The sequence below is a fragment of the Thermomonospora cellulosilytica genome, from assembly GCF_014138835.1.
Classification (GTDB): Bacteria; Actinomycetota; Actinomycetes; order Streptosporangiales; family Streptosporangiaceae; genus Thermomonospora; species Thermomonospora amylolytica.
The window spans coordinates 1,131,090-1,240,581 of record NZ_JACJII010000001.1 but is presented as its reverse complement, the minus strand read 5'-3'; the positions used below and the strand labels follow the sequence as shown (position 1 = coordinate 1,240,581).

The 109,492-nt window shown below is 72.3% G+C and carries 112 protein-coding genes, 2 tRNA genes, 2 pseudogenes and 1 riboswitch (1 of these 117 running past the window's edge); of the genes and pseudogenes, 63 read left to right on the top strand and 53 right to left on the bottom strand.

Annotated elements, in window-relative coordinates:
- Together wrbA and HNR21_RS34595 are read right to left on the bottom strand one after the other, a co-directional pair.
- On the bottom strand, positions 1–391 hold the 5' portion of the coding sequence (wrbA, locus tag HNR21_RS06025) for an NAD(P)H:quinone oxidoreductase type IV (protein ID WP_119726456.1). Its footprint begins 239 nt before the window's first position; only the first 391 of its 630 coding nucleotides appear in the window; its start codon is at positions 389–391; its stop codon lies off the left edge, out of view.
- Between the two features lie 217 nt (positions 392–608).
- Positions 609–1,226 (bottom strand): hypothetical protein, encoded by a 618-nt coding sequence (locus tag HNR21_RS34595; RefSeq protein ID WP_220500051.1) that lies wholly within the window; start codon positions 1,224–1,226, stop codon positions 609–611.
- Positions 1,227–1,366: 140 nt separating this feature from the next.
- On the opposite strand from HNR21_RS34595, the gene HNR21_RS06015 reads away from it, so the two are divergent.
- Positions 1,367–2,257, top strand: coding sequence for an SDR family oxidoreductase (locus HNR21_RS06015; protein ID WP_182704396.1), 891 nt, complete (start codon positions 1,367–1,369; stop codon positions 2,255–2,257).
- Between the two features lie 296 nt (positions 2,258–2,553).
- On the opposite strand, the gene HNR21_RS06010 is transcribed toward HNR21_RS06015, so the two are convergent.
- Both HNR21_RS06010 and HNR21_RS06005 read right to left on the bottom strand, forming a co-directional pair.
- Complete coding sequence (locus HNR21_RS06010) at positions 2,554–3,072, bottom strand: SRPBCC family protein (protein ID WP_182704395.1); 519 nt, start codon at positions 3,070–3,072, stop codon at positions 2,554–2,556.
- The gene (locus tag HNR21_RS06005; protein ID WP_182704394.1) at positions 3,069–3,446 is read right to left on the bottom strand and encodes an ArsR/SmtB family transcription factor; all 378 of its coding nucleotides are present in this window, start codon (positions 3,444–3,446) and stop codon (positions 3,069–3,071) included. Before HNR21_RS06005 ends, HNR21_RS06010 begins: the two co-directional genes overlap by 4 nt.
- Positions 3,447–3,677: 231 nt before the next feature.
- Here HNR21_RS06005 and HNR21_RS06000 point away from each other — a divergent pair, with 231 nt between their 5' ends.
- Both HNR21_RS06000 and HNR21_RS05995 read left to right on the top strand, forming a co-directional pair.
- On the top strand, positions 3,678–4,394 hold the full coding sequence (locus tag HNR21_RS06000) for a TetR/AcrR family transcriptional regulator (RefSeq protein ID WP_182704393.1): 717 nt from the start codon (positions 3,678–3,680) through the stop codon (positions 4,392–4,394).
- A gap of 315 nt (positions 4,395–4,709) precedes the next feature.
- Positions 4,710–5,690 carry an NAD(P)-dependent alcohol dehydrogenase gene (locus HNR21_RS05995; RefSeq protein WP_182704392.1) on the top strand — a complete coding sequence of 327 codons (981 nt, stop codon included), beginning with the start codon at positions 4,710–4,712 and terminating at the stop codon, positions 5,688–5,690.
- Positions 5,691–5,826: 136 nt separating this feature from the next.
- Here HNR21_RS05995 and HNR21_RS05990 read toward each other — a convergent pair whose 3' ends face one another.
- The 6 genes from HNR21_RS05990 to HNR21_RS05965 form a co-directional block, all read right to left on the bottom strand.
- The gene (locus HNR21_RS05990; protein ID WP_119726451.1) at positions 5,827–6,150 is read right to left on the bottom strand and encodes a DUF202 domain-containing protein; all 324 of its coding nucleotides are present in this window, start codon (positions 6,148–6,150) and stop codon (positions 5,827–5,829) included.
- On the bottom strand, positions 6,147–6,503 hold the full coding sequence (locus HNR21_RS05985; protein ID WP_182704391.1) for a YidH family protein: 357 nt from the start codon (positions 6,501–6,503) through the stop codon (positions 6,147–6,149). Before HNR21_RS05985 ends, HNR21_RS05990 begins: the two co-directional genes overlap by 4 nt.
- A gap of 92 nt (positions 6,504–6,595) precedes the next feature.
- Complete coding sequence (locus tag HNR21_RS05980; RefSeq protein ID WP_182704390.1) at positions 6,596–7,432, bottom strand: hypothetical protein; 837 nt, start codon at positions 7,430–7,432, stop codon at positions 6,596–6,598.
- Between the two features lie 263 nt (positions 7,433–7,695).
- Complete coding sequence (locus HNR21_RS05975; RefSeq protein ID WP_182704389.1) at positions 7,696–9,999, bottom strand: heavy metal translocating P-type ATPase; 2,304 nt, start codon at positions 9,997–9,999, stop codon at positions 7,696–7,698.
- Between the two features lie 83 nt (positions 10,000–10,082).
- Entirely contained in the window at positions 10,083–11,039 is a 957-nt protein-coding gene (locus HNR21_RS05970; RefSeq protein WP_182704388.1) for a DUF8832 domain-containing protein, read from the bottom strand.
- A 6-nt stretch (positions 11,040–11,045) separates the two neighbouring features.
- Positions 11,046–11,252 (bottom strand): heavy-metal-associated domain-containing protein, encoded by a 207-nt coding sequence (locus HNR21_RS05965; RefSeq protein ID WP_119726446.1) that lies wholly within the window; start codon positions 11,250–11,252, stop codon positions 11,046–11,048.
- A 555-nt stretch (positions 11,253–11,807) separates the two neighbouring features.
- Here HNR21_RS05965 and HNR21_RS05960 point away from each other — a divergent pair.
- Positions 11,808–12,662 (top strand): Fpg/Nei family DNA glycosylase, encoded by an 855-nt coding sequence (locus tag HNR21_RS05960; RefSeq protein WP_182704387.1) that lies wholly within the window; start codon positions 11,808–11,810, stop codon positions 12,660–12,662.
- 45 nt (positions 12,663–12,707) lie between these two features.
- Here HNR21_RS05960 and HNR21_RS05955 read toward each other — a convergent pair whose 3' ends face one another.
- Together HNR21_RS05955 and HNR21_RS05950 are read right to left on the bottom strand one after the other, a co-directional pair.
- The gene (locus HNR21_RS05955) at positions 12,708–13,322 is read right to left on the bottom strand and encodes a Uma2 family endonuclease (RefSeq protein ID WP_182704386.1); all 615 of its coding nucleotides are present in this window, start codon (positions 13,320–13,322) and stop codon (positions 12,708–12,710) included.
- Positions 13,323–13,403: 81 nt separating this feature from the next.
- Positions 13,404–13,838, bottom strand: a complete 435-nt coding sequence (locus tag HNR21_RS05950; RefSeq protein WP_182704385.1) for an SSI family serine proteinase inhibitor — start codon at positions 13,836–13,838, stop codon at positions 13,404–13,406.
- Between the two features lie 45 nt (positions 13,839–13,883).
- On the opposite strand from HNR21_RS05950, the gene HNR21_RS05945 reads away from it, so the two are divergent.
- Entirely contained in the window at positions 13,884–14,219 is a 336-nt protein-coding gene (locus HNR21_RS05945; protein WP_182708500.1) for a rhodanese-like domain-containing protein, read from the top strand.
- On the opposite strand, the gene HNR21_RS05940 is transcribed toward HNR21_RS05945, so the two are convergent.
- Positions 14,216–14,596 (bottom strand): hypothetical protein, encoded by a 381-nt coding sequence (locus HNR21_RS05940; protein ID WP_182704384.1) that lies wholly within the window; start codon positions 14,594–14,596, stop codon positions 14,216–14,218. The two genes, HNR21_RS05945 and HNR21_RS05940, sit on opposite strands and share 4 nt — an antisense overlap.
- Positions 14,597–14,668: 72 nt before the next feature.
- A riboswitch (TPP riboswitch) is annotated at positions 14,669–14,782 on the top strand.
- Between HNR21_RS05940 and HNR21_RS05935 the strand changes: the two genes are divergently transcribed.
- The 3 genes from HNR21_RS05935 (at position 14,773) to HNR21_RS05925 (ending at position 19,198) form a co-directional block, all read left to right on the top strand.
- On the top strand, positions 14,773–16,167 hold the full coding sequence (locus tag HNR21_RS05935) for a purine-cytosine permease family protein (RefSeq protein ID WP_312880866.1): 1,395 nt from the start codon (positions 14,773–14,775) through the stop codon (positions 16,165–16,167). (Overlaps the previous riboswitch by 10 nt.)
- A 117-nt stretch (positions 16,168–16,284) precedes the next feature.
- A complete protein-coding gene (locus tag HNR21_RS05930) occupies positions 16,285–18,150 on the top strand; it encodes a PAS domain-containing sensor histidine kinase (protein WP_119726439.1) in 1,866 nt (621 codons plus the stop codon).
- A gap of 532 nt (positions 18,151–18,682) precedes the next feature.
- A complete protein-coding gene (locus HNR21_RS05925) occupies positions 18,683–19,198 on the top strand; it encodes an ATP-binding protein (RefSeq protein WP_119726438.1) in 516 nt (171 codons plus the stop codon).
- Positions 19,199–19,359: 161 nt separating this feature from the next.
- On the opposite strand, the gene HNR21_RS05920 is transcribed toward HNR21_RS05925, so the two are convergent.
- Positions 19,360–20,553 carry an arginine deiminase gene (locus HNR21_RS05920; RefSeq protein ID WP_182704383.1) on the bottom strand — a complete coding sequence of 398 codons (1,194 nt, stop codon included), beginning with the start codon at positions 20,551–20,553 and terminating at the stop codon, positions 19,360–19,362.
- A 140-nt stretch (positions 20,554–20,693) separates the two neighbouring features.
- Between HNR21_RS05920 and HNR21_RS05915 the strand changes: the two genes are divergently transcribed.
- Positions 20,694–21,890: an MFS transporter gene (locus HNR21_RS05915; RefSeq protein ID WP_182704382.1), complete on the top strand. Its 1,197-nt coding sequence runs from the start codon at positions 20,694–20,696 to the stop codon at positions 21,888–21,890.
- 45 nt (positions 21,891–21,935) lie between these two features.
- Here HNR21_RS05915 and HNR21_RS05910 read toward each other — a convergent pair whose 3' ends face one another.
- The gene (locus tag HNR21_RS05910) at positions 21,936–22,778 is read right to left on the bottom strand and encodes an SAM-dependent methyltransferase (RefSeq protein ID WP_182704381.1); all 843 of its coding nucleotides are present in this window, start codon (positions 22,776–22,778) and stop codon (positions 21,936–21,938) included.
- Between the two features lie 597 nt (positions 22,779–23,375).
- On the opposite strand from HNR21_RS05910, the gene tuf reads away from it, so the two are divergent.
- From tuf to HNR21_RS05895, 3 genes are all read left to right on the top strand, one after another.
- Positions 23,376–24,563: an elongation factor Tu gene (gene tuf, locus HNR21_RS05905; RefSeq protein ID WP_182704380.1), complete on the top strand. Its 1,188-nt coding sequence runs from the start codon at positions 23,376–23,378 to the stop codon at positions 24,561–24,563.
- 114 nt (positions 24,564–24,677) lie between these two features.
- The gene (locus HNR21_RS05900) at positions 24,678–24,962 is read left to right on the top strand and encodes a hypothetical protein (RefSeq protein WP_182704379.1); all 285 of its coding nucleotides are present in this window, start codon (positions 24,678–24,680) and stop codon (positions 24,960–24,962) included.
- Between the two features lie 133 nt (positions 24,963–25,095).
- Positions 25,096–25,506, top strand: a complete 411-nt coding sequence (locus tag HNR21_RS05895) for a nuclear transport factor 2 family protein (protein ID WP_182704378.1) — start codon at positions 25,096–25,098, stop codon at positions 25,504–25,506.
- A 22-nt stretch (positions 25,507–25,528) separates the two neighbouring features.
- Here HNR21_RS05895 and HNR21_RS05890 read toward each other — a convergent pair whose 3' ends face one another.
- Positions 25,529–26,236 carry a DUF2625 family protein gene (locus HNR21_RS05890; RefSeq protein WP_220500050.1) on the bottom strand — a complete coding sequence of 236 codons (708 nt, stop codon included), beginning with the start codon at positions 26,234–26,236 and terminating at the stop codon, positions 25,529–25,531.
- Positions 26,237–26,320: 84 nt separating this feature from the next.
- A complete protein-coding gene (locus HNR21_RS05885) occupies positions 26,321–27,493 on the bottom strand; it encodes an epoxide hydrolase family protein (protein WP_182704376.1) in 1,173 nt (390 codons plus the stop codon).
- A 64-nt stretch (positions 27,494–27,557) separates the two neighbouring features.
- Between HNR21_RS05885 and HNR21_RS05880 the strand changes: the two genes are divergently transcribed.
- From HNR21_RS05880 to HNR21_RS05870, 3 genes are all read left to right on the top strand, one after another.
- Positions 27,558–28,511 (top strand): helix-turn-helix transcriptional regulator, encoded by a 954-nt coding sequence (locus tag HNR21_RS05880; protein WP_182704375.1) that lies wholly within the window; start codon positions 27,558–27,560, stop codon positions 28,509–28,511.
- A gap of 78 nt (positions 28,512–28,589) precedes the next feature.
- Entirely contained in the window at positions 28,590–29,282 is a 693-nt protein-coding gene (locus tag HNR21_RS05875) for a GIDE domain-containing protein (RefSeq protein ID WP_119726422.1), read from the top strand.
- Positions 29,283–29,483: 201 nt separating this feature from the next.
- On the top strand, positions 29,484–30,032 hold the full coding sequence (locus HNR21_RS05870) for a hypothetical protein (protein ID WP_182704374.1): 549 nt from the start codon (positions 29,484–29,486) through the stop codon (positions 30,030–30,032).
- On the opposite strand, the gene HNR21_RS05865 is transcribed toward HNR21_RS05870, so the two are convergent.
- Entirely contained in the window at positions 30,022–30,333 is a 312-nt protein-coding gene (locus HNR21_RS05865; protein WP_182704373.1) for an ATP-binding protein, read from the bottom strand. The genes HNR21_RS05870 and HNR21_RS05865 overlap by 11 nt on opposite strands.
- Before the next feature lie 321 nt (positions 30,334–30,654).
- On the opposite strand from HNR21_RS05865, the gene HNR21_RS05860 reads away from it, so the two are divergent.
- Genes HNR21_RS05860 through HNR21_RS05850 form a run of 3 tightly spaced genes read left to right on the top strand, consistent with a single transcriptional unit; the run spans position 30,655 to position 31,878 of the window.
- A complete protein-coding gene (locus tag HNR21_RS05860) occupies positions 30,655–31,470 on the top strand; it encodes a helix-turn-helix domain-containing protein (protein WP_182704372.1) in 816 nt (271 codons plus the stop codon).
- Positions 31,467–31,664 (top strand): DUF397 domain-containing protein, encoded by a 198-nt coding sequence (locus HNR21_RS05855; RefSeq protein ID WP_119726417.1) that lies wholly within the window; start codon positions 31,467–31,469, stop codon positions 31,662–31,664. The genes HNR21_RS05860 and HNR21_RS05855 overlap by 4 nt, the downstream gene beginning before the upstream one ends.
- 16 nt (positions 31,665–31,680) lie before the next feature.
- The gene (locus HNR21_RS05850) at positions 31,681–31,878 is read left to right on the top strand and encodes a DUF397 domain-containing protein (RefSeq protein ID WP_182704371.1); all 198 of its coding nucleotides are present in this window, start codon (positions 31,681–31,683) and stop codon (positions 31,876–31,878) included.
- A gap of 185 nt (positions 31,879–32,063) precedes the next feature.
- On the opposite strand, the gene HNR21_RS05845 is transcribed toward HNR21_RS05850, so the two are convergent.
- From HNR21_RS05845 to HNR21_RS05830, 4 genes are all read right to left on the bottom strand, one after another.
- Positions 32,064–33,626 (bottom strand): fatty acid--CoA ligase, encoded by a 1,563-nt coding sequence (locus tag HNR21_RS05845; RefSeq protein ID WP_182704370.1) that lies wholly within the window; start codon positions 33,624–33,626, stop codon positions 32,064–32,066.
- Between the two features lie 77 nt (positions 33,627–33,703).
- The gene (locus HNR21_RS05840) at positions 33,704–33,874 is read right to left on the bottom strand and encodes a hypothetical protein (RefSeq protein WP_182704369.1); all 171 of its coding nucleotides are present in this window, start codon (positions 33,872–33,874) and stop codon (positions 33,704–33,706) included.
- A gap of 168 nt (positions 33,875–34,042) precedes the next feature.
- Positions 34,043–35,257: a phospholipase D-like domain-containing protein gene (locus HNR21_RS05835; RefSeq protein WP_182704368.1), complete on the bottom strand. Its 1,215-nt coding sequence runs from the start codon at positions 35,255–35,257 to the stop codon at positions 34,043–34,045.
- Between the two features lie 193 nt (positions 35,258–35,450).
- A complete protein-coding gene (locus HNR21_RS05830; RefSeq protein WP_182704367.1) occupies positions 35,451–36,155 on the bottom strand; it encodes a carbon-nitrogen hydrolase family protein in 705 nt (234 codons plus the stop codon).
- A gap of 391 nt (positions 36,156–36,546) precedes the next feature.
- Between HNR21_RS05830 and HNR21_RS05825 the strand changes: the two genes are divergently transcribed.
- Both HNR21_RS05825 and HNR21_RS05820 read left to right on the top strand, forming a co-directional pair.
- Complete coding sequence (locus HNR21_RS05825; RefSeq protein ID WP_312880864.1) at positions 36,547–37,263, top strand: response regulator; 717 nt, start codon at positions 36,547–36,549, stop codon at positions 37,261–37,263.
- Positions 37,260–38,378, top strand: a complete 1,119-nt coding sequence (locus HNR21_RS05820) for a sensor histidine kinase (protein WP_182704365.1) — start codon at positions 37,260–37,262, stop codon at positions 38,376–38,378. The genes HNR21_RS05825 and HNR21_RS05820 overlap by 4 nt, the downstream gene beginning before the upstream one ends.
- Here the strand turns inward: HNR21_RS05820 and HNR21_RS05815 are convergent.
- Positions 38,375–38,737, bottom strand: coding sequence for a hypothetical protein (locus tag HNR21_RS05815; protein ID WP_119726408.1), 363 nt, complete (start codon positions 38,735–38,737; stop codon positions 38,375–38,377). The two genes, HNR21_RS05820 and HNR21_RS05815, sit on opposite strands and share 4 nt — an antisense overlap.
- Before the next feature lie 242 nt (positions 38,738–38,979).
- Between HNR21_RS05815 and HNR21_RS05810 the strand changes: the two genes are divergently transcribed.
- The 3 genes and pseudogenes from HNR21_RS05810 to mptB form a co-directional block, all read left to right on the top strand.
- Positions 38,980–39,315, top strand: coding sequence for an STAS domain-containing protein (locus HNR21_RS05810; RefSeq protein ID WP_182704364.1), 336 nt, complete (start codon positions 38,980–38,982; stop codon positions 39,313–39,315).
- 216 nt (positions 39,316–39,531) lie between these two features.
- On the top strand, positions 39,532–40,275 hold the full coding sequence (locus HNR21_RS05805; RefSeq protein ID WP_119726406.1) for a glycosyltransferase: 744 nt from the start codon (positions 39,532–39,534) through the stop codon (positions 40,273–40,275).
- A 14-nt stretch (positions 40,276–40,289) separates the two neighbouring features.
- Positions 40,290–41,147: pseudogene (mptB, locus tag HNR21_RS36290) on the top strand (polyprenol phosphomannose-dependent alpha 1,6 mannosyltransferase MptB); the annotation flags it as partial.
- Between the two features lie 556 nt (positions 41,148–41,703).
- On the opposite strand, the gene HNR21_RS35035 reads toward mptB, so the two are convergent.
- Positions 41,704–43,893, bottom strand: a complete 2,190-nt coding sequence (locus tag HNR21_RS35035) for a hypothetical protein (RefSeq protein ID WP_312880863.1) — start codon at positions 43,891–43,893, stop codon at positions 41,704–41,706.
- A 76-nt stretch (positions 43,894–43,969) separates the two neighbouring features.
- Here HNR21_RS35035 and HNR21_RS05795 point away from each other — a divergent pair, with 76 nt between their 5' ends.
- From HNR21_RS05795 to HNR21_RS05760, 8 genes are all read left to right on the top strand, one after another.
- Complete coding sequence (locus HNR21_RS05795; protein WP_119726405.1) at positions 43,970–45,274, top strand: glycosyltransferase 87 family protein; 1,305 nt, start codon at positions 43,970–43,972, stop codon at positions 45,272–45,274.
- Entirely contained in the window at positions 45,271–45,726 is a 456-nt protein-coding gene (locus HNR21_RS05790; RefSeq protein ID WP_119726404.1) for a DUF4446 family protein, read from the top strand. Before HNR21_RS05795 ends, HNR21_RS05790 begins: the two co-directional genes overlap by 4 nt.
- 88 nt (positions 45,727–45,814) lie before the next feature.
- A complete protein-coding gene (gene pheA, locus HNR21_RS05785) occupies positions 45,815–46,732 on the top strand; it encodes a prephenate dehydratase (protein ID WP_119726403.1) in 918 nt (305 codons plus the stop codon).
- Positions 46,733–46,896: 164 nt separating this feature from the next.
- Complete coding sequence (locus HNR21_RS05780; RefSeq protein WP_182704362.1) at positions 46,897–48,282, top strand: hypothetical protein; 1,386 nt, start codon at positions 46,897–46,899, stop codon at positions 48,280–48,282.
- 73 nt (positions 48,283–48,355) lie between these two features.
- Complete coding sequence (locus HNR21_RS05775; protein WP_182704361.1) at positions 48,356–50,044, top strand: hypothetical protein; 1,689 nt, start codon at positions 48,356–48,358, stop codon at positions 50,042–50,044.
- 71 nt (positions 50,045–50,115) lie between these two features.
- Positions 50,116–50,934, top strand: a complete 819-nt coding sequence (locus tag HNR21_RS05770) for a class I SAM-dependent methyltransferase (protein ID WP_198679306.1) — start codon at positions 50,116–50,118, stop codon at positions 50,932–50,934.
- Positions 50,935–50,979: 45 nt separating this feature from the next.
- Positions 50,980–52,239: a serine--tRNA ligase gene (gene serS / locus HNR21_RS05765; RefSeq protein ID WP_119726399.1), complete on the top strand. Its 1,260-nt coding sequence runs from the start codon at positions 50,980–50,982 to the stop codon at positions 52,237–52,239.
- A 326-nt stretch (positions 52,240–52,565) separates the two neighbouring features.
- Positions 52,566–53,414: a Cof-type HAD-IIB family hydrolase gene (locus tag HNR21_RS05760; RefSeq protein WP_233358853.1), complete on the top strand. Its 849-nt coding sequence runs from the start codon at positions 52,566–52,568 to the stop codon at positions 53,412–53,414.
- A gap of 142 nt (positions 53,415–53,556) precedes the next feature.
- On the opposite strand, the gene HNR21_RS05755 is transcribed toward HNR21_RS05760, so the two are convergent.
- On the bottom strand, positions 53,557–54,120 hold the full coding sequence (locus HNR21_RS05755; protein WP_119726398.1) for a bacterial proteasome activator family protein: 564 nt from the start codon (positions 54,118–54,120) through the stop codon (positions 53,557–53,559).
- A gap of 92 nt (positions 54,121–54,212) precedes the next feature.
- On the opposite strand from HNR21_RS05755, the gene HNR21_RS05750 reads away from it, so the two are divergent.
- Positions 54,213–55,421, top strand: coding sequence for an RNA-guided endonuclease InsQ/TnpB family protein (locus tag HNR21_RS05750; protein WP_182704360.1), 1,209 nt, complete (start codon positions 54,213–54,215; stop codon positions 55,419–55,421).
- Between the two features lie 30 nt (positions 55,422–55,451).
- On the opposite strand, the gene HNR21_RS05745 is transcribed toward HNR21_RS05750, so the two are convergent.
- Complete coding sequence (locus HNR21_RS05745) at positions 55,452–56,408, bottom strand: NAD(P)H-quinone oxidoreductase (protein WP_182704359.1); 957 nt, start codon at positions 56,406–56,408, stop codon at positions 55,452–55,454.
- 195 nt (positions 56,409–56,603) lie between these two features.
- Between HNR21_RS05745 and HNR21_RS05740 the strand changes: the two genes are divergently transcribed.
- The 3 genes from HNR21_RS05740 (at position 56,604) to HNR21_RS05730 (ending at position 59,689) form a co-directional block, all read left to right on the top strand.
- Positions 56,604–58,721 carry a MinD/ParA family ATP-binding protein gene (locus HNR21_RS05740; RefSeq protein WP_312880862.1) on the top strand — a complete coding sequence of 706 codons (2,118 nt, stop codon included), beginning with the start codon at positions 56,604–56,606 and terminating at the stop codon, positions 58,719–58,721.
- 60 nt (positions 58,722–58,781) lie between these two features.
- A tRNA-Ser gene (locus HNR21_RS05735) sits at positions 58,782–58,870 on the top strand.
- A 321-nt stretch (positions 58,871–59,191) separates the two neighbouring features.
- Complete coding sequence (locus HNR21_RS05730; protein WP_312880861.1) at positions 59,192–59,689, top strand: Imm7 family immunity protein; 498 nt, start codon at positions 59,192–59,194, stop codon at positions 59,687–59,689.
- Here the strand turns inward: HNR21_RS05730 and HNR21_RS05725 are convergent.
- Positions 59,671–61,629, bottom strand: coding sequence for a WD40 repeat domain-containing serine/threonine protein kinase (locus HNR21_RS05725; RefSeq protein ID WP_182704357.1), 1,959 nt, complete (start codon positions 61,627–61,629; stop codon positions 59,671–59,673). The two genes, HNR21_RS05730 and HNR21_RS05725, sit on opposite strands and share 19 nt — an antisense overlap.
- A 132-nt stretch (positions 61,630–61,761) precedes the next feature.
- Between HNR21_RS05725 and HNR21_RS05720 the strand changes: the two genes are divergently transcribed.
- The 3 genes from HNR21_RS05720 (at position 61,762) to HNR21_RS05710 (ending at position 63,597) form a co-directional block, all read left to right on the top strand.
- Positions 61,762–62,406, top strand: a complete 645-nt coding sequence (locus tag HNR21_RS05720) for a LysE family translocator (protein WP_182704356.1) — start codon at positions 61,762–61,764, stop codon at positions 62,404–62,406.
- 65 nt (positions 62,407–62,471) lie between these two features.
- Positions 62,472–62,615 carry a hypothetical protein gene (locus tag HNR21_RS05715; RefSeq protein ID WP_182704355.1) on the top strand — a complete coding sequence of 48 codons (144 nt, stop codon included), beginning with the start codon at positions 62,472–62,474 and terminating at the stop codon, positions 62,613–62,615.
- A 262-nt stretch (positions 62,616–62,877) separates the two neighbouring features.
- Positions 62,878–63,597 (top strand): Rv1352/Rv1906c domain-containing protein, encoded by a 720-nt coding sequence (locus HNR21_RS05710; protein WP_182704354.1) that lies wholly within the window; start codon positions 62,878–62,880, stop codon positions 63,595–63,597.
- Here the strand turns inward: HNR21_RS05710 and HNR21_RS05705 are convergent, their stop codons facing one another.
- Positions 63,598–64,152, bottom strand: a complete 555-nt coding sequence (locus HNR21_RS05705; RefSeq protein WP_182704353.1) for a hypothetical protein — start codon at positions 64,150–64,152, stop codon at positions 63,598–63,600. It lies immediately after the preceding gene.
- Between the two features lie 494 nt (positions 64,153–64,646).
- Here HNR21_RS05705 and HNR21_RS05700 point away from each other — a divergent pair, with 494 nt between their 5' ends.
- The 5 genes and pseudogenes from HNR21_RS05700 (at position 64,647) to HNR21_RS05680 (ending at position 67,775) form a co-directional block, all read left to right on the top strand.
- Entirely contained in the window at positions 64,647–64,925 is a 279-nt protein-coding gene (locus tag HNR21_RS05700) for a hypothetical protein (protein ID WP_182704352.1), read from the top strand.
- A 183-nt stretch (positions 64,926–65,108) separates the two neighbouring features.
- A pseudogene (locus tag HNR21_RS36560) lies at positions 65,109–65,537 on the top strand (class I SAM-dependent methyltransferase); the annotation flags it as partial.
- 77 nt (positions 65,538–65,614) lie between these two features.
- Positions 65,615–65,923, top strand: coding sequence for a hypothetical protein (locus tag HNR21_RS35030; protein ID WP_246441989.1), 309 nt, complete (start codon positions 65,615–65,617; stop codon positions 65,921–65,923).
- 45 nt (positions 65,924–65,968) lie between these two features.
- Positions 65,969–66,250, top strand: a complete 282-nt coding sequence (locus HNR21_RS05685) for a DivIVA domain-containing protein (protein ID WP_182704349.1) — start codon at positions 65,969–65,971, stop codon at positions 66,248–66,250.
- Positions 66,251–66,920: 670 nt separating this feature from the next.
- Positions 66,921–67,775, top strand: coding sequence for an SDH family Clp fold serine proteinase (locus tag HNR21_RS05680; RefSeq protein ID WP_182704348.1), 855 nt, complete (start codon positions 66,921–66,923; stop codon positions 67,773–67,775).
- Between the two features lie 96 nt (positions 67,776–67,871).
- Here the strand turns inward: HNR21_RS05680 and HNR21_RS05675 are convergent, their stop codons facing one another.
- A complete protein-coding gene (locus HNR21_RS05675; RefSeq protein WP_220500048.1) occupies positions 67,872–68,132 on the bottom strand; it encodes a hypothetical protein in 261 nt (86 codons plus the stop codon).
- Positions 68,133–68,884: 752 nt separating this feature from the next.
- The gene (locus HNR21_RS05670; protein WP_182704346.1) at positions 68,885–69,862 is read right to left on the bottom strand and encodes a glycoside hydrolase family 25 protein; all 978 of its coding nucleotides are present in this window, start codon (positions 69,860–69,862) and stop codon (positions 68,885–68,887) included.
- Between the two features lie 34 nt (positions 69,863–69,896).
- On the opposite strand from HNR21_RS05670, the gene HNR21_RS05665 reads away from it, so the two are divergent.
- A complete protein-coding gene (locus HNR21_RS05665) occupies positions 69,897–70,373 on the top strand; it encodes a site-specific integrase (RefSeq protein ID WP_182704345.1) in 477 nt (158 codons plus the stop codon).
- Here HNR21_RS05665 and HNR21_RS05660 read toward each other — a convergent pair.
- Entirely contained in the window at positions 70,370–71,095 is a 726-nt protein-coding gene (locus HNR21_RS05660) for a M15 family metallopeptidase (protein WP_182704344.1), read from the bottom strand. The two genes, HNR21_RS05665 and HNR21_RS05660, sit on opposite strands and share 4 nt — an antisense overlap.
- Positions 71,096–71,218: 123 nt before the next feature.
- Between HNR21_RS05660 and HNR21_RS05655 the strand changes: the two genes are divergently transcribed.
- On the top strand, positions 71,219–71,632 hold the full coding sequence (locus HNR21_RS05655) for a hypothetical protein (RefSeq protein WP_119726388.1): 414 nt from the start codon (positions 71,219–71,221) through the stop codon (positions 71,630–71,632).
- A 12-nt stretch (positions 71,633–71,644) separates the two neighbouring features.
- On the opposite strand, the gene HNR21_RS05650 is transcribed toward HNR21_RS05655, so the two are convergent.
- Together HNR21_RS05650 and HNR21_RS05645 are read right to left on the bottom strand one after the other, a co-directional pair.
- Positions 71,645–72,385: a carbonic anhydrase gene (locus HNR21_RS05650; protein WP_182704343.1), complete on the bottom strand. Its 741-nt coding sequence runs from the start codon at positions 72,383–72,385 to the stop codon at positions 71,645–71,647.
- Between the two features lie 258 nt (positions 72,386–72,643).
- On the bottom strand, positions 72,644–73,105 hold the full coding sequence (locus HNR21_RS05645) for a MarR family winged helix-turn-helix transcriptional regulator (RefSeq protein ID WP_119726386.1): 462 nt from the start codon (positions 73,103–73,105) through the stop codon (positions 72,644–72,646).
- A gap of 310 nt (positions 73,106–73,415) precedes the next feature.
- Between HNR21_RS05645 and HNR21_RS34590 the strand changes: the two genes are divergently transcribed.
- Positions 73,416–73,577 carry a hypothetical protein gene (locus HNR21_RS34590; RefSeq protein ID WP_220500047.1) on the top strand — a complete coding sequence of 54 codons (162 nt, stop codon included), beginning with the start codon at positions 73,416–73,418 and terminating at the stop codon, positions 73,575–73,577.
- A gap of 141 nt (positions 73,578–73,718) precedes the next feature.
- Positions 73,719–74,732 (top strand): pirin family protein, encoded by a 1,014-nt coding sequence (locus tag HNR21_RS05635; RefSeq protein WP_182704342.1) that lies wholly within the window; start codon positions 73,719–73,721, stop codon positions 74,730–74,732.
- Positions 74,733–74,904: 172 nt separating this feature from the next.
- On the opposite strand, the gene HNR21_RS05630 is transcribed toward HNR21_RS05635, so the two are convergent.
- The gene (locus tag HNR21_RS05630) at positions 74,905–75,165 is read right to left on the bottom strand and encodes a hypothetical protein (RefSeq protein WP_182704341.1); all 261 of its coding nucleotides are present in this window, start codon (positions 75,163–75,165) and stop codon (positions 74,905–74,907) included.
- 940 nt (positions 75,166–76,105) lie between these two features.
- On the opposite strand from HNR21_RS05630, the gene HNR21_RS05625 reads away from it, so the two are divergent.
- The 3 genes from HNR21_RS05625 to HNR21_RS05615 all read left to right on the top strand — a co-directional run bounded on the left by HNR21_RS05625 (position 76,106) and on the right by HNR21_RS05615 (position 79,794).
- Positions 76,106–77,410: an NsdA family TPR-like regulatory protein gene (locus HNR21_RS05625; protein ID WP_246441984.1), complete on the top strand. Its 1,305-nt coding sequence runs from the start codon at positions 76,106–76,108 to the stop codon at positions 77,408–77,410.
- A gap of 259 nt (positions 77,411–77,669) precedes the next feature.
- Positions 77,670–78,299: a GNAT family N-acetyltransferase gene (locus HNR21_RS05620; protein ID WP_312880860.1), complete on the top strand. Its 630-nt coding sequence runs from the start codon at positions 77,670–77,672 to the stop codon at positions 78,297–78,299.
- Between the two features lie 163 nt (positions 78,300–78,462).
- Entirely contained in the window at positions 78,463–79,794 is a 1,332-nt protein-coding gene (locus tag HNR21_RS05615; RefSeq protein ID WP_220500046.1) for an NsdA family TPR-like regulatory protein, read from the top strand.
- 245 nt (positions 79,795–80,039) lie between these two features.
- Here HNR21_RS05615 and HNR21_RS05610 read toward each other — a convergent pair whose 3' ends face one another.
- Positions 80,040–80,240: a hypothetical protein gene (locus tag HNR21_RS05610; protein ID WP_119726381.1), complete on the bottom strand. Its 201-nt coding sequence runs from the start codon at positions 80,238–80,240 to the stop codon at positions 80,040–80,042.
- A 422-nt stretch (positions 80,241–80,662) separates the two neighbouring features.
- On the opposite strand from HNR21_RS05610, the gene HNR21_RS05605 reads away from it, so the two are divergent.
- Complete coding sequence (locus HNR21_RS05605) at positions 80,663–81,979, top strand: NsdA family TPR-like regulatory protein (RefSeq protein ID WP_182704340.1); 1,317 nt, start codon at positions 80,663–80,665, stop codon at positions 81,977–81,979.
- A 70-nt stretch (positions 81,980–82,049) separates the two neighbouring features.
- Positions 82,050–82,340, top strand: a complete 291-nt coding sequence (locus HNR21_RS05600) for a chorismate mutase (RefSeq protein ID WP_182704339.1) — start codon at positions 82,050–82,052, stop codon at positions 82,338–82,340.
- Between the two features lie 60 nt (positions 82,341–82,400).
- Here the strand turns inward: HNR21_RS05600 and HNR21_RS05595 are convergent, their stop codons facing one another.
- A complete protein-coding gene (locus HNR21_RS05595; RefSeq protein WP_182704338.1) occupies positions 82,401–83,060 on the bottom strand; it encodes a TetR/AcrR family transcriptional regulator in 660 nt (219 codons plus the stop codon).
- A 100-nt stretch (positions 83,061–83,160) separates the two neighbouring features.
- On the opposite strand from HNR21_RS05595, the gene HNR21_RS05590 reads away from it, so the two are divergent.
- A complete protein-coding gene (locus tag HNR21_RS05590; protein ID WP_119726377.1) occupies positions 83,161–83,565 on the top strand; it encodes an SgcJ/EcaC family oxidoreductase in 405 nt (134 codons plus the stop codon).
- A 129-nt stretch (positions 83,566–83,694) separates the two neighbouring features.
- Here the strand turns inward: HNR21_RS05590 and HNR21_RS35890 are convergent, their stop codons facing one another.
- Entirely contained in the window at positions 83,695–84,309 is a 615-nt protein-coding gene (locus tag HNR21_RS35890) for a 2'-5' RNA ligase family protein (protein ID WP_182704337.1), read from the bottom strand.
- 280 nt (positions 84,310–84,589) lie between these two features.
- On the opposite strand from HNR21_RS35890, the gene HNR21_RS05580 reads away from it, so the two are divergent.
- Entirely contained in the window at positions 84,590–85,435 is an 846-nt protein-coding gene (locus HNR21_RS05580) for an SDR family oxidoreductase (protein WP_119726375.1), read from the top strand.
- 33 nt (positions 85,436–85,468) lie between these two features.
- Here HNR21_RS05580 and HNR21_RS05575 read toward each other — a convergent pair whose 3' ends face one another.
- A complete protein-coding gene (locus HNR21_RS05575) occupies positions 85,469–86,080 on the bottom strand; it encodes a TenA family protein (protein ID WP_119726374.1) in 612 nt (203 codons plus the stop codon).
- Positions 86,081–86,132: 52 nt separating this feature from the next.
- Complete coding sequence (locus HNR21_RS05570) at positions 86,133–86,720, bottom strand: TetR/AcrR family transcriptional regulator (protein WP_182704336.1); 588 nt, start codon at positions 86,718–86,720, stop codon at positions 86,133–86,135.
- Positions 86,721–86,799: 79 nt separating this feature from the next.
- On the opposite strand from HNR21_RS05570, the gene HNR21_RS05565 reads away from it, so the two are divergent.
- Positions 86,800–87,561 carry an SDR family oxidoreductase gene (locus HNR21_RS05565; RefSeq protein ID WP_182704335.1) on the top strand — a complete coding sequence of 254 codons (762 nt, stop codon included), beginning with the start codon at positions 86,800–86,802 and terminating at the stop codon, positions 87,559–87,561.
- 41 nt (positions 87,562–87,602) lie between these two features.
- On the opposite strand, the gene HNR21_RS05560 is transcribed toward HNR21_RS05565, so the two are convergent.
- From HNR21_RS05560 to HNR21_RS05510, 11 genes are all read right to left on the bottom strand, one after another.
- The gene (locus HNR21_RS05560; protein WP_182704334.1) at positions 87,603–88,907 is read right to left on the bottom strand and encodes a cation:proton antiporter; all 1,305 of its coding nucleotides are present in this window, start codon (positions 88,905–88,907) and stop codon (positions 87,603–87,605) included.
- Positions 88,908–88,910: 3 nt separating this feature from the next.
- Positions 88,911–89,393, bottom strand: a complete 483-nt coding sequence (locus HNR21_RS05555; protein WP_182704333.1) for a cation:proton antiporter regulatory subunit — start codon at positions 89,391–89,393, stop codon at positions 88,911–88,913.
- Positions 89,394–89,540: 147 nt separating this feature from the next.
- A complete protein-coding gene (locus HNR21_RS05550; RefSeq protein WP_376766575.1) occupies positions 89,541–89,876 on the bottom strand; it encodes a DUF2470 domain-containing protein in 336 nt (111 codons plus the stop codon).
- Complete coding sequence (locus HNR21_RS05545; protein ID WP_220500045.1) at positions 89,873–91,000, bottom strand: aminotransferase class V-fold PLP-dependent enzyme; 1,128 nt, start codon at positions 90,998–91,000, stop codon at positions 89,873–89,875. Before HNR21_RS05545 ends, HNR21_RS05550 begins: the two co-directional genes overlap by 4 nt.
- 151 nt (positions 91,001–91,151) lie before the next feature.
- A complete protein-coding gene (locus HNR21_RS05540; RefSeq protein WP_182704332.1) occupies positions 91,152–92,039 on the bottom strand; it encodes an RNA polymerase sigma-70 factor in 888 nt (295 codons plus the stop codon).
- 96 nt (positions 92,040–92,135) lie between these two features.
- A complete protein-coding gene (locus HNR21_RS05535; protein WP_182704331.1) occupies positions 92,136–93,317 on the bottom strand; it encodes an NAD(P)/FAD-dependent oxidoreductase in 1,182 nt (393 codons plus the stop codon).
- A gap of 138 nt (positions 93,318–93,455) precedes the next feature.
- Positions 93,456–94,301 carry an ABC transporter permease gene (locus HNR21_RS05530; protein ID WP_182704330.1) on the bottom strand — a complete coding sequence of 282 codons (846 nt, stop codon included), beginning with the start codon at positions 94,299–94,301 and terminating at the stop codon, positions 93,456–93,458.
- Complete coding sequence (locus tag HNR21_RS05525) at positions 94,298–95,293, bottom strand: ABC transporter ATP-binding protein (RefSeq protein ID WP_220500044.1); 996 nt, start codon at positions 95,291–95,293, stop codon at positions 94,298–94,300. Before HNR21_RS05525 ends, HNR21_RS05530 begins: the two co-directional genes overlap by 4 nt.
- Complete coding sequence (locus HNR21_RS05520; RefSeq protein WP_182704329.1) at positions 95,290–96,378, bottom strand: hypothetical protein; 1,089 nt, start codon at positions 96,376–96,378, stop codon at positions 95,290–95,292. Before HNR21_RS05520 ends, HNR21_RS05525 begins: the two co-directional genes overlap by 4 nt.
- Positions 96,362–96,991 carry an RNA polymerase sigma factor gene (locus HNR21_RS05515; protein WP_220500043.1) on the bottom strand — a complete coding sequence of 210 codons (630 nt, stop codon included), beginning with the start codon at positions 96,989–96,991 and terminating at the stop codon, positions 96,362–96,364. Before HNR21_RS05515 ends, HNR21_RS05520 begins: the two co-directional genes overlap by 17 nt.
- Before the next feature lie 564 nt (positions 96,992–97,555).
- Positions 97,556–97,638, bottom strand: a tRNA-Leu gene (locus HNR21_RS05510).
- Positions 97,639–97,752: 114 nt separating this feature from the next.
- Here HNR21_RS05510 and HNR21_RS05505 point away from each other — a divergent pair.
- The 7 genes from HNR21_RS05505 to pknB are packed head-to-tail and all read left to right on the top strand — an operon-like array spanning position 97,753 to position 107,053.
- The gene (locus HNR21_RS05505; protein WP_182704328.1) at positions 97,753–98,505 is read left to right on the top strand and encodes an FHA domain-containing protein; all 753 of its coding nucleotides are present in this window, start codon (positions 97,753–97,755) and stop codon (positions 98,503–98,505) included.
- Positions 98,506–98,516: 11 nt separating this feature from the next.
- A complete protein-coding gene (locus HNR21_RS05500) occupies positions 98,517–99,020 on the top strand; it encodes an FHA domain-containing protein FhaB/FipA (RefSeq protein ID WP_182704327.1) in 504 nt (167 codons plus the stop codon).
- A complete protein-coding gene (locus HNR21_RS05495; RefSeq protein ID WP_182704326.1) occupies positions 99,017–100,648 on the top strand; it encodes a PP2C family protein-serine/threonine phosphatase in 1,632 nt (543 codons plus the stop codon). The genes HNR21_RS05500 and HNR21_RS05495 overlap by 4 nt, the downstream gene beginning before the upstream one ends.
- Complete coding sequence (locus tag HNR21_RS05490; RefSeq protein WP_182704325.1) at positions 100,648–102,192, top strand: FtsW/RodA/SpoVE family cell cycle protein; 1,545 nt, start codon at positions 100,648–100,650, stop codon at positions 102,190–102,192. Before HNR21_RS05495 ends, HNR21_RS05490 begins: the two co-directional genes overlap by 1 nt.
- Positions 102,193–102,229: 37 nt before the next feature.
- Positions 102,230–103,711: a peptidoglycan D,D-transpeptidase FtsI family protein gene (locus HNR21_RS05485; protein WP_246441977.1), complete on the top strand. Its 1,482-nt coding sequence runs from the start codon at positions 102,230–102,232 to the stop codon at positions 103,709–103,711.
- Entirely contained in the window at positions 103,708–105,180 is a 1,473-nt protein-coding gene (locus HNR21_RS05480; protein ID WP_312880858.1) for a serine/threonine-protein kinase, read from the top strand. The genes HNR21_RS05485 and HNR21_RS05480 overlap by 4 nt, the downstream gene beginning before the upstream one ends.
- Before the next feature lie 31 nt (positions 105,181–105,211).
- On the top strand, positions 105,212–107,053 hold the full coding sequence (gene pknB, locus HNR21_RS05475) for a Stk1 family PASTA domain-containing Ser/Thr kinase (RefSeq protein ID WP_182704324.1): 1,842 nt from the start codon (positions 105,212–105,214) through the stop codon (positions 107,051–107,053).
- A gap of 297 nt (positions 107,054–107,350) precedes the next feature.
- Here pknB and HNR21_RS05470 read toward each other — a convergent pair whose 3' ends face one another.
- From HNR21_RS05470 to HNR21_RS05460, 3 genes are read right to left on the bottom strand one after another with little or no spacing between them, the layout of a single operon-like run.
- A complete protein-coding gene (locus HNR21_RS05470; RefSeq protein WP_182704323.1) occupies positions 107,351–107,935 on the bottom strand; it encodes an anthranilate synthase component II in 585 nt (194 codons plus the stop codon).
- Positions 107,936–107,949: 14 nt separating this feature from the next.
- Positions 107,950–108,147 carry a hypothetical protein gene (locus HNR21_RS05465; protein WP_182704322.1) on the bottom strand — a complete coding sequence of 66 codons (198 nt, stop codon included), beginning with the start codon at positions 108,145–108,147 and terminating at the stop codon, positions 107,950–107,952.
- Positions 108,148–108,182: 35 nt separating this feature from the next.
- Entirely contained in the window at positions 108,183–108,806 is a 624-nt protein-coding gene (locus tag HNR21_RS05460; protein ID WP_267899003.1) for a class E sortase, read from the bottom strand.
- 274 nt (positions 108,807–109,080) lie between these two features.
- Between HNR21_RS05460 and HNR21_RS05455 the strand changes: the two genes are divergently transcribed.
- Complete coding sequence (locus HNR21_RS05455) at positions 109,081–109,338, top strand: cell division protein CrgA (protein ID WP_119726357.1); 258 nt, start codon at positions 109,081–109,083, stop codon at positions 109,336–109,338.
- Positions 109,339–109,492 lie beyond the last annotated feature (154 nt).

Sequence of the window (109,492 nt, the reverse complement as noted above, 5' to 3'; positions counted from 1 at the left end):
CGTGCGCGGTGGCCGTCGAGGTGAACGACGAGGCGATCTTGTTGATCAGCCGTCCCCGCCCCCACAGCGGCCCGGTCGCGTCGATGAACTGCTTGAACTGGGCGGCCGGCGCCCCGTACCGGGTGGGCGCCCCCATCAGCAGCGCGTCCGCCCAGTCCAGGTCCTCCAGCGTCGCCTCGCCGATGTGCCGGGTCGCCTCCACGTGCTCCAGCCACATCCGGTTGGCCGCGACCACCTCGTCCGGCGCGATCTCCCGGACCTTGCGCAGCCGCACCTCGGCCCCGGCCTTCTCCGCCGCGACCGCCGCCGCCTTGGCCAGCTCGTACACCGTTCCCGTCGCCGAGTAGTAGATGACGGCGACCCGCACCGGCCCACCCAGGTCATAGGCCATGAGCGCTCCTCGTCTCAGCACGTCCACCAACCGGACACCACGACGGCCGCGGCCTCCGAAGATCACTCGCAGCCGTGATACACGGACGCTATCGGCCCCAACCGCCGAACATCGCCCGATTCACCGCGAGTCGCGAAGTGGCTCCGCCCACCTGCCGCCACCCGGCCCCAAGGGGGACGCGACCTGCGCGCCCTGCCGGCCGAGCTCCTCCCCGACGTCACCGGTCCTCGGTGACGCCCTCGGCCTCCCGGTAGTAGGCCAGGTAGTCGGTGATCAGCTCGGGCGGGTTGGCGGCCCGGGTGGCCTCGCCCTCGATGGGGCGGAACATGTCGAAGACGACGACGGGGATCCGGCGGCCGAAGACCTTCTCGATGCGCCCGCTGTCGTGGAGGTGGCGGGCGAGGTCGATGACGAGGTCGTCGAAGTGGTCGGCCAGGGCCTGGCCGCGTTCGGCGATCTCCTCCTCGGAGAGGTCCCCGGTGTGGTCGTACCACAGGCCCAGCGACCTGACCTCGGCGAGGTAGAGGTCGGTGCCGGCGGAGTCGTCCGGGTGGTGGCCGATGGGCGGGGCCTCCTCCAGCAGCATGTACGCGTAGCTCCAGCGCGCCTCGGCCGCGTCGACCGAGGTCTCGTCGGCCATGCGCTGGAAGTGGTCCTCGGTGTTGTAGCCGATCGCCAGGTACGGGTCGTAGGGGTAGTCGAAGTCGTCGATCCGGATCGAGTGCTCGCCGTGCGAGATCCGGAACGAGACGACGTAGATGTCGGCCCGGAGCTTTTCCGGGATGGCGTCCAAGGCCCGTTCCCCGGCCTGCCACAGGTGGTCCCGCAAGCTCATGGCTCCTCCACGGTCCGACGCGACCGCACCATGATCCACCCACCGCGCCCGCACGGAGGGCGGAATGTCGCGTTTTCTCCCGACGGGCCGGAGCGGCCGGGATTGACCTCGACTCAGGTTGAGGATCGAGCATGGGCTCCATGACCGAGCAGAACACGATCGTCCTCGTCACGGGCGCCACCGGGAACGTCGGCCGTCATGTGGTCTCCCTGCTGATCGAGAACGGCGTCCGCACCCGCGCGCTGACCCGCCGCCCGGAGATCGCCGGGCTGCCGGACGGGGTCGAGGTCGTCGGCGGCGACCTCACCGACCCCGCGTCATGGGAAGCCGCCCTGGACGGCGTCGGCGCGGTGTTCCTGCTGTGGCCCTCCTTCACGGCGGAGGGCGCGGCACCGGTGGTCGACGCCGTCGCCGAGCGCGTGCCCCGCATCGTCTACCTGTCCTCGTCGGTCGTACAGGACGACCGGGCGGCACCCGGGGACGGCGGTGTCTGGGGCGAGATCGAGCGCCTGGTGGAACGGTCGGGAGCGGAGTGGACGTTCCTGCGCGCCGGCGGGTTCGCCGCCAACACCCTGGAGTGGGCCGACCAGATCAAGACCGGTGACGTGGTGCGGGCGCCGTACGGGAAGGCGGCGCGTTCACTCATCCACGAGGCCGACATCGCGGCGGTCGCGGTCCGGGCGCTGACCGAGAACGGGCACGCGGGGCGGAAGTACGTCCTCACCGGCCCGGAGGCGATCACACAGGAGGAGCAGGTCCGCATCATCGGCGAGACCATCGGCCGCCCCTTGCGCTGGGAGGAGCAGCCGTTGGAGGAGGCCCGCGAGGAGGTGGCCGCCTTCATGGGCGAGGCGGGCGCCGAACAGGCCCTCGCCTACTGGGCCACCCTGGTCGATCACCCCGAGCCGGTCACGATGACGGTCGAGAAGGTCACCGGCCGCCCGGCGCGCACGTTCCGCGAGTGGGCACGCGACCACGCCGCCGACTTCCGCCCATCCCGGGACGCGGCGAACGGCCACGCGGTCCGCTGAGCATCCGCACGGCCGGGCCGCCGAACGCCCCACCGTCATCGAACGACGCGAACGCCCGCGGCCCCCGATTCCGCAAATGATCATCCGTGCTGCCCGTGCGCTGGGACGACGCGCGATCGTGTCCCGCGGCTGGGCCGGCCTGTCACCGATGGACGACGGCCCCGACCGCATGTCCGTCGGCGAGGTCGATCACCGGACGCTCTTCCAGCGGGTCGCCGCCGTTGTGCACCACGGCGGCGCGGGCACCACCACCGCGGAAGGGCGGCGGTGTGGGCCGAGTTCGTCACGCCGTGGGTTCAGTCCCTGCCGGGGATGGGGGCTCCGGAGGGCATGCCGGCGGCGACGTACTTGCCGTAGAGGTCGTCCCATGTGGCGGCCGGGCCCTCGGTCGGCCGGTTCACGGCACGGGCGTCGAGGGCGGACAGGCAGACGTCCCAGCCGGCCGCGTTGCGGGCCGCGGTGTTCCGGGCCCCCAGGACGTTGGTGAGGGTGAACCGGGTCCGGTGGTCGCCGAGCGGCTCCAGGTCGAAGTGCAGTTCGTCGTCGCCCCAGGTGAAGGCCAGCCGGCGGGGCGGGTCGACGGCGATGATCCGCCCGGTGGACCCGGGCATGTTGGGGTCGCCGGAGAAGGTGACGGCACCGCCCGGGGTGAGGTCGAGCGCGACCTCGGGGGACGGGAACCAGTGGGCCAGTTCGTCCGGTTCGGTGACCAGGGCCCAGACCTTCTCGATCGGGTGGTCGTAGACCCGCTGGAAGCGGACCGCGGGGCGGCCGTCGTCGAGTTCCAGGTAGGTGCCGGGGTTGGTGGTGATCATGGCTGGTCCGCGCCCTTTCGCTCGTCGGTTTCCGGCGCCGTGCCGGGGTCGTCATCGCCCTGCTCCGCATCGCCCGCGTCCAGGCGGCGGCCCAGCGCGTCGAGGCTGCTGTTCCACAGTCGCCGGTAGGGCGCCAGCCAGGCGTCCAGTTCGGCCATCGGGGCGGGTTCGAGCACGTAAAGCCTGCGCTGCGCATCGGGCACGACCCGGACCAGACCGGCCTCGCGCAGCACCCGCAGGTGTTTCGACGTGCCCGGCTGACTCAGGCCGCAGGCTTCGACCAGCTCGCCGACCGGGCGCGGCCCCTCCAGCAGCAGGTGGAGGATCGCGCGCCGGTGCGGGTCGGCCAGCGCGTTCCACACTGCGGTCTCCATACGGCTATATTTCCATCTGGAAATATAGCCGTCAAGGAATATTCGGATCCGGGGCGGTCACCGGTCGTGTCGGCCGACACCGGCCAGTCCCGCCTTCGCCCTCGTCGCACCCGGCGCGCCTCCCGTCCGGCACCGTCGCCCGGGTTCCGTCGCGTGACCAGTGACGACGCCGCCTGGCTTGGGCCGGGGAGACTTACCGCGTACGGGTAGAGTGCGTCGGGAGGAAGATCCATGACCCCACGGACCGACGCCGACGAGCTGACCGAGCGGCCCCGTATTCCGCTGAGCCGCAGGCGGGTGCTGCGCGCCGCCGTGGAGCTCGCCGACCGCGACGGCCTCGCCTCGCTCACCATGCGCCGGCTCGCGCAGGAGGTCGGGGCCGAGGCGATGTCGCTGTACCACCACGTCGCCAACAAGGAGGCCGTCTTCGACGGCGTCGTCGAGGTGATCCTCGAGGAGATCATGGCGGCGGTGGACGAGGTCCAGGCCCCGTCCCCGGAAGAGGACTGGCAGGCGGCGCTGCGCGCGCGGATCCTCGCCGCCCGGGAGGTCTTCCTGCGCCACCGCTGGGCCCCGCGGGTGCTCGAGACCCGCACCACCACGAGCCCGGCCGTCATCGCCTACTACGACCACGTCGTCGCCATCCTCCGGGCGGGCGGGTTCTCCTTCGACCTGGCCCACCGTGCGCTGCACGTCCTGGGCAGCCGCGCCCTCGGGTTCACCCAGGAGTTGTTCCGGCCCGACGGAGCCCGGACCGCGAACGCCGAGGCCGCCGCGATGATGGAGCAGATGGCCGACCGGTTCCCGAACATCGTCGGGATGCTGGCGGACGCCGTGCACGACGATCCGGACGGCACCCTGGGTTTCTGCGACGACCAGTTCGAGTTCGAGTTCGCGCTCGACCTGATCCTCGAGGGGCTGGAACGGCGCCGCGCCGCCGGTTCGTGACCCCTTCCGGACGCGACTGAGCGCGCCGGACGCCAGTCACCCTCGGTCACCGAGCACACCCTTTTCCGCTGCAACCCTTGACTCCCTTACGTCGTACGATAACCTTACGACGTACGAGAATCTTACAACGTACGACAGCCTTACGCCGTACGACGACGACCCGATCGAGGAGCGGCAGGCGGACACCGGCCCCAAGGGAGTCACACCGGGTCCGAGCCGACGAGCACCCACGAGAGCCGGAGCCCGAGTCCGTTCAGGTCGTCCCGGCCGACCCCTCTCACCCCGGATGTGAACGCCCACCGAAAGGAAGACGCCGTGAAAGCCTGGAGCTGGGACCGCTACGGACCGCCCGACGTGCTGACCCTCAAGGACGTCGACGAACCCGACATCGCCCGGGACGAAGTGCTCGTGCGGGTGCGGGCGGCCTCCGTCAACCCCTACGACTGGCGCCACATGCGGGCCCACCCGAAGCTGGTACGGCTGAGCATCGGCCTGCGGCGGCCGAAACCGGGCCTGGTCCTCGGCGCCGACCTCGCCGGCGTCGTCGAGCGGGTGGGCGACGAGGTGACCGGACTGCGTCCCGGCGACGAGGTCTTCGGGGAGGTCCGGCTGGGCTCGTTCGCCGAGACCGTCGCCGTCCCGCACGACAGGCTGGCCGTCAAGCCCGCCCGCCTCACCTTCGAACAGGCGGCGTCGGTGTCGATGGCCGCGCACACCGCGCTGCAAGGGCTGCGGGACGCGGGGAGGATCTCCGCCGGGCAGCGGGTCCTCGTCAACGGGGCCTCCGGCGGCATCGGCACGTTCGCCGTCCAGCTCGCCAGGACGTTCGGGGCCGAGGTCACCGGCGTGTGCAGCACCCGCAACCTCGAACTGGTCCGTTCCCTGGGCGCGGACGACGTCGTGGACTACACCCGCGAGGACTTCACCGCACGGGAGGGCCGCTACGACCTGCTCATGGACATCGTGGGCGACCGGTCGCTGGCGGAGCTGCGGCGCCCCCTGACCTCCCGTGGGACGCTCGTGATCGTGGGCGGCATCGCCTCGCCCCGCGGCGGGCTGCTCGGCCCGGCGGCGCAGATGCTCCGCGGGGCGCTGGCCTCCCCCTTCGTCAGCCAGCGCATCGCCTCCGTGAGCTGGAAGCCCAACTCCACGGACCTGCGGTTCCTGGCCGAGCTCATGGAGCGGGAACAGATCGCACCCGTCATCGACCGGACCTACCCGTTCACCGAGGTCCCCGAGGCGCTGCGCTACGTCGAGCACGGCCACGCCCGAGGCAAAGTCGCCATCACCGTCTGATCTCCCGCCGGTGGCCGATCGGCCGTGGCGGGTTCCCCGCAGCCGGTAGGCGCCGACCAGGGCCGGTAAGGAGAAGCCGGCGTCGGTCAGGCGGTCCTCGGCCCGCCACGACGATTCCGAGATCCAGGAACACGACCTAGTCGTGCAGGAGGACGGCGGTCAGGTCGAGGATCGCGATCACGCAGATGACGGCGGTGAGGGCGCGGGTCGCTCGGGCGTGGACGGTCAGGACGCCGGCGGCCGTCCGGCCGCGGCCTCGGCGGTAGCCCCGGGCGGCCGCCAGCCAGATGAGCGCGGCGATCGCCATCGTCGTGATCCCGATGGCGACGGCGGCCGGGCCCAGGCCGGGGACCGCCCGGGTGAGGAGGGCTCCGTTGACGGCGATCAGCAGCGACGTGCGCTGCCAGGCCAGTGCGGTGCGTTCCAGTTGCGCGCCGGGGTCGGCGATGCGGGGCGTCATCCGGTGATCACCAGGACGGCGACCACGGCGGAGACCACGGTGACGGCGACCGCCAGGATCGGGGTCAGCCAGGAGTCCGGCAACGGCTCGCCGCGTCGCATGGCCCGTTCGTTCGCCGACCAGCGCCGGTAGCCCGCCAGGACGACGACGAGGCCCAGAACGGCCAGCATCACCGCGGCGACCCGCCGCCATCCGGCGGTCGCCACGTCCGGGAGGAGCTGCACCACGGCCAGGGCACCGGCGTTCAACGCCAGGGCGGTGCGCACGTACGCCAGGAAGGTCCGCTCGTTGGCCAGCGAGAACCGGTAGTCCACCACCGTGTCCCGCTCCTCCGCCCGGTCGGCGTCGCTCATCCCTCTCCAGCGGCGAGTCGTCGGTCGAACCCCCATGGTCCCCGGCGGGGTCGGCCCGGCGGTCTCCGGGGTGGGCGTACGCCGGTCGTCGTTCAGCCGGCCAAGGCGTCGCGGAGGGTGCGGGCGTTGCGGGCGATGACCTCCGCGTCCAGGCCGCGGACCCGTTCCTCCAGCACACGGCCCTCGCCGGGTGAGGTGAAGCGGCACAGGACGGTGCCGTCCTCGACGGCGACCGTCAGGCGGTACCGGTCGTTCTCGATCACCGTGGCCTCCAGGCCGGGCGTGACCAGGGCGTCGGCCAGGGCGCGCGCACCGGAGACGTCGATCTCGGTCGTCATCGTGGGCAGCACGCCGATCCGCCACGCACCGTCGTTCACCCGGCGGGACAGGACGAGCCGCTGATGGCCGCGGTCCGGATCCACCAGTTCCACCACGTCCTCGTAGCGGGGAGGCGAGGGAACGGGCTCCGCGTCGGGCGTCGACGCCAGCCTGTCCAGTAGCGCCCGCGCGTTGGCGACCAGTCGCTCCTCGTCGGTCACGGTCCCATCCAGTTGCAGGTAGGCCGAGCCGAGGAAGTTGTGGAACAGCGGCTCCCCCAGTGCGCTGACCCCCACGAAGTCCTGCCGCGTGTCGTAGTACAGGAACGCCGACAGTTCGACCGCCCCGTCCACGGCCTCCATTCCGACCTCGATCGAGCCGTACCCGTCGTCGACGAGCAGCGTCTCGTGGACGCCCTCCCGGCTCTCCACGATCCGCACCACGGCCTCGGCGAACTCCCGCAGCGCCCCCGCCTCCGCCAGGCCCCCGTCATACGTCAGGTGCACCAGCCACCGCCGTCGCCCGGCGTGCCACAGGACCCGGAGCGGCACCGCCTGTCCCAGCCCGGTCGTCATCCCGTCGAACCGGGCGACCGGCTCCGCCTCCTCCACCAAGGTCCTCAACCCGGCCATTGCCCCGCCCCTCGTTCACCCGGCACCACGTTCAGGCACATCCGATGCCGCCGCCCTCGCACCCGTTCCACCACAGCACCCCGCCTTGGAGACGAACCGTTTGAGCAGGGCCTCGGGCGGGGTCTGCCGTCCGGATGTACGGATCCTGGCGTACGCCGCCAAGGCTTGATGCGCAATGGGACGGAACGCGAGACCGCCGCCGGGGCGCGAGGCCCGGCGGCGGTCGGTCGGCGGAACGGGGATCAGGGTGTGGTGACGGCGACCTTCTCCGGGGCCTTGGCCGGGGCCGGGTGTTCCGGGGAGGCGGCGGTCAGCGGCTTGAAGCGGCGCAGGCGGAGGCTGTTGGCCACCACGAACACCGAGGAGAACGCCATCGCCCCGCCCGCGATCATCGGGTTGAGCAGGCCGGCGGCGGCCAGCGGGAGGGCGGCGACGTTGTAGGCGAACGCCCAGAACAGGTTGCCCTTGATGGTGGTCAGGGTGCGCCGCGACAGGCGGATCGCGTCGGCCGCCGCGCGCAGGTCGCCGCGCACCAGGGTCAGGTCGGACGCCTCGATGGCCACGTCGGTGCCGGTGCCCATGGCCAGCCCCAGGTCGGCCTGGGCGAGGGCGGCGGCGTCGTTCACCCCGTCCCCGACCATGGCGACCGTACGGCCCTCGGCCTGCAGGCGCTTGACCACGTCGACCTTGTCGGCGGGCAGGACCTCGGCGATCACCTCGTCGATCCCGACCTCGGCCGCCACGGTACGCGCCACCGTCTCGTTGTCCCCGGTCAGCAGCACCGGGTGCAGGCCCAGCTCACGGAATCGGGCGACGGCCTCGGCGGAGGTCGGCTTGATCTGGTCGGCGACCGTGATCACCGCGCGGGCCTGCCCGTCCCAGCCGACCGCGACGGCGGTGCGCCCGGTGGACTGGGCCGCCTCCAGGGCCTCCCGCAGGGAGGGCGGCAGGTGCTGCGACCACTCGGCCAGCAGCTGCGGGCGGCCCACCAGCACGCCGTGGCCGTCCACGATCCCCTGCACGCCCAAGCCCTCGACGTTGGCGAAGTCCTCCACGGCGGGCAGTTCGCCCACCCGGTCGCGGGCGCCACGGGCGATGGCCTGGGCGATGGGGTGCTCGGAGGCGTCCTCCAGCGCGCCCGCCAGGCGCAGCACCTCGTCGGCCGCCACCCCGTCGGCGGTGATCACCTCGACCAGCGCCATCTTCCCGGTGGTGACGGTGCCGGTCTTGTCCAGCACCACGGTGTCGACGGCGCGGGTGGACTCCAGCACCTCCGGGCCCTTGATCAGGATGCCGAGCTGGGCGCCCCGGCCCGTTCCGACCATCAGCGCGGTCGGGGTGGCCAGGCCCAGCGCGCACGGGCAGGCGATGATCAGCACGGCCACGGCGGCGGTGAACGCGGCGGTCGCGCCCGCCCCGCTGCCCAGCCAGAACCCCAGGGTCGCCACCGCCAGCGCGATCACGACCGGGACGAAGACCCCGGAGATCCGGTCGGCCAGCCGCTGCACCCGGGCCTTGCCGGTCTGCGCCTCCTCCACCAGGCGGGCCATCTGGGCGAGCTGGGTGTCGGAGCCGACCCGGGTGGCCCGCACGACCAGGCGTCCGCCGGCGTTCACGGTCGCGCCCGCGACGGTGTCGCCGGGGCCGACCTCGACGGGCACGGACTCGCCGGTCAGCATGGAGGCGTCCACGGCCGACGAGCCCTCCTCGATCACCCCGTCGGTGGCGATCTTCTCGCCGGGGCGGACCACGAACAGGTCGCCGACCTCGAGCCGTTCGACGGGGATGCGCTCCTCACGGCCGTTCCGCAGCACGGAGACGTCCTTGGCGCCCAGTTCCAGCAGCGCCCGCAGGGCGGCCCCGGCGCGGCGCTTGGAGCGGGCCTCGAAGTACCGCCCGGCGAGGATGAACATGGTCACCCCGGCGGCGGCCTCCAGGTAGATGTTCATCGACCCGTCGCCGCGGGTCATCGAGAACTCGAACCCGTGCCGCATCCCCGGCATCCCCGCCTCGCCGAAGAACAGCGCCCACAGCGACCAGCCGAACGCCGCCAGCGTGCCCAGCGAGACCAGCGTGTCCATGGTGGCGGCGCCGTGCCGCAGGTTGACCCACGCGGCGCGGTGGAACGGCCATCCGCCGTACGTCACCACCGGGGCGGCCAGGGTCAGCGACAGCCACTGCCAGTTGTCGAACTGCAGGGCCGGGATCATCGCCATCGCGATGATCGGCACGGACAGCACGACCGAGGTGATCAGCCGCTGCCGCAGGGGGCCCAGCTCGTCGGGCGCGGCACCGGTCTCGGTCTCGGCCGCCGGGGGCTCCGGCAGCGCGGCGGTGTACCCGGCCTTCTCGACGGTGCCGATCAGGTCCTCGACGGTGACGTCCGCGGACGAGACGGTGACGGTGGCCTTCTCGGTGGCGTAGTTGACCGTCGCGGTGACGCCGTCCAGCTTGTTCAGCTTGCGCTCGATGCGGGCCGCGCAGGAGGCACAGGTCATCCCGCCGATCGCCAGCTCGATGGACCCGGTCGCATCGCCGGTGCTCATCGTCCCTCCTGTCGTCGGGGTCGGTTGGGTGAACGGTCTTCCACAGCGCCGCCGGCCTCTGGAACGGGGCCGCCGGGGGTGTTTCAGTGGGTGTGGTCGTGGCCGTCGCCCGGTGGGGCGGGCTCGGCGGACGGGACGGTGACGCCCTGTCCCGCGACGGCGGTGAACTCGGCGGTGCGCACCTTCCCCTCGTGCTGGAAGTCCAGGTAGAGCCGGTACGCGCCGGAGCTGGGGACCTCGGCGTGGAAGGTGATGTCCGGGCCGGGCCTGGTCCTGCCGTCGCCGGGTTCCCCGTCCGGGTGGACGTGCAGGTACGCCAGGTCGCCGCTGCGCAGCGCCACCAGGTGACCGTACGCGCCCAGGTAGGGCTCCAGGTCGGTGACCGGCTCGCCGTCCCTGCTCACCGACAGGGTCAGCCTGCTGGAGCGGCCGGGAAGGAGGGTGCCGGTCAGCCGGACCTCATAACCGTCCACCGTGGCGGTCTGTTCCGCCTTCGGCAGGTCCTCGGGCCGGTGGTCGCCGGGCGCGGTGACGTCCGTGCCGAGGGTGAGCTGCTCGGCGGCCCCCTGCGGCTGGAAGTCGGTGAAGATCCGGTAGGTCCCCGGGTCGGGCAGCTCCAGCGGAACGGACCATACCCCCGAGGCGTTCATCCGGGGATGCAGGTGCTGGTAGTTCCGCAGGTCGCGGCGGACGGCGATCAGGTGCAGCGGCTTGCCGTGGATCGTGGCGAACCGGGTGACCGGCCGCCCGTCCGGCCCGTTCACGGTGAACCGGAACTCGTCCCGCTCACCGGCCTGGACCGTGGTCGCCTGCGGAACGAGCGTGTACCCGTCCTGCGAGACCTGCAGCCCGCCCGGCACCGGCGGCGCATCGGCGTGAGCCCCGCCGCCGTGACCCGCACCGGAATGCTCCCCGTGCCCCTGCGCACGGACCGTCTCCTCCGGCCCGGCGGGGCCGGCGACGTTACCGACCACCGCCGCACCGGCGAAGACCACGCCCAGGCCGAGAACGTACGCTCCCAGCTTGGTCGGGGTGTTCATCGTCGATCAGCCCTTCACCTGGTAACCGGCCTCCTCGACGGCCGCCCGGATCCGGGAGTCGTCGAGGGCGCCCTCGCCCGTCACGGTCATCCGCCCGCTCGCCAGGTCGACCTCCACACCGGTCACCCCCGGCACCTCGCCCACTTCCTCCTTGACCGAGGCGACGCAGTGCCCGCAGGTCATCCCGACGACGGTGTAGGTGCTCGTGCTCATCCGAAATCCTCCTCAATTACCCCTGGGGGGTATCACGCCTCCGATGTTGCCACCCTCGCGGCCGAACGGCAACCCCTACCCCCTACCCGTTTATGAGACCTGCATCATAGGTGCTCAGATACCAGGAGGGGGTAACTGACCCTCCTGCCACACCGTGGAACGCGACACGCTGTGCCCGGCCTCAGCCCCACCCATCGCCCCCACCCGACGACCAGCCCGAAACCCGCCTCGAGCAACAACCCGGACATCCCCCGCCCCCTCCGACGGCAGCGGGCAAGCCCCGCCGCGACCTCACGCAGGTCGTTCGCACCCCAAGGCCCGCTCGCCGCCGCGTCGGGGGTGCGGCGGTCAAGCGCGCCACGGCGATGAGCGCCCGTTATCCACAGGAGTTGTGGATGTCGGCTTCGGGAGACGGATGCCGGATGAGGGGATTTGCACAGGTATGCATATGCACAAAGTGGGGCGGCAGAGGCCGCCCGGAGTTATCCACAGGTGTGTCCACAGTGATCCACAGGGGTGTGGACAGGACGGGGCGGCGCATGCGGATACTGGGGCATGCCCGAGCTGCCCGAGGTCGAGGCGCTGGCCTCGTTCCTGCGCGAGCGTGCGGTCGGCCGTGCCGTCGCCCGGATCGACGTCGCCGCCGTCTCCGCGTTGAAGACCTACGACCCGCCCGTGACCGCGTTGCAGGGGCTGAGCGTCGGCGGGGTGACGCGGCACGGCAAGTTCCTCGATCTGGACGTGGACGGGATCCATCTCGTCGTGCACCTGGCCCGGTCGGGATGGCTGCGCTGGCAGGAGCAGGTCCCCACCCGGCCGGTGCGGCCCGGGGGCAGGAACCCGCTGGCCGTGCGGGTGCATCTGGACGACGGCTCGGGGTTCGACCTGACCGAGGCCGGCAGCAAGAAGGGGCTGGCGGTGTACGTCGTCCGGGATCCCGCCGAGGTGCCCGGGATCGCCGCGCTGGGGCCCGACCCCCTGGACGAGGCGTTCACCCTGGAGGCGTTCCGGGAGATCGTCGGCGGGCGGCGCACCCGGATCAAGGGGCTGCTCCGCGACCAGAAGGTGATCGCCGGGATCGGCAACGTCTACTCCGACGAGGTGCTGCACGCCGCCCGGATGTCCCCGTTCAAGATCGCCGCGAGCCTGTCCGACGAGGAGGTCCGCGCCCTGTACGAGGCCATCGGCACCACCCTGCGCGACGCCGTCGAGCGCTCCCCGGGCCCGGCCGCCGGCGCCGAGAAGAAGACCGGCCTGCGCGTCCACGGCCGCACCGGGCAGAAGTGCCCCGTCTGCGGCGACACCGTCCGCGAGGTCTCCTTCGCCGACAGTTCCCTGCAGTACTGCCCCACCTGCCAGACCGGCGGCAAACCCCTCGCCGACCGCCGCCTGTCCCGCCTCCTCAAGTGACCGCCGGGGCCGGGACTCGCCGGTGTCCTCGTCGCGGAGCGCGTCTCAGACCTTCGGGGCCACTTCCAGGTCCTCCCACAGCACGCGAATGCCGAACGGGGAAGTGACGTGCACGGCCTCGGGCCCCATGTCGCGATGGGTCGTCCCGATGTGGGTGTAGGGTCCTCTGCCGCCGGTGAGGGCGTAGCGTTCGATGGCGACGGCCCCGACCTTGTCGAACTGGACCAGCCAGTAGTGCGGGATGCCGGCGTCGGCGTAGTCCGCCATCTTGTAGACGCGATCACGCCGATCGGACCAGGTCGAGAGCACTTCCACGACGATCAGGCAATGCTCGGCCGCGAGCTGTTCGAACTCCGGCAGACAGCGATGAAGGACCGCGTCGGGCTTGCGGGCGGTCGGAGGCCTCTCCCAGAGCAGCACATCGACCTCGGTGTTGGTCTCGTAGCACTCCGCGCGGCCCGTGCGGCGCATCTCCGCGACGGCCTCACGTTCCAGGGCGAGCGACAATCTGGTGGCCACCTTCTGGTGGTCACGCCCGCGCTGCTCGCGAGGCACGACGTATCCATCGACGAGCTCCAGATCCCGGCGGGTCTCCTCGTCGATGTCGAGGTACGCCTCCCATGTGATCGGCTCGTGCTGATGCTCATGCCAGATCGTCATGCCGGGCGCTCCTGGGTCGCGGTCGGATCGTCCGTCCGATCGTAGGTCGCGGCGGGAGGGCGCCCGGGTCGAACGGGCGGATCAGCCTGTGGGGGCGAGGAGGGGGGCGGCCTTCTGCCAGCGGGCGATCTCGCAGCCGTTCAGGCGGGTGAAGCGGGCGTCGACCCTGTCGCCGCGCCAGGTGCCGGTGACCCTGGCGGTCTGGTCGCCGCCGTGGATCTGGGTGCAGGCGGCGTCCTCGGGGACCGGCTCGAACGGCCGGTCCGCCGCCGCGAGCGCCTGGCAGGCTGCCTGCGGCCTCGGATGGGTGCCGCCGGCGGGGTCGCAGGTGAGGGTCCACATGACGGCCGGCATGCCGGGCTTGTCACGGACCTCGACGGTCAGTTCGGTCCGCGGGGCCGGGGACACGCTCGCGGGCGGGGCGCCCGCGGGGTCCTCTGCGCCGCAGCCGGTCAGTGCGATGGCGGCGAACGTGGCGACGCCCGCCGCGGTGGTCAGTGGCGTCCGGTACCGCATGCGGATTCGACGCGCGGGGGCGTCACACGGTTCCATGGGGGCGTGATGTTTTTCGGGCAGGACGTTCCGGCCGTGGGCGTGACCGAGGTGCCGCAGGGCGCGTACCTGCTGGACGTCCGTGAGCAGGACGAGTGGGACGCGGGGCACGCGCCGGACGCCGTGCACATCCCGATGAGCGAGCTGAACGACCGGGCGGCGGAGATCCCGCAGGACCGCGAGGTGTACGTGGTGTGCCGGGTGGGAGGCCGTTCCGCCCAGGTGACGGTGGCGCTCAACAACGCCGGCTGGACCGCCCGCAACGTCGACGGCGGGATGCAGCAGTGGGCCGCCGCCGGCCTGCCGATGGTCTCCGAGACCTCCGACGAGCCCTACGTGGCCTAGCAGTTGCCCAGGCAGTCGGCGCGGAACAGTTCCTCGCCGCCCGCCTGGACGACGAAGTCGCCGCGCACCCAGTCGGACTCGCTCAGGGGGGCGGTGGAGGTGATCGTCCCGGTGAGGGTGACCTCCCGGCCGTCGGCGGCGGCGCCCCGGCAGGTGACCGGGGTGGCGGCGGGGTCGGAGCCCTGGACGGTGCACGACAGGTCGCCGTTGACGGCGACGCCCGTCTCCTGCTCGATGGCGGTGGCGCCGACGACCTCGATCATGCCCTCGCGCTTGCCGAGCTCGAAGCCCTCCTCGGCGGCCTGGCGGACCTCACCGCAGCCGGTGAGGGCGAGCAGGGCGGCGGCCACCAGCAGGCCGGTGCGGGTGCGTGTCACGGGGGCAGCGTAAACCGGACGGCCAGGCGCAGACCTGGAATTCCGGCAATGTACGATCTTCCCGACCACAAGTGGACATCGCGCGGGAGCTCGGGCCGACCGGGCTGAGAGGGCGACACGACGGCGTCGCCGACCGCAGGAACCTGTCCGGGTAATGCCGGCGTAGGGAGCGTGCCGTGAAATCAGTCGTGCGTGCCGCCACGCAGGACGCGCCTCGCGACGAGGCCCCGTACACCCTCGACGAGGAGGCCCCCAGGGTCCTGGGCTTCTGGGACCAGAGCGCGTTCTGGGCCAACCTCGGCGTCAGCCTGTTCGCCTTCTCCGGCGCGTACACCGTGCTGGCACCGGACGAGAACGGCGCCGCGCAACTGCCGATCACGGCGGGCATCGTCGCGATGATCGTCGGGACCGTGCTGGGCGGGCTGATGCTGGGCCTGGCCGCCGTCCCCGGAGCCCGCACCGGGCAGCCCGCGATGGTGCTGCTGCGCGGGCTGTTCGGGGCGCGGCTGTCGTACGTGCCGACCGCGCTCAACATCGTGCAGCTCGTCGGCTGGGGCACGTTCGAGCTGATCGTGATCGCCGACGCGGCGCGGCAGCTGTACGACGGCGTCCCGCGCTGGGCGTACGTGCTGGCCGCGGGCGTGCTGACCACGGTGCTGGCGATCTGGCCGCTGGGGTCGGTGCGGCTGCTGCGCCGGTACGTGACCGCCGCCGTGATGATCGCGCTGGTGTACTTCTACCTCCAGCTCCTGCGCGAGCCGCTGCCCGACCTGGGCGCCGCCCCCGGGTCCGGAACGCAGTCGTGGAGCCTGTTCTGGGCCGGGGCGGACGCGGCGCTGGCGGTGTCGATCTCCTGGGTGCCGCTGGCCGCCGACTACACCCGGCACGCCCGCAGCGCGCGCGGCGCGTTCGGGGCGGCGACGGTCGCGTACGCGGCGACGCAGATCATCGCCTACGTGCTCGGCCTGCTGGCGCTCGCCCTGGTGGCGGGGGACTCGGCACAGGTCTACACGCCGTTCCTCGGGGTGACGCTGGGGGCCTGGTTCTTCGCGGTGTTCGTGCTGCGGGAGGCCGACCAGTCGTTCGCCAACGTGTACTCCACCGCCGTGTCGATCCAGAACATCGTGCCCAGGGCGGACCGGCGGGTGCTGGCCGTGGCGCTGGGCGCGCTGATCACCGGGCTGGCGCTGGTGCTGGACATGGGCGACTACGCGGGCTTCCTGTCGCTGATCGGGTCGGTGTTCGTGCCGATGCTCGGCGTGCTGGCGGTGGACTTCTTCCTCGGCCGGGGGCGGCGCGGCTGGAACCTGTCGGCGGCGGCCCCGTCCCGGTGGGGGATGATCGCGGCCTGGGCGATCGGCTTCGTGACGTACCAGCTGATCAACCCGGGCTCGGTGGGCGGCTGGTCGGCGCTGTGGACGGACCTGCGGGAGCTGCTGGGCTTCACCCCGCAGCCGTGGACCAGCGCGTCGCTGCTGTCGTTCCTGGCCGCCGGGCTGGCCGCGCTGGCGGCGGGCCGGATCCGGCCGTCCGGCGGGGCCGCCGCCACGGAGCCCGTTACCTCCCGGTAGAGTGCCCGGCGTTCCGCCGAACGTGCCGATCGGGTGGTGATCCTGCGGTGACATGGCTGTTGACGTGGGAACCTTCCATCCGGCTTCGCCCGGCGCACTGAGTGGACCGGTGGCACGATGACAGGCGTGGCTCCCCCTCCAGACCCTCCGGGCGGTCAGGACGCGATCGTCCGCGCGGTCATCGAATGCGCGGCCGACGCGATCGTCGCGGTGGACGAGCAGATGCGGGTGTCGCTGTGGAACCCGGCGGCCGAGCGGATGTTCGGCTGGTCGGCCGGCGAGGTGCTGGGCCGCGTTCCGCCGATCATCCCGCACGAGCTGCAGGCCGAGCAGAACGCGGTGCTGGAGCGGGTCCGCCAGGGCGGGCAGATCTCCATCGCCACCCGGCGGTTCCGCCGCGACGGGCGGCTGATCGACGTGCGGATCGACACCAGCGCCCTGCACGACCCGTCCGGCGGGCTGCTCGGCTGGGTCGGCGTCTACCACCCGGTCGACGACGCCGACGTGGCGCAGCACCACATGGCCGAACGGGCCCGGCTGGTGCGGCGGCTCAACGAGGTGGTCGCCGACCTGAACGCCGAGCTGGACCTGGGCACCGTGCTGGACCGGATCACCACCGCGCTGATCGAGCTGACCGGGGCCGACGCAGGCGGCTTCGTGCGGATCCACGGGGAGCGGCTGGAGCTGGTCAGCATGCACGGCCTGCCCGAGCGCATGCGCGGCGCGGTCGCCGACCTGCGGCCCAGCCTGGTCGGCGAGCTGCTGCGGTCGGGCAAGACGGTGATGCTGGCCACCGGGGAGCGCCGGCTGGGCGACCTGATCTGGTCGGAGCTGACGGGCCTGCACACCATCGCGCTCGGCCTGTCGTACCTGCAGAACCAGCCGTACGGGGCGCTGTACGCGCTGTTCTCCGGCCGCAAGGTGGGGCACGCCGAGCTGGAGCTGCTGGAGCTGCTGGCCGGGCACGCCGGGGTCGCGGTCGGCAACGCGGTCGCCTACGCCGAGGCCGTCCGCCAGCGCGCCCACGAGCGCGCGGTGATCGACTCCAGCGCGGACGGCATCGCCGTGCTGGACCGCCGCGGCCTGGTCCGCCAGTGGAACCCGGCCGCCCGCCGGCTCACCGGCGTCCCGGCCGCGGACGCGCTCGGCAAGCCGCCCCCGTTCGAGGTCCCGGCGCCCGGCGAGACGCTCACCCAGCGGCTGCCGTCCGGGGTGTGGCTGAACGTGCTGTGCGCCGAGGTCACCGAGACCGGCGAGCTGGTGGTGGACTTCCGGGACGTCACCGAGGCCAAGGACCTGGAGGAGGCCAAGGACCTGTTCCTGGCGACCACCAGCCACGAGCTGCGCACCCCGATCACGGTGGTGCAGGGGTTCGCCAGCACGCTGGTCAACCGGTGGGACAAGCTCTCGGACGCCGACCGGCGGCTGGCGGTGGAGACCATCGCCGAGCGCGCCCGCGCGCTGGGCCGGCTGGTGGAGCACCTGCTGCTGGGCTCGCGCGCCGGGGCGGGCGAGCTGAAGATCACGATCGAGAAGTTCGACCTGGCCCGGCTGCTGGAGGCGTCGGTGGCCGGGTTCCGTTCGCTGTCGGAGCTGCACACCGTGGAGCTGGAGGTGGCCGACGACCTGCCGCCGGTGCGCGGGGACTGGATGGCCACCGACATCATCCTGGGCCAACTGCTGGAGAACGCCTTCAAGTACTCCCCGGACGGCGGCACGGTGTCGGTCCGGGCCTGGGCCGAGGGCGGGGACCTGGTCGTGACGGTCTCCGACGAGGGCGTGGGCATCGCCCCCGGCGACCACGAGCGGATCTTCGAGCGCTTCGTCCAGGGCGACGCCGGGGACCGCCGCCGTTTCGGCGGCATCGGGCTGGGCCTGTACATCGTGAAGCGGCTGGCCCAGGCCCAGCAGGGGGACGTCTCCGCGCACTCCCGCCCCGGCGGCGGCACCACCATGCGCCTGACCCTCCGCCCCGCGGACTGATCCCCGTCGTCCTGGAGGACGACCCCCAGACCCCCGGAGTGACGGTTCGGACGATCCTCACTTCGCTGCGGTCGTCCGGCCTGCCGAGCTGGGGGACGACCCCCAGACCCCCGAGGTAACGGTTCGGACGATCCTCGCTCCGCTGCGGTCGTCCGACCGTCGTGATCGCCTTTCAGGGCTTCGAAGGGCTGATCAGGCGATTCATCCCCGATGTCGGTGATGTGACGGACGAAACGCCGATGAGAGGAGTAATCCCGCTCACAGGTGGATAGGTCAAGATGCGGATTCGTTCGTCATCGGCACGGGTCTGGGGGTGATTGGCCGTGACGGGAGGGCCGATCGCTCGTTGTCCCGATGAGGGCGTGTTCGCGCCTTTTCGGGCCGGGTCGCCGTCCGGCCGCCGGGCCGGGGCGCGGACCGGCGCGGAGGGGCGGGTGGACCCGGAGGCCGCATTTCGGGCGTGTTTCCAGCTGTCCGCATCAGGGCATTTCGGTCGTAGCATGGCCGACGGATCGTCACCGGACCGGGGGAGGTGAGGGCGTCGAGCGTCGTACTGCTGCCGCACGCGCCGTCGAGCGTCGCGGTCGCCCGTAAGCGCCTCTGCTCCGAGCTGCTGGCCTCCGGAGTGCGTTCCGGGGTGGTGGACGACGCGGCGGTGATCATCAGCGAGCTGCTCAGCAACGCGCTCCGGCACGCCAGGCCGCTGCCGTCCGGCCAGGTCCGGGTGAGCTGGATCCGCACCGGCGACGCCATCGAGGTCGCGGTCAGCGACGGGGGCGCGATGACCGAGCCCCGCCGCGGCCGGCCCACCCTGTCCTCGCTCGGCGGACGCGGCCTCGGCATCGTGGAGGCCCTCGCCGAACACTGGGGCGTGCGCCACGAGCCCGGCTGCACCACCGTCTGGGCCGTCCTCAACGCCCCCCGCAACGCCCCCGCGCACGGCGGCTCCGTGCCCAAGCTCGCCCAGACCGCGGCCTTCACCGACGACGACACCGGGGTCGTGGGCTCCACCGCCCGCCTCAACCACACCCGCCTCGCCGGCGGCTGAGCCGCCCCGCCCGCCCGGCGGCGTTGGGGCGGGGGACACCGAGGGGCGGCGGGGAATGTGCGATCGAGCACACCGGGCCCCTTGGCGGGACCGGGGCTGTATGGTCTTGCCCAGCTCGGGCGCTGTCGTGCCCCCGTCGACACCGCCCGAGCATCCAGACCTCAGACCGGGTCGCGCCGGATCGGGCAGGACATGCAGCGCGGGCCGCCGCGCCCGCTGCCCAGCTCGCTGCCCGCGATCCTGATCACCTCGATGCCCGCGGCCTCGAGCTGGGCGTTGGTCTCGGTGTTGCGCTCGTAGGCGACGGCCAGGCGCGGGGCGATCGCGAGGGTGTTGTTGCCGTCGTCCCACTGCTCGCGTTCGGCGGTGACCGGGTCCAGGCCGGTGTCGATGACGCGGAGCCGGCCTGTGCCCATGGCCTCGGCGGCGGCCTCCAGGAACGGGCGTTCCTCCGAGATCCGCAGGTCGCCGTCGTCGGGGCGGACGGTGTAGGCGGTCAGCGAGTACGCCACCGGCGGATACATCACGACGGTGTCGACGTCGACCATCGTGCAGATGGTGTCCAGGTGCATGGTGGCCCGTTCCTGCGCGATCGGGACGGCCAGCACGGTGTGCGCGACCCCGGCGGCGAAGACCTGCCGGGCCAGCCGTTCCACCCCCGCCGGGGTGGTGCGCTCGCCGGTGCCGACCGCGATCACGCCGGGGGCCAGCAGCAGGACGTCGCCGCCCTCCACGTGCTCCAGCTCCGGCCGGTAGACCAGCTCCACCCCGCGGAACCGCGGATGGTGCTCGTAGATCAGCCGGGTCAGCGAGGTCTCGCGGCGGCGGGCCCGCATCGCCAGGCTGGTCACCGCCACCCGTGGGCCGATCCAGGCGCTGGAGTCCCGGGTGAACAGCAGGTTCGGCAGCGGGTCGATGATGAAGTCGCGCGGGTCCATCAGGCGGTAGACCAGGCCGTGCGCGGACTTGAGCTCCTCGTGGGCCAGTCCGGCGATCAGGGTGTGCGCCAGGCGCTCGGGATCCAGTTCCTGCAGGTGGCTCTCGACCACGGCGCGGAGCCGGTCGCCCAGGCGCCGGTCGTCGATCGCCTCGGCGATGGCCTCACGGCGGGCGTCGTCGTACTCCAGGGCGTCCTGCAGCAGCTCGATCACGTACAGGACCTCGACGCCGTGGTCGCGCAGCGCCTGCGCGAAGGCGTCGTGCTCCTCCTGCGCCCGGCCGACCCAGGGGATCCCGTCGAACAGCAGCTTGTCGTTGTTGCGCGGGGTGAGCCGCTTGAGTTCGGCCCCCGGACGGTGCAGCAGCACCGTACGGAGCCTGCCGACCTCGCTCTCGACACGGTAGGTATGGGTCACTCTGGCCAGCCTATGCTCGAACGTCCCGAGGGGACCGTTTGATCCGGACTCATGACCTGTGGGGGGCGGCTCAAACCCGGGTCGCCGTTCTATGCTCGGACCGGCATGCGCACTCCCCCCAACGCCCCTGAGCGGCGCCGATGACCCCGCGGGCCCCCGTCCACACGGTGCATCTGGGCGCGGCCACGCTGCTGCGGGTGTCCGCCGAGGGGCTGGGAACGGGGCTGGTGCTGGTCGTCCAGGCGCGCACCGGGCAGGCCGCGCTGGCCGGGTTCCTGCAGGCGGGGGTGATGCTCCCGTACGTGGTGGCCGGTCCCGCCGTGGGGCACGCCCTGGACCGGACGAGGCGCCCCCGGACCTTCGCCCTCGCGCTGGCGGGCTGCTACGTGCTGGCCGCCGCGCTGCTGATGCTGGTGGCCGGGCGGGTGCCGCTGCTCCTGGCGCTGGTCCTGGCCGTGGCGGTCGGCTGCACCGAGCCGATCGTGGTGGCGCTCACCGGCCTGCTGCCCCGCTTCGTCCCGGCCCACCGGCTGACCGGCGCGTACGGGCTGGAGGCGGCGACCTACAACGTCGCCGCGATCACCGGCCCGGGGCTGGCCGCCGCCCTGGCCGCCGGGCCGGGGGCCGGGTACGCGGGGCTGGCGGTCGTGGGCAGCGCCGCGCTCGGGCTGGTCCTGCTGCCCTTCCTGGCCGTTCCCCCGGCGCCGCCCGCCGGCCCGCGCCCGCCGGAGGCCCGGTGGCCGCTCCTGGAGGTGATCGCCGGCGGTCTGGTGGTGCTGGCGGCCAACCGGGTGCTGCGGGCCGTGACCTGCGCGACCACGATGGCGTTCCTCGGCATGGGCGGCGTCGCGGTCACCGCCGTGCTGTTCGCCGAGCATCTCGGGGAGCCGGCCGGTGCGGGCGGCCGGCTCATCGCCGCGTTCGCCGCCGGGTCGCTGGCCGGGTCGCTGGCCTCGGCCCGCTGGCTGTCGGCGCGGCGGGCCGAACGGGTGCTGCTGGCCGGCATGGTCGCGTTCGGGCTGGCGCTGGCGTCGATCACGCTGGCCCCGTCGATGCCCTGGGCGCTGGCCGGGTTCGCCCTGGCGGGCGTGTGCGACGGGCCGGTGTTCGCCGCGACCCTGACCGTCCGCCAGCGCGAGGCCCCCGCGGACCGGCTCGGCCAGGTCAACACCACCGGCGGCAGCCTCAAGATCGGCTCCGCCGCCCTCGGCGCCGCCCTCACCGGCGCCCTGGCCGCCCACCTTGGCGCCACCGGCCTCCTGCTGGCCATCGCCTGCTGCCAGCTCCTGGGCGCCCTGGCCGGCGCCCTCCTCCTCATCGCCCGCAAGCCCGCCTGACGCGTTCCTCCCGGCGGGCGGGCGCGGGGCGGTCTCGGAGACGGGTCAGGGCTTGCGGAGCAGGCCGCCGTACTCGTGCAGGTCGTTGCGGAGCTTGGAGGCCCCGACGTACTGCTTCAGCTCTTCGGGGACGGGGGCCAGCGGGGGCTGGTCGGGGTCGGGGCGCCAGTCGTTGATGTCGCCGAGGCCCGGCTCGACCGGCTCCAGGCCCTCCAGCAGGGCGTCGACCTCGGCGGTGCTGCGGGTCTTCCAGGGCATGCCGGCGGCGTTGGCCACGGCGTCCATCTGCGCGCGGCGCTCGGGGTCCGAGGAGACGATCTGGGTGAACGCCAGGTGGCTGCCGGGCACGGCGCGGTCGATGACGTGGTGCAGGACGCGGCGGGGGTCGTCGGCGTCGAGCAGGTGGTGCCCGACCGACAGGTACAGCACCGCCAGCGGCTCGTCGAAGTCGATCAGCCGCTTGGTGTCGGGGTGGTCGAGAACGGCCTGCGGGTCGCGCATGTCGGCGGTGATCACCACCGTGGAGCCGTCGCCGGCCAGCAGGGCGCGCGCGTGGGCCAGCACGATCGGGTCGATGTCGACGTACAGCACGCGGGCGTCGGGGGCGAACCTCTGCGCCACCTGGTGCACGTTCTGGTCGGTCGGCAGCCCGCAGCCCATGTCGACGAACTGCCGGATCCCCGCCTCCCGCGCCAGGTACCGCACCACCCGGTACAGGAACAGCCGGTTCTGCCGCGCGATGTCCACGATCTCGGGGAAGTGCGGGATGCTGGCCAGGCCGAACTTGCGGTCGACCTCGAAGTTGTCCTTGCCGCCCAGCGTCCACCCGTACAGGCGCGCCGACGTGGGCACGTCCGTGGGGATGTCCGGAATCACGTCATCGGCCATGCTGCAGCTCCGTTCGATCCCACCGTGCCCGAGGGCGTCACGACGGCCACAGGGTAACCCCATGATCGCGGACAAAGCAGACTTATCGGTGACGGAGTAAGTGGTCCCCAGTTTACGGATGACCGAAAAGCAGGCTCCGACCCGAGCCTTAGCCGGTTGCGCACACGTCGCCACCGACGGCTCGAGAACGTTCCGCACACCGGCGGCCATACCCCGGCCGTCACCGGCGGGTGCGAGCGCGCCGCCGCAAGCCCCCGGCGCGGGAATCGACTCGCGCGGCCGACGCCGCCACGGCGGGCTCGGCGCGGGAATTAATTCGGTCGACCCGGCCGAGGGCGGTCCGTACGCTCGACGGCATGTTCCTCGCAGCCGGCACCAGCGTGCTCGCGGCCTTCGGGTCGCCGAGCGCGGTGTCGGCCGCCGTCGCCCTGACGGTCGCCGCGGCGGCATTCGACGGCCTGCGACGCTGACCCTCCTCCGAGCCGTCCTTCGAGAACCATCGGAGGAGGGTGGTCATCACCGGCAGGGGCCCGTCATCGGCCCTGCCCGGGGGTTCTCACGTTCCGTTCCGAATTCCACGTGAGGACGCAGCACGTCATGGCCAAGCAGCTTTACGAGCGCGCCAAGCCGCATCTCAACATCGGCACGATGGGGCACGTCGACCACGGCAAGACCACCCTCACCGCGGCGATCACCAAGGTGCTCGCCGACCGGGGGCTGGCCAGGGCCGTGCCGTTCGAGCGCATCGACCGGCACCACGAGGAGCGCGAGCGCGGCATCACCATCAACATCGCGCACGTCCACTACGAGACCGCCACCAGGCACTACGCCCACGTCGACATGCCGGGTCACGCCGACTACATCAAGAACATGATCACCGGCGCGGCGCAGATCGACGGGGCGATCCTGGTGGTCTCCGCGCTGGACGGGCCGATGCCGCAGACCCGCGAGCACATCGTGCTGGCCCGCCAGGTCGGCGTGCGGCACATCGTGGTGGCCCTCAACAAGGCCGACGCGGTCGAGGACGCCGAACTGCTCGACCTGGTCGAGCTGGAGGTCCGCGAACTGCTGTCGGCGTACGGGTTCGCCGGGGAGCAGGCCCCGGTGGTGCGGGTCTCCGGGCTGCGCGCGCTGGAGGGCGACCCGTACTGGACGGCGCGGATCGTCGACCTGCTGGACGCGATCGACGAGCACGTGCCGGTGCCGCGGCGCATCCTCGACCAGCCGTTCCTGATGCCGGTCGAGGGGGTGCTGTCCATCACCGGCCGCGGCACGGTCGTCACCGGCGTGGTCGCCCAGGGCTCCCTGCGGGTCGGCGACCCCGTCGAGGTGGTCGGCCTGTCCGAGGAGACGCTGTCCACGGTGGCCACCGGACTGGAGACGTTCGGCCAGGTCATGGACCACGCCGAGGCGGGCGACAACGCCGCGGTGCTGCTCCGCGGCGTCCGCCGCGAGCAGGTCCGCCGCGGCCAGGTCGTCAGCGCCCCCGGCAGCATCCGCCCGCACCGCCGGTTCCGCGCCCGGGTCCGGGTGCTGACCGCCGACGAGGGCGGCCGGAGCAGGCCGTTCCACCACGGCTACCGGCCGCAGTTCCACTTCCGCACCACCGACGTGGTCGGAACGGTCGACCTCGGCGGCGAGGACGTCATGGCCCTCCCCGGCGACCTGGTCGACCTGTCGGTGGAGCTGGGCAAGCCGGTCGCCCTGTCCGAGGGCCTCGGCTTCGCCGTCCGCGAGGGCGGCCTCACCGTCGGCGCCGGCACGGTGACCACCCTCGAGGACTAGCCGCGCACCGCCTGCGCCCGTCCCCCGCCGGGACGGGCGCAGGTGTCGCCCGGACGGTCGAAACCCGGTCGGCGGGAGCACCGTCCCACTCTCAGCACACCGGAAGGACGGCACATGGTCGAACACGCGATGACCGACCCGGCGGGGATGTTCGTCATCGTCGCGCACCAGGGGTACGAGTTCCACGCCATCGACGGGTGCGACCTCGCCGCCGAGGATCCGGCGGTCTGGCTGATCTCCGAAGGCGAGACGGTGCGGCCCGCCTGGCCCAGTGTGAACGAGTGGTTCCGGTACTGGTCGCCGGACATCGCCGAGCATCGGGAACGGCTGGAACTCATGCGGGAGACACGGCCGGGCAGGCCCCTGCCGGGGTGGGCACGGGACATCGAGTCGCCCTGATCACCCGACGGGCGATGGCTCCCGCACCGCGCGCCCGGAACGAAGGACCGTCCCTCACGGCGGGCGGCCCAGGACACCTCTGGTTACCGGAGGGGTAATGGATCCCGTGACGCGCGCCCGGGAGGCTGAGGGCATGAGCACCGAAGAGACCGTCGCGGAACTGCTGGCACGGATCGGCGCGGGGGATCCGGAACGGATCGCGGAGATGTTCGCAGAGCCGGTCGAGTGGGGGCTGAGCTGGCCGGACGAGGGGCATCCGGCGGTGCCCTGGATCCGGCCGCGGGAGAAGCGGGCCGACGTCGCCGATCACTTCCGTTCGCTGGACGCGTTCCATGTGCGGGAACGGAACGGGACCACGGTGGACCGGATCCTGGTGGACGGGGCGGACGCGGTGGTGCTGGGGCGGATCGTCCAGGTGGTCAAGGCCACGGGGCGTGAGTACGAGTCGCCGTTCGCGCTGCATCTGACCGTGGAGAACGGGCTGATCAGCCGCTACCACATCTACGAGGACAGCCTGACGGTGGCGAACGCGCTCGGCGGCTGAAACGTCCGTGGCGTTCGCACGGTCAGCGGGCGAAGCGGGCGGCCATCTCGTTCTGCCAGGAGAAGAGTTCGGCGATCGGGGCGGGGCGGCGGGTGGTGGCGTCGATGTCGGAGCCCTCCTCGGTGAACAGGAACGGGTAGACGGCGATGCCGTGGTCCAAGGGGAGGGCGGCGACGTCGTCCTCCCAGCCGTTCCAGCGCAGGCCCTCGTAGAACCGGCCGAGGTGTCCCGAGACCAGCCACTCCAGCCAGGCGGCGTGCCCGCCCACGGTCAACGGCTCCCACTCCAGCGTGTCCGGCGCGAAATAACAGAGCTGACCCGGATCGCCTGGCCTCCCGGTCGCGGCGGGGTCGTGGCCGTTGATCTCGAACCGGCCGCCCAGCACGTCGTACCCCACCAGCAGAGCGGGCGGGGGACCGTTCACCTGGGCGGGGTCGTCGGGAAAGCCGGCGGCGTCGGGCAGGCCGGGGAGTCCGCGTCCGGGATGGCCGCCGCCCAGCACGCGCACCCAGCCGTGGTCGACGAGGACGCCCCCGGTGTGGAACGCCAGCGCACCGAGCACCGACCGGGTGGTCACCTGCAGCCGGTACAGCGCGGACGCCCCGGCGTCGGGCGAGACGGGCAGGACCTCGACCGGTGCCCGCGCGTCGGCGAAGACCTCCCGCACCGCCGGCCAGGCGGGCGTCGGCACGTCGGTCAGCTCCGCCACCGAACGGATCAAGATCACCACCTCCGGTCCCGCAGTCTCCCACCGGACCGCCCGAGGGGCGAGGCGCGGCCGCTCTGTTCCTCGCTCCCCTAACGGCCCAAGTGGTCAGCGGTGGGTGCGGAAGAACGCGCGCAGGTCCGAGGCGAGGAGGTCGGGGGTCTCCATGGCGGGGAAGTGGCCGCCGCGGTCGTACTCGGTCCACTGCTCGATGCGGCCGTCCGGGTCCATCAGGCCGCGGATGGTGTGGTCGGCGGCGAAGACGGCGACGGCGGTGGGCGGGCCGGGCGGCTGCTCGCCGGCGTCCTGGTGGGCGGCCATCTCGCGGTAGACCTGCATGCCCTCGTACGTCGCGTGCGCCGACGAGCCGCCCGCGGCGGTGAACCAGGTGAGGGACACGTTCGTGAGGAGCTGGTCCAGGTCGACCGCGTCCTCGGGCAGCGCCGCCGCCGGGTCGGTCCACTCGGCGAACTTCTCCACGATCCAGGCGAGCTGGCCCACCGGCGAGTCGGTCAGCGAGTAGGCGAGCGTCTGCGGCCGGGTCGCCTGGAGATGCAGATAGCCCAGGCCGTCCTGCTGGAAGCGGTTGAACGCCTCGGCGCGGGCGCGGTCGGCCTCGGGCAGGCCGGCCGGGTCGATCGGCGGGCCGAACGGCATCGCCGCCGCGGTCCCGGTCAGGTGGACGCCGGTCACCCGGCCGCCCGCGACCATGCCGAGCAGGCCCGCCACTCCCGCGCCGACGTCCGTCCCATGGACGGCGTAGCGGTCGTAGCCGAGGCGGTTCATCAGCTCGTCCCACGCATGGGCGACGCGGAACAGGTTGCCCCAGCCGGTGCCGCGCACCGGGGTGGACAGGCCGTACCCCGGCAGTGACGGGATCACCAGGTGGAACGCGTCGGCGGGATCGCCGCCGTGCGCGCGGGGATCGGTCAGCGGGCCGATGACCTTCAGGAACTCGATGGGGGAGCTGGGCCAGCCGTGGGTGAGGATCAGCGGCAGCGCGTCCGGCTCCGGGGAGCGGACGTGCATGAAGTGCACGTCCTGCCCGTCGATGGTGGTCATGAACTGGCCGATCCCGTTCAGCGCGGTCTCCTGGGCGCGCCAGTCGAAGTCCTCGGCCCAGTAGCGGGCCAGCCCCTTGAGGTAGTCCAGCGGGACGCCGCGGCTCCAGCCGATCCCGGCGGGCTCGTTCGGCCAGCGGGTGCGGGCCAGGCGGTCGCGGAGGTCGTCGAGGTCGGCCTGGGGGACGGCGATGCGGTGAGGGCGGATGTCGTTCGTCATGGTGCTGACGCTAGGAGGCAACGCGGAAAGGATCGTTCCGCGTTGTGCGGCGAGACTGGAAAGCATGTTGGAGACCTCCGCCCGCCTGCTCCGCCTCCTGTCACTGCTCCAGACCCCGCGCGACTGGACCGGCCCCCAGCTCGCCGAACGGCTCGGCGTCACGACCCGCACCATCCGCAACGACATCGAACGCCTCCGCAGCCTGGGCTATCCCGTCCACGCCACCCCCGGCGTCGCGGGCGGTTACCGGCTCGGGGCGGGCGCCTCGCTCCCGCCGCTGCTGCTGGACGACGAGGAGGCGGTCGCCGTCGCGGTCGGCCTGCGCACGGCCGCGTCCGGCGGGGTCTCGGGCATGGAGGAGACCTCCCTGCGCGCTCTGGCCAAGCTCGAACAGGTCCTCCCCTCCCGCCTCCGCCACCGGGTGAACGCCCTGCACGCCGCCACTGTGTCGGTCCCCCGCACCGGCCCGACCGTGGACGCCGACGTGCTCACCGTCATCGCCTCCGCCATCCGGGCGAACGAGCGCCTGCGCTTCGACTACCGGGCCCACGACGGCGCCACCACCCGCCGCGACGCCGAGCCGCACCGCCTCGTCCACACCCGTGGCCGCTGGTACCTGGTCGCCTGGGACGTCACCCGGAACGACTGGCGAACGTTCCGGGCCGACCGCATCACCCCGCGCACCCCGAACGGCCCCCGCTTCACTCCACGCCCCGCCCCCGACGGCGATGTGGCCGCCTACGTCGACCGCACTCTCGGCACCGCCACCTGGCGTCACCGCGCCCGCGTCAAGGTCCACGCATCCGCCACCGAGATCGCCGCCCGTCTCCCGCCCGCCGTCACCATCGAGCCCATCGACGACCGCACCTGCTGGCTGAACGTGGGCTCCGACACCCCGCACACCCTCGCCCTGTGGCTGGGGATGCTCGACACCGACTTCGAGGTCGCCGACTCCCCCGAACTCGCCGCGCATCTGAAGGCCCTCGCCGCCCGCTACCTCCGGGCCGCCGCCTCCTGAACGAGCCCCGCGCTGTCCCGCCGGGTGCGGGACACGGGTCTCTGGGCGGGGGGTCGCGGGAATGGCGATGCTCGGGGCATGTACATCCTGGTGGCGCTTTTCGGGGCGTTCTTTCTGGCGGTCGGCTGGATCGGGAGAATGCAGCTCACCGCCATGGCGCGGTCGGTGACGCGGACGTGCGCCGAACTGACCGCGCACGGGCCGTTCACGACCAAATGCGAGGTGGCCGGGACGGTGCGGGCGCCGGGCGGGCCGATCCTGACCGCCCCGTTCTCCGGCCGGCCGTGCGTCTGGTACCGGGTGAAGGCCACCGCCAAATACCGGGACGGCGGCACGAACCCCTTCCTGAAGGAGAGTTCGGACCAGCCGTTCGAGCTGTGGGACGACACCGGCGGCATCGACGTCTTCCCCGGCACAACCGACGTCCACGGAACGGAGAAGACGCTCGACGCCAAGATCTCCTCGGACGAGCGCACCCATCTGCCGGTGCCGGACGGGCATCCGGACCGCTACCGGGAGTACCACTACGAGGAATGGACGCTGCCGGTGGGCAGCCCGCTGTACGTGCGGGGCAAGGCCGTCTTCGACGGAATGCGCCTGTCCATGCGGGCCCCCACCGCCGAGCCCAGCACCACCGACCCCTACATCCTGAGCACCCGTTCGGAGAAACAGCTCCGGCGGCGCGCCCTGGCCATCATGGTGACCGGCTACGGCGGCGGCGCCCTGCTGGTCGCCCTCGCCGCCGTCGTCGCCGTCCTCGAGTCGAACTGACCTAGGCTCCCCCGGCCCGGGAACGACGCCGGGCCCGCCGCACCCCGGCGGCGTCCGCGGAGCGCGGACCTCGGCTCACGGCGTTCGGACATGTGGACGGGGACATGCCGGATGCCTTCACCCGGAGTTCCCCCGTACGGGGGAGGCGATCACTTCTCTGGCAGGAGGTGGCGGCGCCTCGGGTCCAGCAGGATCTTCTTCATGAACGCCATCGAGTCCGCCGCTGTCCGATCCGATCCCGCCGTCGCCCCGGCGCCCCGCTGGGCGCGGTGGGCCGCGCATGTGGCCGCCCTGGTCGCGCTGCCGTCGGGGCTGTGGCGGATCGGCCTGGCGCTGGGATTCCCGCTGGGCTACACCGAGGAGGGTCTGCGCGCGCTGGTCGGCCCCTCGGCGTGGGGGCCGGTGTACCTGGTCGCCCTCAGCGTGCTGACCGAGGCCGCGGCCATGCTCACGCTCGGGCTGGTGCAACGCTGGGGTGAGGTGGCGCCGTGGTGGTTTCCGTTCGTCGGCGGCAGGATCATCCCGCCGCGGCTGGCGATCGTGCCCGCCTGGCTGGGGGTGGCGGTCCTCACCGTGCTGTGGACCCCGTTCCTGTTCTGGTGGGCGACCCCCCACGACGACATGACCGCCCTCGGGCACGCCCTGGTGGGATTCCTGTACCTGCCGCTGGTGGCATGGGCTCCGCTGCTGGCCGCGGTCACCCTGTCCTACCAGCGCCGCCGCCGGCTCTCGCCGGTGGTCATGGCTTGAGGCGGGCCCACACCCACTTGCCGCCCCGGGGGTCCTTGCCGCAGCCGCAGTCGACGGCCAGGGCCGTGACGATGGGCAGGCCCCATCCGCCGTTGTCGTCCCACGACTCGGGGGAGATGTCGAGACCGCCCTCGGCCGCGTTCGGCGGACGGCGGACGTACGGCCTGCGGGGGCTGGAGTCCCACACCGCGACGGTCAGGAACGGCTCCTCCCGGCTGAGCCGGAAGAGGATCAATTCGCCGGGGGTTTCCTTGATCGCATTGTTGATCAGCTCCGAGGCCACCAGGAACACATCGTCCATAATGTGCGTTGCGCCCCATTTGTGAAGCCGCGGTTTCGCCAGCGTACGGGCGAGCCCGGCCGCGGCGGGCGACGCCAACAGGGATATGGCCAGGCGGTCGGGTCCAGGCGCCATCGGCGGGCCTTTCTGCACGGTGAACGCCTTCCGCGAACTCGACGGCGATGCCGGGACGCCCAGGTGGCGCCCCGGATCGCCGCCGTGGCCGCCGGGACGGGACGGCGGTCGCGCCGGGAAAGGTCCAGTTCGTCGATTCCCCTTCACAATGGCTTTCCGGAAGTTAAATTGGCTGTGTCCACCGGAATGCGAAACAGTGGAGGGCCGATGCCGATCGTCCGCGACCCCCTCGACCCCAAGGTCTCGATGTGGCACTTCCTCGCGTACTACCTACGCTTCATGCGGGAGCGGGAGGGCCTCTCGCTGACCCAGTGGGGCCGCATCATCGGCGCGGCCCGCTCGACTGTTTCGAACATCGAGGCCGGACGGCACCGCCTCCAGGAGGACCACGCCAAGATCATCGACGCCAGGTTCGGCACCGGCCGCCTGATCGAACTCCTGCTCTGGTACGCCCGCTCCGCCCACGACCCCGACTGGTTCCGCCAGTTCACGCACTACGAGAAGCAGGCCACCGCGCTCAAGATCTACCACGGCGAGATGATCCCGTTCCCGTTCCAGACGGACGAGTACACCTGGGAGCAGGTCCGTGAAGGCGACTACAGGGACATGGAGAGCGAGCAGGAGGCACGCCTCCGCCGCAAGCGCCATCTCCTCGACCGAGAGGACTCACCGTTCCTCTGGGCGCTGATCCACGAGAGCGCGCTGGCCACTCAAGTCGGCGGTCCGGAACTCATGAGGAAGCAGATCCAGCATCTACGGGAGATGGCCGACCTGCCCCGAATCGTTGTCCGGATCATCCCGTTCACCGCTGGAGCGCACCTCGGGACAGACGGGCCGTTCCAGATCATCAGTCTGGAGTCCAGGGACATCGCCTACGCTGGCGCACAGAACGGCGGACGCCTGGTCGAAGGCCCAGGCGAGGTCAGGGAGTTTGCCTTTAAGTTTGATCGCATCGGCGCGAAAGCGGCATCCGAGGACGACTCGCGCAAGCTGATCGAGCAGTGGTTGGAGAGGTACCCATGACCGAGCACTGGCGCAAGAGCTCCCACAGCGGCGGCCCCAGCGACCCAGCATGCGTTGAGCTGGCCGAACTCCCCGAAGGCATCGGCATCCGAGACTCCAAGAACCCCCACCACGGACGACTCACCCTGCCGCCCGCCGCATTCGGAACGCTCGTACGCCAGATCAAGGAAGACGCACTGGACCACCCCTCCTAAGCCCAAGGAAACAGCCATGACCGTGCAGTGGCGTAAGAGCTCCTACTCCGGCACTGCGAACGATGACGTGTGCGTTGAGCTGGCCGAACTCCCCGAAGGCATCGGCATCCGAGACTCCAAGAACCCCCACCACGGACGACTCACCCTGCCGCCCGCCGCGTTCAAGGCGCTCGTACGCCAGATCAAGGAAGGCACGCTGGCCCGGCCCCGCTGAACGCGAGAGGCGGGAACGCGCCGGGGCTGGGGCGGATCGCCGTACGGCTGTGCACGGACACGGTGTGGACGGCGGGGCCGCTGGGGGCCGGAACGCGTCGGCCGCCGGGCTGGGAGCCCGGCGGCCGGCCGGTTCAGGGGGTCAGGTGATCGCCGCGGGGCGCGGGGCGCCTCCGGACGGGCGGGTCAGTGGACGGCGCGTTCCTGGCCTTCCCAGTAGGGGGCGCGGAGTTCGCGCTTGAGGACCTTGCCGGTGGGGTTGCGGGGGATGGCGTCGACGAAGTCGACCGAGGTGGGGCACTTGAAGTGGGCCAGGCGGTCGCGGCAGTAGTCGATGATCTCCTGCTCGGTGGCGTCGCCGGACTTGACCACGATGGCCTTGGGGGTCTCGCCCCACTTGTCGTGCGGGACGCCGATCACCGCGCAGTCGGCGACCTGGGGGTGGCCCATCAGGACGTTCTCGACCTCGGCGGGGTAGATGTTCTCCCCGCCGGAGATGATCATGTCCTTGACCCGGTCGTGGATGTAGAGGTAGCCGTCCTCGTCCAGGTAGCCGGCGTCGCCCGTGCGGAACCAGCCGTCCTCCAGCAGCGCCGCCCTGGTCGCCTCGGGCATGTCCCAGTAGCCGAGCATGTTCTGCGGGGACCGGACCATGATCTCGCCGACCTGGCCGGGGGGCAGTTCGGCGCCGGTGGCCGGGTCCACGATCTTGAGCTCGGTGCCCTCGTTGGGGATGCCGGCGCTGGCCAGCCGGTGCGCGTTGGGGCCGTCCGGGTCGTGGTCCTCGGGGGGCAGCGCGGTGACCGCGCCGGTGGTCTCGGTCAGCCCGTACACCTGGATGAACTTGGTGCCGGGCAGCAGCTTCATGGCGCCGCGCAGCACCTCCTGGCTGATCGGGGACGCCCCGTACAGCAATACCTCCAGGCTGGACAGGTCGCACTCGGCCACCTCCGGCATGCCCTGCCAGAACAGCAGCAGCACCGGCACCAGGAAGATGTGGGTGACCCGGCGGCGCTCGATGTCGCGGGCGATGCCGAGCGGGTCCGGCTCACGGCTGATCACGCCGGTGACGCCGTCGAAGACCACCGCCACGCTCAGCGCGTTCCCGGCGATGTGGTACATCGGCATCGCGATCATCTGCCGGGTCTGCTCGGTGATCTCCCACAGCTCCCGGGCCTTGGGCAGGATCGACAGGAAGTTGTCGTGGGTGAGCATCACCCCCTTGGGCCGCCCGGTGGTGCCCGAGGAGTAGAGCTGGACGAACACGTCCGAGGTCGCGGCCTGGTGCGCGGGCGGGGCCGGGTCGTGCGCGGCGATCCAGCCCGCGTAGTCCAGCCGGGGCTCGGCGGTGCCCTCCCCGTCGATCACCACCAGGTGGGTGGTGTGCTCCAGGTCGCCGACGATCGCGTCCAGCACCGGGACGAACTCGGGCCCGACGATGAACACCTTGGCGCGGGCGTTGTTGACGATGTACGCGACCTCGGGCGGCGCCAGCCGGTAGTTGACCGGAACCTGCACCGCGCCGATCCGGGCCGCGCCGAACAACTGCTCCACGTATTCGATGGAGTTCTTGTCCAGAATGGCCACGCGGTCGCCCGGCCCGACCCCGGCGGCGTGCAGCGCGGTGGCCACCCGGTCCACCCGTTCGTCGAACTCGCGGTACGTGATCTCCCGGTCACCGTAGAAGTAGGCGATCTTGTCCGGGAAGGCGCGTGCGCGCTCCCGCAGGACATCGGTCAGAGGCTGCATGGGTGGAGGGCCCCTTTCACCCGGCGGATGGTGTCCTACATCCTGCGATAAGCGAGCACTTTCACACAAGCCCCTGGTCAGCCTCGCGGCGCCGCCTTGGCGATCAGCGTGACCACCAGCACCACCACGGCCGCCACCAGCCCCACCATGAAGAAGAACTTCAACGTCGACAGGATCGCGCCGAGCACCGACAGCACCAGCCAGACGGCCAGCACGATCCCCGCGACCTTCAGCACCAGTGAACCCATGCCGTCACCGTACGCACCGCATTCCCGCGCCGCCATCCGCCTCCAGGATGAGATGCCCCCTGGTGGAACCCCGACGTCCCGGAAATCGCTTTTCGCGAACGAATGCGCCCCCGTCCGGAAACGTGGCCCTCGGCGATTGACCGCCGCCTTCACCCGATCGGCGAGGCGTCACAGGAAGCGGCGGAGGGGAACGGTCGACAGCTCCTTGGCGCGGTGGAAGGCGGAGCGGTCGCGCCAGCGGCCCGGGGCGATCCGGGCGGAGACCTTCAGGTCCTCCTCGAAGTGGGCGTCCAGGGTCGCGGTCAGGTCCCGGTCGATCACGGCGAGCATGATCTCCTCGTCGTGGTCCAGCGAACGCCGGTTGAAGTTGGTGGAGCCGACCAGCGACACGATCCCGTCCATCGTGAGGATCTTGGCGTGCATCATGGTCGGCTGGTACTCCCAGATCCGCACCCCGTCCGCCAGCAGCCGGTCGTAGTGCTGCCGCCCCGCCAGCAGCGAGACCCGCTTGTCGGCGTGCGGGCCGGGCAGCAGGATGTCGACCTCCACGCCGCGCCGCGCGACCTCGCCCAGCAGTTCGGTGAAGTAGTCGTCGGGCGCGAAGTAGGCCGTGGCCAGCCGGACCCGGTGCCGCGCCGACTCCAGCACGACCCGCATCAGCGTCTGCATGTCCTGCCAGCCGATGCTGGCCGACCCCCGCACCACCTGCACCACCGCGTCCCCGGCGGGCTCGTGGGGGGTGAACAGGTCCCGCTCGTCGAACAGCTCGTCATGGCACTCCGCCCACCCCTGCGCGAACGCGGCGGCGATCCCGTCCACCGCGGGCCCGCGGACCCGGACGTGGGTGTCCCGCCATTCGCGCTCGTCGCGGGCGTCGCCGCACCACTCCTCGGCGATGCCGACCCCGCCGGTGTAGGCGACGTTCTCGTCCACCACCAGCACCTTGCGGTGGCAGCGGTGGTTCTGCTTGAACGGCGACAGCCACAGCGGCTTGCGGAACCACGCCACCGTCACGCCCGCCGCGCTCATGTCGTCCAGCAGGTCCCTCTCGATGGGGTGGCAACCGATCCCGTCCAGCAGCAGCCGCACCCGCACCCCGGCGCGGGCCCGTTCCGACAACGCGGCGGCGAACCGGCGGGCGATGTCGCCCCGCCAGTACACGTAGGTCATCATGTCGATGGTGCGCTCGGCGGACCGGATGCTCTCCAGCATCGCCGGGAAGATCTCGTCCCCGTTCCGCAGCGCCACCAGGGAGTTGCCCTCGGTCGCCGCGATCCCGATCAGCCGTTCCAGCCGCCGACGGATCCGGTGCTCGGCCGACCCCTCCTCGTGGCGCACCCGTGCCGGGGCCGCGCCGTCAGAACGACGGCCGGCCGCACGCACGGCGCTCCACCGTCAACCCCACCAGAGCGGCGATCGCCATCCGGACTCTTCCTTTCACTCGGATCCCGGACGGCGTCTACCCGTAGCGGGGCAACCCATGCAAAGGCCATGAGAAAGGAAAGACGGAGTGGGACTGCCGCGCATCCCGATGACGAGGCCCTGAGACGGGATCGGCCTCCCGATCATCCCGATCTCAGGGGAGGGTCGCGCGGATGATCGCGCCGGGCTCGGTCCCGGCCTGCGCGACGAGGGCGCCGCCGGGAGCCCAGACACCCGAACGTCCCGCGGTCTGCTCGAACCCGCCGCCGGTGGGGCCCGCGAAGCTGGCGACGGCGACCCGCACACCGTGGTCGGCGGCGATCCGGCGGGCGCGCTCGGCCTGTAGATCGGCCTCCTCGGCGAGCTTCACGGTCCCGGCCACGTAGGCGTCGACGCCCAGTGCGACGGTGTCGGCCGCGTGCTGCGGGACGCCGGTGTCCTTGCAGATCGCCAGGCCCAGCCGCCGGCCGTCCACGGTCACCACGGCGGGCTCGTCGCCCGGGGTGAAGCGCTCGGCCTCGGCGGTGCCCAGCCACATCTTCCGGTACGCCACGGACACCCCGGCGGCGTCGACGGCCAGCATCGCGATGTGCTCCCGCCCCGCGTCCCCTCGGATCGGCGCGCCCACCAGAGCCAGCGACCCGGTGCCGGCGCAGGCTTCGACAAGGGGCGCCAGCCGGGGATCGTCCGGCGTGATCGCCGCCGCCTCCAGCTCGTACCCGGTCAGGGACAGCTCGGGGAACACCACCACCCGCGCCCCCGCCGCCCGGACGGTCTCCGCATGCCGCACCGCGTTCCCGGCGACGTCATGCGAGACGCAGACCGGCTGGGCGACCGCGATGCCGAGGGATCCGCGCATCCGCCTCACCTCCCTCACCCGATCATGCGGGACAGCGGCTCCGGCAGGGACATGAGATCGGCCACGCGCCGGTGGCACCGGCGCGACGGCCACGTGATCGGCGCACCCGTCCCGTTCCCCCAGCGGAGCGCCCAGCCACTCCGTGACGTACCGGCGGACGAACTCGTACCGATCATGCGCCGACCGGGCTTCCCGCAGCGCGGCCACCAGATCCATCCACGACACCCCGTCCCGCCGTACGGACGACCCGCCGACCGGCGTGCGGTCGGCCTCCACCATGATCCACTCGACCCGTGCGGGCGACCGCATCCGGGCGCAACGCCGTCCTCCGGCCGTTGACGAGGGCTCACGTCCTCACCCGGACGACCCGCCGATTGCCTACCGTGTGAGGGTGGGTGAAGAGATCACCGGGCGGATCCTGGTCGTGGACGACGATCCGACCGTGGCGGACGTGGTCATGCGGTACCTCGTGCGGGACGGGCACCGGGTCAGGTGCGTGACCGACGGGCGGGAGGCACTGGCCGCCGCCCGCGCGGAGCCGCCCGACCTGGTGGTGCTCGACCTGATGCTGCCGGGGATGAACGGCCTGGAGGTGTGCCGGCGGCTGCGCGAGGAATCGGCGGTGCCGATCGTGATGCTCACCGCCCTCGGCGAGGAGACCGACCGGCTGGTGGGGCTGGAGTCCGGCGCCGACGACTACGTGACCAAGCCGTTCAGCCCGCGGGAGCTGGCGCTGCGGGTGAGGTCGGTGCTGCGGCGGGTGCGCGGCGGCCCCGCCCCGGCCGGGCGGGACGGCGGGCGGCTGGCCGACGGGGACCTGGTGGTCGACCTCGACGCCCACGAGGCCCGGCTGGGGGGCGCGCTGCTGTCGCTGACGGCCCGGGAGTTCGACCTGCTGGCGTTCCTGATGCGGCATCCGCGGCGCGCGTTCACCCGGGACGAGCTGCTGGAACAGGTGTGGGGCTGGTCGTTCGGGGACTCCTCCACGGTCACCGTGCACGTCCGCAGGCTGCGGGAGAAGATCGAACGGGACTCCACCGCGCCGCGCCGGATCGTGACGGTGTGGGGGGTCGGCTACCGGTACGAGCCGGAGGACCCCCGGTCATGATCCCGCTCCGGGACCTGCTGTGGGTGGCCTGGTACGCGGCGGCGGCCGCGGCCGTGGTGGCGGTGCTGGGCCTGGTGCTGCTGCATCTGCTGCGGTCCCGTTCGGTGGCCGTGCAGCTCGCGGTGGTCGGGGTGGCGACGGTGCTGGCGACGGTGTCCGGCATCGTCGTGATCACCCTGCTGATGTACCTGGACGAGCACGACCGGGCGGTGGCGCTGGCCGTGGTGATCGCCGCCGGGACGGTGGCGATGGGGGTGTCGGCGCTGCTCGGGCGGCGGCTGGTGGCCGCCAACCGGGTGCTGGTGGAGGCGGTCCGCGCCGACCCGTACCGGCCGCCGTCCGTGCCGCTGCCCAAGGAGCTGGCGCTGCTGGCCCGGGAACTGGACGCCGCCTACGACCGGCTCGCCGCCGCGCACGAACGGGAGCAGGCGCTGGAGGCCAGCCGCCGCGAGCTGGTCGCCTGGGTCAGCCACGACCTGCGGACCCCGCTGGCGGGCATGCGGGCGATGGCCGAGGCGCTGGAGGACGGGGTGGTCTCCGACACCGAGACGGTGCGGCGCTACCACGGCCGGATCCGCCAGGAGATCGACCGGCTGGCGGGCATGGTGGACGACCTGTTCGAGCTGTCCCGGATCCACGCGGGGACGCTGCGCCTGTACCGGCAGCGGGTGGGGCTGGACGACCTGGTGGCCGAGGCGGTGGCGGGCACCGAGCCGCTGGCCCGCGCCAAGGGCGTACGGCTGCGCGGCGAGGCCGGCCCCGCGCTGCCGCTGGAGGTGGACGCCGGCGAGCTGGGCCGGGCGCTGCGGAACCTGGTGGTGAACGCCGTCCGGCACACCCCGAGCGACGGCACGGTCGAGGTCGTCGGCGGCGTCGAGGACGGCATGGCCTGCGTGACGGTGTCGGACGCCTGCGGCGGCATCCCCGAGGACGACCTGCCGCGGGTCTTCGACGTGGCGTTCCGCGGCGAGACCGCCCGCACCCCGGGAGGCGGCGGCGCGGGCCTGGGCCTGGCCATCGCCCGCGGCATCGTCGAGGCGCACGGCGGCCGGATCGGCGTCGCCAACGCCGGGCCGGGCTGCCGCTTCACGATCCGCCTGCCGCCGGCGGGCTAGCAGCGCCCCACGGACTCGTCGATCACCCGGAACGTCGGGCACGGCCACCGCCACATGCACGCCCGGCACCGCTGGATCGGGAAGCCGGGGTCGCTGGAGATCCCGCCGGCGTCCCGCGGCTGGTGCAGCTCGACCAGCCGGAGCGCCAGATCCGCGAACGCGATCACCTCGTCCCGGGCGCCGGTCAGGAACACCAGGTCCGCGCGGGACAGCCGGGCCGAGATCGGCACCACGCCCTCCCGGTTGACCAGCGGGGTCAGATAGCGCCCGGCGGCCTGCCACGGGCTGGACTTCTCCGACCGCGTGCGGATGGCCTCCAGGCGCTCGCGAAGCCGCGCCCGGCGGGGGTCTTCCTCCATGTGGCCGGTCCGTGGATGCACGGGGACAGCATCCCGCACCGGGCCGCCGGACGAGGGCGGAATTCCGCAGTTCACAGGCACTGGGACCGTTCTAGAAAGGGACGTGTCGGAACATGCCCGCCATGGGCCGCCGGACCGGGGACGGGGGCGAACCCGAACGGAAATCCAACGCAGCCCCAACGCCTCGCCATCCCGGCCGCGGACCCTGGCCCCGGCTCCCGTCGGCGGATAGTGTGCCGATCGTGGAGCTGAACGTCTCGACCACGCATCGGGCAGGGCACGCCGTCGTCACCGCGACCGGCGAGCTCGACCTGTACACCGCGCCGCGGCTGCAGAACGAGCTGACGGCGCTGGTCCGCGACCGCGCCGAGCGGGTGGTGGTCGACCTGGGCGGGGTGGGGTTCTGCGACTCGACCGGGCTCAACGTCCTGCTCGCCGCGCACCGGGATCTGACCGCCCAGGGCGGCTCCCTGGCGCTGGCCGCGCCGACCCCCACCGTACGGCGGATCCTCCAGGTCACCGGCCTGGACACGGTGTTCACCGTGCTCGACGCGGTACCCGCCCTGGACTCCCGCTGATCCACGGCCCCCCAACACCCGTCGCTTCTGGGGGCCGACCCCCAGACCCCCGAATGAGGCGGGTCGAACGCCCTCCGCTCCGCAGAGCTCCGCTGCGGTCGCCCGGCCTGTCGCCTCTGGGGGCCGACCCCCAGGCCCCCGAATAAGGCGGGTCAGACGCCCTCCGCTCCGCAGAGCTCCGCTGCGGTCGCCTGACCCGCGGCTACGATCGGCTGCATGCAGGCACAGCAGCGATCCGACGGCGACGTCGCGGTGATCATCCCGGCCAAGGACGAGGGCGAGCGGATCACCGCCACCGTCAAGGCGGCCTGGGAGCTGCCCGGGGTGGACCTGGTCGTCGTGGTGGACGACGGGTCGGCCGACGACACCGGACGGCTCGCCGCCGAGGCCGGCGCCCGGGTGGTCCGGCACAGCCGCAACCGGGGCAAGGGCGCGGCGATGGAGACCGGCGCGGAGGCGGTGCGGCTGCTGGACGAGGGCCGCGAGACACCCCGCCATCTGCTGTTCCTGGACGCCGACCTGGGCGACACGGCGTCCGCCGCCGCCCCGCTGATCGAGCCGGTGCGGCGCGGCGAGGCCGACATGACGATCGCCACGTTCACCACCACGGTCAAGCTCGGCGGCCACGGGTTCGTGGTCCGGCTGTCGCGGGACGGGATCCGCCGCGCCACCGGCTGGGAGGCGACCCAGCCGCTGAACGGCCAGCGCTGCCTGACCCGCGCCGCGTTCGAGGCCGGGCTGCCGCTGGCGGCGGGCTTCGGCGTGGAGACCGGCCTCACCATCGACCTGATCCGCGGCGGCTTCCGGGTCGAGGAGGTCGAGGTCCCCCTCGCCCACCGCGCCACCGGCACCGACTGGCGCGCCCAGCTCCACCGCGCCCGCCAGTTCCGCGACGTGGCCCGCGCCCTGGCCGTCCGCGAACCCGCCATCGCCACCCGCCTGCCCCGCACCCGCAGGTGACGTCCTCCGCCTCCATGCCCCCGTCCACCGCCGCCTCCGCACCGACCGCCATGCGCTCCACCCCTGCGAACGCCGGGGCGGGCCTCGGGAGGTCGGGGCTGGGGCTCGGCGCGGGGAGTCTGTTGTGCTTTCTGCTGGTGGCGTTGCTCGGGCCTTCGGCGATGCAGCCTCGGCTGGCCGGGGCGGGGGCGCCGTTCTCGCTGGACGTGGGCGCCTCGCCGTACGTGGTGATCGGGCTCACCGCTGCGGGGATCCTGCTCGGCACGGCGGGGCTGGGATTGTGCTTCGTCGCGGTGCGGCGGGGGTGGCGGTGCCCGGCCAAAGGGTTGATGGTCGCCGGGGTGCTGGCCGCGGCGGCGTTCGCGGTGATGCCGCCGATCGGGTCGGCGGACCATCTGAACTACGCGGCGTACGGGCGGATGGCCGTCACCGGGCACGACCCGTACGCGACGCGGGCGGTCGACATGCCGGGGGATCCGGTCGCCGACGCGGTGGAGGAGTGGCGCAGCGCGCCCTCGGTGTACGGGCCGATCGCCACGGCACAGCAGGCGCTCGCCTCCTGGGCGGGGGGCGAGTCGGTGGCGCTGACGGTGTTCGCGCTGTCGGTGACGAACGCGCTGGCGTTCGTGCTGACGGGCCTGATCCTGCATCGGGCGTGCCGGACGCCGGAGGGGCGGCTGCGGGCGGCGCTGCTGTGGACGTGCAACCCGCTGATGCTGTTCCACCTGGTGGCGGGGGCGCACAACGACGCGCTGGCGATCTGCGCGGCGGTGGGGGTGCTGGCCGTGCTGGCGCGGACCTCACGGCCGGTGCTGCGGGCGGCGGCGGCCGGGGTGTTCGCGGGCGCGGCGGGGGCGATCAAGTTCCCGGCCGCGCTGGTGGGCGGCGGCCCGGCGCTGCGGATGCTGCTGGGACGGCGCCTCACGAGCCTGGCGGCGCTGGCCGGGGCGGCGGCGGGCACCGCCGGGCTCGCCTACGCGCTCGCCGGGGAGCATGCGTTCGACCAGGTCAGGCGGGCCGCGAACTCGGTGTCGCTGGCCACCCCCTGGCATCTGCTGGACGCGGCGATGGGCGTCAACCAGCATCGGGTCGTCATCCGGATCGGATCGCTGGTGCTGCTGGCCGCGCTGATCTGGCTGCTGGCCCGCGCCCTGCCCCGCGATCCGCAGCAGGACCCCGACGCGGCGGAGGCCCTGGCGGTGTCGGCGGCGCTGGTGCTGGCCTGGCTGTGGTCGGCGACGTACGCGCTGCCCTGGTACGACGGGCTCGGCTGGGCGGTGCTGGCGCTGCTGCCGTGGTCGCGGCTGGACTGGGCGCTGCTCGGGCACACCGCCGCGCTCAGCCTGGCCTACCTGCCCGCCCGCGACCCGGCGCTGATCGGCCTGCCGGACGACCTGATGTGGCTGGTCACCGTGCTGCGCTCGGACGTCATCCCGTGGCTGCTGACCGGTCTGCTGATCTGGGCGGCGGCGACGGCGCTCCGGTCTGCTCGGCCTCGTCCAGTTCCAGCGCCCGCACGCTCGCCGCGAGGGTCAGCGGGATCGCCAGGCTGAACGCGATCGCCGGGATCACCACCCCGGAGTCGTTCACCAGCATCCCGGCGATGGCCAGCGTCAGCGCCGACAGCAGCGCCGGGCGCAGGCTCGGGCCGCGGTGGTAGGCGCGCTCCAGCAGCGCCGCCCGCCACTGCAACGGCTGGGCCAGCACGAAGTACAGGAAGCACAGCGCCGCCACCGCCGCCACCGTGAACGGCCAGTAGCCCAGGCTGCGCAGCATCGCCCCGGCCTTGCGGGCGATCACGTCCCACGCCTGCCCGCCCACCAGGTCGTCCCAGAACCGGCCCAGATGCGAGGGGTCCGCGCGCAGCGAGTCGGCGAACGCGATGCCCAGCACCAGCACCGCGCCCGCCGCGCAGAACACCGCGATCCGCGCCGCCGACACCCGCCGCCCGGCGATCAGCAGCCCCAGCACCGCGAACGCCGGGACCATCGCGATCACGCCGCCGAAGTCGCTGCCCCAGCCCGGCCAGCCGTCGACCGCCACCGCCGCGACCGCGACCGCCGCCACCACCGCCACCGCGGCCCGGCGGCGGCCGGTCTCCAGCGGGCGTTCGGCCAGCCACGCCGCCGTCAGCAGCGCCGCCACCGCGAACAGCGCGAACGCCTGGTTGCCGAACCCGTAGAACCGGCCCGCCACCAGCGCCGTGTAGCCCATCAGCGCGTTCAGTTGCAGCCGCGAGCCGCAGATCACGTCCAGGCCGAGCACCAGCGCGGTCACCGCCGCGATCACCAGGCCCGCGCCGACCAGCGACCGCCGCCACGGACCGGCCAGCGCCAGCCCGGTGACCACCGCGATCCACAGCGTCACCCCGGCGATCAGGGCGGGCAGCGGATGCTCCGAACGCCACCACGGCAGCAGGTTCGCCAGGAACGACGCCACCGGCGCCGCCGCCCCCACCAGCGCGATCAGCCTGGTCGCGCCGAGGATCCGGCGGCGGTCCCAGCGCGTGCCGAACCCGCCCCAGCGGCGCCGCAGCGCCACCGTGGCCAGGCCGTACAGCACGAGCTGGCCGCCGAACAGCACGATGAAGAACGCCGGCTGCACCCGCCGGATCGCCTGTGCGGCCACGTCCTCGTCGTCCAGGTCGTGGGCCTTGGCCGCGGCGGTGGCGTCGGTGGGCTCGGCCTCCCAGACCGAGCCGACCGCCTCCTCGGGCCGGGCCAGTCCGAGGGCGTGCAGCGCGGTCGCCGTCACGTCGGTCAGCGTGACCAGGCCCGGCTGCCTGGTCGCGTTCGAGGTCAGGTAGGCGGGCCCGTATCCGGCGCCCTCGGCCAGGGCGACGTGCAGGTGCGGCACGCCGCCGGTGTCGGACAGGCCCGCGACCAGCAGCGTCGCGCCTTGGGGCAGCGCCTGGAGCACCTGCCCGAGCTGCCGGTCCGCGGCCGCGGCCGCCGCCGCCCGGTCCCGCCTGCTCGGCGAGATCGGAGCCCCGTCGGCGTCCACCCCGGCACGGATGTGGGCCCGGTGGACGTCGTCGATCTCGACGGCGATCAGCGGGCACCGGGACCATCCGCCGGCGGGCACCCTGGCGACGGACGGCGCGTACACGTCGACCCGTCCGTTCGCGTCGGCCGCCCCGAGCACCGCGCCCGCGCCCACCGCCATCGTGCAGCCGCCCGCCCGGCGGACGGTGTCGCCCAGCAGGCCGGTGCGCGCCTTGTAGGAGGTGGCGGCGTTGTCGCCGACGATCTCGCCCCAGCCCGGGACGCTCGCCGAGGCGCCCACGACGTTCGGGGCCGGGGCGAGGGCGCACTCGCCGTGCGCGAACCTGGCCCGCTGACCCGCCGACACCGTCAGCCACCCGTCTGCCGGGCAGGTGTTCACCCGGGTCGTCCGCACGCTCAGCGCTCCCGCCGAGCCCTCCCGGGTGAGCCGCCACAGGTTCGGGGTGTCCCGCTCGTCGAGGTCGCTCCACCGCAGCCCCGGGACGCCCACCAGGACCACGCCGCCCTTGGTCTCCGCGGTCCCGGCGGACGCGGGCGTACCGAGCATGCCGACCATGAGCAGCAGCAATGTGGCGCATATGACGCCGATGCGTGCCGCCCCCCGCTGCGCCACTGTCGCGTACCTCCATTGGTCGGGTGGTCCCCAGGCTAATGAAGGTGCGGTCATCTGGTTGCGCCAGGATGGAGACATGGGTGGACGAAGCGGCGACGGGACGGTGACGCGCGCCCGGAGGTCACCGGCCGATCTGGCGATCCTGGTGGCCGGGGTGCTGGTCGCGGTGGCGGCGGTCGCCCCGATCGCGGTGCACTGGCTGACCAACCCGCCGGACCAGCGGCTGGTGGACGTGGACGTGTACCGGTCGGGTGGGGAGGCGGTGCTGCGCGGGGCGCCGTTGTACGAGTTCCTGACCGAGCCGCCGCAGTTGCTGCCGTTCACCTATCCGCCGTTCGCGGCGCTGCTGGCGGTGCCGCTGGCGCTGCTGCCGTGGTCGGTGGTGCAGGTGCTGTGGGTCGTCGCCATCTACGCGGCGCTGGCCGTCGGGGTCCGGTACGCGTTCCGCCCGCTGATCGACCGGGCCGGACGGTACGCGCCGCTGGTGACGGGGGCGCTGGTCGGGGGCCTGGCGTACCTGCAGCCGGTGCACGACCAGACCCGGTTCGGGCAGGTCGGGCTGTTCCTGATGGCGTTGTGCGCGGCCGACTGCCTGGCGCCCTCCACCCGGTGGCCGCGCGGCGTGCTGGTGGGGCTGGCGACGGCGATCAAGCTGGTGCCCGGGGTCTTCCTGATCTACTTCCTGATCACCGGGCGGCGGCAGGCGGCCTGGAACGCCACCCTGACCGCCGCCGCCGCGTCGCTGCTGGCGTTCATGGTGCTGCCGCACGACTCGCTGGCGTTCTGGTTCGACGCGATGCTCAACAACGACCGCGTCGGGGCCAACAACGGCACCACCAACCAGTCCCTCAACGGGATGCTGCTGCGGCTCTACTGGCCCGACGCCCTGACCTCGCTGCTGTGGCTGGCGTGCGTGGCGCTGCTGGCGTTCCTCGGCTTCCGGCTGGCCCGCCGCGCATCACTGGCCGCGACCCGGCTGGAGGGGGCGCGCGCCCACAGCGCGGAACTGGCCGGGATCGCGATCACCGGGCTGCTGTCGGTGCTGCTGTCGCCGGTCGGCTGGGTGCACCACCTGGTGTGGGTGGTGCTGGTGCTGGGGGCGCTGGTCGGCGACGGCCGCGACCTGCGGCGCTGGCTGGTCGCGGTGCCGGTGGCGGTGTTCTTCGCGTTCCGGATCCCGTGGTGGGGGACCCGGCTGATCGGCGAGGGGCACGGTGCGGTCGAGCGGTTCACCGGGCGGATCGTGCAGGACGCCTTCGGGCTGGCCGCGATCGCCCTGATCTGGCTGCTCGGGCGCTGGTTGATCGACCGTCTCCAATCCCAAACCGGCCCTGCCGTTTCTTCTCCGGAAAAGGCCCGGGTGGGTACTCTCGCCCCGTGATTCTCGTCGCAGTGGCCCTAGCCGGGGTGGTCGCCGGGGTGGCCGGCCTGTCCTTCGCCATGGTCGCCCACAAGCGGGTCAACCAGGTCGTCGATGAGTGCGCGGAGATGCTCCGCCGCCAGCTCGCGGCACTCGAGGGAACGGTGGACAACCAGGCCCTCCGCGACATCGCGGTGGTGCACTATGACGCCCTCAAGGAGATGTCCGGGCGCCGTTCGTTCTCCCTCGCCCTGCTGAACGCGCTGGGCGACGGCGTGATCATCAGTTCCATCAACGGCCGGACCGAGACCCGCACCTACGCCAAGGTCGTCCGCGCCGGGCGCAGCGTCGAGGTGCTGTCCCCGGAGGAGGACCAGGCGCTGCGCGGCGCCCGGCTGGGCAAGGGGCCGCAGGTGTCGATGGACGACCCGCTGCCGGACTTCGGCGGCAACACCACCTCGGCGCACGCCTGAGAACCGCGGGCGCGTAGACTTCCCTCACGCCACGTCCTTTCCGTCTCACGGCCGCCGTGCACTCCTCGCCTCGGCGGAGGAGTCCCAGATGCGATTCGCCTACCTCGGTCCCCAGGGCACGTTCACCGAAGCCGCGCTGCGCTCCCTCCCGGAGGCCGACGGCGCCGAGCACATCCCCTACGCCACCGTCCCCGCCGCCCTCGACGCGCTGCGCCGCGGCGAGGTCGACTCCGCCGTGGTCGCGCTGGAGAACTCCGTCGAGGGGTCCGTGCCGACCACGCTGGACGAGCTGGCGACCGGGGAGCCGCTGCAGATCGTCGGCGAGGTGCAGCTTCCGGTGTCGTTCGCGCTGCTGGTCCGGCCGGGCACGCGGTACGCCGACATCAAGACCGTCGCCTCCCACCCGCACGCCCAGCCGCAGTGCCGCCGCTGGCTGGACGCGCACGTCCCGGACGCCGAGTGGCGGGCCGCCACCTCCAACGCCGAGGCCGCCCAGCTCGTCGCCGACGGGCACTACGACGCGGCGCTGGCGGGGTCGTTCGCCGCCGCCCGCTACGGGCTGTCGGTGCTGGCCGAGGACATCCACGACGTGGCGGACGCGGTGACGCGCTTCGTGGTGCTGAGCCGGCCGTCCGTCCCGCCCGCCCGCACCGGGATGGACAAGACCACGGTGGTCGCGTTCCTCGGCGAGGACCACCCGGGCGCGCTGCTGGAGATCCTGAACGAGTTCGCGATCCGGGGCATCAACCTGACGCTGATCCAGTCCCGTCCCACCGGCGCGGGGCTGGGGTCGTACCTGTTCTGGATGGACTTCGAGGGGCATGTGGCCGACGCGCGGGTCGGCGAGGCGCTGATGGGACTGCGCCGTATTTGCGCCGACGTCCGTTTCATCGGCTCGTATCCGCGGGCCGACAGGGTCCGTCCGGAAATCCGCCGCGGCACCCACGACGCCGACTTCACCGAGGCCGCCGCCTGGCTCACCGCCATCCGCGCCGGCCACTCCTGAGCGCGTTCGTCCGGGGCGATTGCGAAAGGCGGATCGGCCGATCCGCGATCGCCCGGACCTTCATCGGGCCTTCATCCGCAAACCGATTGCGGCGATGATCATCCCGTGGTCATACTGGCGTGCCTTCTTCTAGATCATCTTTTCTGGGTGGGGAAGTCACGCCGATGCTCCGTGCGCGTCCGCTCACGCTCTCGCTCGCCGCTCTCACCGCCGCCGGTCTGACCCTCGGGACCCTTCCCGCGGCGGCGTACGCGGACGATCCGGGAACGGTCACCGCGAACGAAACCCTGCTGACCACCAAGTTCACCGAGTTCGAGGTCACCCCCACGGAACTGGACGCCGCCGACGGGCTGGTGACCTACCGAGGGCGCATCGTCTATGTGGACGCCGAAGGCGTGGAGCACCCGCTCGCGGGGGCCACGATCTACACCCCGGCGCACATACTGCCCGTCCTGTCGGTGGTCACAGATGCCGACGGACGGTTCGCGGGCAGCTACTACCTGCACGGATCCAACTGGTTCCGTGTCCGTTACCTGCGTCCGGCGGACGCGCCCTACGCATCGGCCGGCAGCCCCGCGGTGTCGGTGTACGTGACAGGGACGCAGAACGTTCCCACCCGGATGACCTTCGAGATGACCCCCACCGGCAAGGTCTTCGCCCAGGACCCCGTCACCATGTCGGGGCGGCTGGAATGGCAGCGGAACACGGGCGAGTGGCTGCCGCTGCCGTCGCAGTACGTCACCGTGCGGTGTGGTAACGGCGGAGACAGCATCGCCGCCTTCCGCACCAAGTTGGACGGCGCTTTCGGCGGGTCGTTGCCGATCAAGGCGCGGTGCGCGACGTACCGTGCGCAGTTCTACAACACCGGCACCGGTGCCCTGCGAACGGCCTACGCGCACCCTCCGGCCATTCCCGACGTGTACGTGCGTACGCGCTACGCGGATGTCAGGTGGCCCGCCACGGTGACGCGGGGCGGCTCGATGTCCGTTCCCGGCCGTGTCCTGGGGAACGAGTTCGATGGCTCCAGCCGGGTCGCCTCGACTTCGGTGATCCTGGAGTACTCCACCGACGGGCGGACCTGGAAGAAGGTCGACGACGCGGAACTCGACGGCGATTCGGCGTTCAGGCTGTCGGCACCTGCCCCCGGCCCTGGGCGGTGGCGGATCAGGGCCGGTGAGATGCCGTACTACTACGTCTCTCCGGGGGAGAGCCTGAGCCCGCACGTCCCGATGCGGGAGCGGACCCGGTTCACCGAGGTGAACGCCTCGCCCGAGCCCGTCCGCAAGGGCGGGACCATCACGTTCAAGGCCCGGCTCCAGCGGACCACGGCCACCGGGTGGACGGCGCTCCCCTGGAAGAAGGTGACCGTCCAGTTCCGCGCCCACGGGACGACGACCTGGCGCAACATGGCCACCGCGACCACCGGGAAGCTGGGCTACGTCACCAAGACGTTCACCGCCGCCAAGGACGGGACGTGGCGGGTCGTCTACGGGGGCGAGACCGCGTACCTGGCCGTGACCGGTTCCGGCGACTACGTGGACGTGCGATAGCCGTCTTGATCATCCTGTGATCATCGGGGCCGTGCCGGCGGTCAACAGAAGATCATTCCGACCCGTCCTCCCCATGCCCCTCGTCCTGATCCCGGAGGTCCGCGTGCGCCGACTCGCCACCGTCCTCACCGCGCTGGCCATAGCACCCGCGCCCGCCTTCCTCGCCCTGACACCCCCACCCGCCATCGCCGCCACAGTGTTCACCATCACGGCAGGTGGGCAGGCCGTCGAGGGCGGATACCACATCCGTGTATCCGCCTCCTCCGATCAGGCCATCGAACGGGTGCAGGTCGTGGTGCGTCACCCGGACGGCGGCGCGACCACGGTCGAGGACTTCCAGATCGAGCAGCGTTCCACTCGTGTATGGGAGGCGCTTTCGGCGTCTCCCATCTCCCTCACCGCCATCGGTGACCACACGATCGACGTCAGCGTCTGGGACGCCACGGGCGCCCGTACCGACAAGGCGAACGCCGGCGTCATCGCCAGGCGCCTGGCCACCCGTTTCGAGGGCGTCACCGTCACCCCCACCCAGATCGACATCATCGATGACCAGGTGTCCGTGTCCGGACGGCTGCTCCGCCACACGACCGAGGGAACCGAGGAGCCGTACCCCGGTGCGACGGTCCAGGTCGACGGGCTGCCCTACACCTTCGTCACCGACGAGCAGGGGGCCTTCTCCGGAACGATCCGGATGGGCGGCGTATCGACCGTCCGCCTGATCCACACCGCCGGACCCGTCTACGGCGGATCCTCCTCTCCGGGCGTCGCGCTGACGTACCGGCGTCTGCAGACCCGCCTCTCCATCGGCGGCGTCCCCGAGTGGCCGCTCGTCGGCGACACCGTCACGGTGACCGGGAGGCTGGAACGGCAGCGGTCCACCGGCGAATGGGAGCCGTTCGGCGATCGGATCGTCGAGATCTGGTTCTCTGGTTACCGAACCGACACGCATCGGAAGGTCACCGAGGTGCGCACCGGAGCCGATGGGCGCTACTCGGTTCCGGTGACCATTCCCGAGTCCGGAACCTACTGGGCCTACTTCAACCACAATGTCGATTCGTACTACAGGCACCACACGTCGAGCTCAGCCGGCACCCGCATCCACTACGCCAGCTACCCCACGGAGATCATCGGGTCGAACGCCGACCCCGAGCCGGTCGGTGCAGGCTCCAAGGTGACCATGCGCGCCCAGGTCGTCCGGCGATACGCTCCCGCCGACCGGGCCGTGGTCGCCGGTGTCCCCGTGCAGCTGTGGTTCTCTCCGGACGGGAGGGAGTGGCGGCACGTTGTGGACGGCCGGACCGACGACCAGGGGCGGCTGACGCTGGCCGGTGTGGCGAGCAGGGACGGCTACTGGCGCGCTTATTACGGCGGCGGCCCCTTCGGCAACGCCTCCACCTACACCCAGGACGCGGAATCGATCGGCTGGGCCGACTACGTGGACGTTCGGTACCGGACGCGGGTGTCCTCGTTCAACGCCTCGCCCGAGCCGGTCACCAAGGGCAGGCCCATCACGGTGCAGGGGCGGCTGGACCGTCTCGTCGGATCATCGTGGAAGGCCCTCACGGGGGCCTCGGTGACCGTCTACTTCAAGCCGAACGGGTCGACGACGTGGACCGCCAAGGCCACAGTGAAGACCGGCTCGACGGGGTGGTTCAAGAAGTCGTTCACCGCGTCCAAGGACGGCACCTGGATGGTGAAGTACAACGGCAGCTCCGCCAACCTGGGCGTCCAGGGACCCGGTGACTACGTGGACGTGCGCTGACCCTGTCGCGGAGGCCGCGCACCTCACCGTGACGTTGTCCGGGTGAGGTGCGCGGCCTTTACGGTGGGGGTGTGACCAACGCCTTCGATGTGTTCGAGCGTGAGCTGTGGGACGGGCGGGCCGACGCCTACGAGCAGGGGTTCGCACGGCTGACGGCCTACACCGTGGGGCCTCTGCTGGATGCGGCGGGGGTCGGAGCCGGTACGCGGATGCTGGACGTGGGGACCGGGCCGGGGATCGTGGCGGCCGGGGCCGTACGGCGTGGGGCGTCGGTCACGGCGGTGGACGCCGACCCCGGGATGGCGCGTACGGCGGCGCGCAACGTGCCCGAGGCCGATGTCGACGTGGCGGTGCTGCCGTCGCTGCCCTACGGGGACGAGGCGTTCGACGCGGTGGTGGGCAACTTCGTCATCAACCACGTCGGGGAGCCCGTGACAGCGGTGCGGGAGCTGCTGCGGGTGCTGCGGCCGGGTGGGCGGCTGGCGCTGACCTGCTGGGTGCTGCCCCCCAGCGGGGCGCTGGCGCTGCTCAAGGAGGCCATGGACGAGGTCGGCGTGCAGTGGCCGGACGACATTCCGGTGACGCCGTTCATGGAGTACGGCAATCCGGACGCCTTCGCGGGCCTGCTGCGCGAGGCCGGGGCCGGTGAGGCGGGCGTCGAGGCGCTGGACTGGGAGCACGTCATCGACCCGGAGGAGTGGTGGCGGACCGGAGCGATGGCCCGGGTCGGCTCGAACGCGGTGGTGCTCGCCCGGCAGGACGAGGCGACGATCGCCAAGGTCAAGGCCGCCTACGGTCGGCGGGTCGAGGAACACCGGCGCCCGGACGGCGAGGTCGCGGTGCCCGCCCACGCGCTGCTGGCCCGTGGTGTTCGGTTGTCCACAGGCTAGATATCGGGCGGCGGGCGGTGCGCCCGTACCGGTAGCCTCGGGTCTGTGATTGACCTGCGAGCTCTTCGAGAGGATCCCGAGCGGCTGCGCGCCTCGCAGCGCGCCCGCGGTGAGGACGAGGCCGTCGTCGACCGGCTGATCGACCTGGACGAGCGGCGCCGTTCGGCGCTGTCCCGGTTCGAGTCGTTGCGGGCCGAGCAGAAGAGTTTCGGCAAGTCGGTGTCCAAGGCCAAGGGCGAGGAGCGCGAGGCGCTGCTGGCCCGGGCCAAGGAGCTGGCCCAGCAGGTCAAGGAGGCCGAGGCGGAGGCCGACCGGCTGGGCGGCGAGCTGGACGAGCTGCTCAGGGGCGTTCCCAACGTCATCGAGGACGGCGCGCCCCCCGGCGGCGAGCAGGACTACGTGGTGCTGGAGCACGTGGGCGAGCCGCCGAGCTTCGACTTCGAGCCCCGCGACCATCTGGAGCTGGGCGAGCGGCTCGGCGCGATCGACACCGAGCGCGGCGCGAAGGTCTCCGGGGCCCGGTTCTACTACCTGACCGGGGTGGGCGCGCGGCTGCAGCTCGCGCTGCTCAACCTGGCGATGGAGCAGGCCGTGGAGGCGGGCTTCGTCCCGATGTACCCGCCGGTCCTGGTCAAGCCGGAGGCGATGGAGGGCACCGGCTTCCTCGGCGCGCACGCCGCGGAGGTCTACCGGCTGCCCGCCGACGACCTGTACCTGGTGGGCACCTCGGAGGTGCCGCTGGCGGCGTACCACATGGACGAGATCATCGACGCCCTCCCCCGCCGGTACGTGGCCTGGTCGTCCTGCTTCCGCCGGGAGGCCGGCTCCTACGGCAAGGACACCCGGGGCATCATCCGCGTCCACCAGTTCGACAAGGTGGAGATGTTCTCCTACTGCGCGCCCGAGGACGCGCACTCCGAGCATCTGCGCCTGCTGGACTGGGAGAAGCAGATGCTCGCCAAGGTCGAGGTGCCGTTCCGGGTGATCGACGTGGCCGCCGGCGACCTGGGCGCCAGCGCCGCCCGCAAGTACGACTGCGAGGCCTGGATCCCGACACAGAACACCTACCGCGAGGTCACCTCCACCTCCAACTGCACCGAGTTCCAGGCCCGCCGCCTGGCCGTCCGCCACCGTGACGACAGCGGCAGGACCCGCCCGGTCGCCACCCTGAACGGCACCCTGGCCACCACCCGCTGGATCGTCGCCATCCTGGAGAACCACCAGCGGCCCGACGGCTCCGTCCGGGTCCCCAAGGCCCTCCAGCCCCACATGGGCGGCCTGGAGGTCCTCGAACCCGTCCGCTGACGCACCGCACTCCGAACGCCGGGCGCCCTGCACAGGGCCCCGGCGTTCACCGTTCCCGAGAGCCCGCCTGGCGGCCGGCGCATCCGTTCTCAGCAGGCACGTCAGCGTCCTGGTCGGTCAAGCAGTCCCGGGCCGCCCGTGTCACCGCGTGCTCCTGTCCCTCGTCAGGAGGGCCGCGCCCGCGTCACCGCGTCGGAGGCGATCGTAAGGGGGCGGAGGCCGGGTGATCCCCACCCCGGTCCGGTCGCCGGAAAGCGCCAATTAAGGTGGTTTGACGTGCCGGACGCGGCGCCGGGCCGTCCTGCGGGGCGTCGGGAGGAGTGGGGATGACCGATACGGGGGAGTCCGTGGCCGAACCCGTTCCGATGGAGGGCCGGACGCCGCGGCTGGTCGCGACCGACCTGGACGGGACCATCGTCCGTTCGGACGGCACCATCTCGGCCCGTACGGTGCAGGCCCTCGCCAGAGTGGAACGCGCCGGATCCGTCCTGGTCATGGTCACCGGACGGCCGCCGCGCTGGATGCACGACGTCGCCGCCGCCGTCGGCCACCACGGCATCGCGATCTGCGCGAACGGGGCCGTGGTCTACGACCTGCACACCGAGACCGTGGTGCGCACCCGGCTGATCGAGCCCGGGATCCTCGCCGAGGTGGTGCGGCGGCTGCGCGCGGTGGACGGGGACCTGCGGTTCGCGGTGGAGTACGCCGACGGGTTCGTGTTCGAGGAGCGTTTCCGGCCGGGGCGCTGGGACGCCGAGGCGCTGGGCGGGCGGGCGGTGGACGACCGCACCCTGGTCAGCCGGGGCGGCACCAAGCTGCTGGCGCTCCACCCCGACGCCCACCCCGACCACCTGGCCGAACGGGTGCACACGGCGGTGGGCGACCTGGTCACCGTCACGCACTCCTCCGGCCGGGGGCTGATGGAGATGAGCGCCCTGGGCGTCACCAAGGCCACCGCGCTGGCCGAGCTGTGCGCCGAGCACGGGGTGACCGCCGACGAGGTGGTGGCGTTCGGCGACATGCCCAACGACCTGCCGATGCTGAGCTGGGCGGGCACCTCGTACGCGGTGGCCAACGCCCATCCCGCCGTGCTCGACGTGGTCACCCACCACACCGCCCGCAACGACGACGACGGCGTCGCCCAGGTCCTCGAACGCCTCTTCCCCGCGAACTGACGTCATCTCCCGGGACATCGGTCCGGCAGACCGGCGGCTCCGCAAGGTTCGTGCCAGGGGACGACGCGGCCCAGTGGGCGCCAGGGCGCACAGGAGGCGGGCGGCCGTCCTCTGCTCGAGGGAGCAGAGGACGGGGCGCGATCTACAGGTAGGGGCCGGAGGTGTGGCCGGGGCGCTTGGGCTGGTCCTCGTCGGGCTGCTGGACGGCGCCGGGCATGATGCCGGCGGGCAGGGCGCGGCGCATCTGCTCGAGCTGGGCGCGGGCGGCCATCTGCTGGGCGAACAGGGTGGTCTGGATGCCGTGGAACAGGCCCTCCAGCCAGCCCACCAGCTGGGCCTGGGCGATGCGCAGCTCGGCCTCGCTGGGGACCTCGTCCTCGGCGAACGGCAGCGACAGCCGTTCCAGCTCCTCCACCAGCTCGGGGGCGAGCCCGTCCTCCAGCTCCTTGATCGAGGAGGCGTGGATCTCCTTGAGCCGGGCGCGGCTGGCCTCGTCCAGGGGGGCGGCCTTGACCTCCTCCAGCAGCTGCCGGATCATCCCGCCGATCCGCATCACCTTGGCGGGCTGCTCCACCATCTCGGTGACCGGACGATCGTCGTTGTTGTCGTCACCGGACTCCTCCCGGGAGGTGACCGGGACGCCGTTCGGGCCGACCACGACGACCTGGGGGTCCTGGGCGGACTCGGTGCTTCGGGGCTCGTTCATAGGATGCGCGACGCGGAGACCCCTGCCTTCGGGCAGAGGAGGAAACGCCGCTCCCTCCCTTCTCTCACAAGGAAATCGTTAGAGTGTGAAGCATGGTGCGGCAGGTGAAGCGGGCGTTCAAATACCGCTTCTACCCCACCGATGAGCAGGCGATGGAGCTGTTGCGCACGTTTGGCTGCGTGCGTCTGGTGTACAACCAGGCATTGGAGGAACGCACCCGGGCCTGGTACACCGAACAGCGCCGTCTCTCCTACGCGGAGTCCTCGGCCAGGCTGACGGAGTGGAAGAAGACTCCCGAGCTGGCGTTCCTCAATGAGGTGTCGTCGGTGCCGTTGCAGCAGGCACTGCGGCATCTGCAGGCGGCGTTTGCAAACTTCTTCGCCAAACGCGCCGAGTACCCGCGCTTCAAGTCCAGGAAGAAGTCCCGTGGCAGCGCCGAGTACACCCGCTCGGCGTTCACGTGGCGCGACGGCCGACTGAAGCTGGCGAAGATGCGTGAGCCGCTGGACATCCGCTGGTCGCGTCCGCTGCCCGAGGGGGCGGAGCCGTCCACGGTGACGGTGTCGCGGGACGCGTCGGATCGCTGGTTCGTGTCCCTGCTGTGCGAGGACACCGTCCCCGCCGCCCCGGCCTCGGACCGGGCCGTGGGCATCGACGCCGGGCTCACCGCCCTGGTGACCCTGTCCACCGGGGAGAAGGTCACCAATCCCAAGCACGAGAGGCGGGATCGCGAACGGCTCGCCAGGGCACAGCGAGAACTGTCCCGTAAACAGAAGGGCTCCGCCAACCGGGTCAAGGCCCGTCGCAAGGTCGCCCGTATCCACGCTCGGATCGTCGACCGGCGTCGGGATTTCCTGCACAAGTTGACCACTCGACTCGTCCGTGAGAACCAAACGGTCGTGATCGAGGACTTGGCCGTCCGCACGATGCTCAAGAACCGCTCGCTGGCCCGCGCGATCTCCGATGCGGCCTGGCACCAGATGCGGGCGATGCTGAAGTACAAGGCAGCGTGGTATGGGCGGGAACTGGTCGTGATCGATCGGTTTCTCCCGTCCTCCAAGCTGTGCGGTGCGTGCGGCACCGTGCACGGACAGCTGCCACTGGACGTCCGCGAGTGGACGTGCGACTGTGGCGCCGCCCACGACCGCGATATCAACGCGGCGCGCAACATCCTGGCCGCCGGGCTGGCGGCGTCCGCCTGTGGAGCTGATGTAAGACCTCAACGGGAGTCCTCCCGGATGGGGCGGTCGGCGGTGAAGCAGGAAACCCAGCGGGCAACCGCTGGACTTCCCCGCCTCTAGGTGGGGGAAGAGGCCAAAGTCTCTCCAGTCTCACACGGTGAGCAGGATCTTGCCGATGTGGCCGCCGGCGTCCAGAACGCGGTGCGCCTCGGCGGCGTCGGCCATCGGGAGGATGCGGTCGATCACCGGCCGGACCGTGCCGGACTCGACCAGCGGCCACACGTTCTCGCGCACCTCCGTCACGATCGCGGCCTTCTCGTCCAAGGGGCGGATCCGCAGCGAGGTGGCGTGCACCGCGGCGCGCTTGGCCAGCAGCGTGTTCAGGTCGAGCTCGGCGCGCCGGCCGCCCTGCAGACCGATCACCACCAGCCGCCCGCCGGTCCGCAACGCCTCCACATTACGCGCGAGGTACCTGGCGCCTATGATGTCCAGGATCACGTCGTACGGGCCGGCCTCGACGAAGTCCTCGGCGGTGTGGTCGATGACCACGTCCGCGCCGAGCTCGCGGCACCGTTCGGCCTTCTCCGCGCTGCCCACGGTGCAGGCCACCCGCGCGCCGTGCGCCTTGGCGAGCTGGATCGCCATCGTGCCGATGCCGCTGCCGCCGCCGTGCACCAGGAACGTCTCGCCGAGGGCCAGCCGCGCCAGCATGAACGCGTTCGACCAGACCGTGCAGGCGACCTCGGGCAGCGCCGCCGCCTCCACCGTCTTGAGCCCGCGCGGGATCGGCAGGAGCTGCCCGGCCGGGACCGCGACCCGTTCGGCGTAGCCGCCGCCCGCCAGCAGCGCGCACGCCTCGTCGCCCACCCGCCAGCCGGTCACGCCCTCGCCGACCTCGACGACGCGGCCGGCCGCCTCCAGGCCCGGGTACGGGGGAGCGCCCGGCGGCGGGGGATAGAAGCCGAGCCGCTGCATCACGTCGGCCCGGTTGACCCCGGCGGCCGCCACCTCCAGCACCACCTCGCCGGCCGCGGGCACCGGATCGGGCACCTCGGTCCACTCCAGGACGTCGGGGTCGCCGGGCTCCCTGATCGCAATGGCACGCATGCGAATCACGCTACCGGGGGGCCGACGCATGACGGAAAGCGGAAGCGCAGGCACGGCCGGGTGACGGAACGGCAACATCGTTCTTGACGGGGCATTGGCGCGGCGCTGCGCGGTATTGGTGGAGTACGCGTTGCCTTAGGCTGCTGAGGACCTGTTCTTGACCAGCCGTTCGGGGACAGTCCGGAGGGAGAACCGGTGGCTAAGAACGATCAGGAGCGTCGTTCCCTCGAGGAGCAGCTGGCCTCCCTGGACGCCATGAGCAAGGAACAGGCCGACCAGGTTCCGCCGCCCGACTCCGGCGACGCCTCCGCGCAGGCCGACGCGACCCAGGTGGACGAGGGGGAGTACCCCGGCGACCCGTGGCCCGCGTCCCCGCCGCTCTTCCCCGCGCAGGTGGGGTACGAGCCGCCGCCGCTCCCCGCCCCGCCCGAGTACGGCGGCGGCCCGGCGCCGCAGGAGGCCCCCGAGCCGCCTCCGCTGGACCCGCTTCCCGACGCCCCGGCCTCGGGCACCGCGTACCAGGAGGAGACCCTGGCGGACTTCCCGCCCGCGGAGGGCCCGCCGGCCCCTCCGCCTCCCGCGGGTCCGCCCGTCCAGGGGCCGCCGCCTCCGCCCGCCTACGCCCCGTACCAGGCCGCGCCGCCGCCCCAGGGGCCCCCGGCTCCGCACGTTCCGCCACCGCCGCCGCCCATGCCGGACGGCACCCTCCCGCCCCCGCCGCAGGGCCCGCCGGTCGCGGACGTGCCTCCGCCGCCCGGCGCGATGCAGCCGCCCGCCCCCGTGGGTCACCCCCCGGCTCCTCCGGCGTTTCCCCCCGCCGCGGGGGCCCCGGCACCGAACTTTCCGCCGCCGCCCCCCGGGCAGCCGGTCGGCGACGCACCCGGCGCTCCAGCGGCCGGACAGCCGGGCGAAGGTGCGCCTCCGGCTGGAGGCGGACCGGCCGGTGGTGACGCTTCCGGGACGTACCCTCCACCGCCCGCGCCCGGGCAGCCGCCCGTGGGTGCGCCGTACGCTCCCGCCCCGGCCGCCGGGCACGGCACGCCGCCGGTTCCCGGGCAGCCGGGCGCGAACGCTCCGGTGGAAGGCGGACCGGCCGGACAGCCCGGCGGTGACGCTCCCGGCGCGTACCCTCCCCCGCCTCCGGCGGCCGGTCCCGGGATGCCGCCGCCCCCTGGACAGCCGGGCGGCGAGGTGCCCGGCGGGTACGTTCCCGTACAGCCTCCGGGTGGGCCGCTCCCCCTGCCCGCGGCGGGTGGTCAGCCCGGCGCGCACGTTCCGGGGGCTCCGGCCGGGCAGCCGGGGGTCCCCGCTCCCGTGCCCTATGGGGCTCCCGCCTACGGGGCGGCGCAGCAGGCGCCGCCGCAGCAGCACGGGCAGGAGCCGCAGACCTCCGACAGCCTGAGCGCGGAGAACCTGCTGCGCGGGCGGCGCAGGGCCCCGGCCGGCGGCTGGCGCAAGATGATCTACAAGGCCACGGGCGGCGCGATCCACCCCGGGATGTCCCCGGCCGAGCGGCGGCGGCAGGAGCTGATCAAGCGGGCCTGCACGCCGCTCACCGGAGGCCACCACCGGGTCGCGGTGATGTCGCTCAAGGGCGGCGTCGGCAAGACCACGACGACGGTGGGGCTGGGGGCCACGCTGGCGTCGCTGCGCGGGGACCGGGTGATCGCGGTGGACGCCAACCCGGACCGCGGCACGCTGTCGGACAAGGTCCCGCTGGAGACCAACGCGACGGTCCGCGACCTGCTCAACGAGCGGCACCGGATCCAGCGGTACGCCGACGTCCGGGCGTTCACCTCGCAGGGCACCTCCCGGCTGGAGGTGCTGGCCTCCGACCGGGACCCGGCGGTCAGCGAGGCGTTCAGCGCGGACGACTACCGCGCGGTCGCCGAGGTGCTGGAGCACTTCTACTCCATCTGCCTGACCGACTGCGGCACCGGCCTGCTGCACTCGGCGATGGAGGGCGTGCTGAGCATGGCCGACCAGCTCGTGCTGGTCAGCTCCCCCTCGGTGGACGGCGCCCGCTCGGCCAGCGCTACCCTGGACTGGCTGGAGGCGCACGACTACGGCGACCTGGTGCGCAGCGGAGTGGTGGTGCTGTCCATGGTGCGGCCCCGCACCAAGAGCACCGTGGACCTGGACCGCCTGCAGGCCCACTTCGAGAGCCGCTGCCGCGCCGTCGTCCGCGTCCCCTACGACGACCACCTGGAGGAGGGCGCGGAGGTCGAGCTGGACCAGCTCTCCCCCGCCTGCCAGGACGCCTACCTGCAGCTCGCCGCCGAGGTCGCCGACGCCTTCGCCCGCCCGGCCTGAAACGCCCGCGCGGCCACGGGGCGTTCCCCGCTATCGTGGTGAACGCCCCGCAGGGGGCGAGGAGAGTTCGCACAGTGGACTAGTGCAGGCGCCTTGAAAGCGCCCAGGGCTGGGGACAGTCCTCGTGGGTTCGAATCCCACACTCTCCGCTCGTGGCAGGGTGAACCCTGCTCGGAAACTTCGTTTCCTCGCCGGTGCCCCTCGCCGTGCCTGCCCGGGGGGACGACCCCCCGGACCCCCCGGTGCGGGCTTCGCCCGCGGACCGGAGTGCCGGCTGCAGGCGATTCCTGATTGGGATGGTGCTTGTGCAGGGCGAGCCCTGCTTGGGGACGTTGTTTCCTCGTCGCTGCCCCCTGCCGTGCTGGCCGAGGGCAGTCTCCGGGCCTCGATGGGGGCTTGCCCGTGGATCGGGGTGCGGCTGTGCAGGTCGTTCCTGTTCGGGGGACTAGGTTCTCGTCGATGCCCTCGCCGTGTCTGTTCGGGGAACGTCCTGGGTCTGTGAAGGGGTGGGGCGTCCGGCTCGGGACGGTCTGGAGCATTCGGGTAGGGGCGCGGGTGTGTATCAGGTGACGGGGTGGTTCGTTGTGCGGGCGTCTCCCGGGGACACGGAGCTCGCCGAGGAGGGGCGGGTGCACCGTGAGATCGCGGAGCTGGTCGGCGGGTTCGGGTGGGCCGGCCACTTCCAGATGAAGGTGGTCAACGGTGAGGGGTTCGTGACCGTGGCCACCCTGACCAACCATCGCGGGGGCGAGGCCGCCGACCTGGAGTTGTTCCTCCGGGAGCTGTGCCGGGTGGCTCCCGGCTCGTACGGGCTGCTGCACGAGTGGGACGACGAGACCACCGAGTGGCCGGGGGAGAACGCGTTCAAGGTGTACGTGCTCGCCCGGGGGAGGGTGACGGTCCGCGAGGATCCGTTCTTCTCACCGCTCGTCCCGACGATCGAGGACCCCTACGACCCGACCGCGTGATCCGGAGGTCGGCCGGCGGTGGGCCACAGGCGGGTGGATCTGTCGTGGCCCGCGGTGGCCAGGAGGCGGCCGTCGGGGCTGTAGGCGACGGCGGCGACGGTGCCGGTGTGGCCGGTGAGGGTGCGCAGCCGGGTGCCGGTGGCGGCGTCCCACAGGATGACGGTGGAGCCGCCGGCGGTGGCCAGGGTACGGCCGTCCGGGCTGAACGAGACGGCGTGGACGTCCCGGCCGTGGACGAGGGTGCCGGCGGGGCCGCGGGTGCGGGTGTCCCAGAGGGCGACGCGGCCGTCGCTCCCGCCGCAGGCCACGATGGTGCCGCCGGGGTTGATGGCGACGGCGCGGACGGCCGAGGTGGTGCGGCCGAGCACGGTGCCCCGTGCGGACTCGCCGGGCTGCCAGATCCGCACCGTCCGGGGTCCGGCGACGGCCAGCGCGCCGTGCCCGCCGAAGTCGGTGACGATCCGGTGCTCGCCGGGGTCGAACGACCGGACCGCCCGGCGGGTGACGGTGTCCCAGATCCGCACCCCGTCCGCGCCCGCGACCGCCAGCCGCCGCCCGTCCGGGCCGAAGCCGACCGAGCCGACGACGCCCAGGTCCGGGGCCAGCGTCGCGACCCGGCGGGCCCGTTCGACGTCCCACAGGATCACCGTGCCGTCGTGGCCGCCGGACGCCAGCAGCCGCCCGTCCGGGCTGAACGCCACCGCCAGCACCGCGTGCCCGTGCCCCGCCAGCGCCGCGACCTGCCGCCGCCCGGTCACGTCGACCAGCCGGACCCGGCCGTCCTCCCCGCCGGTGGCCAGCAGCCGCCCGTCCGGGGCGAACGCGACCGCGTGCAGCCTGCCGGGGGCGGGCGGCAGCGTGGCGGGCGGCGGCATCCCGAGCGCGGCGGCATGCACGGGCCGGGCCGAGCGGGCCGGGACGACGTGGTCGTACGACAGCAGCAGCGCACCCGTGCCGCCGGCCAGCGCGAGGAGCGTCACCGCCGCCGTGAGGATGCGCCGGCTCCTGGGGGCGGGGCGGCGTCCGGGCGGACCGTCCGGCCTGTCCCGGGTGCGTCGCCTCGCGGGGGCGGGGCGGCGGCCCCGATGCGTGGGCTCGGTGCGCGGCCGTGCGGGGGACGGGGTCATGTCGATGACTTCTTGGAGCATGACGGCGGCCTCCGGCGCGGTGAGGCGTTCGTCGATGTCCTTGCGCATCAGGCCGGTGATGACCGGGGCCAGGGGACCGGCGTGGCTGGGAGGGGCGGGGTCCCCGTTGAGGATGGCGTGGAAGACCGCGTTGGGATTGGGTCCGGCGTAGGGACGGTGTCCCTCGACCGCGTAGAACAGGGTCGCGCCCAGCGACCACAGGTCGGAGGCCGGGACGGCGGGCTCGCCCCTGGCCCGTTCGGGCGCCGTGTAGGCGGGCGCGCCCATCACGAGCCCGGAGTGGGTGATCGCCGGATCCCCCTCGATGGTGGCGATCCCGAAGTCGGTGAGGACGACGCGGCGTTCCCCGATGAGGACGTTGCCCGGCTTGACGTCACGGTGCACGACCCCGGCGGCGTGGGCGGCCCGCAGCGCCCCCAGCACCTGGAGACCGATCCGGGCGGCCTGCCGGGGCGACACCGGTCCGTGCTCCCTGACCAGGGCGTTCAGCGCGCGTCCCGGAACCAGCTCCATGATGATCCACGGGCAGTCGCCGTCCTCGGCCACGTCGTAGACGGTGACGGCGGACGGGTGCACGATCCGGGCGGCGGACCTGGCCTCGCGCAGGCTCCGCTCGCGGCGTTCGTCCCGCCGGCCGTGGCCCAGGTAGGTGGGCAGGAACAGTTCCTTGGCGGCGACCTGGCGTTCCAGCCGTTCGTCGCGGGCCCGCCAGACCACGCCGAAACCGCCCCGCCCGATCTCCTCGACCAGGCGGTACTGCCCGGCGATCAGCGCACCTGGGCCGTGGATCATGACTGGGACGATATAGCCGGAACGGCCCGGGAAAACATCACCCACAGGCGCGATTGACGATCCGTGGACGACCACCGGGCGGTGCCCGATAAATGAATGGCCTTCCGGCGGCGAGCGGGTTAGCGTGCGGAAATGCCGAGCCTTTCGACCCTGGCCGTGTACGTCGTCACGGCCACCCTGATCCTCCTCGTTCCCGGTCCCGCCGTCCTGTACATAGTGTCGCAGGGCGTCCGGCAGGGCCCCCGGGCCGCCGTCACCGCGGTGGTGGGCATCCACGCGGGGACCCTCGTCCAGGTGGCCGCCGCCGTGGCGGGCCTGTCGTGGCTGCTGCTGAACTCCTCGCTGGCGTTCACGGTCGTCAAGTACGCCGGCGCCGCGTACCTGATCTACCTGGGGGTCCGGACGCTGGTCGGCCGTTCCCGGGAGGCCGGGGACCCGGCCGCCGCCACCCCCAAGAGCACCCGCCGCCTGCTCGGCGAGGGCTTCCTGGTCAACGTGCTCAACCCCAAGCTGGCGCTGTTCTTCCTGGCGTTCCTCCCCCAGTTCGTGGACCCCGCCAGGGGCGCGCCCGCACTGCAGATCACGGTGCTCGGCCTGGTCTTCGTGCTGCTGGGCCTGTGCACGGACGGCGCGTACGGCCTGCTGGCCGGCGTCGTCGGCCCCTGGCTGCGGGGCAGCGCCCGGGCCCTGCGCGCGGAACGCTACGCCATGGGCACCACGTTCATCGGCCTCGGCGTCTTCACCGCCCTCAGCCCGTCCGCCCGCCGCACCGGCTGACCGGCTGACCGGCTCCGGCGACGGCCGGGGCGTGTCACCGCTTCGCGGCCGGGTACCCGCCACGCATGACCACAGCGCCCATCGAACCCGACCCGATCCCCCGCGAGCCCACCGTCCCGGCCGCCGACCCCGGCCCCGGCGCCCCCGAGCCCCCGCCCGGTCACGGACCCGACCCCGACGACGACGAACCCGACGAGGTGCCGGACTGATCGGACACGACGAAACGCCCGGCTCAGCGGCCGGTACTGCTGAAATGCTGGAATTCCTGCACGCCCCAGCGCTGCCAGCGGAGACCCGGCGATCACTGCTCTGACCAGGCAAAAGACCGTCCCGCAAAAACCCGCACCGACCCCCGGCAGTGTGCCCTGCGTGTGCCTTGCCGGGACGGTGCGGGACGGCGGGGCACACCGGTGAACCGGGCGGATGTGCGGTGCGTCACAGGAACGGACTTCCCCGACCCCCGGAGCCGTCATGGCCGACAACCGCTTCCCGCCGCCGGTCGACCCCAGCCCCGAGCGCCGCCGGAACATCCTCCTCATCGCTGGCGCCGTCCTCGTGATCCTCATCGCGGTGGCGGTGCTGGGCGACTCGGACGAATCGGCCGACGGCCCCACTCTCGACGAGCTGCTCGCCACCAGTAGCCCGTCGTACACCCCTTCGCCCACCGCCACCCTCCTGACGGCCCTCAGCGACCGGGAGCGTGCCTTCCTGGAGGAGATGGGAGAAGAGCCGCCGTTCGACAGCGAGGATAAGGAGGCCCTCGGGAACGGGTGGTACGCCTGCACTGGCGACGACCGCGGCTACCTTGCCGACGACGAGTTTCCGGACGTGGACGGTCCACCCACGGCGCAGCTCCTGCGCGACAGCCAAGACACCGACGACGAGCCGCTGTACGAGGCGGCGATCACGCATCTGTGCCCGGAGCACCTGCCGCTGCTGAAGAAGGAGCAGGAGCGCCTGAAGGACAGCTTCGAGGACGGCACCTGGACCGTCGGTGAGGATGTCAAGCCGGGCACCTACCGCACTGACGGCCGGGTGACCAACTGCTACTGGGAGCGCTCGACGCGCGGCGGCGACACCATCGCCAACGACTTCGTCACCAACGCCCCGGGCGGCGTGACGGTGACGATCAGCCCCTCGGACGGCGGGTTCACCAGCGAGGGCTGCGACCGGTGGCTGCGCGTGCGCTGATCAGGTGCCGGCGGTCAGCGCCTGCAGTTCCCGGGCGGCGGGCAGCTCGCGGGCCTTACTCGGCAGCGTCCGCAGGATCTGTCCCGTCAGCACCACCCTGGCGGCGGTGGTGGCGTCTGGGTGGCGCTCCACGACGGTGAGGGCCTGCTCCAGGCCCGCCTCCACCTCCCGGGCCCGGATGAGCGCAGCCGCGTCCATGAGCTCCAGGTTCGAGCGGGGACCGTGCGCGTCGGACGGGTAGAGATCGAGGGCGTGCGCCACCGTCTCCCGGGCCCGGCTGTCCCCCGCGAGGATGTGCGCGTAGGACTCGGCCCACCGCAGCTGAGTCTCCCGGAACGCCAGGACCGACTGCTCCGTGTCCTGCGGGAACAGGTCGAACGTCCGCTTGAGGTCGGCCAGCGAGGCGTGCGCCTGGACGAAGTCGCCTTGGGCGGCCGTTAGGTAAACACGTGCGGCATAGGCCCGCGCCAGGCCAGCAGACGGTGTTCCGCCGCGATCTCGATCGCCTCGCCGGTCAGATTGGTGATGACGGTCTCGGGGCGCTCGCCCCAGCATGCGTCCTCAGCGGCCCTGCCACGGACCCAGATCTGCAGCTCGGCGTCCCCGGAGGCGTCGGCAGCTCGCCGAGCTGCACGCCCAGTTCCCGGATGCCCTCGCCTGGTACGGCGAGAAGTCGCGCTTGTGGCTGGCCGCGTCCAGCGGCGTGATCGGGCTGATCCAGGCGTCCAGCGCGGCGGACCTGGCGGCCCAGCTCGCCGCGTACTACAAGGCGCTCGCCCAGGCGTCCCGCCCCCAGGCCGTCACGGCTCCCACGCCTCGACCCCCCAGACCCCCCGCCCGGCACCCGCGCGACCGACCCAGCGCCGCATGCCGGGTGGGGCTGCTGACGGCGCGGTGGTGCGGTCGACGCCCCCGCAGCAGGCGTCCTGCACCACCGCGCCCACCAGCCCGCCCCGGCGTCCGACCCAGACCGGTCCCCGGCACGTTGCCGAGCCGACGCCCGGCAGGTTCCGGCGGTTCATGTCCGGCCTCGGACTCGTGGCGGCGGCATGATCACCACCGCCGAGGAGCGCAGCCGGGCGCTCAACACGCTCGCCGCCGTGCTGCGCGGCCAGGGCTACCGCGTCCTGATGACCGGCTACCACCTGATCATCACCGACCAGGACGGCCGGAAGGCCGAGGTGTGGGCCCAGCGGCGCGCCTCCGACAACGGGCGGCTGTGGTTCACTCGCGCCGGAGGCGCCCCGATCTGCGAGGCCACCCAGACGATGAACGCGGTCGTGGCCGTCAAGGGCATGCTCGCCGCCGAAGCCGGGAGCACGCCGTGAGCTCACCGGCCTCGTGAGCCGGGGCGGCGGCCCGGTGACCCCGCATGGACCGTCGTCCCTTCCATCGCCGTACGCCCCGGCAGCTCGCCCGGGGACCTGACCGGGGGTACGGCCGGCGGGGTCGCAGTGGGACGACGCTGCGACCCCGCCCTCAGCCCTTCACCGCCCTGCGGTCTGGTCGCCATGCCCACAGGCCAGCCGCCCATCGCGACAACGAAAGCCAGGAGAGATGACCCACCAGAACACCACCGTCCTACCGACCCCCTACGCCTCCCCACGGACGGCGACGGGTTCGGCCGCATGCTGCTGGACTGCTGGGCCGCCGGCCCCCGCCGGGCCGTGGCGCTGCAGGTGGTCGAGAGGGAAGACGGCTACGTGTCCGTGGAGGACTCGTTCCGCTACTTCACCGAGGAGCCGGACTGGCCCGCCGCGGAACGGCTGGCGGTGCGCAGGGCGCGGGGCCGGGTCCTGGACGTCGGATGCGCCGCCGGTCGGCACATGTTGGCCATTCGGGACTACGAGGTGGTCGGGATCGACCCCTCGCCGGGTGCGGTGCAGATCGCCCGCGAGCAGGGGTTGGACGTCCGGAAGGGGACGATCGCCCAGCCCGGCGACATCGGCACCTTCGACTCGATCATGATGCTCGGCGGGAACCTGGGGTTGCTCGGCTCCCGGGAGCAGGCCCCGGCGTGCTGGAGTGCCTGGCCGCGCTGGCGCGTCCCGGGGCCCACGTCTACGCGGTCGGCCACGACCCCTACACGGGACACCACGCCCTGCACCGTGCCTACCACGACCGCAACCGCGCGGAGGGCCGCCTCCCCGGCCAGGTCACGATGCGGCTCCGCTACCAGGGCCGGGTGAGCCCGTGGTTCGACCGTCTCCTGCTCTCCCAGGACGAGCTCGCCGACCTGCTGGAGGGCTCCCCCTGGAAGCTGGCGGCCTGTGGGACCCCGGACGGGCGCGGCTTCTACCTCGCCACGCTCCAGTTGGTGGCCTGACCGAACCGGCCCCGGCGGGGCGGGGCCGCGTGCTAGGACGGATCCATGAGCGACGACATCGCACGTGCCCTCGAACGCCTCACCGAGCGGGTGGAGGAGCTGAGCCGGCGGATCGGCGACGAGCCGAAGCCCCGGCATGCGGCCGACCCTGCCCACATGACGCCGCAGGACATCTACGACGTCCGGTTCACGACCACGCGGCTGCTGCCCGGGTATCACACCCCGGAGGTTGACGCCTTCCTGGAGCGGGTCGCGCTCGCCTTGGAGACGATCATCCGGGAGCGGGACGAGGCCCGCGCGCAGCTCGCCGCCCTCCAGGGCCGCTGAGAGGCTCGACATGGAACAGCTGCCTGTCCTGCGAGTGCGCGAGGCACTCGAGGCCCACATCAAAGTAATGCTGGAGGACGGCTGCACGCGCGTGAGCTGACCCCGAGAACGACGAAACGCCCCGGCCTAACGCCGGCGCGTTCGTTACGGCACCTCCTCCCGAACGCGAGGTTGCTCTCGGAGGAGCACGTCGTGATCCTGTGCGCGTCCAGCCCATGGCATGTTGAGCGGCCGTGCCGCCTGGTCGCTGGCGCGGTGTCGTCGGGATCCCCTTGCCAACGCCCTCAGCGTGCAGGTCGCCCAGGTCGCAGACGAGAAGGCCGTGGCTCTCCCGCCACCTTGTTCATCCCGCACGGCGTGCGGGGTTCCCCTACTAGCCAGTCACAGTTACGAACGAGATTGGCCCCTGGCAAAGCCATGTTTGATCCAGACACCCGCATGAGTGTCAGACCCGAAGGTTACGTTGATGGTGAGAGAACGGACTGTCCTAGGGAGCGATGATGTCGAAGGACCGGAAGGTCAAGACGTCCATACGCCGGCCGGATCCCGAGTGGGAGGAGCGGCAGCGGTCCGTGCAGGAAGCCTGGCGGCGGGGGCGGCAGGCGGCGAAGAAGAGCAGCTCAGCGGCAGCCAACCGGGGACGGATGTACCCGGGACGCGGGCGGACCAGGTGACCAAGGACTTCACCCCCCTGTTCGGCGCGCAGCATGAAGCCCGCTACCTGCGCCGCCAGCTCATCGAGCGGTACCAGGAAAAGCACGACTGTCGGCTCATCGTGATGATCGATGTGATCCACTCCGACAGCGTCACCTACTTCGCCGAGCTCCTCCACGACGCCGACCCGGATCAGGATCTGCATCTGCTGCTGTGTTCCCCTGGAGGGGACGGGGAGGTCGCCGTTCGGCTGGCCAGGCTCGCGCAGGCGAGCTGCCGGCGGTTCTGTGTCGTCATCCCCGACATCGCCAAGAGCGCCGCAACGATCCTGGCCCTGGGCGCACACGAGATCGTTATGGGCCCCAGCTCTGACCTGGGTCCCATCGACCCACAGATCTTCATCCCCGACCGCGGATTCGTCAGCGCCAAGGAGGTCATCGCCGCCGTCAACAGCGCGCTTTCTGACGTTGAGAGCCGCCCCAACACCGACCAGATCCACGCCATGCTGCTGGGAAGCGGCGCCATCGACGCCACCATATTCCAGTTCGCCCAGTCCGCTTTGGGCAGGGCAGACGACATTGCCCTCCAGGCGCTGAGCGCCAATCCCGACCGCACCCCGGAAGAGGCCAAGGAGCTTGCTGCACGGGTCACCGACCAGCTCGTGCACGACCCGCAGATGCACTCGGCCGTCGTCGGCGCGACCGAGGCCAAGGCCATGGGGCTTCCCATCCGGGAACTTGACGCCCAGTGCGAGGAGTGGCAGGAGATCTGGCGGATCTGGACGCGCTACTTCGCGCTCGGGGGCGTGCGGATGATGTCGATCTACGAGAGCAGGACCGCGTCGCAGGTGATGCGCGTCCCCTCTGAGTAGCCTTCATCTGACCTCGGACACGACGAAACGCCCCGCCCCCTCGGCCAGAAGCCGATCATCGGGGGCGGGGCGCTCGCATGGCAGGGCGTCTGCGCGCTACCTGTGCTCCCCAGCGGACACCAGGGGCCGCCCGTCAGCGTCGCGCGGATCGGCGACCGGGGTGGCCTTCGCCCGCACGTACAGGCCGTACACCGCCACCACGGCGGCCACCAGCACATCCATGTCGAACACATCCGTGTGGTCGACGTAGACGTTCCACAGCATCCGCGCCGCGGCGTACACCGCGGCGGCGGTCGAACCGACAGCGGCCGACTCCAATCTTGGGTTCAGCAGAAGGGGCACCCTGAGGCGGGGCATGATCTCCTCCAGCGGACACGGCCCCGGACATCCCTGGGGACATTTGAGCGGTGGATAGCGCGTCAGCGCAGGTCGGAACCTGGTAGGTGAGTGGACACGGGGATGGACACCGGAGACTGGATCGCCGTCGTTGCCGTACTGATTTCGGTGGCGTCCGTGTACTACGCGCACCGGTCGGCCAAGGCGAGCGAGACGTCGGCGGGCGCCGGACAGGAGTCGGCTCGCGCGGCGCACGAGTCAGCTCAGGCAGCCCGGGAGACCGTTCAGATCGAGGCCGAGCGGCGAGCCGAAGAACGCGAACGCCGCCACGAGGATCTGGGCCCCCCGCACCCTGGGGAGATCGTTGCCGAGTTGGAGGAGAGCCGCGGGCACGCAGCCCTATTCGGGTCGATCACAGTGCCGCGGGACTACCGGGTCCAGGCGGCGGCGCACATGCACGGCGGTTCCTCCACGCCGCTCAGCCTGCCGATCCTGCTGGAGGCCCACCAGCCCTACCGCTTCATGATCGAGCATTGGCCACCCGGCCAGACGGCCCCAAGACACAGCAGGTGCGCTTGCGGTTCTGGCCGCCGGCCGCCGATGTCGACGACGTGGAACCCTGGACATGCCCCTGCGGCCGGCCGGTGCGTGAGGGCCCCGACGGCGTAGGGCATTGGGAACTGAGAGTGCCGGTTCGCTATGAAGGCGGCCACTAGGCACCGGAGAGCATTCTCGCACGGAGCCCAACGGCCGGCGCGCTCACGATGTCCTGCTCAGGCCGTGTACCAGGCCACCTCCACGGCCGCGCCGACCTCCCCGCGCTCCACGGCGATCGCGTCGCACTGGTCCGGCAGGGCCAGCGACGCGGTGGGCTGCTCGGCGGTGAGCGTGATCTCCTTCACCGTCCAGCCGGTGCCGCCGCCCTTCCGGTGCATCGCCACCCGCAGCTTCACCTCCGGGACGCTGACACGGCTGGGGTCGGCGGCCACACCGAAGGTGGTGGCGCGGCCAGCCGGGATCGCGACCGGGGTCTGCGCGGCCGGACCGGTGGCCAGGGTGCCGTACGGCATGTCATCCTCCTGGGGGCCGAGAGTCAGAGTCTTGAGCTGGGCGAGGGAGCCGCGGTAGGCGTTGACGTCGCAGCGACCGGAGATCCCCGGGACGCTGGCGGAGCTGGAGAACTGGAGGATCTTCACAGACTCGCCGCCGAAGCCCGTCCACCAGTCGGCGGGCACCCGGGCGTACAGCGTCGCCGGGTCACCTTCGCCGCTGACGTAGTGGGACTGCCACAGGCCGTCGAAGAACGTCAGCTCCGGGCGGCCGGTCTGATCCCACCACCAGCGCGGGTAGTAGCCGAGCACCCGGTGCCCGCCGGTCAGGCGTTTGACCTCGGCGACCCACGCGCGGGCCTGCGCGGCGGTCGGCCGGGACCCCACGTCGCTGCGGGGCTCGACGTCCAGGGCGACGGCGAAGCGGGTGAGGTCGCCCGCCTTGTCCACGAAGTAGCGGGCCTGCGCCACCGGATCGGCATCGCTGCGCAGGAAGTGGTAGACCCCGGGCACGAAGCCCTCACCGAGGGCGAGCATCCCCCGGCGGTTATGCGGCCACGTTGGATTCGTGTAGCCGGTCCCCTCGGACACCTTGCTGAAGGCGAACCGCACGCCCGAGTCGTAGACGCGCCGCCAGTCCGGCTCGCCCTGATAGCTCGCCACGTCCACGCCGAAGAGAAGGGCAGTAGAAGGTTCTGGCACGTCAGCAGCGTAGGCAGGCCGGCCGTAGCCTGCGATGACATCGGCCGAACGGATGCGCCGCAGGCACCGGTCCCCGGAGACGGTGACGCTGCCGTGGCGGGACCTGGACGGCAAGCCGCACACCGCGAAGCTGTTCTTCCCGCATTCGGCCGGGACGGCGCTGCACCGCGATCGCTTCAACCTGGACATCTGGCGGCCGGCGCTGGAGCGGGCCGGGATCGTCGAGGCCCCGAAGCCCGGCGAGCGGCGCAAGCCGGCCCGCGAGCACGGCATGCACGCCCTGCGGCACTACTTCGCCAGCGTGCTGCTGACCGAGGGCGAGGCGGCGGTCCAGGCGGCCAGCGAGTGGATGGGGCACCACTCCCCGAAGATCACCTGGGACACCTACGCGCACCTGATGCCCAAGAGCGAGACGCGGATGCGCAAGCTCATCGACCGGGCACTCACCTCGTCGTCGAGTGCCCTGAATGTGCCCTCCCAGGCCAAACGATCAAGGAACGCCCTGGTCTAGCGGCCGGTGCTGCTGAAGTGCTGGTAGTCCTTGGTGCCGCTCCAGGTGCCGCCCCAGCCCCAGCCGATGGCGGCGAACGCCTTGACCACGTTGTCGCCCTTGTGGATGACGCCGGGGTCGGTGCGGCTGCGATCCTTGAACTTGACGCAGTCCTTGTGGGCGACGCGGCCGCCGGCGGTGACGTACGGGTTCTGGCACGGGTTGATGTCGATGGCCAGGCCGTAGGCGTGCTGTGACCAGTTGCCCGATCCGGTGGCCTGGCGGCAGTTGAACGCCGAGGTGTTGTTGGCCTCGATGGAGTCGAAGTCGCTGCCCCGGTACTTGTCGACCGGTTCCATCCGTTCGATCGGGTAGCGGTCCTCGAACAGCGTGCGGAACACGCCCACCAGGTCCTCGGCGGCCGAGGCGTTCACCACGAGCCGGCCGTTGTGGACCTGACCGTCCATCCCCCAGTGGGTCATGTCGATCGCCCGCAGCCCCGACACCGGCACCGGGCAGCCCGGCCGCCACGAGTACGGCAGGTCGGAACGGGACAGCCTCTCGATCGTCGCGGTGAACCGGGCCGCCTCGCGGTTCCGGCCACCGGGCGAGGCGGTCCCCGCCGCCGTGGGCGGAGCGGCGGTGCCTGCGGGGCGGCGGTCCGCGCCGTCGTCGCCACCGCCGCAGCCGGCCGCCGCGAGTCCCGCCAGCAGCACCGCGCCGATCAGCGGTTTCCTAGTCATTTCCCCAGCATGACACGGGTCCGGCGGGTGGCTCGAACCACGGCGTGGACGCTGGCCGCCAAGGGGGACGCCGGGTTACGGTGCTGCGGTAGATGGCGTTGTCCGCACCGCCCGGGGATCGCGATGACCGACCCGCAGCAGGACAGGGACGTTCCCACGCTCGAGGACGAGCTGCTCGGCCCGGCGTCCGAGGACGCCGATCGCGCGGTGCGCGCCGAACCGCTCATCAAGGTCCCCGCCGATCCGCCCTGGGAGCGCCTGTCCCGGCTGGACCGCGCGGACCTGCTGCGGGGCGCGGCCGGGTTCTGCACCTTCTGCTTCGTCGACCTGGTGATGATGTACGCGCCGCTGATGGGCGTGTACCGGTCGAGCCTGCTGCCCCAGTTCGTGGCGCTGCTGGCGGTGGCGTTCGGGCTGGGCGGGCTGCTGGTCTGGCAGGTGCGGGGGGCGTGGCGGCCGTTCGGGTACGGGATGATGCTCGCCTGGGTCACCCTCACCCTGATCTCGGTGGGCTTCCTCACCGGCGTGATGCGCTGAGGCGCGTTCCGGTCAGAAGCCGACCGTGGACAGCAGCGAGACCCGGCCGGAGGCCAGCTCGTAGTACGCCCCGACCAGGCCGAGCCCGCCCCTGTCGATGCGGGGCGCCAGCGCCGGGTCCCGCCGCAGCTCGGTGACGGTCCGCCGGATCTGCGCGTGCACCGCGCGGTCCACCGTGTCGCCGCCCTGGGCACGGGCCTCCTCGACGGCGGGCCGCAGGGCCTCGACCACGTCGGCCAGATGTCCCGGCGGTCGCCGCCCGCTCTCGATCGCGGCGACGGCGGCCTTGACGGCGCCGCAGTTCTGGTGGCCCAGCACCACGATGAGCGGGGTCCCGTCCTGCAGCGGCCCGTACTCGATCGAGCCCGTCACCAGGCCGTCCACCGTCTGCGCCCCGGTGCGGACCACGAACAGGTCGCCCACCCCCTGGTCGAACACCGTCTCCGGGGTGACCCGCGAGTCGATGCAGGTCAGCACGGTCGCGAACGGGTGCTGTGCGGCGGCGACCGCACGGCGCCGCTCGGGCGTCTGGTCGGGGTGGTCGAGCCGTCCCGCCACCCAGTGCATGTTGCCGACCGCCAGCCGTTCCCAGGCTTCGGCGGGCGTCAGGTGCCGTTCCACCGCCTGGGGAACGGCCCGGGTCAGCGGGGTCGTCGAGCATCCGGCCGCCAGCGGGCCGAGGGCGGCCAGGCCCGCGGCGCCGACCGCGCCGCGCAGCACCCGCCGCCGGGGAATTCGGGGGGGGTCGTCCATCGACCGGCGGTCCTTTCTGCTCATTCCATGCACGCGCGGCACATGGAATTGCGCGAGGACTGATGATCCTTACGCCGCATCGTAGGCAGTCGCCCGGACGGTGCGTTCACCCGCCCCGGCAATTCGCGTATTCACGCAGGTCCGAGCATTTCCCGCGCCCCGCAGGCGGTGTGCGGGAGCGGCCAGTCGCCGCGCGCCCTGGCCCGGCGGCCTGCGGGCTGCGCGATTTTCGCCCGGCGGAGGAATGGAAACGCCAGGTCAGCGGGATTGGGCTATGCGCTCGGTGACGGCGCGGAAGGCGCGGCCGATGGCCTTGAGGTCTTCCGGGTCGATGACATCGATGAAGAAGTCGCGTACGGTTTCGACATGGTCGCGGGCGGCGCGCTCCAGGGCGGCGAAGCCCTCCTCGGTGAGGTGGGCGAACACCCCGCGCTTGTCGTTGGGACAGGACTCGCGGCGGACCAGCCCCTTGGCCTCCAGCCGGGTGCAGGTGTGCGACAGCCGGCTGCGCGACTGGCTGGCGTGCTCGGCCAGCTCGGCCATCCGCAGGCAGCGCCCGGGGGCCTCCGACAGCCGCACCAGGATCTCGTACTCCGACTCCGACAGCCCGTGCCTGGTCTTCAGGTCACGGTCCATGACGTCATGCAGGCGGATGCTGCCGTCGACGAAGGCCCGCCAGTCCCGCTGCTGGTCGGCGTCGAGCCATCGGGGTTCACTCATGCCCTCCAGTATATCCTGAATATTTAAATTTCAACTATCTCCCCCCGCCACGGCACGGGCCCTGCGGGCCGATCCGCGTCCGGCGCACTCCCGGCAAGGCGTTCCGCCACCGGGCGTGAAAGCGAGAGAGTCATGGTCATGCAGATGAGCGTGCGTCCACGGGAGGCCGCCGACCGGCCGGCCGTCCACGCGTTCCTGGCCCGCAACCACAGCGCCAGAGTGGCCCGCCGGGGAGAACTGCTCGCCCCTCTCGATCACCCGGCTTTCGTGGCCGAGACCGATGACGAACGCCTGCTGGGCGTGCTCACCTGTGTCCCGGACGAGCTACCAGCGCCGCGGCTTCCGCCTCGCCGCCCTGCACCGCGACGCCGTCACCGGCTCCCGCGACCGGTTGAAGCCCGAGATCCCCCCGATCGGCGATCACGGCATCCCGATCCGCGACGAGATCGAACTGGAGAAGTCGCTCCGGTGACCCGGCGGCGTCCCGGTCCGACGGTGACGGAACGCCGTCCGGGTGGCGGGGATGTCGCGGGACGGGGTGTCACAGGGGCCAGGAATAGTTTATATTTCAACCACGTTCCACGGAGGCCGGAACGATCGCCTGGAGGTCCCGATGCCCGCCGTCACCGCCGACACCCTCACCCTGCCGCGCCTGCCCCGCATGCCGGAGTCCGAGCGGGCCGCCCGCCGGGTCGCCAAGGTCGTCCGCGCCCGCCGCTTCCTGGAGGGCGAGGGCTTCGAGGTCCGGCGGCCGTTCCCCGGCATGGACCTGTCGCTGGCCGACCCGTTCCTGCTGCTGGACCACATGGGCGCGGTGGAGTACGCGCCGGGCGAGGCGAAGGGGACCCCGTGGCACCCGCACCGCGGGTTCGAGACCGTGACCTACATCATCGACGGGGCGTTCCAGCACCGGGACACCACCGGCGGCGGGGGCCTGATCTCCGACGGCGACACCCAGTGGATGACCGCCGCCAGCGGCATCCAGCACATCGAGCAGCCGCCGCCCGAGCTGGTCGCCAAGGGCGGGCTGTTCCACGGCGTGCAGCTGTGGGTCAACCTGCCGCGCGCGCAGAAGTGGGCGCCGCCCCGCTACCAGGACATCCGCGCCACCGACATCAAGCTGCTGGCCGGTGCGGACGGCGCCTCCCTGGTGCGGGTGATCGCCGGTGAGCTGGCCGGGCACGAAGGCCCCGGAGTCACCTACACGCCGATCACCTACCTGCACGCCACCGTCTCGCCCGGGGCGCGGCTGACCATGCCGTGGCCGCGCGACTTCAACGCCCTGCTGTACGTGCTGTCCGGCGACGGCTTCGCGGGGCCCGAGGACCGCCCGGTCAGCGAGGGTCAGCTCGCCGTCTTCGGCGGCTCCCACCACACCGAGCACGGCGACGCGCTGACCCTGCGGGCCGCCGACACCCAGCCGCTGGCCGGCAGGAACGGCTGGGAGGTGCTGGTGCTGGGCGGCCTGCCGATCCGCGAGCCGATCGCCCGGTACGGCCCGTTCGTGATGAACACCCGCGAGGAGATCGTCCAGGCGTTCGAGGACTTCCAGGCCGGCCGCATGGGCACGATCCCGGCCGAGCACGTCCCCCACCGCTCCACCGCCGACGAGAACCTCGACGCCTGACCGCCCAGGCCCCGGCCGTTCGTGACGGCCGGGGCCTTCCGGTCAGGTGATGCGGTGCGCCGGTTCGTCCAGCCACAGGTGATCCCCGTCCGGAGTCACGGCCGCCTCCGGAAGGAGGCAGCCCTCGGCCTCATCCCGTTTCGGTATGTCCGGCCCGTCAAGCGCCCTCGGGTCATTGAGCGAGTGCGCCCTTCACGGCCACCACGGCGTCCATGATCTGGACGGCTTCGCAGATCGGCGCGCCGCCCGCCCTGGTGAACCACAGACGCCCGTTGTCGTCCGCCCGCGACTGCGCCCACACCTCGGTGGCCCGGCCAGTCCTGTCCTCGACCCGGAGGTGGTGTCCGGCGACGGTGACGCGGTAGCCCTGCCCGCGCAGCGCGGCGGCGAGGGCGTGGAGCGCCCGGTGCCGGTCGTCGTCGGTGGTCATCATGCGGTGATCCCGAGGCGGCGCAGGACCCGGTGGAGGCGGCCGGGCGTACGAGTCTCGCGCCGGTCGCGGGTGGCCGAGGTGGTGGGGGCGGTGGACCCCCTGGGGGTCTGAACCGCACCGCCCCTACCTGCCAAACGACGCTGCTCCCTCTGGATCGAGCGGGGCTCCTGGGGAGCCGCCGAAGACACGGGAACCGCCGAAGACACGGGAACCGCCGGAGGCATCGGGGCCGCTGGCGGCGCGGAACGCGCGGACGACGCGGGCGGTACAGGATGCGTGGGAGCCGCGATGGCCTGGCGGGAACGAGGTACGGCCATGGCCCGCTGGTGCTCGGCGAGCTTGTGGGCCAGGCCGCCGAGGGTGGTGTCGTACAGCAGGCCGGGCGCTCCGGGCGGCGCGGCGAACCACAGACCGGACTTCGGCCCGTACCAGGGAACGGCACTGGGGTACTGCGCATGCACCTCGGCGAGCAGCCTCCGCTGCCGTTCCTCCTTTGCCCGGGGAACGGAGATCGGCCACGCCGGCGGGGGCGCTAGGGTTCTGCTCACGTCAGGACTCACCTCCTGGCCAGGCCCCGGAACCCCTGGTGTGGGCGCACCAGGCCGGGGCCGCTTACACGTGCAGTGATGGGGCGGGTGTGCCGGAGATCCCGGATAAGGGAAATCCGACGCACCCGCGTCCACGTGGCCCGCAAAGGGCCTTGATCATCAGCCGCCACCGTGCCGGGCAAAAGGCCCTCCGTGCTCCCGCAGAATGGCCGGTCGTCAGGCGGCCGACGATTCCTGCGTTCGGCGGTGCACGGTCCCTCCCGGATACCGGGGCGACTGCGTTCAGTGAATCGACGTCACGTGCCGTACATCAAGAGGCATGATTGGGGTTATCTGCCGTAACCCCTGGGGTTACGGCCCGTACCCCCAGGGGCTTCGGAGGTGTGCGCGCCATGGCCAAGGAGACTTCCCCCGAGTTGCCGGCCCTCGGCAGGCGGCTGCGGGCCGAACGCGAACGCCGCGGGTGGGGCCGCCGGACCATGGCCCGGCATTTGCTCGATCACATCGACGACAGGCAGAAGCCCTCGCACGTCACCGTCGCCGGTTACATCAAGAACTGGGAGGCGGGCGAGGTCCGGATCACCGACCCGCGCTATCGCGCCGCCTACGCCGCCGCGCTCGGCATTCCCGAAGACGAACTGTTCGCCCTGCCGAACGTGCCCGTGAGCCCGCCGGGCACAGCAATGGAGGGTCTCCCGCCGGGTACCGTGATGGAGAGTCATACTCCCGGCCTTTGGGACGACGAAATGAGACGCCGTGCCGTTCTTGAACTGCTCGCCGCGGTGACCGCCGGGCAGGCCGTTCCCTCTGACGCACTGGAAACGATCTTCACGGGAGTGGAACGCGTCCTCGGCGCCCGTACCGATGTCGACGAATGGGAACGCGTGGTCGCCGAGTACGACCACCTGGTGAGCGTGCGGCCCGTCGGCTCGCTGATCAACGACATGGCGACCGACGTCGCCGCGGTGGGGCGCATCCTCGACCGGCCGCTGCCTCCCGCGGTGTCGGCCGGAATGCTGCGGGTCAGCGCCGGCCTGTCCGGGCTCCTGGCCGCGCAGTTCGAGGACGTCGGCCAGCGACAGGCCGCCCGGATGACATGGAGCATGGCCCGCCGCGCCGCCGACGCCTCCGGAGACCGCGCCCTGCGCGTGTGGGTCCGCTCCAAGGAGGCGAGCATGGCCCGGTGGAGCGACCGGCCTCCCGCCGTTGCCGCCGAGCTGGCCGACGAGGCCGTCCACATCGCCGGAGGCACCCCGTGCAGGGGCCTGGCCCAGGCTCACGCGGTACAGGCATCACTGGCCGCTCGACGCGGCGATGTCGCCGGCGCAAATGAAGCCCTGCAGGCCCTTGAGGAAGTGACGGAGCAAGGGGGCGGGCAGAGGTACCTGCATTTGAACGAGGCGTACGTTCACACGCTCACCCACGACCGCCGAGCCGGTGCGGCACTGAGCCGAGCCCTTGATCTCTCTCGTCCCGGCACCGTGGGCCGCAAAGAGCTGGATCTCATCCAAGCCATGGGTCTCGTCCGGGAACGCGAGATCAATGCCGGGCTCCAGCATGCGCTCACGACGGTGCAGGGCGGCCCGCTCCCCGCGTCGGGATTCCACATCGTCGGCCACATCCTGCACGACCTGCCGCCGTCAGCCCGCACACTCCCGGCCGCCCGCGAGCTACGTGCGTTGACCGCTGCCGTTTGAGCGGCCCGATGGCTCGGTGCGCAGGGACGGTCGCCAGTGTCCACACATCTCGTCCCAGACCATCGGATGAACGTTCGCGGGTCGGCCGGTGAGGGGACGGTGGTGACGGGCGGCCTGTTAAGCGCCTGGGGTCATTGGGCGAGTGCGGCCTTCTCTGTTCCGCCGCAGGTCAGGGCGCCGCTGATGGCTGTAGGCACCGGAGGGATGAGAAGGGCCGCCGCCCGACCGGTCGGACGGGCACAATGGCCGGGTGCTGCGGATGCGTCTTGCGACAAGCACCGACCGGCCTGAGGTCGCCCGGATGGTGCAGGCCCGCTGCGCCTGGATGGAACAGCGGGGGTTGCCGAGCTGGCGGGAGGCCCTGGACGACCTTGTCGCCCAATGCGACAACCCCGACGGCGACGTGTGGGTCCTTACCGATCCCGGCCGCGGCGTGGTCGGACAGACGGTCGTGCAGGAGCAGGGCCCGCCGTGGGGATGGACTGACGCTGAACGCGCTGAGCCCGCCCTGTACCTGTCGGGGTCGATCACCGATCCCGCCTACCGCGACCGCGACCCCCGGCCGGGGACGTTGATGGCGTGGTGGGCCGTGGACCTCGCGGCCCGCCTCGGCAAGCTGTGGGTGCGGCGGCACTGCCACTTCGCAGGGGTCGCCCGCTACAACCTGACGCAGGGCTTCACCCTTGTCCGCCAGGAGCAGCGGACGAGCGCCCGGCTCTACATGATGGCGCGCCCCGCCGAACGGCTCGACCTGTCCCCCTGGCCGGCCACCGGGACGGACGAGCCGGTCAGTACGCCTCGGGGCCGTCTGCGGCGCGGCGAACCACAGGCCGGACTCGGGCAAGGACCCTTCGTGCTCCCACCGAAAGGCCGACCGCCGAGCGGCTGACGATTCCTGTGTTCGGCGGTGCACGATCCCTCCCGATGCCGGGGCGACTGCGTTCAGTGAATCGACGTCACATGCCGTACATCAAGAGGCATGATTGGGGTCATCGACCGTAGCCCCTGGGGTTACGGCGCGTACCCCCAGGGGCTACGGAGGTGTGCGCATCATGGCCAAGGGGACATCTCCCGAGTCGGCGGCCCTCGGCAGGCGGCTGCGGGCCGAACGCGAACGCCGCGGATGGGGCCGCCGGACCATGGCCCGGCATTTGCTCGACCACATCGACGACAGGCAGAAGCCCTCGCACGTCACCGTCGCCGGATACATCAAGAACTGGGAGAACGGCGAGGTCCGGATCACTGATCCGCGCTATCGCTCCGCGTACGCCGCCGTGCTCAACATTCCCGAGGATGAACTATTCGGAGAAATCCCCCAATCCGGACTACCGTCGTCCGGCACCCTGACGGGTAGCGTGGACTTCGGTGTCATTCCCGACGAGGGAGGCGACGACGTGAAACGGCGCGCCGCGCTGCAGTTGCTGGCTGCGCTCGGGGCGGGGACCGCGATCCCGCCGGGTGCACTGGAGGAAGTGCTCGCCGGGGTGGACGCCGCCACCGGCGGTCCGGTCGACCTCGACGCATGGAATGCCACGGTCCGCGACTACGCCTTTCAGATCAATCGGACACCGATCGGGGCGTACCTCGATGACCTGATCGCCGACGTCATCAGCGTCGGGCGGCTTCTCGAACGCCAGCCTTCCGAACCCCTGCGGACCGGTCTGCTGCAGGTCAGCGCGGGCTTGTCGGCGATGCTGGCCATCGAACTCGGCGACGTCGGCAATCGGCGAGGCGCCCGGATGACATGGAGTACGGCCCGCCGCGCCGCCGACGCCTCCGGCGACCGGGGCCTGATGGTGTGGGTGCGGGCCCGTCAGGCCGAGGAAGGACTGTGGTCCGGGGCGTCTCCGGTCGGCATCAGGGAACTGCTCGCAGAGGCCATCGAGATCGCCGATGGCACGCCGTGCTCCGGCCTGCCGCGCGCCCATGCCATTCGTGCCTGCCTGGCCGCGGAGGCAGGCAACGTCGCAGTGGCGCGCCAGGAGATGAACACCCTGACCACGGTGTTCGAGCGGCTTCCCGAGTCCGTCACCACCGATCCGGGCACCTTCGGGTGGGGCGCGTCGCGGCTGCGGTGGAACGAGGCGTACGTCTACACCCTCACCGGCGATGACCGCGGCCCGGAAGCCGCGGACGAGGCGATCGCGCTCTACCCGCCGGGCACACTGGGCCCGGTCGCCAACCTGCGCATGATCCAGGCCATGGGCCTGGTCCGGCAGCGGGAGATCGACGCGGGCCTGGAAGCGTCTGTGGGAGTGCTGCACCAGTTGCCGGTCAGCCCGACCCGACGGCACATGGCCGGGCGGATCCTACGGCAACTGCCCGGCCAGGCTCACGCCCTACCCGCCGCCCGCGAGCTGCGCGCCCTGACCGCCGGTGCCTGACCGCCGGGCCGCAGCGATCTGTTCGGTCATCGGGTGCCCGCAGGGCGTCACACGGTTACCACCGTCACGGGTGAGGTAAGAGGTGCCGTTCCAGGTCCAGGACGGTGCAGCGTCCGGGTCGATCCGCAGGGTCAGCACAGCGCGCCTCCTTCCACACCGCCGGGCCCGGCCCCCGGCGAAGCACAGCGAGGGCCGGGCCCGGAACGGCTCAGCTCAGGATCAGGGGTTGTGCGGATCAGACAGCCTCAGACGGCCGTGGTGTCGTAGGTCTTGGCCCCGTCGGACGAACCCGACGCCTTCTTGTAGTCGTTGCGCACCGGCGGCGTCTGCACGACGTAGCGCGGTGCCCCGGTGAACAGGTGATCCACGTCCGGCCCCTGCATGTCGGGCGCGATGAACGCCTCCGGCAGGGAAGCCCGGCCGGTGTCGGGGGCGGTGATCGTCATGGGCTTCTCCCTCAGCGGTGCCGCAGCCCGCCCCCACAGCAACGGGGCGGTCGTCCTCATCGCAGCAGATCCGGCCGCCGATGGACAGCGCCTGCGGTATTGCCGGGGTGTTGCCTTTTTGTGGCGGTTGCGACGATTCCCAAGTCCGGGCAGGCCGGTCAGTACGCCTCGGGGCCGTCTGCGGCGCGGCGAACCACAGGCCGGACTCGGGCAAAGACCCTTCGTGCTCCCGCCGAAAGGCCGGCCGTCGAGCGGCTGACGATTCCTGTGTTCGGCGGTGCACGATCTCTCCCGATGCCGGGGCGACTGCGTTCAGTGAATCGACGTCACGTGCCGTACATCAAGAGGCATGATTGGGGTTATCGGCCGTAGCCCCTGGGGTTACGGCCCGTACCCCCAAGGGCTACGGAGGTGCGTGCGCCATGGCCACGGAGACAGATCCCGAGCTGCAGGCTCTTGGCAGGAGGCTGCGGACTGAACGCGAACGGCGCATAGGCGGCCGCCGGACCATGGCCCGTCTCCTGCTCGATCACATCGATGACCGGCAGAAGCCTTCGCACGTCACCGTCGCCGGATACATCAAGAACTGGGAGGCCGGTACGGTCCGGATCACCGATCCCCGCTATCGCGCAGCCTACGCCGCCGTCCTCGACATTCCCGAAGACGAACTGTTCAGCGTCGAGACGCAGCGACGTACGTTGGACTCGACGGTGATCCCGGATGAGGGAGATGACGACGTGGAGCGTCGCGCGCTGTTGCAACTGCTGGCTTCACTCGGAGCCGGGGCCGCCCTGCCCATTTCCGCACTGGAATCGCTCCGCGGCGATCTGGAGACCACGCTGAATACGGGTGCCGATGTCGAAGAGTGGGAACGCGTAGCGTGGGAGTACGGCCATACCTACGTGTCCACCCCTCCCGGCCGACTCGTCGCGGACCTGGCCGCCGATGTCGCGGATGTCCGGCGCCTGCTGAGCCGGACGACGAAGCCTGCGGTGCGCGCGAGGCTGGCGCGCGTCAGCGCCCAGCTCTTGACGCTGATGGCGGACGGCCTGCACAGCCTCGGCGTCACCGGCGCCTCCCAGCGCTGGGGGCGCACCGCCCGGCACGCCGCCGACGCCTCCGGCGACCCGGATATCGCCGCGTGGGTGCGCGCCCGCGAATCGTTCAACGCCCTGCACTCCGGTCGGGCGGTGCGGTCGGCCCTGCTGCTGGCCGAAGACGCGGTACGGATCGCCGGGAACAGACCCTCGCTCGGTGTCGTGGAGGCGCACAAGAACCGCGCCTATGCGCTGGCACGGCAGGGTGACGCCGACCAGTCCAGGAAGGCCGTCGACGCGATGCGGACGGCGTTCGAACGGCTGCCCGAGGAGGTCGTCTCCGAGACCGGCAGCCTGTGGGGCTGGCCGGAGCGAATCCTGTACCTGGCGGAAGGGTACGTGTCCACGATGCTCGGCGACCCCGCCGCCGTGGCCGCCCAGGACAAGGCCCTGGCGTCCTACCCCGCCGAGTGGCGGACGGACGTCGCCAAGATCCACCTCCTGCGGGCGATCACCCTCGTCCAGGACCGAGAGGTCGAGGCGGGCCTCGAACACGCCGTGACCGTTATGGAGGCCGTCCCGAGCGACCGGCGCCGCGGCAGCGTGCTGCATCTGGCGGCCAAGGTCACGGAGAACCTGCCCGGCCAGGCGCACATCCTGCCCGCCGCCCGCGAGCTACGCGCCCTGACCGCCGGCGTCTGACCACCCACCCGTACCCGAGCCCCGGCCGCCGCGACGGTCGGGGCTCGGGTGGTGTGGGAGGCTTTGGGGCATGGATGCGCCCGAATCGCTCGCCGAGGTCCGTTCCCGCATCGACGCGCTGGACGGTGAGCTCGTCCGGCTGCTCGCCGAACGTCAGGAACTGGTGCGCGCCGCCGCCGCGTTCAAGGCCGACGAGCAGGCCGTCCGCGCCCCCGACCGGGTCGAGCAGGTGGTCGCCAAGGTGCGTGCCCGAGCGGCCGAGGCGGGCCTGGCCCCCGAGGTCGCCGAGGCGGTCTGGCGCGCCATGATCGCCGCGTTCATCGACTACGAGCTGGCCCGTCACCGGGAGTCCGGTCGCTGAACGAGCGGCGGAAGGCGGCCCGACAGAATCGGGGAGCGGAGCTGGGGGCGTCGCGGAAAATCAGGCGGGGGGCGGGTCCCAGCGGGCCGACAGGAGCTCCTGGCCGGGTGGGCGGCCGGGCAGTGGGGCGGGGGCCGGGGCTCGGAGGCCGTCCAGGGCGATGCGGGTGATGCGGTCCCGGGCGGTGCGGGCGGCTTCGAGCAGGTCGGTGCGGCCCTGGCTGCCGAGCTGTTCGAGCAGCGGCGACCTGCCGAGTTGTTCGATCAGCAGGTGCAGGTCGACCACCGTGACGTCGGGTCTCAGCACGCCCGCCGCGTGGGCGCGTTCCACCAGGGCGGCGGCGGCCTCGTCGGAGCGGCGGTTCTTGTCGGCCATCTCGGGGGTGATCTCGATGGTGCCGGCGATGGGGGCGAGTGAGCCGGGACCCATGGCGACCGCGCTCCGGACGTAGTGGGCCAGGCCCTCCCAGGGGTCCTCGTGGGCCAGCCCTTCCTCGGCGGCCCTGAGCCACTGGTCGAGGGCCGTCGCGCACAGGTGCTGGAACAGCTCCTGTTTGGTGCGGTAGCGGCGGTAGAGGCTGCCGATGCCGACGCCCGCCCGTTCGGCGATCCTGGCCACGGACGCGTGCGCCCCGTCGATGGCCAGGACCTCGCGGGCGGCCTGGAGCAGTGCGCGGTCGTTGGCCTCGGCGTCGGCCCGCCGGGCGCGTTCTCTCGTCATCGCCTGCGACTCTAGCCCGGCTGTTGCGGAGTGAACCACTCCGGTTTAGCATGACAGCTATCCGGAGCAAATCGCTCCGCTTGATGCCGAGGAGACGGCGATGCAGAACGAGGAACAGGCCCGCGAGGCCATCCGGCGGCTGGTGGCGGAGGCCGAGGCACGGCAGAGCGACCCCGACCGCTTCCTGCCCCTGCACACCCCCGAGACCGTCGTGGTGAACTTCGCCGGCCGCCGCGTCCTGGGCGGCGACGCGCTCGAGCAGGCCATGCGCCAGGCCCTGCGGTCCCCGCTGGCGAAGGTCATCACCAGGAACGAGATCACCGACATCCGCTTCGTCCGTCCCGACGTCGCCATCGTGAGCTGCGTCAAGCACGTCTTCGACGAGCGGGACGGGGACGCCCCCGCCCTGCCCGCGACGGCCGGCAATCTCACCTACGTCGTCGTCCGCGACCAGGACGACTGGCGCATCGCCCTGGCCCAGACCACGCCGATCAGGGCCGCGTGACGTTCCTCCGCACCGCCCTCCTCGATCGGACGACCGGCGCTCAGGTACGGGAGAGGAGGGCGCGGAGGATCGGCGCGGAGCGGGTCCACAGGACGGCGCCGGTCGGGGCTTCGGATGAACGTTCGCGGGTCAGCCGGTGAGGGGAACGGTGGTGACGGGATCCCAGCGGTAGAGGTGGCCGTCGCGGACCTGTTCGACCAGGTGGGCCTGGTGGACGGTCAGTTCGCAGGGGGCGGGGAGGTCGGCGAGGGCCTCGTGGATGGGGACGACCGGAACGTCGCTGTTGCTGTAGGCGACGGTCACGTGCGGGGTCCAGTCGGGGTGGTCGGCGAGCTGGTGCGCCGTGACGGTACGGGCGACGCATGTGCGGATGGCCTCGCGCACGGGGTCCAGGGCGCGTTCCGGCTCGATCCCCACCGCCACGCCCTCGTCGTACAGGTAGAGGCGGCCGACCCGCACGGTGACCGGCGGCAGGGAGCGGAACTCCTCGGTCACGGCCGACACCATCGCGTCAACCTCGGCGCCGGGGATCTCGTCGGCGAACCCCACGATCTGCGTCGTCATGTGCAGCCACTGGTCGGGAACGGGATCGAGCCCCGGCAACCCCGTGAGGCGTTCACGGAACTTCCCGACCAGAGCACGCAGCTCAGGCCGCTCCTCCACCAGCAGATGCCACAGCAGCACACGCCGCCCCGGCCGCACTCCCGGCCGCCACCACCAGTGGTCCCGCAACTGCTCGAGCACAGGCCCTCCCTCGAACGCACGCCCGTTCGTCCAACCCAAAAGTGTCGCTCGCCGGACCCGTACTGAGGCGGGTGATCTCCGAACCGGTGCGCTACTACGCGGATCTCCTCCGCGAATCCCAGATGGGCGATGGGCTGAGCTGGACGGTGATCGACGCCCTCGCCCGCCCCGCCTGAAGGGGAGAACGCCCCTGGCACGGCACCGCCCACGCCGTCCGGGGAGGGGACGTCCGTGCAGCAGACTGGCTGTGTCAGGTGACCGGCACGACGGAAGGACGTTCATGAGCCACCAAGCCATCGCGATCACGGGGGCCACGGGGCGGCTCGGCGGACGGGTGGCCCGGCGGCTGGCCGACGCGGGGATCCCGCAGACCATGGTGGTGCGCGACCCCGCCCGCGCCCCGCACCTGCCCGGCGCCACCGTCGTCCGGGGCGAGTTCGGGGACCGGGACGCCGTCCGCGACGCCCTGAGGGGCATGGACCTGGTCCTCATGGTGTCGGCGTCCGAGAGCGCCGAGCGTCTCGACCACCACCGGACGTTCGTGGACGCCGCGGCCGAGGCGGGCGTGGGGCACCTGGTCTACGTCTCGTTCTACGGGGCCGCGCCGGACGCCACGTTCACGCTGGCGCGCGACCACTGGGCGACCGAGGAGCACATCCGCGCCAGCGGCCTGAAGTTCACGTTCCTGCGCGACAACCTGTACGCCGACTTCCTGCCGTTCATGGTGGGGGAGGACGGCGTCATCCGCGGGCCCGCGGGCGACGGGCGCGCGGCGGTGGTGGCCCAGGACGACATCGCCGACGCCGCCGTGGCCGTGCTGCGCGACGCCGCCGACCACGCCGGGGCGACCTACTCCCTGACCGGCCCGGACTCCCTGAGCATGGAGGAGATGGCCGCCATCATCACCAAGACCACCGGCCGCAGCGTCACGTTCCACAACGAGACGGTGGAGGAGGCCTACCGGTCTCGCGCCTCCTACGGGGCGCCCGACTGGCAGGTGGACGCCTGGGTCTCCACCTACACGGCCATGGCGAACGGCGAGCTGGCCGAGGTCACCGACCACGTCCCCCTGCTCACCGGCCACCCGGCCACCCCGCTGTCCGACGTGCTGCGCCCCGGCCGCTGAGCCCGCGGGCCGGGGTCGCCCCGGGACGGCGGGTCAGTCGAGCGGGACGTCCCAGAACGCCAGCTCGTGGCGCATGCCCTCGAGGAACAGGCGTTCCGCGCGGGCCCGGTCCGGGGCCGCCTCGTCGATCATCTCGCCGATCCGGCGGGCCAGCGCGGCGAACCCGGGGTCGGCGTAGGTCTCCACCCAGCGCCGGTACCGGGGCTCGGCCGGGGGGTTCTCGGCCAGGATCGCGCCCAGCGCGGAGTAGCCCCACATGCAGGGGTAGAGCGCCGCCAGCCCGTCGCGGTAGGCCGCCGCCGAGTCCAGCAGGAACTCGGTGTAGGCCGCGCACGCCGCGCCCTTGCGCGCCCCCTCCAGGTCGGCCCCGAACTCCGCGGACAGCGACCGGTGCAGGTCCAGTTCCTCGTGGAACGTCGAGTGCGCCAGGTCGACCAGATCGCCCAGGTGCCCGTCCGGCGCCTGCCAGGCCAGCCGCGAGAACACCCGGACGTAGTCGAGCAGGAACAGGTAGTCCTGCTCCAGCCAGGACCGGAAGACCCGCTCGTCCAGGTCCCCGTTCGCGATGCCGACCACGGTCGGGTGCTTGAGCTGCTCCTCGAGCAGCGGCCGCCCGAGCTCCTCCAGATGCGCGGCAAGACTCATGTCCAGCAGTGTCACACGAACCCGACCGGTGACCACAAACCGGACCCGGAGGTCACCCGGCGGGCCAGGCGGCCATGGCCAGGTCGGCGATCCGCCGCAGGGTCCGGGGTGAGGCCCCGTCCTGGGCCTGGCGGGACATGCCCTGGATGGTGGCGGCGTAGAAGGCGCCCAGGGCCTCGGGGTCGGTGCCGGCGGGGAGGCGGCCCGCGACGACGTCCGCGCGGATCCGGTCGACCAGCATCCGTTTGCTGCGCGCGCGCATGCGGCGCAGGTCCTCCTCGACGTCGGCGGACTCGGGACCGCAGTTGGTGGCCGCGGAGATGATCATGCACCCGGCCGGGTGGGCGGGGTCGGCGTAGGTGTCGGCGGCCTCGCGCAGCACGCGTTCGACGGCCGCGCGGGCGGTGGGCTCCTCGGCCAGCGCGCGGGCGAAGAACGCGCCGTGGGTGCGCTGGTAGCGGTCCACGGCCTCGCCGAACAGCCGGCGCTTGTCGCCGAACGCGGCGTACAGGCTGGGCGGGCGGATCCCCATCGCGGCGGTCAGCGAGGCGATGGAGGTGGCCTCGTAGCCGTGCCGCCAGAACTCCTCCAGCGCCCGTTCCAGCGCGGTGTCCCGGTCGAACGCCCGTGGTCTGGCCATGCCCCGATTCTATAGCGAACGATAAAAAACTGCGCTACGGTTCTGTTCTGTAGCGAACGCTAAAGAAAGGGGCATCCTCATGCTGCACGGCAGGACCGCACTGGTCACCGGGGCGGGCCGCGGCATCGGCCGGGCGATCGCCGAACGCCTGGCCGCCGACGGCGCGCTGGTCGCGGTGCACTACGCGCGGGACGACGCCGCCGCCAAGGACACCGTGGCGACGATCGAGGCGGCCGGCGGGCGGGCCTTCCCCGTCCGCGCCGAGCTGGGCACGGACGGCGACCTGGACGCGCTCTTCGCCGGGCTCGACGACGGGCTCCGCGCCCACGACGCCGGCCCCGAGCTGGACATCCTCGTCAACAACGCCGGGATCAGCCCCCAGGGCGGCCCCGAGGACACCGCCCCCGAGACCTACGACCGGGTGTTCGCGGTCAACGTCAGGGCGCTGTTCTTTCTCACCCAGCGGGCGCTGCCCAGGCTCCGCGACGGCGGCCGGATCATCAACATCACCACCGGCGCCACCCGCATCGCCCTTCCGGAGAAGATCGCGTACGCCATGTCCAAGGGCGCCGTCGAGGTCTTCACCCGGACGCTGGCCCAGCACCTCGGCCCCCGCGGCATCACCGTCAACAACGTCGCCCCCGGCATCATCGACACCGACATGAACGCCGACTGGCTCCGCGGCGACCCCGATGCCTGGGCGCACGCGGCGGCCTACTCGGCGTTCAACGACGTCGGCCGTCCCGAGGACGTCGCCGCCGCCGTCGCCTTCCTGGCCCGCGACGACGCCCGCTGGGTCACCGGCACCACCCTCGACGCCACCGGCGGCTCGCGGCTCTGACCCGGCACGGGCCGCACGGCCCGCAGGGCGGGGCGGCGGCGTCAGTCCTGCTTGTAGGTGTATCCGGGGTCGGGCAGGCCCTCGTCCTCCGGAGCGTCCGCCTGCCGCGGGACCCCGGGGTCGAGGCCGTCGCCCTCGTCGGGCTCGTCGGGCTCGGTGTCGAGCTGGGGCCGGGGGCGGCGGCGTCCGCTGATCCTGCGGGCCAGGGGTTCGGCGCCGCGGGCGAGCAGCGGACCGGCCACCGCGAGGATCAGCACGTACGCCGCGGCCAGCGAGCCCAGCGCGTCCAGCCCGGGGTCGGCGCCGCCGGAGACCGCCAGCCCGGCGATGACGATGTTGAACTCGCCGCGCGGGGCGAGCGCCGCGCCGGCCCGGATCCGGCCGGTCAGGTGGACGCCCGCGCGGCGGGCCGCCAGCCATCCGCTGCCCAGCTTGGTGCCGATGCCGACGACCGCCAGCAGCACCGCCACGCCCAGCATCGGCGGCAGATCCGCCGGATCGGTGTGCAGCCCGAAGAACACGAAGAACACCGCGGCGAACAGGTCCTTCAGCGGCGTCAGCAGCCGCTGCGCCTGGTGCGCCAGCGGCCCGGACAGCGCGATGCCCATCAGGAACGCGCCGACCGCCGCCGACACCTGCAGCTGCGAGGCGATCCCGGCGACCAGCAGGGTCAGCCCCAGCACCTTCAGCAGCAGCACCTCGTCACTGGGGCTGGAGACGAACCGCTCCACCAGGTTCCCGTGCCGCAGCGCGACGTAGAGGATCGCGGTCACGGTCAGCGCCGCGACCGCCAGGCTCTGCATGCCCGCGACCAGCCCGGCCCCGGCCAGCACCGTGGTGAGGATCGGCAGGTACACCGCCATCGCCAGGTCCTCGAAGACCAGGACCGACAGCACCGCCGGCGTCTCCCGGTTGCCCAGCCAGCCCAGGTCCCCCATGACCTTCGCGGCGATCCCCGAGGAGCTCACGTACGTGACGCCGCCCAGCGCCAGCGCCCCCACCGGCCCCCAGCCCAGCAGCAGTCCCGCGATCACGCCGGGCGCGGCGTTCAGCACCAGGTCCGCCAGGCCGACCGGCGCGGAGGTGCGCAGCGTGCCGACCAGTTCCCCGGCGGTGTACTCCAGGCCCAGCGTGAACAGCAGCAGGATGACGCCGACCTCGGCGCCGATCTCGACGAAGTGCTCGCTGTTGTCCAGCGGCAGCAGCCCGCCCGCCCCGAACGCCAGGCCCCCGATCAGGTACAGCGGGATGGCCGAGACGGAGAAGCGCACGGCGATCGACCCCAGCACACCGAGGGCCAGGATGATCGCGCCGATCTCGATGAGCTGTGTCGCGATCGAGTGCATCCCTCACCCGCTCGCGAAGATGCGGGCGACCGCGGCGGTCCCCTCCGCGGTCCCCACCACGACGACCTTGTCGCCGGCGGAGAACACGAAGCCGGGACGCGGGCTGGCGATCACCTCGGCGTTGCGGACGACCGCCACGATCGACGCCCCCGTCCGCGACCGCGCCCGCGTGTCCCCCAGCGTCCGCCCGTCGTACGGCGACCCCGCCGCGATCGGGACCTGCTCGGTGACCAGCCCCTCCACCTGCTTGTGCAGGTCGTTCAGCCGCTCGACCACCTTGCCGGTGCCCAGCAGCTCGGCCAGGAACCCGGCCTCCTCCGCGGTGAGCTGCACCGTCACGATGCAGGTGTCGGGATCCTGCTTGTCGTAGACCGCCAGATCCCGCCGCCCCGTCCGGTGCGACACCACGCCCACCTGCCGCCCCCGGCTGGTGGTGAACACGTGCTGCAGCCCGATCCCGGGCAGCGATGTCCGCTCGACGTCCACGGTGACCCCTTCCTGAACCGGACGAACCGCCCATCCGGCCGCCGTGACGAGGTTATCGGCACCGCACGACGGGCACCGAACGGCGCCGTCGCCCTCAAGGCCATCACCGACGCGGCCCTCAAGGACGCCTGACCCCGCCGCACCGGCTCACCCGGACCGCGGCGGAAGCCCCAGCCTCGCGCGTGCCTCGTGGTACATCCGCACGACCTCGGCGCGCACCTGGGCCCGTTCCGTCAGCCGTTCCGCGAACGGGATCCGCACCGGCACCGGCCGCCCCGCCACCTCGGCGGAGAACTCGATCCCGTCCGCGTCCAGCCCGGTCATCACCGCCGCCGTCGCCTCCGCCTGACCGCCCAGCGCCCGGACGATCAGCACCGAGTCCTCGGCGTGGTCCTCGTTCATGTGCCGGCAGACCGCCTCGACCACCTCGGCGGTGAACGGGTTCCGTTCCACTGCGATCCCCTCCTCGTCTGTGCGGGTCACGCGCCGTTCCCGGCGAGCGGGCGAAGCGCGGACAGCACGCGCGCGACGTCGTCGGCGGTGTTGAACCCGTGGAACCCGAACCGCAGCGCCCCCGCCCGCGCCGTCGCACGGATCCCCGCCTCCCGCAGTACGGACAACGCGGCGTCGGCATCCGGAACGGCCACCGACACGATGTGACTCGGCACCTCGCTCGGCAGGCACTTCAACCCCAGCTCGGCCAACCCCTCGCGCAGCATCCCCGCCAGCCCGAGGCAGTGCTCCTCCAGCGAAACGGGGTCGAGCGCACCGACCAGGTCCAGCGCCACGGCCGCCCCCGCCCACGAAGGCCAGCACAACGACATGTCCAGCCGCCGAGCGTCCTGCGCGTACTCCAGCGGCCCCCCGTAGTACTCCGTCCAGGGCCGCGGCCCGCTGTGCGCGTTGGGCGCCAACGGCACCAGCTCCTCAAGCCGGTCGGGCCGCACGTACAGCCAGGCGGCCCCCCGCGGGCACAGCAACCACTTGTACCCGTGCACCGCGACGAAGTCCGGCCGTACGGCCTCCGGCAGCCGCAGCACCCCCGCGCTCTGCGTGGCGTCGACGAACAGCCGCGCCCCGACCTCCCGGCACCGCTCCGCAACGGCCACCAGATCCACACGCGCCCCGGAGGACGACTGCACATCGCTCACCGCGACCAGCGTCGTGTCCTCGGTGATCGCCTCGATCAGCGCCGTACTGCGAAGCACCCCCTCCGGCATCGGCACCTGATGCACCCGCACCCCACGCCGTTCGGCCGCCAGCCAGGGAAAGACCACGCTCCGGTACTCCGCGTCCCCCACCACCACCCGGCTCCCGTCAGGCAGCGAAGCGGCCACGGTGGAGGCCCCCTCCGCCACCGACTGCACCAACGCCACATCAGCCGGGGAGACCCCGAGCACCCCGGCCATCATCCGCCGGGAATGCTGCGCCGGCCGATCCCGCTCCTCCCAACTGGAGGAGTCCCACTCCGCCAGCTCGGCCCGGACCGCCTCCACCACCCGCCGAGCGCCCGGCCCGCAACTGGGCGTGAACAACCAGCACACCCACTCCAGCACCGGAAACTCGGCCCGGAACCGCTCCAGCTCCATCCAGACCCCCCATCCCACACGGCACATCTTCTTCGCCCCACACCGTGGGCGTCCAAGATCCACCGGTCAACCCCGCGGCACGAGAACGGCCGTCCCCTGGAGACGATCTCCCCGCCCCGGGATCGACCTGGACCGGGGAACCGCCGTCGTCCGGCCCGGCCGGCGGCCTTCAGGAGAGGGCTCGGCCGGGGCGTAGGCCGCGGAGCTTGTCGGGGTTGAGCTGGAACCACAGGTTCCGGAGGCGGCCGTCGGCCACGTCGAAGGTCAGCGCGCCGATGGGCACGCCCCCGGCGGTGAGCAGGACGCCCGTCTCGCCGTTCACGGTGGCGGTCTCCAGGGTGACGCCGGCCGCCTGCGGCTTGGCCAGGACGCCGAGCACCCAGCGGGCGACATGGTCGGCGCCGTGCAGGGGGCGGCGGGCGGCGGTGACCTTGCCCCCGCCGTCCGACCATGCGGTCACGTCCGGGGCGAGCAGTTCCATGACCGCGTTCAGGTCGCCGCCCGAGCAGGCCGCGATGAACCGCTCGGTGATCTCCTCGCGCCGGGCCCGGTCGGTGTCGAAGCGGGGGCGGCGGGCCCGGACGTGCTCGCGGGCGCGGTGGGCGATCTGGCGGACGGTCGCCTCCGGCCGGTCGAGGATGCCGGCGATCTCGGCGTGCGAGTACCCGAAGACCTCGCGCAGCAGGAACACCGCGCGCTCGACGGGGCCGAGGGTCTCCAGCACCACCATCATCGCGGTGGAGACGCTGTCGGCCAGTTCGGTCTCCGTGGCGGCGTCGGGGGAGGTCAGCAGCGGCTCGGGCAGCCACGGCCCGACGTAGGTCTCCCGGGTCGCCCGGGCGGAGGCGAGCCGGTTCAGCGACAGGTTGGTGACCGTCCGCACCAGGTACGCCTTCGGATGCCGGATCGCGGCGCGGTCCGCCGAGTTCCAGGTCAGCCACGCGTCCTGGAGAACGTCCTCGGCGTCGGCGACGCTGCCCAGCATCCGGTAGGCGATGCCGAACAGCAGCCGCCGGTGTTCGATGTACGGATCCGGCTCGGGCGTCGCGTCGCTCATCGGCTCATGCTCTCAGTGCGCTGATCCGTGCTGGAGGCCGGACGATCGCGGCGGGCGGCGCCTGCAGGGGTCGTCGTGACGCCGCCGCCGTCGTCGTCAGGCGGCGGGCCTGCGGGTGGCCCGCCCGCCCTTGGAGAGGGTGGCGCTGACGTTCATCCGCTTGCCGAGCCGGTACAGCTTGATGGGACTGCCGCTGACGGTCTCCTTGTAGAGGACGGCGGCACGCCCCTTGAGGTAGGCCCGCCGTGGCGTGTCGTCGGCACGGGTGAACTGGATGACGGCGTCACGACGCCCGAGGCTGACCGGCTGGTGGAAGTAGCCGAACCGGAACGGCTTGACCGGCCTGCCGCGCAGCAGCCGGGCGATGGCGTCGGCGGTGTACTGGGCGGTGGGCATGCCGCTCTGGCAGGTGCCGTGGATCCGCCCCCAGGCCATCCGGATCGCGGCGGCGTCCCCGATGGCGTGGACGTCGGGATGGGACACCGACCGGAGCGTCGGGTCGACGACGACCAGCCCTCGTTCGTCCACCGCGATCCCCGCGTCGCGGGCCAGCGAGGGCACCTTGACGCCCGCGGTCCACAGGCACACGTCCGCCGGAACGATCTCACCGCCCTCCAGTTCGACGGCGTCGGGCAGCACCTTGGTCACCCGCGCCCCCACCTTGACGGTGACGCCGAGGCGGTCCAGCGCCCGGCGCAGATGGGCCCGCGCCTTGGCCCCCATCATCGCCCCGGGCTCGGCGACGCCGATCAGCGTGACGTCCAGCCCGGGGTACGCCTCCGCGATCTCGGCCGCCGCCTCGACCCCGGTCAGCCCGCCGCCGCACACCGCGACGGTCCCGCCGGCCGCTCCGAGCTCCCGCAACCGAGCGGCGAGGCGGGCGGCGCCCCCCGCCCCGTCGAGCGTGAACGCGTGAACGTCCGCCCCCGGGACCCCGCCGGTGTCGGCCGAACTGCCCAGGGCGTAGACCAGGGTGTCGTAGCCCAACGTGACCGCGCCGTCGTCAACGACCACGGTGCGGCCCTCGGGGTCGATGGCGGTGGCCGTTCCCCGCACGAACGTGACACCGGTTCCGGCCAGCAGGTCGGTGATCCGATGCTCGGCCAGCTCCTGTCCGGCCGCGACCTGATGCATCCGCAACCGCTCGGTGAACCGCTCCGAGGGATTGACCACCGTGATCCGGACGTCCATGCGCCGGGTCCGCCGTGCCAGCCGGATCGCGGCCAGCATCCCCGTGTACCCGGCCCCCAGGACGACGACGCGATGTCCGCTTCTCATCCCTGCTCACTCCCATCGAGGCCCGTACTGCCATGACGCCCATGGGACAAACACCCCCGCCCCCACGTGACACCCCGAGAATGTGACCCCGGTCACACACCCTGACCTGCGGCGGGACGGCCGGGCCGGGTGGGCGGCTCACAGGTCGCGGCGCCGGAAGACCACCGCCGCGAGCCCCAGCAGGAGGACGACCCAAAGGCCGGTCCAGGCGAGGTAGGCGGTGGTGAGCGGGGCCTGGCTCAGGAACGGGAAGTCCCTGAACGCGGGGAACTGCGCCAGCACGGTCGGGTCCTGGAATCCGTGCATGGCCCCGCGCCACAGGCCGTCGGTCGGCAGCAGCATCCGGGAGACGGTGCCGACCCGGGCCATGCCCTCGCTGCCGAGGGCCTGGCCGACCCCGCCGACCACGCCCGCGATCCAGGTGGCGCCGAAGAGGCCGACCGCCACGATGCCCGACGCCATCGGTGAGATGACGGTGGACAGCAGCAGGCCCAGGGTGAGCAGCACGGCCGTCTGCGCCGCCAGCAGCGCCAGGCCGGTCACCGGCTGCGGCGGCCAGTAGCCCACGGTGGCCCGGACGATGAGGAACTGGGCGAGCCCGGCCACGGCCACGAAGCCGCTGCCGAAGACCACCAGCCCCAGCCACTTGCCCAGCAGCACCGACGAGCGGCGGACCGGCCGCGCCAGCATCGCCAGCGCCGTCCCCGACTCGATCTCGCCGGCCATGGTGGGGCCGGCCAGGAACGCCGTGCCGAGGGCGGCGATCAGGCTCAGGCCGAACATCACCAGGTTGAGCACCTGGGAGGCCGCCAGCCGGGCCTCTCCGCTGGTGAGCGTGCCGAAGTTGGCGTCGAGCCGGGAGAACCCCCAGGCGCTGAGCGCGAGCAGCACGACCGTCATCACGGCGAGCGAGCGCAGCACGCGCCGGCGGGCGGCCTCCTGGAGGGTGAGGGCGGCGACGGTGAGCACGGTACGGGCGGTCATCGGCGGTCCTCTCCGGGATCGGCACGGAGGATGTCCAGCAGCCGTTCCTCGAGGCTGATCCGCACGGGCTCGACGGCGTGCACGCGCACCCCGAGGCCGACCAGGTCGGCCACCAGGTCCGGCACGGTGGCGGCGTCCTGGTCGGCGGGCAGCGCGACGGTGAACGAGTTCCCGCTGCGGGTGAGCCGTCCGGCGGCGGCCAGCCGCGCCTCCGCCTCCGCGCTCACCCCGTCGAGCCGCAGCCGCAGCTCGCGCCGCCCGAGCAGTTCGGCCAGGGTGCCGGAGGCGGCGACCCGGCCCTTGTCGAGGATGACGACCCGGTCGCAGACCCGTTCGACCTCGCCGATGAGGTGCGAGTTGAGCAGCACGGCGACCCGGCGGGCCTTGAGGGACAGCAGCAGGTCCCGCACATCGGCACGGCCGATCGGGTCGAGGGCGCTGGTGGGCTCGTCGAGGACGACGAGTTCCGGGCGGGCCACCAGCGCGACGGCCAGCCCGAGGCGCTGCTGCATGCCCTTGGAGAAGCCGCCCACCCGGTCGCCGGCGCGGTCGGCGAGGCCGACCATGGCCAGGCACTCGCGCCGCTCCCGGGCCGGCACCGGAACGCCCGCGAGCCGGACGTGCAGATCCAGCACCTCGGCGGCGGTGAGCCACGGCTGGTACCGGAAGAGCTCCGGCAGGTAGCCGACGCGGGCCCGGGCCCGCGGGTCCCGCGCCGGCCGCCCGAGCAGCAGCACGTCCCCCGCGTCGGGCCGGACCAGGCCGAGCAGGATCTTGATGACGGTGGTCTTGCCCGCTCCGTTCGGTCCGAGCAGGCCGACCACCTCGCCGCGGCCGACGGCGAAGGACACGTCGTCGACCGCGGTCCGCCGCCGGTACCGCTTGCGCAGGCCCGAGCACCACACCGCCGGTGCGGGGGGCAGCTCGGCGAGCAGCCGCTCGGCGGAGTCGAGGGAGGGTCCGCCCTGGCGGGCGGTGGGGTCCGCGTTCACCGGTGCCACCGCAGCCCGCGGGCCACCGACAGCACCTCGTCGGCGCTCAGCGAACCGGCCACCGCGGTGACGACACCGTCGTCCGCCCAGAACACGCCCGCCATCGCGCCGTCCCGCGAGGTGAGCACCGTGGCCGGCACCCCGCCGACGTCGGCGGTGGAGCTCACCAGCCGCTCGGGCGTCGTGAACAGGGGCAGGGTCGTCCCGTCACCGGAGAACCCGCGCAGCTGCGACGCGACGTTCTCGGGCAGGACCCGCAGGGACAGCAGGTAGTCGCGGGCCGTCTCGAACGGGACGCCCGAGGAGTACGCGGTGGGTGCGGCCGCGCGCGCCACGATCAGCGCCGGCACGGGACGGCCCTCCGACCAGACCACGGCGAGCCCCGGCCCCGCGACCAACCGGAACTGGCTGCCGTCAAGGCCCGGAGGCGGTGGCGGCGCCGCCCTGCCGGCCGCCGCGGCGGTCCGCGCCGTCTTCTCGGCCGAGAAGGTGAACACCCCGCTCACCCGGCCGACGACGTGGTACGCGGGTTCCCCCGTCACGCCGCGGGGCAGCGCGCCCACCCGTGGCACGGACAGCCCGGTGGCCTGCCGCGCGGCGGCGGCGTCGGCGACCTGGCGCACGTCGATCTTCTCGGTCACCCGGAGTTCGCCGAAAGCGGACAGATCGGGCAGCTTGACCAGGTCGGCCCGGGGGGCGGTGACCGGGGCGATCTGCTCGGTCCGGAAGACCTGCAGCCAGTCCACCGCGGCGGCGGCACTGACCCCGGTCAGGAGGGCGACGACGCCGAACACTGCGACCACCGGGCTGCGCAGCGCCGTACGCCACCGGCGGGCGGGGGCGCCCGCCCCCGCCCGCCGCCGCTCCTCGGCGGCGACCGCGCGCGACAGGCGCCGCCACCCCTCGTCCACGTCCACGGCGAACTCGGCGCTCAGCGCAGCGCCGGCGACCGCAGCGTCCTCCTGGGCGGCCGCCAGCCCGGACAGGCACACCGGGCAGCCGGCGATGTGCTCGCGGTCGGCGTCGGCGACGCCGTCCGGCTCGTCCAGGAGCCGGCGCAGCGTGCCGTCAGTCGGATGGCGCATGACGGTTCAACTCCTTGCGCAGGGCGGACTCGGCGCGTCGCACGGTGGTGCCCACGCTGCCGGGGGACAGATCGAGAGCGGCGGCGACCTCGGCATAACTGAGACCGCTGTGCCGCAGGACGAGGGCGACGGCCTGCTTACGGGGAAGCCGCGCCAGCGCCGCCCGCACGCGGCGGCGCTCCTCGCGGGTCACGACCGCGTCGGCGACATCCGGGCAGACGGCGTCACCGCCATCGGCGGCCTCCTCACGGGAGGCGCGACGACGGCTGGAGCGAAGGTGGTTCAGCGCGGTGTGCGCCGCGGCGACGGACAGCCACCGCAACGCCTCGCCGGCCGGCACCGAGGAGCGCCCGAACGCCAGGAACACCTCCTGAGCCACGTCCTCGGCCTCGTCCCGGGAACCGAGCACCCGAGCGGCGACCGCGACGACCCGCGGATAGGCCGCCCGGAAGACCTGCTCAAGATCGGCTCGAACAACCCCTCGTCCCGGACGACCCGAACCCACCACGCCGTCCTCCCGCCCGGCCCGCCCGACCGGCGCACCGTGCCCTTCCCCGGACAGAACGGCCGGCGGCGCGACCGGTGCACCCGCACCATGCCCCACAACGTCCACACCTGTAGAGCACCGCCGACCCCCCACATGTGACACCACCCAGCAAGCAACGCCCCACCCGCCCAAACCCCCTACGCGCCCCCACACGAACGCCCCGCACACCACCCCAAGCACAAGCCACGCCCGCCGGCCCCCACCCGGGAAACCGCCCCACCCCCACAGGCGACGATCACACCCCAGCGCACCCACGATCTAAGCGCGTATCTCGAAGTCCTGCGCGTAACCAGGGCGTCTTCCCGGCGGCCAAAGGATCGGCTCCCCGTCCGCGTTACACGCAGGACTTCCGGCAAGCCGCTTAGACGCGAGTCCCCCGGCCCCCGGCCCCCAGCCCCCGCAGAGTGTCTGGTCTGACCAGCCGATACCAGGGTAGAAACCAGACCTGGCCAGCCTCTTCACAACCCTGCAAGTCCCCCAGAACCACCAAGCCTGCACCCACCGAAGCCGGGGGTCGTGGGGGCGGAGCCCCCACACGCGGGGGGCTCCGGGGGGTCGTCCCCCCGGGAAAATGACGAGGGGCCGCAGGGAGGAGGCGAAGCCTCCGACCATGCGGCCCCTAGCCCCGAGTGGGCGAGGAGGGATTTGAACCCTCACGTCCTTGCGGACACACGGACCTGAACCGTGCGCGTCTGCCGTTCCGCCACCCGCCCTCGTCTGGGTGCTCGAAAAGATTAGCACGGGTCAGGGAGTGGTTCGGTACACGCATACTGCCTGCGAACCCGAGCACGGATACGATCGTCTACCAGTGGAGAAAGGAGGTGCCCGTGGGTGTCCTACAGCGCTTCGAGCGACGTCTTGAGGGCATTGTGGAGGGTGCCTTCGCTCGTGCGTTCAAGTCGGAGCTGCAGCCGGTCGAGGTGGCCAGCGCCGTACAGCGCGAGATGGACGAGCGCGCCGCGATCGTGGCGGCCGGGCGCACACTGGTGCCGAACGACTTCGTCGTGGAGATCTCGCAGGCCGACGGCCAGCGGCTGGCGGTGTACGCCGACAGCCTGAGCCAGGAGCTGGCCAACCTGGCCCGCGAGTACGCCAAGGAGCAGGGGTACTCCTTCGTCGGCCCGGTGCGGGTGCGGTTCGAGAACGTGGGCGACCTCGCGACGGGCATGTTCCGGATCCGTTCGGGGGTGATCCGCGGGTCCACGGTCGAGGGCGGGGAGATCCGCCGGCCGGCCAGCGACCTGCCGCCGGGCCGGGCCGGGGCGTTCCCCGGACGGCCGCGGCTGCTGGTGACCACCGCCCAGGACGTGGGGCCGAGCACGCAGCAGACCTACGAGATCACCACCCCGGTCACGCTGCTGGGCCGCGGCACCGACTGCGACCTGCGCCTGGTCGATCCGGGGGTCTCCCGGCACCACGCCGAGATCCGTGTGGAGGGTCCCGAAATCGTCCTCGTGGATCTAGGGTCGACCAACGGCTCCTTCGTGAACGGCAACCCCATCCGGCGGGTGACCCTCGTCGACGGGGCCCGGGTCACGATGGGCCGGACCACTCTCGTGTTCCGCCGCGATAGGGAGTAGCCCCCACTCCGATGTCCGAATTCACCCTCACGCTGATCAAGCTGGCGTTCCTCGCGGTGCTCTGGCTGTTCGTCATCGCGGCCGTCGGCGTGATCCGGGCCGACCTGTTCGGCTCCTCCCGGGCCGCGGCGCGCGCCGCGGCGCGGGCGCGCGCCCCCCGGCAGCCGCGTCAGCCCCGCCAGCCCCGCCAGCCGCGGCGGGCCGCCGCCCCGCAGCCGCGCGGGCCGCGCCAGCTCGTCGTCACCCAGGGCGATCGGGCGGGCATGACCCTCGACCTGTCGGCGGGGGCCCCCATCACCATCGGTCGCGCCAATGACTCCACGATCGTGGTCTCCGACGACTACGCTTCGAGCCGGCATGCCCGACTTTTCGCGCAGGACGGTCAGTGGATCGTGGAAGATCTCGGCTCGACCAATGGGACCTATCTCGGACACACGAAGGTGACCCGACCTCAGCCGGTGCCCCTCGGCGTCCCGATCCGTATCGGCCAGACCGTGATCGAGCTGCGCCCATGACCATAGGAATCCGTTACGCCGCACGCTCCGACGTCGGCATGCTGCGCGAGGGCAACGAGGACTCGGCGTACGCGGGCGCGCACCTGCTCGCGGTCGCCGACGGCATGGGCGGGCATGTCGGCGGGGAGATCGCCAGCGCCGCGGCCATCGGCGAGCTGCGCAAGCTCGACACCGACCTGCCGGCGGGCGAGCTGCTGGCGGCGCTGGAGCACACCGTCAAGGCGGCCAACGACAAGTTGAGCCGGATCGTGGAGTCCGATCCGGCGCTGCAGGGCATGGGCACCACGCTGACCGCGATGCTGTGGTCGGGCAGCCAGGTGGCGCTGGTGCACATCGGCGACTCGCGCGCCTACCTGCTGCGCGACGGCAGCCTGTTCCAGATCACCCACGACCACACGCTGGTGCAGTCGCTGGTGGACGAGGGCCGGATCAGTCCCGACGAGGCCGCCTCGCACCCGCAGCGTTCGCTGCTGCTGCGGGCGCTGGACGGGCGCGGCGAGGTGGATCCGGACCTGTCGCTGCGCGAGGCCAAGGTCGGCGACCGCTACCTGCTGTGCTCGGACGGGCTGTCCGGCGTGGTCACCGCCGAGACGATCTTCCAGGTGCTGACCGAGTACGCCGATCCCGAGCAGGCCGTGCGCCAGCTGATCGACCTGGCCAACCGGGGCGGCGGACCGGACAACATCACCTGCGTGGTGGCCGACGTGATCGAGCTGGGGCCGGGCCAGGCGCCGCCGCAGTCCTCGCCGCTGGCGGTCGGGGCGGCGGCCAACGCCCCCCGCACCGACCTGCCGGACGCCGGCCCGGCGGCCCCGGGCGGCGGTCCGGCCGGGCCGCCGCCGCCCCCGCAGGGGCGGTCCGACACCCCGGCGGGCCGTGCCGCGCAACTGCGCGACACGATGCCGCAGCCGCCGGTGGTGGTGGACGAGATGCCGCCGCCTCCGCCGCAGGCGGCCGCCGCCCCGCTGCCCGAGCCGCGCCCGATGGGGCATCCGGTGGACCCGTTGCACCAGGCGCCGCCGCGCGCCCCGCGGCGCCGCTGGACCTGGCTGATCGTCGCGGTCGGCGTGGTCGTGGTGGGACTGGCCGGGGCCGGTGCGTTCACCGTGCACTCGATGCGCAACGACGGCTACTACGCCACCGACGAGAACGGCCGGATCGTGGTCTACAAGGGCCGGCCCGAAAGCCTGCTCGGGCTGAGCCTGCACACCAGGGCCGCCCGGCAGCCGAGCCCCCCGATCCGGGTCGCCGACCTGCCGCAGCACCTGCAGATGGACCTCAAGAACGGCGTCATCGACCTCAAGGGCGCCGACGGCTGGCAGAACCTGGCACGCCAGGTCTGCAGGTACGTTCTGATGGCCGAGGGCGACCGGGTGGTCGTCGTGCAGGGCAGCGACCAGAACGGCTGTGAGGCGAAGCTGGTGACGGACTCCCAGATCAAGCTGGCCGAGCTGCCGGCCTCCGACCGGCAGGCGGTGCAGGGGGGCAAGCTGACGTTCACCGACCGGCAGCAGGCCCAGAACAAGCTGAACGAACTGCAGGCCCGGCGCGACGCCTGCCGCAACCCGGCCACCGCCGGCGGCATCCCCGACTGCCCGCGGGCGGGCGAGGGAGGCGAGCGTCCCTGATGACCTCACCCCCCGAACAGGTCCCCGTGGTCAACCAGCCGCGCAAGGCCGCGTGCCTGGCGCTGCTGGTGTTCGCCATGGTGATGACGCTGGCGGCGTTCGCCGAGGTCGGCCTGGCCCGGGACGGCCGGATCCCGACCGGCCTGTTCGGGTACGGCGGCGGCCTGGCGGTGCTGGCCGGGGCCGCGTACTACGTCCAGCAGCGGTTCGCCCCGTACGCCGACCCGCTGCTGCTGCCGCTGGCGGTGGCGCTGAACGGGCTCGGCCTGGCGATGATCTACCGGCTGGACCTGTCCACCAGCCGGGACGTGCAGGACGCCATCCGGGACGGCAAGAAGGTGGTCAGCTCCGGGCTGGCCGAGGCGGGCACCCAGCTGCAGTGGACCTTCGTCGGGATCCTGCTGTTCGCGCTGACGGTGCTGCTGCTCAAGGACTCCAAGATCCTGCAGCGCTACATGTACACCCTCGGCGCGTGCGCGATCATCCTGCTGATCCTGCCGGTCGTGCCGGGGCTGGGCGCGGAGATCAACGGCGCCCGGGTGTGGATCTTCATCGGCCCGTTCTCGGTGCAGCCGGGCGAGTTCGCCAAGCTGCTGCTGGTGGTGTTCTTCGCCGGCTACCTGGTCAACAAGCGGCAGGCGATGTCGCTGGTCGGCAAGAAGATCGGCCCGCTGTCGCTGCCGCGCGCCCGGGACCTGGGCCCGATCATGGTGATCTGGGTGTTCGGCCTGGGCATCCTGTTCGTGCAGAAGGACCTGGGCACGGCGCTGCTGTACTTCGGGCTGTTCGTGTCGATGATCTACATCGCCACGCAGCGGATCTCCTGGGTGCTGATCGGCGTGGGGATGCTGGCGCTGGGCGTGCTGGTGGCCACCCAGCTGCCGTTCCTGGGCCACGTCAACCAGCGGCTGAGCATCTGGCAGAACCCCGAGCCCTACTTCGACGGCGGCTGCCTGCTGCCCAGCGGCAACGTGGTGTCGGTGGCGCCGGGCACCCAGCCGTACATCGACGCCGGCAACACCCTCGGCTCCGGGCTGGTCGCCTGCGCCAAGATGGGCGGCGACTACGCCGACAGCGCCCAGCTGATGAAGGGCCTGTTCGCGCTGGGCGAGGGCAGCGTGCTGGGCAAGGGGCTGGGCCAGGGCGAGCCGTGGCGCACCCCGCTGGCGTTCAGCGACTTCATCTTCGACTCGATGGGCGAGGAGCTCGGCCTGACCGGGCTGATGGCGATCCTGCTGATGTACGCGCTGATCGTGCAGCGCGGCATGAAGACCGCCATCGCCGCCCGGGACCCGTTCCTCAAGCTCTTCGCCGGCGGTGTGTCGTTCGTGCTGGCGCTCCAGGTGTTCGTGATCGTCGGCGGGGTCACCCGGCTCATCCCGCTCACCGGTCTGACGACGCCCTTCCTCGCCCAGGGCGGCTCGTCCCTGATGGCCAACTGGATCCTGATCGGCGTGCTGGTGCGGATGAGCCACCAGGCGCGCCAGCCCGCTCCCCAGGCGATCCAGGACGAGGGCATGACGCAGGTGGTGAGCCTGCGATGAGGACCGACGGGCGGCGAGCGATCGGGGGACGGCGCGCATGAACCTGAACATGGACAAGCCGCTGCGGCGGGTCACCGTCTTCGCCCTGCTGCTGATCTTCGCCCTGATGGTGCAGGTCAACTACATCCAGGGCGGCCAGGCCGAGAAGCTGCAGACGCACGACCTGAACAACCGGCAGTTCCTGGACGTGTTCAAGCGCCCGCGCGGCAAGATCCTGGCGGGCGGCGAGGTGCTGGCCTCGTCCCGGCAGCAGCCCGACAGCGAGAACTACGCCCGCTTCTACAAGGACGGCGAGATCTTCGCGCCGGTCACCGGGTTCTTCAACGGCGGGGCCAGCGGGATCGAGCGGGCCTACCACTCGCTGCTGGACGGCCGGGACAAGCGGATCACCAACCAGCGCTGGTTCGACCAGTTCATCGGCAAGCCGGCGCTCGGCGCGGACGTGGAGACCACGATCATCCCGGACGCGCAGCGGCGCGCCTACCGGGAGCTGGCGCAGGCCAATCCGAACCTGCGCGGCGCGGTCGTGGTGATGGACGTGCGCACCGGCGCGATCGTGGTGATGGCCAGCTACCCCTCGTTCGACCCGAACGAGGTCGCCCCGCAGACCGGTGAGAAGGGCGCCAGGCGGCTGGTCGAGCTGGAGGGCAAGCCGGACGACAAGGGCCAGGTCAACCAGCGCAACAAGCAGCTCAAGCCGCTGGTGAACAACGTGCTGGAGGACACCTTCTTCCCCGGCTCGTCGTTCAAGGCGGTGATCGCCGCCGCGGCGCTGGAGAACGGCCTGACCAAGGACTCCAGCGTGCCCGCGCCGTCCACCTACACGCTGCCGGGCACCCGCACCCAGCTGCCCAACAGCCACGAGGGCGGCGCGTGCGGCGGTGCCGGACAGGCCCCGCTGATCCTGACGTTCGCCGAGTCCTGCAACACCACCTACGGCATCCTCGGCGCCGAGCAGATCGGCATCGACAAGGTCCTGGAGACCAACAAAAAGTTCAGGTACGACCAGCGGATCGAGGTCGAGCCGGACCTGCGGACGGTGCCGAGCAAGTTCCCCGACATGAACCAGGCCGAGACCGCGCTCGCCTCGATCGGCCAGGGCAACAACACCGCCACCCCGCTGCACATGTGCCTGGTGGCCGCGGCCGCCGCCAACGACGGCCAGATCATGAAGCCGTACCTGGTGCAGCGGGTGCGCGCCGCCGACCAGAGCGTCATCGAGGAGGCCGACCCGCGGGAGCTGACCCGGGCGATGTCGGCCGGCGACGCCGAGCAGCTCGCGGACATGATGCGCGAGGTGACCCGCACCGGCACCGCCAAGGGCTTCCCCCAGCTCGCCGGCAAGACCGGCACCGCCGACTTCGACGGCGTCGAGTTCAACAACCGCTGGTTCGTCGGGTTCGCCCCGGCCGACGAGCCGCGGTACGCGTTCGCCGTGATCACCCAGGGCGTCGGCTCCGGTGGCGAGGCCGCCGCGCCGATCGCCGCGAGCGTGATGCGCGAGGTGCTCAGGAAGTGACCTCCGCGGGCCTCGTTCTGGACTCCCGGTACCGGCTGCTGGAGCGGCTGGCCACCGGAGGCATGGGCGAGGTCTGGCGCGGCGACGACGAGCTGCTCAGCCGTCCGGTCGCGGTGAAGCTGCTGCGCCAGGAGCACGTGTCCGACGAGCAGGCGCGGGCGCGCTTCCGGGCCGAGGCGCGGTACGCGGCGGCGCTGCAGCACGCCGGCATCGCCCAGGTGTACGACTACGGCGAGCACGACGAGCGCGCCTACCTGGTGATGGAGCTGGTGCCGGGCGAGCCGCTGTCGCGGATCCTGGCGCAGCGCGGCCCGCTCAGCCCGCAGACCACGCTGGACGTGGTCGCGCAGGCGGCGCGGGCGCTGCAGGTGGCGCACTCGGCGGGGATCGTGCACCGGGACGTCAAGCCGGGCAACCTGATGGTCAGCGCCGACGGCACGGTCAAGATCACCGACTTCGGCATCGCCCGCGGGCTGAGTGTGAGCACTCTCACACAGACCGGCATGGTGATGGGGACCGCGCACTACGTCTCCCCCGAGCAGGCCTCCGGCCAGAAGGTCACCTTCGCCTCCGACCTGTACTCGCTCGGGGTGGTGGCGTACGAGTGCCTGACCGGGCGCCCGCCGTTCGACGCCGAGCAGCCGGTGGCGATCGCCCTCAAGCACGTCCGGGAGGCTCCGCCGGAACTGCCCGAGGAGGTGCCCGAGCCGGTCCGCGGGCTGGTACGGGCGATGCTGGCCAAGGATCCGGCCGACCGTCCGGCCAGCGCCCAGGAGGTCGCCGACGAGGCGTACCTGATCCACGACGCGCTGGTGGCGGGCGAGCCGCTGGAGGGGCTGTACGGCGCCGGGTTCCCGGTGGATCCCGGGGACCGGGCCACCGCCGCGGTGCCCGGGCCGGAAGACCCGGATCCGCGGAACGCCGGGATCCCTACCGCATGGTCCGACTTGGACGGTGGCGACACGCCGGATACCCTCGCGGGGGTAAAGTCTCCGGATTCGGACGGCAATGCGAGGTTCGCCACCGTCGGCACACCGGCCCGGGGACCGATGCAACGGCGCATCATGCTGGTGGCCGCCTCCGCGGCGGCCGGGGTGCTGCTGCTCGGTTTCGTCGTGGCCGGGACGCTGGGGCGCGGACCCGCCTCGGCCGACCTGCAGGAGACCACGGACCGGGCGCCGTCCACGGCTCCCGGCTCCACCCGTACGGTCCCGTCCGAGGTACCGTCGTCGGCGGGTCCGAGCGGCCTGCCGGTCCCGGTCGACAGGCCGACGTACGGGAACAACTCCACCGCGTCAACGACACCGACGCCCAGCGCGTCCTCTACGGGGAGGCCCACCACCCCGCCGCCCAGTCCGACGACCTCCGAAAGGCCACCAACGACGAGCCCACCGCCGAAGACTCCCGACCCTGGATCGACAGAGCCGGAGCCCGAGAACCCGGGCGGCGAAGGACTACCGTCGCAGTAGGTGTAGACGTACGAGGGAAAGTGCATTCGACATGACTCAGCCTCGGCTGCTCGGTGGCCGTTACGAGCTCGATGGCGTCGTCGGGCGCGGCGGCATGGCCGAGGTCTACCGCGCCAAGGACCTGCGGCTGGACCGGATCGTCGCGGTCAAGACCCTGCGTTCGGACCTGGCCCGGGACCCGATCTTCCAGGCCCGGTTCAGCCGGGAGGCGCAGTCGGCCGCCTCGCTGAACCACCCGTCGGTGATCGCCGTGTACGACACCGGCGAGGACCAGATGGGCGACACCTCCATCCCGTACATCGTGATGGAGTACGTCGAGGGCCAGACCCTGCGCGACCTGCTCCGCGAGCGGGGCCGGCTGGTGCCCGAGCGCGCGCTGGAGATCACCGACGGGATCCTGCGGGCGCTGGACTACAGCCACCGCGGCGGCATCATCCACCGGGACATCAAGCCGGCCAACGTGATGCTCACCCGCAGCCACGAGGTCAAGGTGATGGACTTCGGCATCGCCCGGGCGATGGCCGACACCGCCGCCACCATGACGCAGACCGCGCAGGTGATCGGGACCGCCCAGTACCTGTCGCCGGAGCAGGCCCGCGGTGAGCGCGTCGACGCCCGCAGCGACCTGTACTCCACCGGCTGCGTGCTGTACGAGCTGCTGACCGGGCAGCCCCCGTTCACCGGCGACTCCCCGGTGGCGATCGCCTACCAGCACGTCCGGGAGGAGCCGGTGCCGCCGTCCCAGGTGGACCCGGCGATCCCGCAGTGGTGCGACAGCATCGTGCTCAAGGCGATGGCCAAGGACCCCAACCACCGCTACCAGAGCGCGGCGGAGTTCCGGGCCGACCTCCAGCGGGCCATGCAGGGCATGCCGGTGTCGGCGACCGCGGCGTCCACCATGCTGATGGGCGGCGCCGCCCCGCAGGGCACCCAGGTGATGAACCCGGTGCCCGGCGGTCCCGGCGTTCCCCCGCCGCACACCCGTTCGCACCGGCCGGTCCGCGACGACGGCTACGACCTGCCGCCGGTGGACTACGACGACGATGACGGCCGCCGCTCCGGCAACGGCAAGCAGATCGCCATCTGGGCGCTGATCGTGGCGGTCTTCATCGGCGGCGCCGCGCTGATCGGCGTGGCGCTGTCCGGCGGCGGTGGCGACGGCGGTGGCGGCAACAGCCCGTCGGCCAGCGTGCAGGCCGTCGAGGTCCCCGACGTCGAGGGCGACCGCCGGGACGACGCCGAGAAGGCGCTCACCGACGCGGGCCTGAAGGTCGGCGAGGTCACCGAGGAGTTCAGCGACGAGGTCCCCAGGGGCCGCGTGATCAGCACCGACCCGGCGGCCGGCGAGCAGGTGGCCAAGGGCGAGTCGATCAGCCTGGTCGTCTCCAAGGGCAAGAAGCCGCCGGAGCGCGCCCTGGTGCCCGACGTGACCGGCCAGCCCGCCGCCGAGGCCCGCCAGACGCTGGAGCAGGCCGGCTTCAAGGTGAGCCAGCGCACGACGCCCTCCAACGACGTCGAGAAGGGCATGGTCGTCCGCACCACGCCGGGCCCCGGCCAGGAGGCCAACCAGGGCTCCACGGTCGTCATGTTCGTCTCGGCCGGTCCGCAGAACATCACCGTCCCGAACGTGGTGGGCCAGACCGAGTCCCAGGCCGACACCACCCTGCGCACCGCCGGCCTGGACGTCCGGGTCGTCCCGGTCCCGCCGGAGAACCCGTCCCAGCAGGAGGGCACGGTCATCCGGCAGAGCGTCCAGCCGGGCCAGCAGGTGCCCCCGGGCACCTCGGTCACCATCTTCGTCGCCCAGCGCGCCGACGGCGGCGGAGACGGCGGTGGGGGCAACGACTTCCCCTTCCCCGGCGGCGACGACTGACCTGCCGTTCCGACGAGACCCCGGCCCCCACGGGCCGGGGTCTTCGTTTTCCCACGAGCCGGCGGACGCGCCGGGCCGGGACAGAGCGGCGGACGAGCTGCACATGGCCGCCGGGGCTCAGTGCCCGGTGTCCGCGGGCGGGCGTTCAGGTGCGGGCGACAGGAGGGTGGGGGAATGAGTGAGGGCTTCCGCCACTCGGGGGCAATGGCGGAAGCCCTCATGGGGTGATTCGGCTGTGGGAGGGAGGGTGTTACAGGTCTGGTGGATTTTTCTTGAAAATTCAGTGGCCGGAGTGGCTCAGGTGAGGGCGGCGCAGGTGTTCAGCCAGTTGGCGAGCAGGTGGTGGCCGGACTCGGAGAGGACGGACTCGGGGTGGAACTGGACGCCCTCGATGGGGCGGTGGCGGTGGCGGAGGGCCATGATGACGCCGTCCGGGGTGCGGGCGGTGACCTCCAGTCGGTCGGGCAGGGTGGTGGGGTCCACGGCCAGGGAGTGGTAGCGCATGGCGGTGAACGGGTTGGGAAGGCCGGACAGGACACCCGTTCCGTCATGGTGGATGAGGCTGGTGTAGCCGTGGACGAGTTCGGGGGCGCGGGAGACCTTGCCCCCGTAGGCGTGGGCGATGACCTGGTGGCCGAGGCAGACGCCGAGGAGGGGAAGGCGGCGGCGGTCGGCGTGGTCGACCAGGTCCAGGCAGACGGCGGTGTCGGCGGGATGGCCGGGGCCGGGGCTCAGCAGGACGCCGTCCATGCCGGCGGCGTCGGCGACCGTCACCGTGGAGCGGTCCTTCACCACGCAGTCGGCGCCCAGTTCGAGCAGGTACTGGACGATGGTGTGGACGAAGCTGTCGTGGTTGTCCACCACGAGGATCCGCGGGGCCATGGCGAGAGGTCCGTTCAGCGGCCGGCGGGGGTGGACGTCCCGGCGGGGGCGCCGCCGTGCTCGACGGTGTTGCGGTCGAACTGGATCTTCGACTCGGCCCAGGGGAACACCAGGTACCACAGCAGCAGCACGACGGCGGCCACCAGCCCGAGCGCGATCAGCGCCCTGACCGCACCCGTTCCAGGCAGGTGCCGCCAGATCCACGCGTACATCAGGTCTCCTCGTTCATCGCCCGCCGTGACGGAGGCTACCTCCCCGTGGAGGGTTCCAGGCGCCGGGGACGTTCCTCCACCAGTTCACCGAAGACGACGAGCCGTTTGGCCGCCGAGTACTTGGGGTGGCAGGTGGTGAGGGTGATCAGCCGTTCGGTGGGCCTGGCGCCGGGGCGGAACGGCACGGGGGCGGTGACCTCCACCGCGGTCGGCCTGACGATGCGGCGGCCGGTGACCTCGTAGACGTACTGGGTGGCGCGGGTGTCGATGAGGATGCGGTCGCCGTCGCGCAGCCGGTCGATGCCGTTGAACGGGGCGGAGTACGTGGTGCGGTGCCCGGAGACGACGAAGTTGCCGACCTGTCCCGGCATGGCGCTGCCGGGGTAGTGGCCGGGGCCCTTGCGGAGGTCCTTCGGCCCCACGCCCTCGACGATCACGTACCGGTAGTCCTCGCCGAGCCGGGGGATGCGGATCGTCGCGATCCCGTTCCCGATCCTGACCCGCTCGGTGGTGACCCGCCCGGGTGCCGCGCTCCACGACCGCAGGAGCTGGTCGTTGAGCCGGTCCTGCTGCTCGCGGGTGTACCGGCCGGTGCCCCACAGCTCGTACGTCATGAACAGCAGCACGATCAGCCCGGCGGTGATGCACAGCTCGCCCAGACCGCGGATGATGGCTCGCAGCGTTCCCCTCCGTCCGTTCCGGCGGTGCCTTCATGGTGGCACTTCCTTTACGGTCCCGCTGCCGGGGAGGGAACGGCGCTGTGCGCACGCACGGGACGGGGGCTGGAATAATGCTGCCTCGCACGCGATTCCGTCGCGTGGTCTCGCTCCAGCGGCCGTCAGGTCGTACCCTGCTCACCAGCGACTACCCTGTCGGCAGAGCACCCATGCGCGGACCGCCGCGCCGCCGTCCGCCCGAGGAGAACGAGCCACCGTGGCCAAGTCGAAAGTCCGCAAGAAGGCCGTCTACACGCCGCCGCAGAAGACCCAGAAGGTCGAGGTCAGCCCGCGCTGGCTGGTCCCGACCATGCTCACCCTGTGGCTGGTCGGCCTGATCTGGATCGCCACCTTCTACGTGACGGCGAGCACCGGCACCGAGGTCCCGCTGATGACCGACCTGGGCAACTGGAACCTGGGCATCGGCTTCGGCGCCATCATCCTCGGCGTGGCCCTGTCCACCCGCTGGCGCTGATCCCCGCCACGGCGGCCGTTACCCGGTTTCCCGCCGTTCCAATCCACGAATGTTATCCACAGGCTGTGGATCATCCGGGCCGTCGTGGGCCGGCCGTGCCTTGACCGCGGTCCGCGCCATGTCCTGCGGTTCGCCTTCCGGGCCGCACGGCTCG

Bases quoted from the DNA above. Each gene is read 5' to 3' on its own strand.
- HNR21_RS34595 (WP_220500051.1), bottom strand. From the start codon at position 1,226: ATGAGCTTGCGGGACCACCTGTGGCAGGCCGGGGAACGGGCCTTGGAC.
- HNR21_RS06015 (WP_182704396.1), top strand. From the start codon at position 1,367: ATGACCGAGCAGAACACGATCGTCCTCGTCACGGGCGCCACCGGGAAC.
- HNR21_RS06010 (WP_182704395.1), bottom strand. From the start codon at position 3,072: ATGATCACCACCAACCCCGGCACCTACCTGGAACTCGACGACGGCCGC.
- HNR21_RS06005 (WP_182704394.1), bottom strand. From the start codon at position 3,446: ATGGAGACCGCAGTGTGGAACGCGCTGGCCGACCCGCACCGGCGCGCG.
- HNR21_RS06000 (WP_182704393.1), top strand. From the start codon at position 3,678: ATGACCCCACGGACCGACGCCGACGAGCTGACCGAGCGGCCCCGTATT.
- HNR21_RS05990 (WP_119726451.1), bottom strand. From the start codon at position 6,150: ATGACGCCCCGCATCGCCGACCCCGGCGCGCAACTGGAACGCACCGCA.
- HNR21_RS05985 (WP_182704391.1), bottom strand. From the start codon at position 6,503: ATGAGCGACGCCGACCGGGCGGAGGAGCGGGACACGGTGGTGGACTAC.
- HNR21_RS05975 (WP_182704389.1), bottom strand. From the start codon at position 9,999: ATGAGCACCGGCGATGCGACCGGGTCCATCGAGCTGGCGATCGGCGGG.
- HNR21_RS05970 (WP_182704388.1), bottom strand. From the start codon at position 11,039: ATGAACACCCCGACCAAGCTGGGAGCGTACGTTCTCGGCCTGGGCGTG.
- HNR21_RS05965 (WP_119726446.1), bottom strand. From the start codon at position 11,252: ATGAGCACGAGCACCTACACCGTCGTCGGGATGACCTGCGGGCACTGC.
- HNR21_RS05960 (WP_182704387.1), top strand. From the start codon at position 11,808: ATGCCCGAGCTGCCCGAGGTCGAGGCGCTGGCCTCGTTCCTGCGCGAG.
- HNR21_RS05955 (WP_182704386.1), bottom strand. From the start codon at position 13,322: ATGACGATCTGGCATGAGCATCAGCACGAGCCGATCACATGGGAGGCG.
- HNR21_RS05950 (WP_182704385.1), bottom strand. From the start codon at position 13,838: ATGCGGTACCGGACGCCACTGACCACCGCGGCGGGCGTCGCCACGTTC.
- HNR21_RS05945 (WP_182708500.1), top strand. From the start codon at position 13,884: ATGTTTTTCGGGCAGGACGTTCCGGCCGTGGGCGTGACCGAGGTGCCG.
- HNR21_RS05930 (WP_119726439.1), top strand. From the start codon at position 16,285: ATGACAGGCGTGGCTCCCCCTCCAGACCCTCCGGGCGGTCAGGACGCG.
- HNR21_RS05915 (WP_182704382.1), top strand. From the start codon at position 20,694: ATGACCCCGCGGGCCCCCGTCCACACGGTGCATCTGGGCGCGGCCACG.
- HNR21_RS05910 (WP_182704381.1), bottom strand. From the start codon at position 22,778: ATGGCCGATGACGTGATTCCGGACATCCCCACGGACGTGCCCACGTCG.
- tuf (WP_182704380.1), top strand. From the start codon at position 23,376: ATGGCCAAGCAGCTTTACGAGCGCGCCAAGCCGCATCTCAACATCGGC.
- HNR21_RS05900 (WP_182704379.1), top strand. From the start codon at position 24,678: ATGGTCGAACACGCGATGACCGACCCGGCGGGGATGTTCGTCATCGTC.
- HNR21_RS05895 (WP_182704378.1), top strand. From the start codon at position 25,096: ATGAGCACCGAAGAGACCGTCGCGGAACTGCTGGCACGGATCGGCGCG.
- HNR21_RS05885 (WP_182704376.1), bottom strand. From the start codon at position 27,493: ATGACGAACGACATCCGCCCTCACCGCATCGCCGTCCCCCAGGCCGAC.
- HNR21_RS05880 (WP_182704375.1), top strand. From the start codon at position 27,558: ATGTTGGAGACCTCCGCCCGCCTGCTCCGCCTCCTGTCACTGCTCCAG.
- HNR21_RS05875 (WP_119726422.1), top strand. From the start codon at position 28,590: ATGTACATCCTGGTGGCGCTTTTCGGGGCGTTCTTTCTGGCGGTCGGC.
- HNR21_RS05870 (WP_182704374.1), top strand. From the start codon at position 29,484: ATGAACGCCATCGAGTCCGCCGCTGTCCGATCCGATCCCGCCGTCGCC.
- HNR21_RS05865 (WP_182704373.1), bottom strand. From the start codon at position 30,333: ATGGACGATGTGTTCCTGGTGGCCTCGGAGCTGATCAACAATGCGATC.
- HNR21_RS05860 (WP_182704372.1), top strand. From the start codon at position 30,655: ATGCCGATCGTCCGCGACCCCCTCGACCCCAAGGTCTCGATGTGGCAC.
- HNR21_RS05855 (WP_119726417.1), top strand. From the start codon at position 31,467: ATGACCGAGCACTGGCGCAAGAGCTCCCACAGCGGCGGCCCCAGCGAC.
- HNR21_RS05850 (WP_182704371.1), top strand. From the start codon at position 31,681: ATGACCGTGCAGTGGCGTAAGAGCTCCTACTCCGGCACTGCGAACGAT.
- HNR21_RS05845 (WP_182704370.1), bottom strand. From the start codon at position 33,626: ATGCAGCCTCTGACCGATGTCCTGCGGGAGCGCGCACGCGCCTTCCCG.
- HNR21_RS05840 (WP_182704369.1), bottom strand. From the start codon at position 33,874: ATGGGTTCACTGGTGCTGAAGGTCGCGGGGATCGTGCTGGCCGTCTGG.
- HNR21_RS05830 (WP_182704367.1), bottom strand. From the start codon at position 36,155: ATGCGCGGATCCCTCGGCATCGCGGTCGCCCAGCCGGTCTGCGTCTCG.
- HNR21_RS05820 (WP_182704365.1), top strand. From the start codon at position 37,260: ATGATCCCGCTCCGGGACCTGCTGTGGGTGGCCTGGTACGCGGCGGCG.
- HNR21_RS05815 (WP_119726408.1), bottom strand. From the start codon at position 38,737: ATGGAGGAAGACCCCCGCCGGGCGCGGCTTCGCGAGCGCCTGGAGGCC.
- HNR21_RS05805 (WP_119726406.1), top strand. From the start codon at position 39,532: ATGCAGGCACAGCAGCGATCCGACGGCGACGTCGCGGTGATCATCCCG.
- HNR21_RS05795 (WP_119726405.1), top strand. From the start codon at position 43,970: ATGGGTGGACGAAGCGGCGACGGGACGGTGACGCGCGCCCGGAGGTCA.
- pheA (WP_119726403.1), top strand. From the start codon at position 45,815: ATGCGATTCGCCTACCTCGGTCCCCAGGGCACGTTCACCGAAGCCGCG.
- HNR21_RS05780 (WP_182704362.1), top strand. From the start codon at position 46,897: ATGCTCCGTGCGCGTCCGCTCACGCTCTCGCTCGCCGCTCTCACCGCC.
- HNR21_RS05775 (WP_182704361.1), top strand. From the start codon at position 48,356: ATGCCCCTCGTCCTGATCCCGGAGGTCCGCGTGCGCCGACTCGCCACC.
- HNR21_RS05760 (WP_233358853.1), top strand. From the start codon at position 52,566: ATGACCGATACGGGGGAGTCCGTGGCCGAACCCGTTCCGATGGAGGGC.
- HNR21_RS05755 (WP_119726398.1), bottom strand. From the start codon at position 54,120: ATGAACGAGCCCCGAAGCACCGAGTCCGCCCAGGACCCCCAGGTCGTC.
- HNR21_RS05750 (WP_182704360.1), top strand. From the start codon at position 54,213: ATGGTGCGGCAGGTGAAGCGGGCGTTCAAATACCGCTTCTACCCCACC.
- HNR21_RS05745 (WP_182704359.1), bottom strand. From the start codon at position 56,408: ATGCGTGCCATTGCGATCAGGGAGCCCGGCGACCCCGACGTCCTGGAG.
- HNR21_RS05725 (WP_182704357.1), bottom strand. From the start codon at position 61,629: ATGATCCACGGCCCAGGTGCGCTGATCGCCGGGCAGTACCGCCTGGTC.
- HNR21_RS05720 (WP_182704356.1), top strand. From the start codon at position 61,762: ATGCCGAGCCTTTCGACCCTGGCCGTGTACGTCGTCACGGCCACCCTG.
- HNR21_RS05715 (WP_182704355.1), top strand. From the start codon at position 62,472: ATGACCACAGCGCCCATCGAACCCGACCCGATCCCCCGCGAGCCCACC.
- HNR21_RS05710 (WP_182704354.1), top strand. From the start codon at position 62,878: ATGGCCGACAACCGCTTCCCGCCGCCGGTCGACCCCAGCCCCGAGCGC.
- HNR21_RS05705 (WP_182704353.1), bottom strand. From the start codon at position 64,152: ATGCTGGGGCGAGCGCCCCGAGACCGTCATCACCAATCTGACCGGCGA.
- HNR21_RS05700 (WP_182704352.1), top strand. From the start codon at position 64,647: ATGATCACCACCGCCGAGGAGCGCAGCCGGGCGCTCAACACGCTCGCC.
- HNR21_RS05685 (WP_182704349.1), top strand. From the start codon at position 65,969: ATGAGCGACGACATCGCACGTGCCCTCGAACGCCTCACCGAGCGGGTG.
- HNR21_RS05675 (WP_220500048.1), bottom strand. From the start codon at position 68,132: ATGCCCCGCCTCAGGGTGCCCCTTCTGCTGAACCCAAGATTGGAGTCG.
- HNR21_RS05665 (WP_182704345.1), top strand. From the start codon at position 69,897: ATGACATCGGCCGAACGGATGCGCCGCAGGCACCGGTCCCCGGAGACG.
- HNR21_RS05660 (WP_182704344.1), bottom strand. From the start codon at position 71,095: ATGACTAGGAAACCGCTGATCGGCGCGGTGCTGCTGGCGGGACTCGCG.
- HNR21_RS05655 (WP_119726388.1), top strand. From the start codon at position 71,219: ATGACCGACCCGCAGCAGGACAGGGACGTTCCCACGCTCGAGGACGAG.
- HNR21_RS05650 (WP_182704343.1), bottom strand. From the start codon at position 72,385: ATGGACGACCCCCCCCGAATTCCCCGGCGGCGGGTGCTGCGCGGCGCG.
- HNR21_RS05645 (WP_119726386.1), bottom strand. From the start codon at position 73,105: ATGAGTGAACCCCGATGGCTCGACGCCGACCAGCAGCGGGACTGGCGG.
- HNR21_RS05635 (WP_182704342.1), top strand. From the start codon at position 73,719: ATGCCCGCCGTCACCGCCGACACCCTCACCCTGCCGCGCCTGCCCCGC.
- HNR21_RS05630 (WP_182704341.1), bottom strand. From the start codon at position 75,165: ATGATGACCACCGACGACGACCGGCACCGGGCGCTCCACGCCCTCGCC.
- HNR21_RS05625 (WP_246441984.1), top strand. From the start codon at position 76,106: ATGGCCAAGGAGACTTCCCCCGAGTTGCCGGCCCTCGGCAGGCGGCTG.
- HNR21_RS05620 (WP_312880860.1), top strand. From the start codon at position 77,670: ATGCGTCTTGCGACAAGCACCGACCGGCCTGAGGTCGCCCGGATGGTG.
- HNR21_RS05615 (WP_220500046.1), top strand. From the start codon at position 78,463: ATGGCCAAGGGGACATCTCCCGAGTCGGCGGCCCTCGGCAGGCGGCTG.
- HNR21_RS05610 (WP_119726381.1), bottom strand. From the start codon at position 80,240: ATGACGATCACCGCCCCCGACACCGGCCGGGCTTCCCTGCCGGAGGCG.
- HNR21_RS05605 (WP_182704340.1), top strand. From the start codon at position 80,663: ATGGCCACGGAGACAGATCCCGAGCTGCAGGCTCTTGGCAGGAGGCTG.
- HNR21_RS05600 (WP_182704339.1), top strand. From the start codon at position 82,050: ATGGATGCGCCCGAATCGCTCGCCGAGGTCCGTTCCCGCATCGACGCG.
- HNR21_RS05595 (WP_182704338.1), bottom strand. From the start codon at position 83,060: ATGACGAGAGAACGCGCCCGGCGGGCCGACGCCGAGGCCAACGACCGC.
- HNR21_RS05590 (WP_119726377.1), top strand. From the start codon at position 83,161: ATGCAGAACGAGGAACAGGCCCGCGAGGCCATCCGGCGGCTGGTGGCG.
- HNR21_RS05580 (WP_119726375.1), top strand. From the start codon at position 84,590: ATGAGCCACCAAGCCATCGCGATCACGGGGGCCACGGGGCGGCTCGGC.
- HNR21_RS05575 (WP_119726374.1), bottom strand. From the start codon at position 86,080: ATGAGTCTTGCCGCGCATCTGGAGGAGCTCGGGCGGCCGCTGCTCGAG.
- HNR21_RS05570 (WP_182704336.1), bottom strand. From the start codon at position 86,720: ATGGCCAGACCACGGGCGTTCGACCGGGACACCGCGCTGGAACGGGCG.
- HNR21_RS05565 (WP_182704335.1), top strand. From the start codon at position 86,800: ATGCTGCACGGCAGGACCGCACTGGTCACCGGGGCGGGCCGCGGCATC.
- HNR21_RS05560 (WP_182704334.1), bottom strand. From the start codon at position 88,907: ATGCACTCGATCGCGACACAGCTCATCGAGATCGGCGCGATCATCCTG.
- HNR21_RS05540 (WP_182704332.1), bottom strand. From the start codon at position 92,039: ATGAGCGACGCGACGCCCGAGCCGGATCCGTACATCGAACACCGGCGG.
- HNR21_RS05535 (WP_182704331.1), bottom strand. From the start codon at position 93,317: ATGAGAAGCGGACATCGCGTCGTCGTCCTGGGGGCCGGGTACACGGGG.
- HNR21_RS05530 (WP_182704330.1), bottom strand. From the start codon at position 94,301: ATGACCGCCCGTACCGTGCTCACCGTCGCCGCCCTCACCCTCCAGGAG.
- HNR21_RS05520 (WP_182704329.1), bottom strand. From the start codon at position 96,378: ATGCGCCATCCGACTGACGGCACGCTGCGCCGGCTCCTGGACGAGCCG.
- HNR21_RS05500 (WP_182704327.1), top strand. From the start codon at position 98,517: ATGTCCGAATTCACCCTCACGCTGATCAAGCTGGCGTTCCTCGCGGTG.
- HNR21_RS05495 (WP_182704326.1), top strand. From the start codon at position 99,017: ATGACCATAGGAATCCGTTACGCCGCACGCTCCGACGTCGGCATGCTG.
- HNR21_RS05490 (WP_182704325.1), top strand. From the start codon at position 100,648: ATGACCTCACCCCCCGAACAGGTCCCCGTGGTCAACCAGCCGCGCAAG.
- HNR21_RS05485 (WP_246441977.1), top strand. From the start codon at position 102,230: ATGAACCTGAACATGGACAAGCCGCTGCGGCGGGTCACCGTCTTCGCC.
- pknB (WP_182704324.1), top strand. From the start codon at position 105,212: ATGACTCAGCCTCGGCTGCTCGGTGGCCGTTACGAGCTCGATGGCGTC.
- HNR21_RS05470 (WP_182704323.1), bottom strand. From the start codon at position 107,935: ATGGCCCCGCGGATCCTCGTGGTGGACAACCACGACAGCTTCGTCCAC.
- HNR21_RS05465 (WP_182704322.1), bottom strand. From the start codon at position 108,147: ATGTACGCGTGGATCTGGCGGCACCTGCCTGGAACGGGTGCGGTCAGG.